The organism is Novosphingobium sp. SG751A (assembly GCF_013149295.1).
Lineage (GTDB): Bacteria > Pseudomonadota > Alphaproteobacteria > Sphingomonadales > Sphingomonadaceae > Novosphingobium.
Genome location: NZ_JABGCB010000003.1, coordinates 114,956 through 228,411 on the forward strand (window position 1 = coordinate 114,956; position 113,456 = coordinate 228,411).

The 113,456-nt window shown below is 61.0% G+C and carries 112 protein-coding genes and 2 pseudogenes (2 of these 114 running past the window's edge); 62 read left to right on the plus strand and 52 right to left on the minus strand.

Annotation, left to right across the window (positions count from 1 at the left end):
* Positions 1-171 carry the 3' end of a ribose-phosphate pyrophosphokinase gene (locus FHW96_RS04955; protein ID WP_172339438.1) on the plus strand. The gene continues 765 nt to the left of window position 1, outside the view, so 171 of the gene's 936 nt are visible here — the last part of the coding sequence; its start codon lies beyond the left edge, outside the window; its stop codon occupies positions 169-171.
* Between the two features lie 35 nt (positions 172-206).
* Here the strand turns inward: FHW96_RS04955 and FHW96_RS04960 are convergent, their stop codons facing one another.
* Complete coding sequence (locus FHW96_RS04960) at positions 207-1,151, minus strand: helix-turn-helix domain-containing protein (RefSeq protein ID WP_172339439.1); 945 nt, start codon at positions 1,149-1,151, stop codon at positions 207-209.
* A 157-nt stretch (positions 1,152-1,308) separates the two neighbouring features.
* On the opposite strand from FHW96_RS04960, the gene FHW96_RS04965 reads away from it, so the two are divergent.
* The gene (locus FHW96_RS04965; RefSeq protein WP_371815633.1) at positions 1,309-2,127 is read left to right on the plus strand and encodes an inositol monophosphatase family protein; all 819 of its coding nucleotides are present in this window, start codon (positions 1,309-1,311) and stop codon (positions 2,125-2,127) included.
* Complete coding sequence (locus tag FHW96_RS04970) at positions 2,124-2,528, plus strand: gamma-glutamylcyclotransferase (RefSeq protein ID WP_172339440.1); 405 nt, start codon at positions 2,124-2,126, stop codon at positions 2,526-2,528. Before FHW96_RS04965 ends, FHW96_RS04970 begins: the two co-directional genes overlap by 4 nt.
* Here FHW96_RS04970 and bfr read toward each other — a convergent pair.
* Together bfr and FHW96_RS04980 are read right to left on the minus strand one after the other, a co-directional pair.
* Positions 2,525-3,004 (minus strand): bacterioferritin, encoded by a 480-nt coding sequence (bfr, locus tag FHW96_RS04975; RefSeq protein WP_172339441.1) that lies wholly within the window; start codon positions 3,002-3,004, stop codon positions 2,525-2,527. The genes FHW96_RS04970 and bfr overlap by 4 nt on opposite strands.
* 67 nt (positions 3,005-3,071) lie before the next feature.
* On the minus strand, positions 3,072-3,248 hold the full coding sequence (locus FHW96_RS04980) for a bacterioferritin-associated ferredoxin (RefSeq protein ID WP_172339649.1): 177 nt from the start codon (positions 3,246-3,248) through the stop codon (positions 3,072-3,074).
* Between the two features lie 336 nt (positions 3,249-3,584).
* On the opposite strand from FHW96_RS04980, the gene rpmI reads away from it, so the two are divergent.
* The 10 genes from rpmI to FHW96_RS05030 all read left to right on the plus strand — a co-directional run bounded on the left by rpmI (position 3,585) and on the right by FHW96_RS05030 (position 13,821).
* On the plus strand, positions 3,585-3,788 hold the full coding sequence (rpmI, locus tag FHW96_RS04985) for a 50S ribosomal protein L35 (RefSeq protein ID WP_039333769.1): 204 nt from the start codon (positions 3,585-3,587) through the stop codon (positions 3,786-3,788).
* A 13-nt stretch (positions 3,789-3,801) separates the two neighbouring features.
* Positions 3,802-4,164 (plus strand): 50S ribosomal protein L20, encoded by a 363-nt coding sequence (rplT, locus tag FHW96_RS04990; RefSeq protein ID WP_168603006.1) that lies wholly within the window; start codon positions 3,802-3,804, stop codon positions 4,162-4,164.
* A 153-nt stretch (positions 4,165-4,317) separates the two neighbouring features.
* Positions 4,318-5,220: a helix-turn-helix domain-containing protein gene (locus FHW96_RS04995; RefSeq protein ID WP_172339442.1), complete on the plus strand. Its 903-nt coding sequence runs from the start codon at positions 4,318-4,320 to the stop codon at positions 5,218-5,220.
* 76 nt (positions 5,221-5,296) lie between these two features.
* The gene (gene pheS, locus FHW96_RS05000) at positions 5,297-6,409 is read left to right on the plus strand and encodes a phenylalanine--tRNA ligase subunit alpha (RefSeq protein ID WP_172339443.1); all 1,113 of its coding nucleotides are present in this window, start codon (positions 5,297-5,299) and stop codon (positions 6,407-6,409) included.
* A gap of 12 nt (positions 6,410-6,421) precedes the next feature.
* The gene (pheT, locus tag FHW96_RS05005; protein ID WP_172339444.1) at positions 6,422-8,809 is read left to right on the plus strand and encodes a phenylalanine--tRNA ligase subunit beta; all 2,388 of its coding nucleotides are present in this window, start codon (positions 6,422-6,424) and stop codon (positions 8,807-8,809) included.
* A 77-nt stretch (positions 8,810-8,886) separates the two neighbouring features.
* Positions 8,887-9,765: an aldose 1-epimerase family protein gene (locus tag FHW96_RS05010; protein ID WP_172339445.1), complete on the plus strand. Its 879-nt coding sequence runs from the start codon at positions 8,887-8,889 to the stop codon at positions 9,763-9,765.
* Positions 9,766-9,800: 35 nt separating this feature from the next.
* Positions 9,801-10,163, plus strand: a complete 363-nt coding sequence (locus FHW96_RS05015) for a hypothetical protein (RefSeq protein WP_172339446.1) — start codon at positions 9,801-9,803, stop codon at positions 10,161-10,163.
* A 33-nt stretch (positions 10,164-10,196) separates the two neighbouring features.
* A complete protein-coding gene (locus tag FHW96_RS05020) occupies positions 10,197-11,756 on the plus strand; it encodes a peptide chain release factor 3 (protein WP_253950743.1) in 1,560 nt (519 codons plus the stop codon).
* Positions 11,757-12,040: 284 nt separating this feature from the next.
* Complete coding sequence (locus FHW96_RS05025; protein ID WP_168603000.1) at positions 12,041-12,379, plus strand: P-II family nitrogen regulator; 339 nt, start codon at positions 12,041-12,043, stop codon at positions 12,377-12,379.
* A gap of 29 nt (positions 12,380-12,408) precedes the next feature.
* Positions 12,409-13,821 (plus strand): ammonium transporter, encoded by a 1,413-nt coding sequence (locus tag FHW96_RS05030; RefSeq protein WP_172339447.1) that lies wholly within the window; start codon positions 12,409-12,411, stop codon positions 13,819-13,821.
* Between the two features lie 195 nt (positions 13,822-14,016).
* Here the strand turns inward: FHW96_RS05030 and FHW96_RS05035 are convergent, their stop codons facing one another.
* On the minus strand, positions 14,017-14,445 hold the full coding sequence (locus FHW96_RS05035) for a TIGR01244 family sulfur transferase (protein ID WP_172339448.1): 429 nt from the start codon (positions 14,443-14,445) through the stop codon (positions 14,017-14,019).
* 316 nt (positions 14,446-14,761) lie between these two features.
* On the opposite strand from FHW96_RS05035, the gene FHW96_RS26590 reads away from it, so the two are divergent.
* The 5 genes from FHW96_RS26590 (at position 14,762) to queC (ending at position 19,520) form a co-directional block, all read left to right on the plus strand.
* On the plus strand, positions 14,762-15,529 hold the full coding sequence (locus FHW96_RS26590; RefSeq protein WP_172339449.1) for a cold-shock protein: 768 nt from the start codon (positions 14,762-14,764) through the stop codon (positions 15,527-15,529).
* Between the two features lie 252 nt (positions 15,530-15,781).
* Entirely contained in the window at positions 15,782-16,972 is a 1,191-nt protein-coding gene (locus FHW96_RS05045) for an aspartate aminotransferase family protein (protein ID WP_172339450.1), read from the plus strand.
* A complete protein-coding gene (gene argF / locus FHW96_RS05050; RefSeq protein ID WP_172339451.1) occupies positions 16,972-17,898 on the plus strand; it encodes an ornithine carbamoyltransferase in 927 nt (308 codons plus the stop codon). The genes FHW96_RS05045 and argF overlap by 1 nt, the downstream gene beginning before the upstream one ends.
* Positions 17,899-17,906: 8 nt before the next feature.
* Positions 17,907-18,776 carry an Hsp33 family molecular chaperone HslO gene (locus tag FHW96_RS05055; RefSeq protein ID WP_172339452.1) on the plus strand — a complete coding sequence of 290 codons (870 nt, stop codon included), beginning with the start codon at positions 17,907-17,909 and terminating at the stop codon, positions 18,774-18,776.
* Positions 18,777-18,821: 45 nt separating this feature from the next.
* Positions 18,822-19,520 (plus strand): 7-cyano-7-deazaguanine synthase QueC, encoded by a 699-nt coding sequence (gene queC / locus FHW96_RS05060; protein WP_172339651.1) that lies wholly within the window; start codon positions 18,822-18,824, stop codon positions 19,518-19,520.
* A gap of 154 nt (positions 19,521-19,674) precedes the next feature.
* Here queC and FHW96_RS05065 read toward each other — a convergent pair whose 3' ends face one another.
* From FHW96_RS05065 to FHW96_RS05155, 19 genes are all read right to left on the minus strand, one after another.
* A complete protein-coding gene (locus tag FHW96_RS05065) occupies positions 19,675-20,787 on the minus strand; it encodes an OmpA family protein (RefSeq protein ID WP_172339453.1) in 1,113 nt (370 codons plus the stop codon).
* 162 nt (positions 20,788-20,949) lie between these two features.
* Positions 20,950-21,402, minus strand: coding sequence for a DUF2793 domain-containing protein (locus FHW96_RS05070; RefSeq protein WP_172339454.1), 453 nt, complete (start codon positions 21,400-21,402; stop codon positions 20,950-20,952).
* A 42-nt stretch (positions 21,403-21,444) separates the two neighbouring features.
* The gene (locus FHW96_RS05075) at positions 21,445-23,631 is read right to left on the minus strand and encodes a phage tail protein (RefSeq protein WP_172339455.1); all 2,187 of its coding nucleotides are present in this window, start codon (positions 23,629-23,631) and stop codon (positions 21,445-21,447) included.
* Between the two features lie 11 nt (positions 23,632-23,642).
* Positions 23,643-24,053 carry a C40 family peptidase gene (locus tag FHW96_RS05080; protein WP_216650780.1) on the minus strand — a complete coding sequence of 137 codons (411 nt, stop codon included), beginning with the start codon at positions 24,051-24,053 and terminating at the stop codon, positions 23,643-23,645.
* On the minus strand, positions 24,050-24,880 hold the full coding sequence (locus tag FHW96_RS05085) for a DUF2163 domain-containing protein (protein ID WP_172339456.1): 831 nt from the start codon (positions 24,878-24,880) through the stop codon (positions 24,050-24,052). The genes FHW96_RS05080 and FHW96_RS05085 overlap by 4 nt, the downstream gene beginning before the upstream one ends.
* Positions 24,877-27,231 carry a DUF2460 domain-containing protein gene (locus tag FHW96_RS05090; RefSeq protein WP_172339457.1) on the minus strand — a complete coding sequence of 785 codons (2,355 nt, stop codon included), beginning with the start codon at positions 27,229-27,231 and terminating at the stop codon, positions 24,877-24,879. Before FHW96_RS05090 ends, FHW96_RS05085 begins: the two co-directional genes overlap by 4 nt.
* 45 nt (positions 27,232-27,276) lie before the next feature.
* Positions 27,277-27,873, minus strand: a complete 597-nt coding sequence (locus FHW96_RS05095) for a tail tape measure protein (RefSeq protein ID WP_172339458.1) — start codon at positions 27,871-27,873, stop codon at positions 27,277-27,279.
* On the minus strand, positions 27,866-28,066 hold the full coding sequence (locus FHW96_RS05100; protein WP_172339459.1) for a phage tail assembly chaperone: 201 nt from the start codon (positions 28,064-28,066) through the stop codon (positions 27,866-27,868). The genes FHW96_RS05095 and FHW96_RS05100 overlap by 8 nt, the downstream gene beginning before the upstream one ends.
* Positions 28,066-28,377 (minus strand): gene transfer agent family protein, encoded by a 312-nt coding sequence (locus FHW96_RS05105; protein WP_172339460.1) that lies wholly within the window; start codon positions 28,375-28,377, stop codon positions 28,066-28,068. Before FHW96_RS05105 ends, FHW96_RS05100 begins: the two co-directional genes overlap by 1 nt.
* Positions 28,374-28,781, minus strand: a complete 408-nt coding sequence (locus FHW96_RS05110) for a phage major tail protein, TP901-1 family (protein WP_172339461.1) — start codon at positions 28,779-28,781, stop codon at positions 28,374-28,376. The genes FHW96_RS05105 and FHW96_RS05110 overlap by 4 nt, the downstream gene beginning before the upstream one ends.
* 26 nt (positions 28,782-28,807) lie before the next feature.
* Entirely contained in the window at positions 28,808-29,197 is a 390-nt protein-coding gene (locus FHW96_RS05115; RefSeq protein WP_172339462.1) for a DUF3168 domain-containing protein, read from the minus strand.
* 5 nt (positions 29,198-29,202) lie between these two features.
* Positions 29,203-29,406: a hypothetical protein gene (locus tag FHW96_RS05120; protein ID WP_172339463.1), complete on the minus strand. Its 204-nt coding sequence runs from the start codon at positions 29,404-29,406 to the stop codon at positions 29,203-29,205.
* Positions 29,382-30,011 carry a phage head-tail connector protein gene (locus FHW96_RS05125; RefSeq protein ID WP_172339464.1) on the minus strand — a complete coding sequence of 210 codons (630 nt, stop codon included), beginning with the start codon at positions 30,009-30,011 and terminating at the stop codon, positions 29,382-29,384. Before FHW96_RS05125 ends, FHW96_RS05120 begins: the two co-directional genes overlap by 25 nt.
* Positions 30,012-30,097: 86 nt before the next feature.
* Complete coding sequence (locus FHW96_RS05130; RefSeq protein WP_172339465.1) at positions 30,098-31,219, minus strand: phage major capsid protein; 1,122 nt, start codon at positions 31,217-31,219, stop codon at positions 30,098-30,100.
* A gap of 85 nt (positions 31,220-31,304) precedes the next feature.
* The gene (locus FHW96_RS05135) at positions 31,305-31,745 is read right to left on the minus strand and encodes an HK97 family phage prohead protease (protein ID WP_172339466.1); all 441 of its coding nucleotides are present in this window, start codon (positions 31,743-31,745) and stop codon (positions 31,305-31,307) included.
* Positions 31,742-32,050: a DUF6127 family protein gene (locus FHW96_RS05140; protein WP_172339467.1), complete on the minus strand. Its 309-nt coding sequence runs from the start codon at positions 32,048-32,050 to the stop codon at positions 31,742-31,744. The genes FHW96_RS05135 and FHW96_RS05140 overlap by 4 nt, the downstream gene beginning before the upstream one ends.
* Entirely contained in the window at positions 32,047-33,195 is a 1,149-nt protein-coding gene (locus FHW96_RS05145; protein WP_172339468.1) for a phage portal protein, read from the minus strand. The genes FHW96_RS05140 and FHW96_RS05145 overlap by 4 nt, the downstream gene beginning before the upstream one ends.
* A gap of 37 nt (positions 33,196-33,232) precedes the next feature.
* The gene (locus FHW96_RS05150; RefSeq protein WP_172339469.1) at positions 33,233-34,558 is read right to left on the minus strand and encodes a DNA-packaging protein; all 1,326 of its coding nucleotides are present in this window, start codon (positions 34,556-34,558) and stop codon (positions 33,233-33,235) included.
* Positions 34,548-35,051: a hypothetical protein gene (locus FHW96_RS05155; protein ID WP_172339470.1), complete on the minus strand. Its 504-nt coding sequence runs from the start codon at positions 35,049-35,051 to the stop codon at positions 34,548-34,550. Before FHW96_RS05155 ends, FHW96_RS05150 begins: the two co-directional genes overlap by 11 nt.
* A 183-nt stretch (positions 35,052-35,234) precedes the next feature.
* Between FHW96_RS05155 and FHW96_RS05160 the strand changes: the two genes are divergently transcribed.
* Positions 35,235-35,885, plus strand: coding sequence for a YqaA family protein (locus tag FHW96_RS05160; RefSeq protein WP_172339471.1), 651 nt, complete (start codon positions 35,235-35,237; stop codon positions 35,883-35,885).
* Positions 35,886-36,095: 210 nt separating this feature from the next.
* Here the strand turns inward: FHW96_RS05160 and FHW96_RS05165 are convergent, their stop codons facing one another.
* The 3 genes from FHW96_RS05165 to FHW96_RS05175 all read right to left on the minus strand — a co-directional run bounded on the left by FHW96_RS05165 (position 36,096) and on the right by FHW96_RS05175 (position 37,993).
* Complete coding sequence (locus FHW96_RS05165; protein ID WP_172339472.1) at positions 36,096-37,295, minus strand: aminotransferase class I/II-fold pyridoxal phosphate-dependent enzyme; 1,200 nt, start codon at positions 37,293-37,295, stop codon at positions 36,096-36,098.
* Between the two features lie 2 nt (positions 37,296-37,297).
* Entirely contained in the window at positions 37,298-37,537 is a 240-nt protein-coding gene (locus FHW96_RS05170) for an acyl carrier protein (RefSeq protein ID WP_168602972.1), read from the minus strand.
* Positions 37,538-37,615: 78 nt separating this feature from the next.
* Positions 37,616-37,993, minus strand: coding sequence for a response regulator (locus FHW96_RS05175; RefSeq protein WP_172339473.1), 378 nt, complete (start codon positions 37,991-37,993; stop codon positions 37,616-37,618).
* 72 nt (positions 37,994-38,065) lie between these two features.
* On the opposite strand from FHW96_RS05175, the gene FHW96_RS05180 reads away from it, so the two are divergent.
* Genes FHW96_RS05180 through FHW96_RS05200 form a run of 5 tightly spaced genes read left to right on the plus strand, consistent with a single transcriptional unit; the run spans position 38,066 to position 41,330 of the window.
* A complete protein-coding gene (locus FHW96_RS05180) occupies positions 38,066-38,359 on the plus strand; it encodes a DUF3572 domain-containing protein (RefSeq protein ID WP_172339474.1) in 294 nt (97 codons plus the stop codon).
* Positions 38,359-38,988 carry an HAD family hydrolase gene (locus tag FHW96_RS05185; RefSeq protein ID WP_172339652.1) on the plus strand — a complete coding sequence of 210 codons (630 nt, stop codon included), beginning with the start codon at positions 38,359-38,361 and terminating at the stop codon, positions 38,986-38,988. Before FHW96_RS05180 ends, FHW96_RS05185 begins: the two co-directional genes overlap by 1 nt.
* Positions 38,981-39,445: a RidA family protein gene (locus tag FHW96_RS05190; protein ID WP_172339475.1), complete on the plus strand. Its 465-nt coding sequence runs from the start codon at positions 38,981-38,983 to the stop codon at positions 39,443-39,445. Before FHW96_RS05185 ends, FHW96_RS05190 begins: the two co-directional genes overlap by 8 nt.
* Before the next feature lie 2 nt (positions 39,446-39,447).
* Positions 39,448-40,194 (plus strand): glycerophosphodiester phosphodiesterase family protein, encoded by a 747-nt coding sequence (locus tag FHW96_RS05195; protein ID WP_172339476.1) that lies wholly within the window; start codon positions 39,448-39,450, stop codon positions 40,192-40,194.
* Positions 40,191-41,330 carry a GNAT family N-acetyltransferase gene (locus tag FHW96_RS05200; RefSeq protein ID WP_371815634.1) on the plus strand — a complete coding sequence of 380 codons (1,140 nt, stop codon included), beginning with the start codon at positions 40,191-40,193 and terminating at the stop codon, positions 41,328-41,330. The genes FHW96_RS05195 and FHW96_RS05200 overlap by 4 nt, the downstream gene beginning before the upstream one ends.
* A 22-nt stretch (positions 41,331-41,352) precedes the next feature.
* Here FHW96_RS05200 and FHW96_RS05205 read toward each other — a convergent pair whose 3' ends face one another.
* Complete coding sequence (locus tag FHW96_RS05205; protein ID WP_172339477.1) at positions 41,353-41,697, minus strand: hypothetical protein; 345 nt, start codon at positions 41,695-41,697, stop codon at positions 41,353-41,355.
* Positions 41,698-41,993: 296 nt separating this feature from the next.
* On the opposite strand from FHW96_RS05205, the gene dksA reads away from it, so the two are divergent.
* The 4 genes from dksA (at position 41,994) to ctrA (ending at position 45,362) form a co-directional block, all read left to right on the plus strand.
* Positions 41,994-42,452 carry an RNA polymerase-binding protein DksA gene (gene dksA, locus FHW96_RS05210; protein ID WP_172339478.1) on the plus strand — a complete coding sequence of 153 codons (459 nt, stop codon included), beginning with the start codon at positions 41,994-41,996 and terminating at the stop codon, positions 42,450-42,452.
* A 142-nt stretch (positions 42,453-42,594) separates the two neighbouring features.
* A complete protein-coding gene (locus tag FHW96_RS05215) occupies positions 42,595-42,963 on the plus strand; it encodes a PilZ domain-containing protein (protein ID WP_172339479.1) in 369 nt (122 codons plus the stop codon).
* 101 nt (positions 42,964-43,064) lie between these two features.
* Positions 43,065-44,519, plus strand: coding sequence for an ABC transporter substrate-binding protein (locus FHW96_RS05220; RefSeq protein WP_172339480.1), 1,455 nt, complete (start codon positions 43,065-43,067; stop codon positions 44,517-44,519).
* Positions 44,520-44,666: 147 nt separating this feature from the next.
* Positions 44,667-45,362, plus strand: coding sequence for a response regulator transcription factor CtrA (ctrA, locus tag FHW96_RS05225; protein ID WP_168602964.1), 696 nt, complete (start codon positions 44,667-44,669; stop codon positions 45,360-45,362).
* 71 nt (positions 45,363-45,433) lie between these two features.
* Here the strand turns inward: ctrA and FHW96_RS05230 are convergent, their stop codons facing one another.
* The gene (locus FHW96_RS05230; RefSeq protein WP_172339481.1) at positions 45,434-45,610 is read right to left on the minus strand and encodes a hypothetical protein; all 177 of its coding nucleotides are present in this window, start codon (positions 45,608-45,610) and stop codon (positions 45,434-45,436) included.
* Positions 45,611-45,692: 82 nt separating this feature from the next.
* On the opposite strand from FHW96_RS05230, the gene FHW96_RS05235 reads away from it, so the two are divergent.
* The gene (locus tag FHW96_RS05235; protein WP_172339482.1) at positions 45,693-46,409 is read left to right on the plus strand and encodes a tRNA (guanosine(46)-N(7))-methyltransferase TrmB; all 717 of its coding nucleotides are present in this window, start codon (positions 45,693-45,695) and stop codon (positions 46,407-46,409) included.
* A 129-nt stretch (positions 46,410-46,538) separates the two neighbouring features.
* Positions 46,539-47,771, plus strand: a complete 1,233-nt coding sequence (locus tag FHW96_RS05240) for a site-specific integrase (protein WP_172339483.1) — start codon at positions 46,539-46,541, stop codon at positions 47,769-47,771.
* Between the two features lie 357 nt (positions 47,772-48,128).
* On the opposite strand, the gene FHW96_RS05245 is transcribed toward FHW96_RS05240, so the two are convergent.
* Both FHW96_RS05245 and FHW96_RS05250 read right to left on the minus strand, forming a co-directional pair.
* Complete coding sequence (locus FHW96_RS05245; RefSeq protein ID WP_172339484.1) at positions 48,129-48,362, minus strand: hypothetical protein; 234 nt, start codon at positions 48,360-48,362, stop codon at positions 48,129-48,131.
* A 117-nt stretch (positions 48,363-48,479) separates the two neighbouring features.
* Positions 48,480-48,866 (minus strand): hypothetical protein, encoded by a 387-nt coding sequence (locus tag FHW96_RS05250; protein WP_172339485.1) that lies wholly within the window; start codon positions 48,864-48,866, stop codon positions 48,480-48,482.
* Positions 48,867-49,208: 342 nt separating this feature from the next.
* Here FHW96_RS05250 and trbB point away from each other — a divergent pair, with 342 nt between their 5' ends.
* The 11 genes and pseudogenes from trbB to FHW96_RS26655 all read left to right on the plus strand — a co-directional run.
* On the plus strand, positions 49,209-50,138 hold the full coding sequence (gene trbB, locus FHW96_RS05255; protein WP_172339654.1) for a P-type conjugative transfer ATPase TrbB: 930 nt from the start codon (positions 49,209-49,211) through the stop codon (positions 50,136-50,138).
* Entirely contained in the window at positions 50,135-50,449 is a 315-nt protein-coding gene (locus FHW96_RS05260) for a TrbC/VirB2 family protein (RefSeq protein WP_172339486.1), read from the plus strand. Before trbB ends, FHW96_RS05260 begins: the two co-directional genes overlap by 4 nt.
* A complete protein-coding gene (locus FHW96_RS05265; protein ID WP_172339487.1) occupies positions 50,449-50,712 on the plus strand; it encodes a VirB3 family type IV secretion system protein in 264 nt (87 codons plus the stop codon). The genes FHW96_RS05260 and FHW96_RS05265 overlap by 1 nt, the downstream gene beginning before the upstream one ends.
* Before the next feature lie 4 nt (positions 50,713-50,716).
* Complete coding sequence (trbE, locus tag FHW96_RS05270) at positions 50,717-53,170, plus strand: conjugal transfer protein TrbE (RefSeq protein ID WP_172339488.1); 2,454 nt, start codon at positions 50,717-50,719, stop codon at positions 53,168-53,170.
* Entirely contained in the window at positions 53,167-53,913 is a 747-nt protein-coding gene (gene trbJ / locus FHW96_RS05275; RefSeq protein ID WP_172339489.1) for a P-type conjugative transfer protein TrbJ, read from the plus strand. Before trbE ends, trbJ begins: the two co-directional genes overlap by 4 nt.
* Positions 53,906-54,310: a putative entry exclusion protein TrbK-alt gene (gene trbK-alt, locus FHW96_RS05280; protein ID WP_371815635.1), complete on the plus strand. Its 405-nt coding sequence runs from the start codon at positions 53,906-53,908 to the stop codon at positions 54,308-54,310. The genes trbJ and trbK-alt overlap by 8 nt, the downstream gene beginning before the upstream one ends.
* A gap of 3 nt (positions 54,311-54,313) precedes the next feature.
* Positions 54,314-55,666, plus strand: coding sequence for a P-type conjugative transfer protein TrbL (gene trbL, locus FHW96_RS05285; RefSeq protein ID WP_172339491.1), 1,353 nt, complete (start codon positions 54,314-54,316; stop codon positions 55,664-55,666).
* On the plus strand, positions 55,663-56,352 hold the full coding sequence (trbF, locus tag FHW96_RS05290; protein WP_172339492.1) for a conjugal transfer protein TrbF: 690 nt from the start codon (positions 55,663-55,665) through the stop codon (positions 56,350-56,352). The genes trbL and trbF overlap by 4 nt, the downstream gene beginning before the upstream one ends.
* Positions 56,349-57,194: a P-type conjugative transfer protein TrbG gene (gene trbG / locus FHW96_RS05295; RefSeq protein ID WP_253950745.1), complete on the plus strand. Its 846-nt coding sequence runs from the start codon at positions 56,349-56,351 to the stop codon at positions 57,192-57,194. The genes trbF and trbG overlap by 4 nt, the downstream gene beginning before the upstream one ends.
* Positions 57,191-58,387, plus strand: a complete 1,197-nt coding sequence (locus FHW96_RS05300; RefSeq protein ID WP_172339493.1) for a TrbI/VirB10 family protein — start codon at positions 57,191-57,193, stop codon at positions 58,385-58,387. The genes trbG and FHW96_RS05300 overlap by 4 nt, the downstream gene beginning before the upstream one ends.
* A 287-nt stretch (positions 58,388-58,674) precedes the next feature.
* Positions 58,675-58,860 (plus strand): annotated as a pseudogene (locus FHW96_RS26655) (helix-turn-helix domain-containing protein); the annotation flags it as partial.
* Between the two features lie 11 nt (positions 58,861-58,871).
* Here FHW96_RS26655 and FHW96_RS05305 read toward each other — a convergent pair.
* From FHW96_RS05305 to FHW96_RS05315, 3 genes are all read right to left on the minus strand, one after another.
* A complete protein-coding gene (locus FHW96_RS05305) occupies positions 58,872-59,882 on the minus strand; it encodes a LysR family transcriptional regulator (protein ID WP_172339494.1) in 1,011 nt (336 codons plus the stop codon).
* 99 nt (positions 59,883-59,981) lie between these two features.
* Complete coding sequence (locus tag FHW96_RS05310) at positions 59,982-61,262, minus strand: dicarboxylate/amino acid:cation symporter (protein WP_172339495.1); 1,281 nt, start codon at positions 61,260-61,262, stop codon at positions 59,982-59,984.
* Positions 61,263-61,329: 67 nt separating this feature from the next.
* Positions 61,330-63,612, minus strand: coding sequence for a TonB-dependent receptor (locus tag FHW96_RS05315; RefSeq protein WP_172339496.1), 2,283 nt, complete (start codon positions 63,610-63,612; stop codon positions 61,330-61,332).
* A gap of 231 nt (positions 63,613-63,843) precedes the next feature.
* Between FHW96_RS05315 and FHW96_RS05320 the strand changes: the two genes are divergently transcribed.
* Positions 63,844-65,292 (plus strand): amidase, encoded by a 1,449-nt coding sequence (locus FHW96_RS05320; RefSeq protein WP_172339497.1) that lies wholly within the window; start codon positions 63,844-63,846, stop codon positions 65,290-65,292.
* 368 nt (positions 65,293-65,660) lie between these two features.
* On the opposite strand, the gene FHW96_RS05325 is transcribed toward FHW96_RS05320, so the two are convergent.
* A complete protein-coding gene (locus FHW96_RS05325) occupies positions 65,661-67,991 on the minus strand; it encodes a hypothetical protein (RefSeq protein ID WP_172339498.1) in 2,331 nt (776 codons plus the stop codon).
* Positions 67,992-68,089: 98 nt separating this feature from the next.
* Positions 68,090-70,900, minus strand: coding sequence for a TonB-dependent receptor domain-containing protein (locus FHW96_RS05330; protein WP_172339499.1), 2,811 nt, complete (start codon positions 70,898-70,900; stop codon positions 68,090-68,092).
* 406 nt (positions 70,901-71,306) lie between these two features.
* Here FHW96_RS05330 and FHW96_RS05335 point away from each other — a divergent pair, with 406 nt between their 5' ends.
* Positions 71,307-72,494, plus strand: coding sequence for an MFS transporter (locus tag FHW96_RS05335; RefSeq protein ID WP_172339500.1), 1,188 nt, complete (start codon positions 71,307-71,309; stop codon positions 72,492-72,494).
* Here FHW96_RS05335 and FHW96_RS05340 read toward each other — a convergent pair.
* Together FHW96_RS05340 and hisD are read right to left on the minus strand one after the other, a co-directional pair.
* Positions 72,471-73,493 (minus strand): AraC family transcriptional regulator, encoded by a 1,023-nt coding sequence (locus tag FHW96_RS05340; protein ID WP_172339501.1) that lies wholly within the window; start codon positions 73,491-73,493, stop codon positions 72,471-72,473. The genes FHW96_RS05335 and FHW96_RS05340 overlap by 24 nt on opposite strands.
* Positions 73,494-73,598: 105 nt before the next feature.
* A complete protein-coding gene (gene hisD, locus FHW96_RS05345) occupies positions 73,599-74,903 on the minus strand; it encodes a histidinol dehydrogenase (RefSeq protein ID WP_172339502.1) in 1,305 nt (434 codons plus the stop codon).
* A 297-nt stretch (positions 74,904-75,200) separates the two neighbouring features.
* Here hisD and FHW96_RS05350 point away from each other — a divergent pair, with 297 nt between their 5' ends.
* Positions 75,201-75,974 (plus strand): GntR family transcriptional regulator, encoded by a 774-nt coding sequence (locus tag FHW96_RS05350; RefSeq protein WP_172339503.1) that lies wholly within the window; start codon positions 75,201-75,203, stop codon positions 75,972-75,974.
* Between the two features lie 43 nt (positions 75,975-76,017).
* On the opposite strand, the gene FHW96_RS05355 is transcribed toward FHW96_RS05350, so the two are convergent.
* Positions 76,018-77,382 (minus strand): formimidoylglutamate deiminase, encoded by a 1,365-nt coding sequence (locus FHW96_RS05355; protein ID WP_172339504.1) that lies wholly within the window; start codon positions 77,380-77,382, stop codon positions 76,018-76,020.
* 111 nt (positions 77,383-77,493) lie between these two features.
* Here FHW96_RS05355 and hutI point away from each other — a divergent pair, with 111 nt between their 5' ends.
* From hutI to FHW96_RS05380, 5 genes are read left to right on the plus strand one after another with little or no spacing between them, the layout of a single operon-like run.
* A complete protein-coding gene (gene hutI, locus FHW96_RS05360) occupies positions 77,494-78,690 on the plus strand; it encodes an imidazolonepropionase (protein WP_172339505.1) in 1,197 nt (398 codons plus the stop codon).
* Positions 78,687-80,216 (plus strand): histidine ammonia-lyase, encoded by a 1,530-nt coding sequence (gene hutH / locus FHW96_RS05365; protein ID WP_172339506.1) that lies wholly within the window; start codon positions 78,687-78,689, stop codon positions 80,214-80,216. The genes hutI and hutH overlap by 4 nt, the downstream gene beginning before the upstream one ends.
* Positions 80,213-81,022 carry an N-formylglutamate deformylase gene (gene hutG / locus FHW96_RS05370; protein ID WP_172339507.1) on the plus strand — a complete coding sequence of 270 codons (810 nt, stop codon included), beginning with the start codon at positions 80,213-80,215 and terminating at the stop codon, positions 81,020-81,022. Before hutH ends, hutG begins: the two co-directional genes overlap by 4 nt.
* Positions 81,019-82,686 carry a urocanate hydratase gene (gene hutU, locus FHW96_RS05375; protein WP_172339508.1) on the plus strand — a complete coding sequence of 556 codons (1,668 nt, stop codon included), beginning with the start codon at positions 81,019-81,021 and terminating at the stop codon, positions 82,684-82,686. Before hutG ends, hutU begins: the two co-directional genes overlap by 4 nt.
* On the plus strand, positions 82,686-83,336 hold the full coding sequence (locus tag FHW96_RS05380; protein ID WP_172339509.1) for a HutD family protein: 651 nt from the start codon (positions 82,686-82,688) through the stop codon (positions 83,334-83,336). Before hutU ends, FHW96_RS05380 begins: the two co-directional genes overlap by 1 nt.
* A 313-nt stretch (positions 83,337-83,649) precedes the next feature.
* On the opposite strand, the gene FHW96_RS05385 is transcribed toward FHW96_RS05380, so the two are convergent.
* Together FHW96_RS05385 and FHW96_RS05390 are read right to left on the minus strand one after the other, a co-directional pair.
* Positions 83,650-83,964 (minus strand): type IV secretion system DNA-binding domain-containing protein, encoded by a 315-nt coding sequence (locus FHW96_RS05385; protein WP_371815636.1) that lies wholly within the window; start codon positions 83,962-83,964, stop codon positions 83,650-83,652.
* A gap of 9 nt (positions 83,965-83,973) precedes the next feature.
* Positions 83,974-84,138, minus strand: coding sequence for a hypothetical protein (locus tag FHW96_RS05390; RefSeq protein WP_172339511.1), 165 nt, complete (start codon positions 84,136-84,138; stop codon positions 83,974-83,976).
* Between the two features lie 96 nt (positions 84,139-84,234).
* Between FHW96_RS05390 and FHW96_RS05395 the strand changes: the two genes are divergently transcribed.
* Positions 84,235-84,465 (plus strand): helix-turn-helix transcriptional regulator, encoded by a 231-nt coding sequence (locus FHW96_RS05395; protein WP_172339512.1) that lies wholly within the window; start codon positions 84,235-84,237, stop codon positions 84,463-84,465.
* Here FHW96_RS05395 and FHW96_RS05400 read toward each other — a convergent pair.
* Positions 84,446-85,438 carry a LysR family transcriptional regulator gene (locus FHW96_RS05400; protein ID WP_172339513.1) on the minus strand — a complete coding sequence of 331 codons (993 nt, stop codon included), beginning with the start codon at positions 85,436-85,438 and terminating at the stop codon, positions 84,446-84,448. The two genes, FHW96_RS05395 and FHW96_RS05400, sit on opposite strands and share 20 nt — an antisense overlap.
* Before the next feature lie 183 nt (positions 85,439-85,621).
* Positions 85,622-85,858, minus strand: coding sequence for a hypothetical protein (locus FHW96_RS05405; RefSeq protein WP_172339514.1), 237 nt, complete (start codon positions 85,856-85,858; stop codon positions 85,622-85,624).
* Between the two features lie 258 nt (positions 85,859-86,116).
* Between FHW96_RS05405 and FHW96_RS05410 the strand changes: the two genes are divergently transcribed.
* The gene (locus FHW96_RS05410; RefSeq protein WP_172339515.1) at positions 86,117-86,470 is read left to right on the plus strand and encodes a RidA family protein; all 354 of its coding nucleotides are present in this window, start codon (positions 86,117-86,119) and stop codon (positions 86,468-86,470) included.
* 59 nt (positions 86,471-86,529) lie between these two features.
* Here the strand turns inward: FHW96_RS05410 and FHW96_RS05415 are convergent, their stop codons facing one another.
* Genes FHW96_RS05415 through FHW96_RS05440 form a run of 6 tightly spaced genes read right to left on the minus strand, consistent with a single transcriptional unit; the run spans position 86,530 to position 93,989 of the window.
* The gene (locus FHW96_RS05415) at positions 86,530-87,786 is read right to left on the minus strand and encodes an N-succinylarginine dihydrolase (RefSeq protein WP_172339516.1); all 1,257 of its coding nucleotides are present in this window, start codon (positions 87,784-87,786) and stop codon (positions 86,530-86,532) included.
* 1 nt (position 87,787) lies between these two features.
* On the minus strand, positions 87,788-88,804 hold the full coding sequence (locus tag FHW96_RS05420; RefSeq protein ID WP_172339517.1) for an arginine N-succinyltransferase: 1,017 nt from the start codon (positions 88,802-88,804) through the stop codon (positions 87,788-87,790).
* Complete coding sequence (locus tag FHW96_RS05425; RefSeq protein WP_172339518.1) at positions 88,804-90,006, minus strand: hydrolase; 1,203 nt, start codon at positions 90,004-90,006, stop codon at positions 88,804-88,806. Before FHW96_RS05425 ends, FHW96_RS05420 begins: the two co-directional genes overlap by 1 nt.
* Positions 90,003-91,427 (minus strand): succinylglutamate-semialdehyde dehydrogenase, encoded by a 1,425-nt coding sequence (gene astD / locus FHW96_RS05430; protein ID WP_172339519.1) that lies wholly within the window; start codon positions 91,425-91,427, stop codon positions 90,003-90,005. The genes FHW96_RS05425 and astD overlap by 4 nt, the downstream gene beginning before the upstream one ends.
* Positions 91,428-91,467: 40 nt before the next feature.
* The gene (locus FHW96_RS05435) at positions 91,468-92,790 is read right to left on the minus strand and encodes a Glu/Leu/Phe/Val dehydrogenase (RefSeq protein ID WP_172339520.1); all 1,323 of its coding nucleotides are present in this window, start codon (positions 92,788-92,790) and stop codon (positions 91,468-91,470) included.
* Positions 92,790-93,989 (minus strand): aspartate aminotransferase family protein, encoded by a 1,200-nt coding sequence (locus tag FHW96_RS05440; protein WP_172339521.1) that lies wholly within the window; start codon positions 93,987-93,989, stop codon positions 92,790-92,792. The genes FHW96_RS05435 and FHW96_RS05440 overlap by 1 nt, the downstream gene beginning before the upstream one ends.
* A 147-nt stretch (positions 93,990-94,136) precedes the next feature.
* On the opposite strand from FHW96_RS05440, the gene FHW96_RS05445 reads away from it, so the two are divergent.
* Together FHW96_RS05445 and FHW96_RS05450 are read left to right on the plus strand one after the other, a co-directional pair.
* The gene (locus tag FHW96_RS05445) at positions 94,137-95,042 is read left to right on the plus strand and encodes a LysR substrate-binding domain-containing protein (protein ID WP_172339522.1); all 906 of its coding nucleotides are present in this window, start codon (positions 94,137-94,139) and stop codon (positions 95,040-95,042) included.
* A 123-nt stretch (positions 95,043-95,165) separates the two neighbouring features.
* Positions 95,166-95,345, plus strand: a pseudogene (locus tag FHW96_RS05450) (transposase); the annotation flags it as partial.
* Positions 95,346-95,364: 19 nt separating this feature from the next.
* On the opposite strand, the gene FHW96_RS05455 reads toward FHW96_RS05450, so the two are convergent.
* On the minus strand, positions 95,365-95,661 hold the full coding sequence (locus tag FHW96_RS05455) for a LysR family transcriptional regulator (protein WP_172339523.1): 297 nt from the start codon (positions 95,659-95,661) through the stop codon (positions 95,365-95,367).
* A gap of 376 nt (positions 95,662-96,037) precedes the next feature.
* Between FHW96_RS05455 and FHW96_RS05460 the strand changes: the two genes are divergently transcribed.
* The 9 genes from FHW96_RS05460 to FHW96_RS05500 all read left to right on the plus strand — a co-directional run bounded on the left by FHW96_RS05460 (position 96,038) and on the right by FHW96_RS05500 (position 109,591).
* The gene (locus FHW96_RS05460) at positions 96,038-96,313 is read left to right on the plus strand and encodes a (2Fe-2S)-binding protein (RefSeq protein WP_253950746.1); all 276 of its coding nucleotides are present in this window, start codon (positions 96,038-96,040) and stop codon (positions 96,311-96,313) included.
* Positions 96,310-97,668: an FAD/NAD(P)-binding oxidoreductase gene (locus FHW96_RS05465; RefSeq protein ID WP_172339524.1), complete on the plus strand. Its 1,359-nt coding sequence runs from the start codon at positions 96,310-96,312 to the stop codon at positions 97,666-97,668. The genes FHW96_RS05460 and FHW96_RS05465 overlap by 4 nt, the downstream gene beginning before the upstream one ends.
* A complete protein-coding gene (locus tag FHW96_RS05470) occupies positions 97,665-98,816 on the plus strand; it encodes an FAD-binding oxidoreductase (protein WP_172339525.1) in 1,152 nt (383 codons plus the stop codon). Before FHW96_RS05465 ends, FHW96_RS05470 begins: the two co-directional genes overlap by 4 nt.
* Before the next feature lie 243 nt (positions 98,817-99,059).
* The gene (locus FHW96_RS05475) at positions 99,060-101,141 is read left to right on the plus strand and encodes a hydantoinase/oxoprolinase family protein (RefSeq protein WP_253950747.1); all 2,082 of its coding nucleotides are present in this window, start codon (positions 99,060-99,062) and stop codon (positions 101,139-101,141) included.
* Positions 101,142-101,153: 12 nt separating this feature from the next.
* Positions 101,154-102,893 (plus strand): hydantoinase B/oxoprolinase family protein, encoded by a 1,740-nt coding sequence (locus FHW96_RS05480; protein WP_216650781.1) that lies wholly within the window; start codon positions 101,154-101,156, stop codon positions 102,891-102,893.
* Positions 102,894-103,324: 431 nt separating this feature from the next.
* Positions 103,325-105,658, plus strand: coding sequence for a TonB-dependent receptor (locus tag FHW96_RS05485; RefSeq protein ID WP_172339527.1), 2,334 nt, complete (start codon positions 103,325-103,327; stop codon positions 105,656-105,658).
* A gap of 209 nt (positions 105,659-105,867) precedes the next feature.
* On the plus strand, positions 105,868-106,755 hold the full coding sequence (locus FHW96_RS05490; protein ID WP_172339528.1) for a polysaccharide deacetylase: 888 nt from the start codon (positions 105,868-105,870) through the stop codon (positions 106,753-106,755).
* Positions 106,752-108,212, plus strand: a complete 1,461-nt coding sequence (locus tag FHW96_RS05495; protein WP_216650782.1) for an amidohydrolase family protein — start codon at positions 106,752-106,754, stop codon at positions 108,210-108,212. The genes FHW96_RS05490 and FHW96_RS05495 overlap by 4 nt, the downstream gene beginning before the upstream one ends.
* A complete protein-coding gene (locus tag FHW96_RS05500) occupies positions 108,209-109,591 on the plus strand; it encodes an MmgE/PrpD family protein (protein ID WP_172339529.1) in 1,383 nt (460 codons plus the stop codon). The genes FHW96_RS05495 and FHW96_RS05500 overlap by 4 nt, the downstream gene beginning before the upstream one ends.
* A gap of 329 nt (positions 109,592-109,920) precedes the next feature.
* Here the strand turns inward: FHW96_RS05500 and argH are convergent, their stop codons facing one another.
* From argH to FHW96_RS05515, 3 genes are all read right to left on the minus strand, one after another.
* The gene (gene argH, locus FHW96_RS05505; RefSeq protein WP_172339659.1) at positions 109,921-111,294 is read right to left on the minus strand and encodes an argininosuccinate lyase; all 1,374 of its coding nucleotides are present in this window, start codon (positions 111,292-111,294) and stop codon (positions 109,921-109,923) included.
* A 144-nt stretch (positions 111,295-111,438) separates the two neighbouring features.
* Complete coding sequence (locus FHW96_RS05510; RefSeq protein ID WP_253950748.1) at positions 111,439-112,065, minus strand: TonB-dependent siderophore receptor; 627 nt, start codon at positions 112,063-112,065, stop codon at positions 111,439-111,441.
* A gap of 239 nt (positions 112,066-112,304) precedes the next feature.
* Positions 112,305-113,456, minus strand: the 3' portion of a protein-coding gene (locus FHW96_RS05515; protein WP_371815637.1) for an MFS transporter. 84 nt of this gene lie beyond the right edge of the window; 1,152 of the gene's 1,236 nt are visible here — the last part of the coding sequence; its start codon lies off the right edge, out of view; its stop codon occupies positions 112,305-112,307.

Below are 113,456 nucleotides of genomic sequence, written 5' to 3' on the forward strand. Positions count from 1 at the left end.
TCACGCGTCAACAATTCGGCGCTCAAGGAACTGGTCATCACCGACTCGATCCTGCCGACCGAGGAAACGCAGCAGTCCGACAAGATCCGTCTGCTGACCATCGCCCCGCTGATCGGCGAGGCGATCCGCCGCATTGCGGATGAAAGCTCGGTCTCGAGCCTGTTCGACTAAGACTTGCAAGGCCCTCTGCCGCTGGCGGGGGGCCTTTACTGCCAGGGGCGGTTGCCGCCCGGCGGCACGCGTTCCAGCGCCTCGAGCCTTTTGGCCTGCCGTGATTCCAGCGCCAGCGTGAGCAGCGGATTGGGCGTGCGGACAAAGCGGCGCGGGGTCACGCCGAACAATTCGGTAAATTCGCGCGTCATCTGCGCCTGATCGAAATAGCGCAGGATCAGTTCCTCGGCCTCGGCCTCGTCGGCCACGCCGTGCAGATGGCTGGCCATGTCCAGCGCGCGGGCGCGGCGCATCACCTGTTTGGGCGGCATGCCGAAATCACGCCGCACGATGCGTTCCAATTGCCGCGTGCTGATCGCCATCTCGGCGGCAAATTCGCTGATGCTGGCGTTGGGATGGGCATAGGACAGCGCTTCGAAGGCGGTGCTGATCGGATTGGGCAGAGGGCGGCCAAGGCTTTCCACCAGAATGCGGAAACGCCGTTCCAGCAGATCGGCAATCGCCACCGGGTCCTCGGTATGGCTGAAAGCGGCCAGCGTTTCTTCGCTGTTGAGCCCGTAATGCTCGAGCGGCACCAGCCGGTTGACCATCTCATGCGCGCTGCGCCCAAACAGCGCATAGCCCGCGCCGGCATTGAGCGCATAGCCGATTGAGGTGAAACTGCCCTCGACGGTGACGGGCATGATCTTGCTTTGCGGGCCAAAGATCAGCGCCGCTCGGCCAAGCTGGTGGATGCCATCGGCGGTATGGGCGGTCCATTTCCCGCCCAGTTGAATGCGCACCATCGAACTGTCGTTAAAGATGCCCGATGACAGGCAGTAATCGGGCGGCAGATTGACCGGGGTGACATAGATCCGCCCCAGCCAGGGCGCCAGATCGGGCGCAGGCGCGCGATTATACGACAGCGGTTGGCCCTTGCTTGACCGACCGACCAACGGGGTTACCGCCGCATCAAGGGCCGGCTTGGTTGGCTTGAGCATAAATATTGGACCCAATATTCGTTTTTGTTGTAAAAATTATTTCCTGAACCTGTACAGTTCAATTTCCTTTGTACGCGGCTTTGTCAACCGATTGTCATGTTATATTGCCAGCCTTGCGGCTTGACCCGACCCCATGGGCAAAGGCACAAGCAGCCCCATGAAACTGAACCTTGATGCTGACATTGAACTGGCCCAACGTCTTGCCGATGCGGCGGGCGCGGCGATCCGCCCCTATTTCCGGTCCGGCGTGGCCAGCGAGCGCAAGGAGGACGCCAGCCCAGTCACTCTTGCCGATCAGGCCGCCGAGGAGGCGATGCGCGCGATCCTGCGCGTCGAGCGTCCCGATGACACGATCATTGGTGAGGAATATGGCATTACGGCCGGAACCTCGGGGCGCAGCTGGGTGCTGGACCCGATAGACGGCACGGCGGGGTTCCTTGCGGGCCGCGCGATCTTTGGGACTCTGATCGCGCTGGTGATCGAGGGCTGGCCGGTGCTGGGTGTGATTGACCAGCCGATTGCGGGCGAGCGCTGGGTGGGCGCCTCGGGCCGCAAGACGACCTTCAATGGCCAGCCGGTCAGCACCCGCCGGTGCCGCGAATTGTCCGATGCCACCATCGCCACTACCGGCCCGCATTATTTCAGCGACCATGAGGGCGAGCATTTCATGGGCCTGGCCGCCAAGACCGATTATCGCCGGATGGTGATGGGCGGCGATTGCTATAATTACGCGATGCTGGCCAGCGGCCATCTCGACATCGTGTGCGAGGCGGGGCTCAAGCTGCATGACTGGGCCGCGCTGGTGCCGGTGGTTGAGGGCGCGGGCGGCTTGATGTGCGACTGGAACGGCGACCCGCTCCATGCCGGATCGACCGGCCATGTGCTGGCGCTGGGCGATCCGGCGCGGCAGGACGATGCGGTCGAGGCGCTGGCCTGCCAGCATGACCATCATCACGACCATACTCACGGGCATTGATCCTGCGCTTCTTCTTCTACGGTACCTTGATGGCGGGCATGGGCAACCGGCATGAACGGGCGGCCCATGCCTTGCTGGACGAAGGGCGCGCTGCGACTGTTCGCGGGCGGCTCTATGGGGTGCCTGATCCGGCAGGGTGGTATCCGGCGCTGTTGCCCGGTGCGGGAACGGTGCGGGGGATGGTCCACCGTGCGGGCCGACGCTTTGATGCGCGGGCGCTTGCGTTGATGGATGCCTATGAGGGGCGCGAATACCGGCGGCGCAGGGTGAAGGTCGGCGCGATCACCGCTCATGCCTATGTCTGGCGCGGGGCCTTGCCGCGCGGGGCTTGCCGGATCGCAGGGGGCGATTTTGCCGCATGGCTGGCGGCCCGCCGGTGGCGGCGAGCCTTTGGTGCCTAGTCCTTGGGCGCTTCGCTGTTGAGCTGAATGTAGTTCTGGATGCCCATCCGCTCGATCATGTCGAGCTGCTTTTCCAGCGTATCGACATGGCCTTCCTCGCTTTCGAGGATCTTCTGGAACAGGTCGCGGCTGATGAAGTCGCGCACGCTTTCGCTATAAGCGATGGCGTCCTTGAGCAGGGGGATCGCGTCCATTTCCAGCGCGAGATCGGCCTTGATGACCTCCTCGACCGATTCGCCGATGCGCAACCGGCCCAGATTCTGGAAATTGGGCAGGCCTTCGAGGAAGAGGATGCGATCGGCCAGCAGGTCGGCATGCTTCATCTCGTCGATAGACTCATGACGCTCGAACTGGGCCAGCTTATGTACGCCCCAATTGTCGAGCAGCCGGAAATGCAGCCAGTACTGATTGATCGCGGTCAGCTCATTATAGAGCGCCTTGTTCAGATACTCGATGACCTTGGCATCGCCCTTCATGGTTTTCTCTCCGGCCGGACTGAAGCCGAGAGCGTAACGCGGCGGGGGTGCTCAGGCAAATGGATCTTCAGGCAGGAACGCTGTTGCGCTCTTCGGCCACGATCTGATCGGCATCTTCAAGGCATTGGCGGCATTGCGGGCGGCAGCCGAGGCGGTTGTAGAGCGTTTCGGCATCGCCGGCATGACAACGGGCGGTGGCGCGCAGGTCCTTTTCGCGCAGGGCATTGCAGATGCAGATATACATTGCCACGAGGCTCCAGAGAGAATGACTCGATTATAATGCGAAACACTCGCAATAGCAAGCTTCTTGCGTTTCATTCGCAAAAGGTAGTCGCGCCAGATGGATAGTCGGGTTTGGCGCGAGGGGGGCGGGGGCGTCCCAGCTTCAGGCGGATGCCTCAAGCGCAACCTGCAAAAGCCGCAACCAGTGCCAAGGCGCTTGCATTTCTCGGGCGATGTGCCTAAGGGCCGCCCCTTCAACCGGTTCGGAGGATTTGCCGCAAGGCAGATTCGCTCGCCTGCCTGGCCATCAAGGGCTGCCACGGCAAGCGGGACGAACCGCTAGATCAAGGAGATGAAAATGCCCAAGATGAAGACCAAGAGCGGTGTGAAGAAGCGCTTCAAGCTCACCGCGACCGGCAAGGTCAAGCATGGCGTCGCTGGCAAGCGTCACCGTTTGATCAGCCATAACGCCAAGTACATCCGCCAGAACCGTGGCACCGATGTGATTTCCGACGCCGACGCGAAGGTGATCAAGAAGTGGGCGCCCTACGGGCTGAACTGAGGAGTACTGAAGTATGGCACGTGTCAAAAGGGGTGTTACCACCCGCGCCAAGCATAAGAATATTCTGGAGCAGGCCAAGGGTTACCGCGGCCGCCGCAAGAATACGATCCGCGTTGCTCGTCAGGCTGTTGAAAAGGCCGGTCAGTACGCTTACCGCGACCGTAAGGTCAAGAAGCGCACCTTCCGCGCCCTGTGGATCCAGCGTATCAACGCTGCGGTTCGCGCCGAAGGCCTGACCTATTCGCAGTTCATCAACGGCATCAAGCTGGCTGGCATCCAACTGGACCGCAAGTCGCTGGCCGATCTGGCGCTGAACGAAGCGGCCGTGTTCTCGGCTGTTCTGGCTCAGGCCAAGGCTGCTCTGCCCGCCGCGTAAGCGCGCAGGCCGATTGGACAGAAAGGGCGCGGGGGGCTTCTCCTCCGCGCCTTTTTTGTTGCCTGATGCGCGTAGGTGAACTTGCCTTCACCTGTGGGATGCGCCATCAACAGGGCACAAGGTTCGCAAAAAGATAAGGCAAAAAGATAAGGGATGCCATTGACGCGCGGCTCATCGGTCCGTGCCCGGTTCTTTGCTCCTCCGGCGGAACTGGCCCGGTATTTCACGACCTTCTATTTGGCCGAGATTGATCTCGCGCCCGGCCAGCGTGTGGTCGATTATCTGCATCCCGAATGGGCCAATCTGCGTTTTTCTTGCGGCGGGCCGCTGGCCGCGCGCAATGCGCGGGGCATGGGCATTGCCGATTGCCATTTTGCGGTGACGGGCCCCAGCGGCCATGCGGTGCGTTTCGAGGTCGGGCCATGTCGGATCTGGGGCGTGGGCCTGTTGCCGCTGGGCTGGGCGCGATTTGTCGGCTTGCCTGCGTCCGAACTGGCCGATGCGGTGCTGGATGGGGCGGGGCATGATGGCTTTGCCCCCTTCATGCCGTTGGCCGATGCGATTTTCGGGCCTGAACCCGATGTCGAGGGCGAACTGGGGCGGATCGGCCGCTTCTTTGCCGAATGGCCATCCATGGGGCCGGGTGATGATCAAAGGGTTCAGGCGATCCATGCCGCGATGATCGATCCGGGCGTTTCCAGCGTGGCCGAAATGGCGCGCCGCGCGGGAACCAGCGCGCGCACGGTCGAGCGGCTTTGCCAGCAATCCTTCGGCTTTGGCCCGAAATATCTGCTGCGTCGCCAGCGTTTCATGCGCAGCCTTGCCCAGTTCATGCTCGATCCGACGCTTAAATGGATCGGGGCGCTGGACGGGCATTATCACGATCAGGCGCAATTCGTGCGCGAGTTTCGGCAATTCATGGGCATGACCCCGCGCGAATATGCCAAAATGCCCCATCCCATCATCGAGGCCTTTGTGCGCGAGCGGGCGCGGATTGCGGGCGCGGCGGTGCAGGCGCTGGACGGGCCAAACGGCGCGCGGTTAGGGCGCGGTTGATCTTGACGCCGCGCCGCCCTAGAGGGTGCTGGCGCATGGCCCGATGCCGGCGCGCCCATCAGCAAACGGACAGAGCATGGATTACGAAAGTCTCGGCGCACAGGCGCTCGACAGCATTGCAAAGGCGCAGGATCTGGACGCGCTGGAGGCGCTGCGCGTGGCGTTTCTGGGCAAGCAGGGTTCGATCTCGGGCTTGCTGAAAACGCTGGGCGCGATGAGCCCGGAGGAGCGCCAGACTACGGGCCCCAAGATTCATGCCCTGCGCGAAGGCGTGACGAATGCTCTGGCCGACAAGAAGGCCGGGCTGGAATCGGCCGCGCTGGAGGCAAAGCTGGCCGCCGAGACGGTCGATCTGACCCTGCCTGCGCCCGAAGCGCTGCGCGGCAGCGTGCATCCCGTTTCGCAGGTCATGGACGAATTGGCCGAGATCTTTGCCGATCTTGGCTTTGCCGTCGCCACCGGGCCGGAAATCGAGGACGACTGGCACAATTTCACCGCGCTCAACATGCCCGAGAGCCATCCGGCGCGCGCGATGCATGACACATTCTATATCGACAAGGCCGCCAGCGGTTATGAGACCGAGCAGGACATGGTGCTGCGCACGCATACCAGCCCGGTGCAGATCCGCGCGATGCTGGCCGCGGGCGGCGACAAGCCTTTGCGCATCATCGCGCCCGGCCGCGTCTATCGCAGCGATTCCGACGCCACCCACACGCCGATGTTCCATCAGGTCGAAGGTCTGGTGATCGGCAAGGACATCACGCTGGCGCATCTGAAATGGACGCTGGAAACCATGCTCAAGGCGTTCTTTGAGCGCGACGATATCGTGCTGCGCCTGCGTCCCAGCTATTTCCCCTTCACCGAACCCAGCGTCGAGGTCGACACCGGCTATTCCTATGTCGATGGCCGCCGTGTGGTGGGCGGGTCGGGCGATGCGCCGGGCCATTCGTGGATGGAACTGCTGGGCAGCGGCATGGTCAACCGCCATGTGTTGACCGCTGGGGGTTACGATCCGGACCAGTGGCAGGGGTTTGCCTTTGGCGTGGGCGTCGATCGCCTGGCCATGCTGAAATATGGGATGAACGATTTGCGGGCCTTCTTTGATGGCGATGCGCGCTGGCTGGGCCATTACGGCTTTTCCGGCCTTGATGTGCCGACCCTTTCGGGCGGCGTTGGCGTACAGGCATAAGGAGGCTGCCACATGAAATTCTCTCTTTCGTGGCTCAAGGCCCATCTCGACACCGAAGCCACCGTCGAACAGATCGCGGGCAAGCTGAACGCCATCGGCCTTGAGGTCGAAGGCATCGAGGACCCGGCGGAAAAGCTGAAGGGCTTTCGCGTCGCGCGCATCCTGACGGCCGATCGCCACCCCAATGCCGACAAGCTGCAGGTGCTTTCGGTCGATACCGGTGAAGGCGCTCCGCTTCAGGTGGTCTGCGGCGCGCCCAATGCGCGGGCCGGCTTGATCGGCGTGCTGGGCCTGCCGGGCGCGGTGGTGCCGGCCAATGGTATGGTGCTGAAGGTCGCTGCCGTGCGCAGCGTCGAATCGAACGGCATGATGTGTTCGATGCGCGAACTGGAATTGGGCGAGGGCCATGACGGCATCATCGAATTGCCCGATGACGCGCCGGTCGGCACCGCTTTTGCCGATTATCACGGCGCCGATCCGGTGTTCGACATTTCGGTCACGCCCAACCGCCCCGATTGCATGGGCGTCTATGGCATCGCGCGCGATCTGGCCGCCGCAGGCCTTGGCACGTTGAAGCCCATTGCCGCGCCGGGGATCGTCGGTTCCTATCCCTGCCCGGTCGAAATCCGCACCGAGGACGAGGATGGCTGCCCCGCCTTTTATGGTCGCACCGTCAAGGGCGTGAAGAATGGCCCAAGCCCGGAATGGCTTCAGGCTGCGCTCAAGGCCGCTGGTCAACGCCCGATTTCGGCGCTGGTGGACATCACCAATTATGTGATGCTGACCTATGGCCGCCCGGCCCATGCCTATGATCTGGCCAAGCTGTCGGGCGCGGTCGTGGCGCGCCGCGCGGTGGCGGGCGAACAGTGCCTTGCGCTCAATGGCAAGACCTATGATCTGAGCGACAGCATGACCGTGATCGCCGATGCGGCGGGCGTGCATGACATTGCCGGGATCATGGGCGGCGAACATTCGGGTTGCAGCGAGGCGACCACCGACGTCCTGCTCGAAATCGCCTATTTCACGCCCGAGAAGATTGCCGCCACGGGCCGCGCGCTGAACCTGACCTCGGACGCACGCGCGCGGTTTGAGCGCGGGGTGGACCCGGCGTTTCTCGACACCGGCCTTGATCTGCTGACCGGGCTGATCCTTGAGATCTGCGGCGGTGAAGCGTCCGAAGTGGTGCGCGCCGGTGCTGCGCCCGCCACGCCTAGGCAAGTTGCTTTCGATCCCGCGCTGGTGACCAAGCTGGGCGGGGTGGAGATTGCGGGCGATGAGCAGAAGCGCATCCTTGCCGCGCTGGGCTTTGCGGTGGGTGATGACTGGGCGGTGACGGTGCCCGGTTGGCGCCCGGATGTGGACGGCGCGGCCGATATTGTTGAGGAAGTGGTGCGTATCCACGGCCTCGACGGGATCGAGAGCACCCCGCTGCCCCGCGAGGATGGCGTGGCCAAGCCCACAGCCACCCCGGTGCAGAAGCTGGAACGTCGCCTTCGCCGCAGCGCCGCCGCGCGCGGGCTGAACGAGGCGATCACCTGGTCCTTCCTGCCCGAGGGTGAGGCCGAGCATTTTGCCGAAGGCGTGTTGTGGCGTCTGGCCAATCCGATCAGCGAAGACCTTAAGGTCATGCGCCCCAGCCTGATCCCCGGCTTGTTGAGCGCGACCAAGCGCAATCTGGCGCGCGGGGCCCCTTCGCTGCGCCTGTTTGAAATTGGCCGCCGCTATCTGCGCGATGCGAATGGCAAGGGTGCGGAACGCCTGACGCTGGCCGTGGTGCTGGCGGGCGACAAGACCCCGCGCGGCTGGGCCACGGGCAAGGCGCAGGCTTTCGACGCTTTCGACGCCAAGGCCGAGGCGCTGGCGCTGCTGGCCGAGGCGGGCGCGCCGGTCGATAATCTCCAGATCATGGGCGAAGCAGGGGTTCAGTTCCACCCCGGCCAGTCGGCGACCTTGCGGCTTGGGCCCAAGAATGTGCTGGCGCGTTTCGGCATGTTGCACCCCACCACCGCCAAGGCGTTTGACCTTGACGGCCCGGTGGCGGTGGCGGAAATCTTCCTCGATGCCATTCCGGGCAAGAAGGGCGCAGCAGGCTTCGCCCGCGTCAATTATGCGCCCCCGGCCCTGCAGGCGGTGAAGCGCGACTTTGCTTTCCTCGTTCGCGCCGATCTGGCGGCGGGCGATCTGCTGCGCGCGGTGAAGGGTGCGGACAAGGCGAATATCATCGCTGCGCGTCTGTTCGACGATTTCCGCGGGGCGGGCGTGCCGGAAGGGCAAAAGTCGCTGGCCATCGAGGTCACGCTGCAACCGCTGGAAAAGAGCTATAATGACGCCGACCTCAAGGCCATTGCCGACAAGGTGACGGCGGCGGCGGCCAAGCAGGGCGCTGTCCTGCGCGGCTGACGTGCTAAAGGGTTGAAAGGAAAGGGCGCTGCGGGCATTCTCGCGGCGCCTTTTTTGTTGGCCGGATGGGGAATGGTGTGAGCGAAGAACTGGTACGTATCACCTCGGGCGAATGGAGCGCGTTGATCCATCCGCTGGGGGCCGAACTGCAATCGCTGCGCGATGGGGTGGGGCGGGAATATATGACCGATGCCGATCCGGCCTATTGGACGGGGCATGCGCCTTTGCTGTTTCCGATCATCGGTTCGCTGTCGGGCGATACGTTTCGCCATGAGGGGCGCGAATATGGCCTGCCGCGCCACGGCTTTGCGCGGCGCTCGCGTTTTGCGCTGGCGGCGCAGAGCGAGGATGCGGTGACTTTCGCGCTGGAGGACAGCGAGGCCAGCCGCGCCGCCTATCCCTTCGCCTTCCGGCTGGAGATGGCGTTCCGCCTGAATGGCGGCGCCTTGAGCATGGCGGCCACGGTGCATAATCGCGGCGCGGCGGTGATGCCTTTCAGCTTTGGCTATCATCCCGCCTTTGCATGGCCCTTGCCGGACGGGGGCGAAAAAGCGGGGCATCGCATCATCTTTGCGCAGGACGAACCGGAGGCGGTGCGCCGGGTCAGCAAGGCTACGGGCGAATTGCTGTCGGGCGGCGAGGAGACGCCGGTGGTGGCGCGCGAACTGGCGTTGCATGAAGGTCTGTTTGAGGCCGACGCGATGGTCTGGATCGGCCTGGCCAGCCGCGCTTTGCGCTATGTCTCGTCGGATGGCCCCGCGCTTGATATTGCCTTTCCCGATACGCCGGATCTGGGCCTGTGGCAGGTGCCCGGCGCACATTATATATGCATTGAGCCGTGGGCGGGCCATGCCGATCCGCTCGGCTTTGATGGCGAGATCAGCGACAAGCCGGGGATCATCCTCTTGCCGCCGGGTGAGGCAACGACGTTCCGCATGGATGTGAGAGTAAGTTGAACCCTATTCAGGGCACCTATCCGCCTCGTTGGGCCATGCTGAGCTGGATCATGCTCATCCTGTCGCTGGCTTTGCTTGTTTTTTGGGCGGGCAGAGAAGGCAGGCGGCGCGAGGCTGACAATGCCAGATTAGTGTTTTCCAAGGTGACCAATCTGCCTTCGGATGATTTGGCCGACTGTCTGATGGACAAATTGCCACTGACCGGTCGTTGGGTCGAGGTCAGCGAAGCACCGGAACATATCCAGGGGTGGAACCCAGCTCGTCATTTGCGTGCAGATATTGAATCGGAGGAGGGGCAGCACCGCGTATCGGTGGCCACTCCGCTTGGTCGTCCTCTGCGCGATCAGGAAGCCAAGGCGCTGCGCCAATGTCTCGAACCGGTGCAAAGCGCGGGATAGACGAAAAGCCCGGCGCAATGTAAGCGCCCGGCCATGACTGACTCCGCCATGAACGAACCTTTTGCCACCCGCCGCACCTTTGCCATCATCTCGCACCCTGATGCGGGCAAGACCACGCTGACCGAAAAGCTGTTGCTGAACGGTGGCGCGATCCACTTGGCGGGCGAGGTCAAGGCGCGCGGGGCTGCGCGGCGCGCGCGTTCGGACTGGATGAAGATCGAGCAGCAGCGCGGGATCTCGGTGACGTCATCCGTGATGACCTTTGCCCGCGAGTTCGAGGGGTTGGGGCATATCACCTTCAACCTGCTCGACACGCCGGGGCACGAGGATTTCTCGGAGGATACCTATCGCACGCTGACGGCGGTGGATTCGGCGATCATGGTGATCGACGCGGCCAAGGGCATCGAGCCGCAGACGCGCAAGCTGTTTGAAGTGTGCCGGATGCGCAATGTGCCGATCATCACCTTCGTCAACAAGGTGGACCGCGAGGGCCGCCCGGTGTTCGAGATTTTGGACGAGGTGGCCGATGCGCTGGCGCTGGACGTTTCGCCGCAAAGCTGGCCGGTGGGCATGGGCGGACAGTTCGAGGGTATCCTTGACCTGAAAAGCGGGCGCATCAGCCGGCCCGAAGGCGACAGCCGCGAATTTCTGGGCAAGGTCGATCATGAGCCGGTGCCGGAGGAATTTGCCGAGGAGATCGAGCTGGGGCAGGCGGGCTATCCCGAATTTGACCTTGAGGCCTATCGCCATGGCGACCTGACGCCGGTGTTTTTCGGCTCGGCGCTCAAGAATTTCGGTGTGGCCGAATTGATCGACGCCATTGCCCGGATCGCGCCCCCGCCGCGCCCGCAACCTAGCGAGGCGGGCGTGATCGACCCATCGGGCAATGAAGTGACGGGCTTCATCTTCAAGGTGCAGGCCAATATGGACCCGATGCACCGCGACCGCATCGCTTTCATGCGTCTGGTTTCGGGCACGTTCAAGCGGGGCATGAAGCTGACGCCCTCGGCGCTGGGCAAGCCGATTGCGGTGCATTCACCCATCCTGTTCTTTGCGCAGGACCGTGAGATTGCCGACGAGGCGCAGCCCGGCGACATCATCGGCATTCCCAACCACGGCACCTTGCGCGTGGGCGACACGCTTTCGGAAACGAACAAGGTGCGTTTCACCGGCCTGCCCAATTTTGCGCCGGAAATCCTGCGCCGTGTTCAGTTGAAAGACCCGACCAAGACCAAGCAGTTGCGCAAGGCTCTCGACGATCTGAGCGAAGAGGGCGTGATTCAGGTCTTCTATCCCGAAATCGGCAGCCAGTGGATTGTGGGCGTGGTGGGCCAGCTTCAGCTCGACGTGCTGATTTCGCGGCTGGAGGCTGAATATAAGGTGGGGGCCATGCTGGAGCCCGCGCCTTTCGACACCGCGCGCTGGGTCAAGGGCGAGGCCAAGGCGCTGTCCGACTTTGCCGAATTCAACCGCGCCAATCTGGCCAAGGACCGCGATGGCGATCCGGTGTTTCTGGCGCGCTCGTCATGGGATGTGTCCTATCAGCAGGAGCGCAATCCTGAGCTGACCTTTTCCGCGACCAAGGAGCGGTAAGCGTATTACCCGCTTTTGCAGTTTCAACAGGCGCGTCGGAATAGAAGTTCCGGCGCGCCTGTTTTTTGCGCGTGCGGGACGTTTGACGGCTTTTGCCTCCAAAGCGCTGCCTAAATTTTGGGCAGATGCATAGGAATCGGGCGCAGGTCGGGCCCAATTAACCACCAGACGGCGGTAATCGGCCTGATGAATCCCCGGAATCTCAAAAAACCCTAAATTGGCACACCCCTTGCAATACCTGTTGGCATACCGGCGCTGGGCCGGTTGGCTAATAGGGGATAGGCATGAAGTTCATCATCGCCATCATCAAGCCGTTCAAGCTCGACGAGGTGCGTGAAGCCCTCGGCGCACTTGGGGTCGCCGGTCTGACGGTGTCCGAAGTGAAGGGCTTTGGTCGGCAAAAAGGGCAAACCGAGATCTATCGCGGCGCCGAATATTCGACCAACATGCTGCCCAAGGTGAAGATCGAGATCGCCGCCAGCGACGAACTGGCGCCGCGCGTGGTCGAAACCATCCAACAGGCCGCCAGCACCGAAGCCATCGGCGATGGCAAGATCTTTGTGCTTGATCTGGCCTCGGCCGTCCGCATCCGCACCGGTGAAACCGGGGATACCGCTCTGTGAGCGGCGCTAGCCTTAGGAGTGAACCCACTATGATCCGCAAGATGATCTGCGGTGCTGGGGCTTTGGGCGCATCGCTCTTTGCCGCCACCACCGCTTTTGCGCAGGCAGCGCCGATCAAGGCGCCGACTGCCGAACAGATGGCCACCATGGTCAACAAGGGCGATAACAGCTGGATGCTGGTCTCCTCGGCGCTGGTGCTGCTGATGAGCATCCCTGCGCTGGCGCTGTTTTACGGCGGCCTGGTGCGTACCAAGAACATGCTCAGCGTGCTGATGCAGGTGTTCATGATTGTTTCGGTGGCCGCTCTTGTGTGGGTGTGCTGGGGCTATTCGATGGCCTTCACCGGCGGTTCGCCGTTTGTCGGCGGCTTCTCCAAGGCGTTCCTGATGGGCGTTTCGGCCAGCACCTATGCGGCCACCTTCTCGAACAACGTCTATCTGCCTGAATACACCTATGTCATCTTCCAGATGACCTTTGCCTGCATCACGCCGGCGCTGATCGTCGGTGCTTTTGCAGAGCGCGTGAAGTTCACCCCGCTCATCATCTTCACCGTGCTGTGGCTGACCATCGTCTATTTCCCGATGGCACATATGGTGTGGTACTTCGCCGGTCCCGACTTCCTGTCGGCCAACACCGCTGATGCCGGCTATCTCTATGGCCTTGGCGCTCTGGACTTTGCCGGGGGCACCGTCGTGCACATCAATGCCGGTATCGCCGGCCTCGTCGGCTGCCTCGTGATCGGCAAGCGCGTGGGCCATGGCAAGGAAGCCACCCCGCCGCACTCGCTGACCATGACCATGATCGGCGCCTCGCTGCTGTGGGTTGGCTGGTTCGGCTTCAACGCTGGCTCGAACCTCGAAGCCAATGGCCTTGCCTCGCTCGCTTTCATCAACACTTTTGTCGCCACCGCTGCTGCTGCTGTGAGCTGGTCGCTGGTTGAACAGGTCAAGCATGGCAAGCCCTCGATGCTGGGCGCTGCTTCGGGCGCTGTGGCCGGCCTGGTCGCCATCACTCCGGCTTCGGGCTTCGCTTCGCCGATGACCTCGATCGTGCTGGGTCTGGTGGTTTCGCCGATCTGCTTCTTCTTCGTCTCGACCGTGAAGAACAAGCTGAAGTATGACGACACGCTCGACGTTTTCGGCGTCCACTGTATCGGCGGCATCGTCGGCGCAATCGGCACCGGCATCGTGGCCGATCCCTCGCTGGGCGGCCAGGGCTGGGTTGACTACACCGTGTTCCCCTCGAAGGCCGGCAGCTATGACATGGTTGCTCAGGTCATCACCCAGATCAAGGCTGTGGTGCTGACGCTGGTTCTCTCGGGTGTTGGTTCGGCGGTCCTGTTCTTCGCTCTGGACAAGACCATCGGTCTGCGTCCTTCGGAAGAAGCCGAGCGCGAAGGCCTCGACATCACCGAGCATGGCGAACGCGCCTACAACAACTAAGTTTCAACAGTTTGGCGGGGCTGGGGATCTCCTCCCTCTCCTCCTCCCCGGTCCCGCCTACCGATGTTCCTCCTGCGAACGACAAACTTATAAAGGGCCGGAGCCAGCCGCTCCGGCCCATTTTTTGTGCGCAGGTCGAGGATATGAAAAAGGCCGGAGCGGCGAGCTCCGGCCTTTTCGTTTCTGGGGCGGGGCCTAGCGGGCCTGTGCGGCCAACATGTCCATCAGCGGGCGTACCGGGCTGACGTCATAGCCGGCCGAGGCGGCCTGCGCGGTGACCTCGTCGAGATCGGCGCCAAGGCTGGCCTGCGCCAGCGACCAGAGCAGCGTCGAGCGCGTGCCCGAGCGGCAATAGGCGAGGATCTTGCCTTCGCCCTTGAGGGCATCGACCATGGCGGTTACCTGCGCCTGACTGAAACCGGCATGGGTGACGGGGATGGCGACATAGCCAAGGCCAGCGGCGGCGGCGGCCTGCGCAATGGCGTCGCCCGGCGTCTGGTCGTCGCTTTCGCCTTCGGGGCGGTTGTTGATGATGAGGGTGATGCCCTGCGCGGCTGCGGCCTCGACATCGGCAAGGCTGATTTGCGGGCTGGCCCAGACGCTCTGGGAAATCTGGCGGAACATGATCGTCTCCTGTTCTTGGCAGGCGCGAAGGCGGAGGGGCCGCGCCAAAAGGCTGGATTCGCTCTGCCAAGGGGCGGGGAATCAGACAAGCGGGGATTTGCGCAAGGGGCTTTGGCCGCGCTTTTGACGTATTATTTTCGGATAATCCGGGCGGATCGCACGATTCTATTCGCTATGACCTGGAATTTAGGATATGCCGGAGAGTGCAGAGGAGAGGGCCGCGCGTTTTGCGTGGCTGCTTGCCCTGTCGTTTGGTGCGATTCGTCCTCGCGCTACGCGATTTGGATCAGGGCGAAGCGAAGGTGCTTTCGGTTTTATGGGTTTTGATAGAGGGCGTCGCGGCAGGGGCCGAGACAAGCGCGACGGGTTCGGCGAAGAAGGTTTCGATCCCTTCATGGGCGGTGGTGACCGCTTTGGTGGTGGCGACCGTTTCGGCGGCGGCGACCGTTTCGGTGGCGGGCGTGATCGCGGCGGCTTCGGCGGCGGTGATCGTGGCGGCTTCGGCGGCGGCCCGCGTGGCGGCGGCTTCGGCGGCGGCGGTGGTGGCGGCTTCGGCGGCCCGCGCGGTGGCGGCGGCGGTGGCGGCATGCCCGCCCAGGTCGTTGGCCAAGGCAAGGGCGTCGTGAAGTTCTTCAACGCTCAAAAGGGTTTCGGCTTTATCCAGCGTGAAGACGGCGGTGAAGATGTGTTCGTGCACATCAGCGCGGTCGAACGCGCCGGTCTTGAAGGTCTGGCCGAAGGTCAGGGTCTGGAATTCACGCTGGTGGATCGTGGCGGCAAGGTGTCGGCCAGCGATCTGTCGGTCGTGGGTGACGTGATCGCGGTCGCTAAGCGCGAGCCCGCTGCTCCCCAGCGTCAGCTGACCGGTGAAAAGGCCACCGGCACGGTCAAGTTCTTCAACGCGATGAAGGGCTTCGGCTTCATCACGCGTGATGACGGCCAGCCCGATGCCTTCGTGCACATCAGCGCGGTCGAACGTTCGGGTCTTCGTGAAATCAACGAAGGCGACCGTCTGGAATTCGACATCGAAGTCGATCGACGAGGCAAGTACTCGGCGGTCAACCTCTCGCCGCGTCAGGGTTGATCCCGAACCTCTTGCCTTAAAGAGGACGCATGGCCTCCAATGGGTTCAGATCTGATTTCCTTTAAGGACAGGTTTGACCCGGGGGCGGCGACAGCATAAACGCGCGCAAATGGCGGCAGGTCCGAACGAATCGGTTCGGGCCGCCGCCATTTCGCGTTTGCAGCTTCCGCCGGAAAATTCTGCCAAACATTGTCTGGATTGAAAACCGGCCCCGCGCTTTTGGGGCCATTCTGGAATGCAAAGGAACTATCGATGACCATTTCGCCGTTGATGCCTGTTTACCCCCGGACCGCCTTTCGGCCGGTGCGCGGTGAGCATTGCCATCTGATTGGCGAGGATGGCCGCCGATATCTCGACTTTGCCGCCGGGATTGCCGTAAATCTGCTGGGCCACAGCCATGAAGGGCTGATTTCCGCGATTCAGAAGCAGGCCGCGACGCTGATGCATGTGTCAAACCTGTATGGCAGCCCGCATCAGGAAAGCGTGGCCAAGCGGCTGGTGGAACTGACCTTTGCCGACACGGTGTTCTTCACCAATTCGGGCGCCGAGGCGGTGGAATGCGCGATCAAGACCGCGCGCGCCTATCACCAGCAGGTTGGCAATCTCGACAAGTATGAGCTGATCACCTTCAAGGAGGCGTTCCACGGGCGCACCATGGGGACGATATCGGCGTCAAATCAGGAAAAGATGCATAAGAATTTCCTGCCGATTCTGCCGGGCTTCAAATATGTCGATTTCGGCGATCTGGAAGCGGTGAAGGCGGCCATTGGCCCCAACACCGGCGGCATCATGATCGAGCCGATTCAGGGCGAGGGCGGCATCAAGGTGCCCAGCGACGAGTTCCTGCAGGCTCTGCGCGCGCTGTGCGACGAGCATGACCTGATGCTGATCTTTGACGAGGTTCAGTGCGGCGTGGCGCGTACCGGCACGTTCTATGCCTATGAGCAATTCGGCGTGGTGCCCGACATTCTCGCGACAGCCAAGGGCATTGGCGGGGGCTTCCCACTGGGCGCTTGTCTGGCCACCGAAAAGGCAGCGCGCGGCATGGTCGCGGGCACGCATGGCAGCACCTATGGCGGCAATCCGCTGGCGATGTCGGCGGCCAATGCCGTGCTGGACGCGGTGGCCAATGAGGAATTCATGGCCCATGTGCGCGATATGGGCGCCAAGCTGACCAGCCGTCTGGAGCAGTTTATCGGCAACTATCCCGATCTGTTCGAACTGGTGCGTGGGCGGGGCCTGATGATTGGCCTGAAGATGAAGGTCGAGCCGCGGCCTTTCGTCGCCCATTTGCGCGACAATCACCAGTTGTTGAGCGTTTCGGCGGGTGACAAGACGCTGCGCATCCTGCCGCCGCTGGTGATCGACGAGAGCCATATTGACGAGTTCATGGAAAAGCTTTCGGCCGCCGCCGCCAGCTATCAGCCCGAAGAGGTGGCGTGATGGCTCGGCGTTTCCTGAACCTCTCCGATGCGGGGGGGGATGCGGTTGTCGCGATGCTGAATGACGCGCTCGACCGCAAGCGGGCGCGCAGCAGTTGGACCAAGGGGCGCGTCGATGCCGATGCGCCTTTGGATGGCCATGTGCTGGCTATGATCTTTGAGAAGAACTCGACCCGCACGCGCGTGTCTTTCGACATGGCCATGCGCCAGTTGGGCGGCAGCGCGATTGTGATGGATGCGGGCGGTATGCAGCTTGGTCGCGGTGAGACGATCGCCGATACGGCCCGTGTGCTGAGTCGCATGGTCGATGCGATCATGATCCGCACCAATGATCATGCCAAAATCGAGGAGCTGGCGCATTATGCCACGGTGCCGGTGATCAACGGCCTGACCGATGCCTCGCATCCGTGTCAGATCATGGCGGATCTGCTCACGCTGCTGGAGCGCGGCGTGGCGTTGCCGGGCATGGAGATGGCGTGGCTGGGCGATGGCAACAATGTGCTGCATTCGCTGATCGAAGCGGCGGGGCTGTTGAAGTTCAACATTCGCGTGGGCGGCCCCAAGGGCTTTGAGCCGGATGGTGCTTTTGTTGAACAGGCCCTCGCGCGCGGGGCGAAGATCACCTTTACCCAGGATGCGGTTGAGGCTGCTCGCGGGGCTCAGGTGGTGGTCACTGATACCTGGGTGTCGATGGGGCAACCGGGTGGCGAGGCCGTCATCAAGGCGATGGAGCCCTATCAGGTCAATGATGCGCTGATGGCGCAGGCGGCGCCGGGCGCGCTGTTCCTTCATTGCCTGCCCGCGCATCGTGGCGAGGAAGTTACCGACAGCGTGATTGACAGTGCGCAGAGCGTTGTCTGGGATGAGGCGGAAAACCGCATTCACGCCCAGAAATCGGTGCTGCGCTGGGCATTCGGGCAATTGTGAGCACGGGCATGGATTGCGTTCTGCATTTTACCATCCCGTCGCGCGATGCACGGGGACGGGCGGTTCGGCTCGGCCCTGTGCTCGACCTTGTGCAATCGTCGCATGATTATCCGCCGCCGATCCGCAAGCTGCTGGCCGAGGCGCTGGTGTTGGGGGCGCTGATGGGCGCCTTGCTGAAGGATCAGGACAGCCAGTTGACCATGCAGGCGCAGACGCAGGATGGCGTGGTTGACCTGTTGGTCTGCGATTATCGCAATGGGGAAGTGCGCGGCTATGCGCGCCATGACGAGGAGCGTCTGGCGGCTCTGGGCCCAAATCCCACGCTACATGATCTGTTCGGCAAGGGCTATCTGGCCATTACCTTCGATCTGGCCGTGACCGGGCAGCGTTATCAGGGGGTTGTGCCGCTGGAGGGCGACTCGCTGGCGCAGGCGTGCCAAGCCTATTTCATCCAGTCCGAGCAGGTGCCGACGCTGATCCGTGTCGCGACATCGGATGTGGGTGGCCATTGCGTGGCCGGCGGCTTGCTGGTGCAGCATCTGCCCGAGGGTGAGGAAGGTCGCGCGCGCCTGCATGTGCAACTCGATCATCCGCATTGGGAGCATGTGGCGGCGCTGGCCGGATCTACGCGTGATGCCGAATTGGTGGATGCCGATCTGGCGCTCGATCAATTGGTTTGGCGGCTGTTCCATGAAGAGAGCGAAGTGCGCGTGTCGGAAGACGCGCCGCTCAAGCGCGGGTGTCGGTGCAGCGAGGAGCATTACCGCACGATTCTGGCACGCTTTGGCGAGGCCGAATTGGCCGAAATGCGGGATGAGAATGGCGCGATCACCATCGATTGTGCCTTTTGCTCAAAGCTTTTCCCAATTTCGATGTAAGGTGGCGCGGTTCTGTCCTGAACCTGCCTCAATAGAGATGGAATGATGACCCAGACTGATGTTCCCGCAGGCCGCAAGGCGGTTGTCCTGCTTTCGGGCGGACTGGATTCGATGGTTTCGGCGGGTCTGGCTCGCGAGGCTGGCTACGAGATCTATGCGCTGACCATTGACTATAATCAGCGCCACGCCTGCGAGATCGATGCGGCAAGGGGGCTGGCCAAGGAACTGGGAGCGGTGCGCCATGTGGTGCTGCCGCTGGATCTGCGCCAGTTTGGCGGCTCGGCGTTGACCGATGACATTGACGTGCCCAAGGATGGGCTGGAGCCGGGCATTCCGGTCACCTATGTCCCTGCACGCAATCTGGTGTTTCTGTCATTGACTCTGGCCTGGGCCGAAGCGGTCGGGGCACGGGACATTTTTATCGGGGTCAATGCGCTCGACTATTCGGGCTATCCCGATTGCCGTCCGGAGTTCATCGCTGGATTTACCGAGGTTGCGCGATTGGCGACCAAGGCAGGCGATGAAGGTGGCGAATTCACAATCCACGCGCCGCTGCAATTTCTGGGCAAGGGCGATATCGTTCGCGAGGCGGTTCGGCTGGGGTTGGATGTAGGGCATAGCTGGTCTTGCTATGATCCGCAGCCCGATGGTTCGGCTTGCGGTCTTTGTGACAGTTGCCGTCTGCGTCTTGGCGGTTTTGCCGAGGCAGGGATCGAAGACAAATTGCGCTACGCCACCAAATAGCGCCACCGTTAAAAGCTGCTGATACGGGCCGGGCTCCTCATGGGGTTCCGGCCCAATTCTTTTGCTCGTCAGCCTTTGTCTCTGGCTGGATAAGCCGGACAAAAAGAAGGGGCAGCTTGCGCCGCCCCTTCCATCTTTGCCTGAAAGGCTGGACTTAGTTGCCCGAACCCGGACCGTAGGTGATTTCCACGCGACGGTTCTGGAGTTCGCGAACGCCATCGGCGGTCGGAACGCGCGGGTTGGCTTCACCAAAGGCCTGGCTCGAGATCGCCGAGTCAGCGACGCCATGCGAGGTGAAGTAGCCGCGGACCGAAGCGTTACGACGGGCCGACAGACCGATGTTGTACTTGGGCGTACCCGAACGGTCGGCATAGCCAGCCAGAACCACCGGAACCGAGGCACAATTGCCATAGGCCTGAATGGCGCTGTCGAGGATCGACGCGGCTTCAGGGGTGATGTCGGCCTTATCCCAATCGAAGAACACGATGTAGGGACCCTTGTTGCACACCGGAGCCGGCGGCGGCGGAGGCGGCGGAGGGGGCGGCGGAGGCGGGGGCGGCGGAGGCGGAGGCGGCGGGGGGGGCGGCGGCGGAGCCACCGGTTCAGCGCCGAAGTTATAGGTCAGCGTCGCCAGCAGCGAGTGCGAGTGGAACGATTCCGACAGCGAATTGCCGGTCAGGCCCACGAAACGGTTTGCACCCGGAGCGTTGAAATAGCGATACTTGAGACCCAGATCCCAGTTCTTGCTGATCGGCGCCCGAATGCCGGCAAGAGCCTGCCAGGCAAAGCCGGTGGCCGAATCGTCCACGCCATTGCTGACCAGCGAGGTCACGTTGAAGCTCTTGACGCGAGCCACGCCAACGCCGCCGCCGACAAAGCCCTGCAGGCCATTGTCGGGACCAAAGTCGAGCAGGCCGTTGGCCAAGAAGCTCAGAGCGCTGGTGTTGCCGATAACCTGGCTGTTGTCGGCGGTGTAGATCGTGCCGTTGGCCGCTTCAAAAGACTTTGTCTTGACGCGACGATAGCTGGCTTCGGTTTCCAGACGGAAGGGACCGAAGTCATACCCGACGATGCCGCCGAAGTCATAGCCAAGCTTCGACTTGATGTTGCCAAGAGCGGTGCCGCCCGTGGTGACGTTGGCAAGCGGGTTGGATTCGACGATGACAGCACCGGCGTCGCCTTCGACGTACCAGGTCTTGTCTTTGGCCAGTGCCGGCGTAGCGAGGGCAGTAGATGCCAGCGCCAAGCCCAAGGCAATCTTGCGCATTTGTTTTCCCCTTGTGCGAGTGAGAGGCTACCAATTGCGCGCAGGTCTAACCCCTCGCTTACAGGCGTGCAAGCCGAGAAATACTTAGGATCGTTGCAAATTTGCCACAGGTGAGGCAATTTCAATTCTTGGATTGCGGCATTTTGGCCTCTGTATGGCGCCTTAAGGCAAAATGCCCGCTAACCTTAACGTAGTGATTAACTGGCTCACCGCGCTGCGGGCTTCCGAATCCACCGTGGAGCCCCCGGTTGGCGCGCTGATCGATGAAGGGATTTTCCAGCCCGACGAATAGAGCCGGGAGCAGCCGGTGGAACGATCGAAAACCCTCATTCCATCGCTGGGCGTAACATAGAGCCAGTTTCCGCTCTGCCGACAGGCGATCTGACCGACATGGCTTGCCCAGTCTCCGGTGGCGCCGGTGCCGATGCTCCAGTTCTGGCCGTCGACAGGCGCGGTGGGCGGCGTGGTCGCGGTGCCCTCGATGGTGCAGTGCATCAGGGCATCGGCAATGGCGAAGGCTTCGTTGACGTAGAACTCCTTTTGCGCCTGCCCGGAATAGAGGAAGGGGAGGCCGAAGCGAGCGCTGGCATTATCGAAAGTGAGGGGATCGCTCATAGAAATTCTCCTGTTGCTAGGACATCTTGCGCGGGGCAGGGATCACAGGTCGAACAAGTGCAGTGCGTCAGAAGCCTGATAGGTGCCGATCTGTTTGACCCACAGAGCGCCATGACCATGGGCTGAAACCAGATCGCTTTGCATCGCGGCGGTAAGGATCAGGCTGGCAGAAGTTACCTCCCAAAAGGCATATGGGGCCGAGGTCGTGCCGTAGCCGACTTGATAGGCTTCCTTTTCCTCTTTGAGCGGGACATCGACATAATCGGACCATACCCAGGCGCCCCGGGCCCTTCGGGTCCAACTCAGGCTCAACGAACCATCCGACTGCAGCCCGGCCTGACCCTGTACCGGCGAGAGGGGGCGCGTGGCGATCCCGCGACAGGCAATCGCGGTTTCGACCGGATCGCTGTCGCCCAGCCCCATGGCCGCGATCAGGCTGCTGGTTGAACTGCCCAGCTTGGTCTTGTCCAACTCGATTACGGTGTCATCAAGGAGGACGAAGGGCTCGTCGATGGCATGGTTGCCGATGGCCGCTTCGGTTCCGGCGCGCCCGCGCAGCAATTGCTCCAGCCGCCACCGCGCACCGCCCAGCGGCACCGCCCGACCAAATTGCACGATTTCCGTGCCCAGCAAGGCGCGATTGCTTCCCGCCGACAATTGGCGCAGTGTGGCGTCGACCAGAGCCAGACTCGCATTGGCCAGTTCGATTTCAACCGCATTATACCGATCCAGCACGTGTGAAGGCCCCGTCGCCAGCACAGTCAGCGCCTTGCCCAAAGTGGCCAGTTGCCGCCCACTGGTCCCGATCTGGGTCAAGGCCCCGGTGCCATCATCGACATAGAGGACGGCCCCCTTCCACGCGCTGCCTGAGGATGAGAGCGCGGCATAGATCAGCCCGGCGTCCCCAGTACTGCTCCCGTCCGAGGGTAGTTCGAAGGCGACGATCCGAGTCTGGCCAACCGCCAGATCGGAGGCCAGATTGGCCTGCCCGGAGGCTGTGGCCGCCCGGATCAGCGCCTGCGCAGGAGCGATGCGGGTAAGGTTCAGTTCGATCCCCGTGTCGCGCCACTCCCAATCCTTCACCTGCCAAAGGCCCTGAATCGAGGGCAGTGTCACGCAACTGCCCGGCGCCACCGCCGGATCGAGTTCGGCGCAGCGCCACTGGATCGTTTCCTGCGACCAGTCATCGCTCTGCACCGCGCCGCATATCAGGCTAAAGGCCTCCTCGCTGGTCGTGCTGACGGGCAGGTCGATCGTCTTGGGCTGGCCCGAAAGAGCGCCGCCGGGCGCTCGCTGTGATCCAGGCTGATAATCCAGATCGACATCGTAATAGCGCAGCGACCTTGGCGGCGATTTGGCGGGCGGCGTGCGTTTCCAGCTATAGCCGCCCTTGCCGCCGAAATCCCCGCCGCCCGTGGCCGCGACCGGCTCGTCCAACATGCGCACCGCCGCAACATCCTGCGGCGCAATGGTCAGCCCTTCGCCATCGGCATTGCAGACAATCGGGATAATCGGCAACCAAGCCGCCAGTGTATCGGCCAGCGGGTCTGAACAGGAAAAACCCAGAACGCCATCGACCGGCACATCGACATGAGCATCCTCGACCGCATCCTGCACAAGCGTGGCCAGATTGAGCGTTCCTTCATCGCAAAAGACTTCGAAATTGAGGCTGGGAATGCGATTGCCAAATTCGCCCAATTGCAGATCCTCAAACACCACATAGGCTGTGCCGCGAAAGGCCGGGCACAGATCGCCGCCCAACAGCGAAGCCATCAGCGGGTCGCGTGCCTGATCCTCCGTTCCGTCATGAATACGCAAGGTGCCGCCAACCTTGAGATCGCCCGATGATCCGCGCAGCAATTTGCCATCGGCCCAGATCCGGCCAATCCCGATGATCGGGCGACTGGCCAGCGCCACGGCAAAGGAGGAGGTATAGCTGTAGGTGGTGGTCGAGGCCTGACCCTTGCCGCCCCCGCTGGTCGAACTATGCTCGCTCAGATCGGTGGCCCAGATGATCGTGCCGCCCACCCGCATCCGGCCATAATGGCGCGGCAGAGCTGCGCCATAGGTCGATGTGGTGACGCTCATGTCTTGCAGGCGCGCGCCCTGACGCTTGCTGGAGGTGCCAAAGATCGCCCCGTCGATCTGGCTGCCCACCAATGCGCCCAGCGCGCCACCCAAAGGCCCGCCAAAGGCAGTGCCGATCGCCGTGAACAAAATCGTAGCCATGGTCTGCTTCCTTAAAGGTTTGGATCAAGGCGCCAGTGTTCGACCATCACGCCATCAGGCATGGCGGGTGAACGCAACACTTGCCGCTGGCCGGCATGAGCGTGGACAAAACTGCCGCCCGAAACGGCGATGACGAAATGCAGCGTGGCGGCCCCCATGCGCAGCAGGACCACATCGCCGGGCAGGATCGCGCCCTCGACCGCGACAAAACCCCACCGCCCGGCCAGATCCATCGCGCGCTGCGGATTGGCGTTGCGCCAGGCATAATCGGTGGGCAAATCGCCGGGGCGCCCGACCGCCCGCAGCGCCGCCGCCAGCACGCCCAGACAGTCCAATCCATGTTCGGGATGGCGGCCATGCAGGCGAAAGCGCGTGCCGACCAGATCCTCGGCGGCCTGCGCCAGATCCAGCGCAAAACTCATCCCGCCACCCCATAGCGCACCACCAGATCATTGCCCGGCAGGAACGGCTCGCCGCGAAAATTGACGGCATTGCCAAAACGCTCGCCGCATGTGGCCAGCGTGTGATCACAACCCTCGCGCAGCGTCACTCGCAACCCGCTGGTCAGCGCCAGATCGAGCGGATGATCCAGCATCAGGAAGCTGCCGGAGCGCCCGGTAATCGTCATCGACAGGCCTGCATAAGGCCCATCGATCCAACGCAGCGTCCCGCCCAGCAGCAGCCCCAGATCGAGCCCAAGACCGGAAGAATTGGTCAGATGGACCAGATTGCTGTCCAGATCATGCGCCAGCAGCGTGGCCTCATGGCTGAAACGCGCCGCCGAAAGGGCGCAGTCCCGGTCGCAGAATTGCGCGCGGCATGTGGGGCTCGTGCGCGGGATCGGATCGCGGGCCAGCTCTGCCTTGCTCGATTCCAGTTCGGCGACAAAGCCCTGCATTTCCTGACTGACCGTGCCGATCGCACCGCGATAGAGCGGTTGATGCTCCATCGTTTCCCAATCGACCACCCCCACCACCACGCGCGCGCCCTCGAAGCGGCCTGATTGCAGGTCAAAGGCGCTGATCGCGTAGTGGCTGATCGCGCCGGTGATTTCGGCCGAATCATCGTCCAACCCCGATGTGCGCCGGATCGCCGCAGGCATCATGCCGGGCGCCGCCATATGCTTGAGCCCATCGAACCACAGGTCGCGGTCATGCGTGGTAAAGCCCAGCGCTAACCCATCGCCGCGCATGATGCGCCAATAGGTTGCCACGGTTTCCAGTTGCTGCGCGAACCATACCCGGCTCATACCGCCTCCCGCACTTCGATCAGGGGAACCGAGGGCGCCTCTCCGGCCAGAAAGGTCAGGCCCGAGATGTCGAGGCGGTCCTGCTCAAAGCGCACCGGCACATCGAAGAGGAACCCCGCGCGCACGATGGCTCCGGCGGCGGGCGGCGTGGTGAATTGCACAGCCCCGCCCGCGCCCAGCATCCAGCCGCTGGCCTGCGCTACGCCATTGACGCTGACCAGCACCGAGCCGCTGCGCGGGCGGGTGATGCGCCGCAACTGGGCCTCATCATCGCCCAGCGCCACTGCGCCATAGCGTTTGACGAGGGGGAAGTTGGCCAGCACACCGTCGCCGGTGCCCAGCACCTGATCGCTGGCCGATGGCGTGTCGGTCATGCCGTTCGAGCTGAAATCGCTGGGGTCGCACAGGCGGAAGCCGCGTGCCGGGCCGCGCCGCGCGCGGAAGAACCCCAGCAGAACGCCCAGATCCTGTTCCGAGCGAATGCCCGGTCCCACATCAAAGCTCAGCTTGGCATCGCTCCATAGGCTATTGCGGCGTTCAAAGCCGGAGGCCGTGGTGGTCACGCTGGTGGAAAAGGAAGGGCTGATCTTGGTGTCCAGCCCCAGCGGCAGCGGATAGGCCACATCGTCGAAAGCGTTCATATCGTTGCTGTCCTCGGCAATAGGCAGGGCGACAAAGCCGTCACGGCAGACCTGCGGCAGGGCCCAGACGAAAATCTCATGCGCCTCCCGCTCGCGGGCCTCGCCAATGCCCTGATCAATCAGGCGCCATTGGTTGGTCTGGCTGGGCAGGAGGACAAAACCGGCCAGATAATCCTGCTGTTCGGGCGGATATCCCAGCCGGTCATTGACCAGTTGATAGGCGGCCTGACGCTGGGCATCGGCGCCTGCGGTCAGCCAGTCGTAATCCTCGACCTGAAGCCGGTCGAAAGCGGGGCTGGCCCAGCCGACCGGCATATTGGCCCGCCGCGCCTCAGGCGTCGCCGGGTCAAGGACCGTGGGCACGAAGGTCAGCAACAATGTCTCGCTGGCCACGCCCGCAGCCTGCGCCACCGCCCGCGTCGCGCCGGCCAGAGCGATGGTCGAGGCCGCCAGCATCGCGCCTGCCTGATCCAGCAGGGCGGTTTGCGCGGAGGTCAGGTCGGCGCGCAAATCGGGGATCGCCACCGGGCTGCCGCCAAAGGCTGCCTTGGCCGCATCGTCATAGATGCAGATCCGCCCATCGCTCATCACCCACCACCACGGCTCGCCCACCTGAAAGCGCACAGCGCAACCGGCATCGACCAGCAGTTGCGCAAAGGCGGCTGCGACCGATTTCTGCCACGTCATCGCCGCCGTATTGGCCGGAGACATCAGCGCCGAGGGCGGAGACCAGCCCGTCATCGCCGGATCGCCATTGGCCGCGCGCTGTTGCCACGCCGACGGGCAATGTGCGGCCAGCACTTCATAAGAAAGCGAGGCAATGGGCGAATAACCCCATGCCTTGCAGGCGGCGAAGAATTCCCCATGCCAAGCCCGCGCGGGCAGGCACAAAGGATCGCCCGACAGGCCCACCAGATAGCTGCCGCCCGAAGCGGTGAGCTGGAAGAAATGGCTCATTCCGACATAGTGCAGGATGCTGCCCCGATAGCCGAGTTGGCGGACCGAACGGAGCAGGCGGGCGGGCGTCTGGTTGAAACTGTCATCATAGGCGGTGGCCATGGCCAGCCCGTGCGGGGGCACAAAGATATTGCCGATCCGCAGCATCGCCCTTTGCCCGGTGCAGCGGATATTGGTCAATTCTGCCCATGCGTTGGCGCTGGTGCTCAAGGGTGTGGTCGAACCGGCAGCATAGCCATTGGGCACCAGCGAGATGAACATGCGGTCAATGTCGGCGGGATAGAGCGGATCCATCCCGAAATCGCGCGACCATCCGCCGAAGACATCGGAAAAGTTCAGAGTGATCTGTGCGTCCTCACCCGATCCGCTGGCAAAGTTCCACAGGCGGACATACCACGTGCGCGCCGCGCCGCCCGCATCGCGCCCCTCGATGGTCAGTGTTGGGCCATTGGTCTGATCCAGCGCGATCAGTCCGCCCGAGCGCCAGCGGAACGACAGGGTCGTGCCCGAATAATCGCGCGCCGTGGCATAGGAGAGCAGCGGATGGTCGAGCGTATCCTCGCTCTCCCAGATCAACCCGGCCAGATCGCCCTGCGTCAGAAAACAGGCGTCGAGCCGCAGGGCATCGGGCGCGGGCGTGGTGATCGCGGCCATCATCGGGCGCGGAAAATTCACTGTCCAGAAGCTCGGGTCAAAACGCTGGATCCAGTCGGTTTCCTGTCCCTCACGGGCGGAGGCAAGCCAGAAGGCCATCGGTGGTTCCTACTCAGTCAGGTTTGCGGAGGCAGGTTTGCGGCATCAGGCCTGCGTCAGCGCGCGGCGCACGGCGCTGGCCACTTGGCGGCTCGACCGCTGCATGGCGGCAGGAGCATCACTGCCGCCGCCGTTAAGCTGAATCGACACGTTCACATTGCGCGAGGTCGAGTTGAGCGCGCCGTTCGAGGCGACCGATCCGGCCGAGGTGGGCACGAACAGTTCCGGCCCGCGCTCGCCTACCAGATAGGCCTGACCCGGCGAAACCGGCCCCCCGGTCGCTCGTCCGGGCAGGCCGAGGACCGAGCTGATAAGCGAGGAAATCCCCGAGGTCGCGCTCGAGCTGCTCTCCAGCCCCAGCGCGCTGGACAAAAGGCTGCTTGACGCGCTGGCGGCAATATCGGCCAGCGCCTTGAGCGCGGTGGTGCGCAGATCGCCAAACCCGCTGCTGCCGCGTTTCAACGCCTGCGTCAGTGCGCTGTCGAGCGCAGAGCCAGCCTGGGTAAATCCGGGCAGCAGCGTGGTATCAAAGCCGCTGCGCATGGCGGAGATATCTTGGGCAAAGCCCTGCGTGCTGGCGCGCACGTCGATGAGCAGGCTCTGGACCGTATCCGATCCGCTGGAACTGGAAGTATTAGCCATGGTCGCGCTCCATCAAGCGGTTCATTTCCTCGCGGGTGAGCGGCGCGGCGCCGGGGGCGGCATCGGGGGCCAGAATGGCGGCCAGTTCGGCGGGGGTGGCGGCCCAGAATGCATCGGGCCGCCACCCCAGTAGTCTTGCCGCCAGAGCGGACAAGCGCCGAGCGCCTTCTCCAAAGCTGGCGCTTTGCCCCATCACCCCTCGCCTTGCAGGATCTGGCCCAGCAGGCCGCGCAATTGCGGCGAGACGCCTGCCAGCCCCTGCGCCACCACCGCTTCGCCCAACTGATCGCGGGTGATGCCCTCGCGCCGGGCAAGGCAATGCCAGAACAGGCCGATCAGCTCGGCCAGCCGCAATTGCCCTGCGGCCGCGCGCTCAACCAGAGCGAACAACGGCCCCAATTCCTCCTCGGCGGCCACCAGCGCGGCAAAGCTGGGGCGCAGCACGCGCGCCTCGCCCGCCACGATCAGGCTGGATTCGCCGCGCCACGGATTGGCGGAATTCATACCGACACCACCGGGCCAGAGCTTTCGAGTTGGATGGTGTACGAGCGCTCATTGTTGTAATCGCCTGAATATTCCAGCTTCTGTACCAGGAACTGGCCCTGCATTTTGCTGCCGTCCTCAAAGCTGAGCTGATAGGTGTCGATCACCCCGCCCAGTGCATTGGTGCGGATGCGGGTTTCGGCGGCCGATCCCATGAACACCCCGGCGGCGCTGACCGAAATGGTGCGCGCGCCGGCACCCGAAAGCAGGTCGCGCCAGCCCGCGCTGTCCTTGGTGGTGATGGCCACGGCCTGTCCGGCAATCGACATCTGGGTGGTGCGCAGGCCCGCCACGGTGTTGAAGGTGGGCGTTGCGGCACCATCGGTGATTTTCAGCAAAAAAGCGGCTCCGGATTGAGCGGTCATGGTGTCCTCCTTGAAAGGAAAGGGTTTCAGACAGCGATGGTGCGGAAGCGATATTCCAGCAGCATCGCGCGCGTGTTGTTGGCGCGCGCTTCGGCGCGGCTGCGCAGGAAGTTCAGCGTGACGATGCGATAGGCGCCCTGATCATGCGGCAGGCTGGCGATGCGGGCCTGAACCGCGCCGGTCATTGCGGCGCCATCTTCGGGCCGGTCGCCGCGCAGATGCAGTTCGAGCGCGATGCGCGTTTCACAGCCCGCTTCGGTCTTGGTGCTCCAGTCCACACTGGCGCTGGTGGCGATGGCCAGCCACGGCAGAGCGGTGCGGCTGGGCGCCTCCTCGGTGATGGCGTTGAGCATGGTGGCAAGCGTGGCATCGCTGGCCAGCCATTCGATCAGACTGGCGCGCAGGGGAATTTCCATGGGGCCTATCCTCCTTGGCTGGCGGGGGCGGTAAAGGCGGGCCAGAGCAGGCGCGCATTGCGCCAGATGGCGGTGGAATCGCCTCCGCTCCGGGCTTGCTGGGCGGCTTCCTGCGCCATGACTTCGGCCTGCCGGGTCAGTGCATTCACCAACTGGCCGGGATCGGGCTGAAACGAGGCGGCGATCATGCCATGCGCATCCGGCGCCATGGCCGCCACAGCGCGGTGACCGAGGCAGGCGGCAGGGCATCGGCCCCGGCGCTTTCACGCTGGCGATAGTGATGCGCGGCAAGGCGCATGATCCCATGGCGCAACGATTCGGGCAGGCCCGACCATTGATCCGCCAATCCGGCGGTAAAACGCACTACCGCGCGGTCCAGCCCGATGGCGGCGGGAATGCGGATCGCGCATTGCCCATCGCCGTCGATCCGCACCGAATACTGGGTGTCGGACAGAGTGCTGCGCGTGCCGGTGCTGCTCAGCGCTTCAGCCGAGATCAGCGCCGAGACAGGGCGCAGGCCCAGCCGGTGCCAGCCATCGTTGCCGCCCCGCCCGTGCCAGTCGCCGGGGAAATGGCAGCTTTGCCAATCGGCCGGGCCGGGCAGGGCGGAGCGGCCGGTGGGTACGCACAGCGTTTCTTCATAGGTGACGGCCAGCGGCACCATGCCGATATAATCGGCGCAAACCTCCAGCGCGGTGCTGAGCAGGCTGGTCAGACCCGCATCGTCCGCCGAAATGGTGATGCCAAGCCAGTCCTTCAGCTCGGCCAGCGCCGCAGGTGCCAGGGCCGGTGGCGTGACGATAACCCGCGTCATGGCGGTCTCCCTTATTGCATGAACGAAAAAGATGCCCTTCGCGCCGAAACGGCGTCGCGGCGCGAAGGGCCAGGCGGGGAGAGCCTTTAGGCGGTGATCTTGAGCAGCTTGATCGCGTCGCTATCGAGCACCTGCCCGCCCACGCGCTTGGTGGCGTAGAAGTTGACATAGGGCTTGTTGCTGTAGGGATCGCGCAGCAGACGGGTGCCAAAGCGTTCGGTGATCAGATAGCCGTTCTGGAAATTGCCAAACGCGATCGGATAGGCGCCGGCAGCTACATCGGGCATGTCCGATGCCTCGACCACCGGATAGCCCAGCAGGCGGTTAGGCTGACCTTCGATGACCGAAGGCTGCCAGATATAGCCGCCGGTCGAATCCTTGACCTTGCGGATCTGGGCGATGGTGGCCGCATTCATCACCCATGCCGCGCCCTGACGATGGCCCGGTTTCAGCGCCATCACCATGTCGATCAGCCGGTCATCGGGCGCCGTGCCAAGGCCCGCCGCATCACCCGAGCCCAGATGCTGGAGCATGCCAAAGGTGCGGCTGGTATCGTCGGCGGTGCTGGTGGCGCCGGTCAGAAAGCCCAGCGGCTGGTTGGTGCCCGTGCCCGAAACGAAGGCGGCCCCTTCGGCGCGGGCAAATTCATTGGCGATCTGGCCCGCCAGCCAGCCTTCGACATCAAAGCCGGCATCGTCCAGCATGAACTGCGTGGCCGAGGGGTTGGCATAGAGTTCGCCCGAGGGGGGGATGATTTCGGCGAATTTGGGCGAGGTCGTTTCGCCCCGCGCGCCGGTCTGGCTGGCCCAGCCCGACTGCGGCGCGCCCGTGGCGATCAGCTTGCGATAGTCCGAGGTGGTGGTCTGGACAACCTGCGCGATCGAGCGGATCGGGCTGAGGCGCAGCAGGCGCTCGGCGATCTGCTGATCCAGTACGGTGGGGACGACGAAGCCGCCATCGCCCATCACCGCGGTGTTGAGCGACTTCAGCTCGGTCTCGCGTCCGGCGCGCAGATAGCCGTCGACAAAGCCCTTCAGCTCATGATTGCCGCCATGGGCCGCACTCAGCGGCGGGCGGGACGTGCGAAACCGCGACTTCACTTCCTCGATCTCGCCGCGCAGGGCGCTCAGCGCGGCATCGGCGGCTTCTTGACGGGCCACGATGTCGAACGAGGCGTCGAGACCGGCGTTGAGGTTTTCATGTTCCATGAGGTATTTACCTTTCTGACAAAAAAGCCGCCCCCAAAAATGGCGGCTCGACGAAAAACGGGAAAAGGGGATGGTCAGGCCGGGTTCAGGCGGCCGAAGGGGAGGCGATCATGTGAACCCGCGCGTCATGCTGCATCGGGTGGCTAACCAGGCTGACCTCGAACAGATCGATGTCGCGCAATTCGCGGCCCTGCGCATCGCGTTCAAAGGTGCGGGCGCGATAGCCGAAACTCAGGCCCGTGACCTTGCCGGTTTTCAATGCTGCCGCCGCGCCGCCCGCTGGATTGTCGATCCGGGCGATCACGCGCAGGCCCCGCTCATCCTCGGCGGCATTTTCGATCCAGCCGATCTGCTGGTCCGGATTATGCTGCCAGAATAAGGGCAGGGGGCCTTGGCGGCGGGCGTCGCGTTCGGCCAGCGTGCGGGTAAAGGCGCCGGGGCGGATCGTGTCGCGCCCCGCATCGCGCTTGTCGAACAGGGCGGCATAGCCGGCAAAGCGCAGGCGATCTTCAGGTTCTGCCGTCATTTCAGCAATTCTCCCGCGCCCGACCGCATGGCAATGCCCACCAGCACCGCGGCCAGCCCCGCGCGCACCGCCCAATCGATCACCGCTTTCCACATGCTGCGCTTGGCATCGCGCCATGCGCGCAGCAGTTCGCGCAGTTCCGAAAGGTCATCGGAGGCGCCATCATCGCTCAGCCCCATGCGCGCCAGCATCCGCGCCGCGCCCAACTCGCTGGCCTCTTCGACAATCGCGCGCAGGGTGATCAGATCGCCCCCATCGGCATTTTCCTGCGCCATCAGCCGTGCCAGCATGTCCTCGCGCTTCATGGCTGCACCAGTGCCGGAAGGCCCAGCATCTCGCGCTTTTCCGCATCGGTCAGGAAACCGGCAGCGTTGATCTGGCTCCACAGCGCCTGCCGGTCCTCGGCCAGCGCGGGGATGCGATCAAGGTCGATGGCCAGACGCGCATCGGGGAACCATGTCTCCAGCCCCTCGGCAATGGCGGAGAGCAGCTTGTCGGCCAGCGGCAGCAGCGTCAGCCGCCAGAGCGCCTTGTTGGCCTCCTTGTAATTGTTGTAGGTGCTGTCACCGGGCAGGCCCAACAGCATCGGCGGCACGCCAAAGGCCAGCGCGATGTCGCGCGCGGCGGCCGATTTCAGTGCGGCGAAATCCATGTCGGCGGGCGACATCGACATCGACTGCCATTTGAGGCCCCCTTCGAGCAGCATCGGCCGCCCGGCATTGGGAGAGCCGGAAAAGACCCGGTTCAATTCCTCGCGCAGCCGGTCGAACTGTTCGCCCGAAAGGCCCGCGCCATTGCCCGCATCATAGACCAGCGCCCCTGAAGGCCGCGCCGCATTTTCCAGCAGGGACCGGTTCCAGTTGGCCGCCGCATTATGCGTGGCCACCGCCTGATCCGCCGCGCCAAGGCAGCCCGCGCCATAATGATCGTCGCCGGGATGATAGCCTTTGATATGGATGATATTGGGCGAGGCATCGGCATCGCACATCGGGATCGTCATCGAGCGGTCGCCCACGCGATAGGTGATCCCCGTGGGCCAGCCGTCATTGCCGAACGCCAGCGTCACGCGCTCCGGGCGCAGGGCGAAGAGTTCGACCGGATAGCCCAGCCCGTCCTTCAGGATCTGCACATAGGCATTGCCGTGAAGCAGCAACTGGCTGGCCAGCGTTTCGAGCAGCGATTGCCCCGCCGAAGTTTCCAGCACCAGCATGGCCAGCGATGGATCGGTCGGCGCCAGCGGCGCCCCGGCAATGCCATCGGCCACCAGTCGTACCGCGCGATGCGCCACCGGGTTTTCCAGATAGGCATGGCGCACCGCACGGTGATAATCGAAGGGCAGCCGCCCCCCTCCGCTCTCACCAAACATCCATGGCGAGACATAGGATTGGGCCAGCGGCACACGGGCTCCCTTGCCCTTGAAGGCGGAAGCGATTGTTTCAAGGAAGGTCATGGGATCGCCTTTCAAAACAAGTGGTTGGGCGAAAATGTTACAGATCGAGCACACGCGGCGGCGCGCGGGTGGAAAGCATCAGTTCGGTCAGCGCCCAGACGGCGGCATCGGCCCGGTCGGGTGAGCGGCCCGGCCCCTGATAGGCCCCGCCCGACACCAGACCGCAAAGCTGGTCCTCCAGCGCGGGGAAGGCCCCGACATGGCGCACCCGCCCCGTTTCATAGAGCGCGGCCACCGGTTCGGCCCGCGCCGTCTTGCCCACGCTGGCATGGACCAGCCGGATGGGCAGGGCGATGCAGGCGGCGCGCAGCACGCTTTCCACCATCGCCCCGCCTTGGTTGGCCTCGGCCACAACGCGGTCGGCGCGCCATGTGGCGGCGGCCTCGGCCACCGCGCGGGCCCATTTTTCAGGGCTGGCGCGCTGGACAGTAGCGTCCGCAAGGATGCGCGCCACCCCATCCTCACCCAATTGCGCGACGATGATCCCGCAGGCATCCCCCGCTGCCGAGGCCGGGGGATCGACCCCGATCACGGTGCGCACGGGTTCGGCTCCCGCGCAGGCCTCGCGTACGGTTTCGATCATCGCGCGGGTCCAGAGCGCGCCCTCGATATCGGTCAGCAATTCGCCGTCCAATTCCTGCCGAGCCAAGGCGGAACGGCCAAAGCTGCGGCGCATATCCTTCAAAAACCGCGCGGGCAGGTTCGATAGATTGTCCTGCGTCCGGCCCCGCGTGACGATCGCATCCTCCTGATCCAGCAGTTGCATCAGCAAAGGCACCGCCCGCGGCGTGGTGGTGGCCAAAGCCTGAGGGTTTTCGCCAAGGCGCAGGCCCAGCAGGAGATTGTTCCAGCTTTGCTCGGCCCGCTGCGCTGCATTATCCCATTTGGCGATCTCGTCGCACCAGGCATGGCTGTGTTGCGGCCCGCGCAGGCTTTCGGGTTCGCCCGCCGAATAGATCGTCGCCTGCGCCCCGTTGGGCCAGACCAGCCGACGCAGCGACGGTTCGAACCGGGGCCGACGGCGCGGGGGAGAGCAGGTCAGAAGGCCGCTCTCGCCCTCGACCATCACCGCGCGGGCATCGCCCAAGGACGCGCCCACCAAGGCAATCCGCGCATCGGGATTGTCGGTGGCCACGCGGCGAACCCATTCGGCCCCCAGCCGCGTCTTGCCAAACCCGCGCCCGGCCATCACCAGCCAGATCCGCCAGTCATCCTGCGGCGGCAATTGCTCGGGGCGTGCCCAAAGCTCCCAATGGTGGCGCAATTCGGCGCGTTCTGCCCCGGTCAGCACCGCCAGCGCCGCCAGCCTTTGTGCCATCGGCTGGGCCAGCAGGCATTCCAGCAGGCGCGGCTTACTGCTCATCGGGCGCCTCCGTCCCTGCTTCCGCTCCGGCTTCCTTGGCGGCCAGCCAGCGCTCGCGCATCTTTTCCAGTTTCGCGTTGATTGAAGCGAGGATCGCATCGGCGTCCTCCTCCTCGCGGATGGCGCGTTCGCGGGCGACCGTCTCGCGGTGAGCGGCCAGCAGGCGCAGTGCGGTGGCATTGTCGAAACTGCGCGAGGCGCGCTTGGCGCCGGTCGGCGGTTTCAACTCGCCCACCCGCAGGCGGTAAAGCAGCGCCATTTCCAGCGCGTCATAACCTTCGCAAAGGGCCGAGCGCCAGGCGCGCGCAAATTCGGCATCATGGCGGCGCGTGTCATAGACCACGCGGGTCGAAACCCCCGCCTTGGCCGACGAGGCCGTCACATTCGATGTCGCGGCCAGTTCGGCCAGAAAGATTGCGCTCCATCCGGCATGGGCGCACCGTGGAGGCGCCGTCAGCTCATCCTGACGGCGGGACTTGCGATTGTCCGCCATAGTTTTGATCCATTGCTTGAAGGTTTTCGCGGCCGGAGCGACTCGGTCTTTCGCGATGTTCACTATATGTACCCATTAAGCGTGACGATGTCAATGGAAAAGTGCCATATGGGTTAAGTGATCCGCGCTTGCCCATAGGCTCTGTGCTGGCTAAGCATCGCGGCGGATAGAAGGGGAAATCAGATGCTTCGCCGCCTGTATGACTGGACTATGGGCAAGGCCGCCGGGCCGTTTGCCGAATATTGGCTCGCGCTTTTCGCCTTTGTCGAGGCCAGCTTCTTCCCCATTCCGCCGCATCCGGTGCTGGGGCTGATGTGCCTTGCCCGACCGGATCGGGCGATTCGTTATGCGATTATAACCACATTGGCTTCTGTGGCGGGTGGCCTGCTGGGTTATGCCATCGGCCATTTCGCCTTTGCTATGGTGGGTGAAAAGCTGCTCGATGCGCTGCATTTGACCGCCAGCTTCCCCTACGCGGCATGTAAATTGCGCGGCGAGGCGGGCTTTATCGCCATCATCGCCAAGGGCGCGACGCCGATCCCGTTCAAGCTTATCACCATCACGGCGGGCTTCATCGGCATGCCTATCGCCAAATTCCTGCTCGCCAGCGTGATCTCGCGCTCGATCAGTTTCATGATCGTGGGCGTGCTGTTCCGCCTGTTCGGCGCGCCGATCAAGGCGTGGATCGACAAGTATCTCGCCGTGGCGGTGGCCGGGTTTATCGTGCTGGTGGTGGCCGGGTTTGTCGCCGCCGCTATGTTGGGCGGGCACAAGAGCGCTGTGGCCGATGAATGCACCGGGGTGACGATGGAAACGTTGACGCAGGTAAAGTGAAGTTTGCCTCCGGCGGGCAAAGGGCGGGGGCCCTTTGCAATCCCGTTAATGGGGTGGCGTCAAACCGATACAAATAAAGCCTGCGGCGCATTCAATGGCGCCGCAGGCTTTAATTTTTCAACATTGCGTCCAACACAAAACGCCGAACCCGATGCGCAACAAAGACAGTAACGGGAGCGCGAGGGACGAGTCCCTCGCATCTTTAACCCCTTAAATAATCCCGACCTTCTTACCGGCCCGCTCAAACATGCCGATAATCGTCTGCACCTGCTCGGCCGAATGCGCGGCGCACAGCGAGCAGCGCAGCAGCGTCATGCCGGCCGGCGTTGCCGGGGGCCGCGCCAGGTTCACATAGAGGCCTTCGTGCAGCAGCGCTTCCCACATGGCCGCGCCGCGCTCCAGATCGGGCATGATCACCGAGATGATCGCCGATTGCGGCGTCTCGGTGCCAAGCTTGAACCCACGCTCGCGCAGGCCGCCATGCAGCACGCGCGAATTTTCCCACAGGTGGGCGCGCTTGTCGGCAGCATGCATCAGCTTGCGCACGCTGGTCGCAGCCGTTGCCACAACCGAGGGGGGCAGCGAAGCCGTGAACACATAGGGACGGCAGACCAGACGCATGATCTCGAACTTGGGATGGTTCGAAACACAGAAGCCGCCGACCGTGCCGACCGACTTGGAGAAGGTGCCGATCACGAAATCGACCTGATCCAGCACGCCCTGCTCTTCGGCTACGCCGCGCCCGTTGGGGCCGATAAAGCCCATAGAGTGGGCCTCGTCCACCAGCACCATCGCGCCATATTTCTTGGCGACCGCGATCATTTCCTTGAGCGGGGCAATATCGCCCAGCATCGAATAGACGCCTTCGAGCACGACCAGAATGCCCGCGCCTTCGGGAATGCGCTTGAGGCGCTTTTCCATCGCCTCGATGTCATTGTGCTTGAAGGGTACGACTTCGGCATCGCCCATCTTGCACCCGTCCCAGATGGACGCGTGGCTGTCGATGTCGAGGATGATGTAATCACCCTTGCCCGCAATCGTGCTGATGATGCCCAGATTGGCCTGATAGCCGGTCGAGAACACCATGGCATGATCCATGGCGTAGAATTCGCAAAGCGCCTGCTCGACCGCCTTGTGCCCGGCATAGGTGCCGTTCAGCACGCGGCTGCCCGTGGTGCCCGATCCGAAATCGTCCAGCGCCTGCTTGCCCGCAGCAATCACGTCCGGGTCGAACGTCATGCCCATATAGTTGTAGGTGCCGAGCAGGATCGTCTCGCGCCCGTTGCACAGGGCCACCGTTGGCGAGATCACCTTTTCCATCACCAGCCCGAAAGGATCGGTTACGCCTGTGGACAGAAGATCCGTCCGCATCTGGATCAAGGGATCGAATTTAGAAAAAAGATCAGTCATCTTCAACCCTTGAGCTTGACCACGGCATCGACGAGCTGGCCATAGGTTTCGATTTCGGCCTGCTGGTTCATCGAAATGATGATGTCAAACTCGTCCTCGATGGCGGCCACGAAATCCATCACCGTCAGGCTGTCAAATTCCAGATCGCCGGCAAAGCTGGTGGCGTCGGAAATGGCGATGCCCTTCTTGTTGAAAGGCTCGATCAGCGCGGCGATCTTTTCGCTGGTGGCGGCGCGGTCCATGCAAGATTCCTTATGCAAATGCGGTGTTGGCCCTCTGGCCGACAATTGCGGCGCAAAAGCGGCGGCGCGGGGCAAATGTCAAGCGGGCGCGTTGTCCAGCAGCCGTTTGACCGCCGCCATGAAGGGCCCGATCGAAACCGGCTTGGCCAGATAGCCGTCGGCGCCCGCCTCGCGGATGCGCTCCTCGTCGCCCTTTCCGGCATAGGCCGTCACCGCCAGCACCGGAATGGCGCGCAGCAAGGGATCGGCCTTGGCCCCCTCGATCAGCTCCAGCCCCGAGATATTGGGCAACTGGATGTCCATGATCATCAGATTGGGCACAAAGGCCCGCGCCTTGTCCAGCGCCTCCAGCCCATCGCCCACCGGCTCGACGGTAAAGCCCTGACTCTTCAAAACATCGCAGAACAGCTTGCGATTGAGGTCATTGTCCTCGACAACCATAATTCGCTTTGCCATGCGCCTGCCTGTGATCGTAATGCGTTCGGGCCAAGGCTCTAGGACCTAACAAGGGGGCTGACAATTCTGCGCATGGTAAAAGTCGATGATGGAGAGCCCGAAAGTCTGGCTCTGGCTGCTTTGGGCTGGATTTTGTCTGATGACGATCATGCCGACCGTCTGCTGGCGCTGACCGGGGTGAGCCCGGAGGAATTGCGCGAAAGGATCGGCGAGCGCGTGGTGCTGGCCGCGATATTGGAGTTTGTTTTGAGCCACGAACCTGATCTGATCGCCTGCGCCGATGCGCTGGGCGTGCCGCCCAAAGCTTTGGAAAAGGCCCATGGCGCGCTGGCCGCGCCGATGGATGATGCGGATTGGGGGGCATGATGGCGCGCCCTCTGGTCATTTCCGATTGCGACGAGGTGCTGCTGCACATGATCGCCCCTTTCCGCGACTGGCTGGGCGAGACGCAGGGCGTCACCTTCACCATGAACGGCAATGATTTCTCGCGCTCGATGCATTACGCTGATGGATCGGCGGTGCCGGGGGCGGAGATGTGGCGCCTGCTGGGCGCTTTCTTCGACACCGAAATGCATCGCCAGTCGCCCATCGCGGGCGCGATCGAGGGCATGACGGCATTGTCGCGCGACGCCGATATCGTGATCCTGACCAATCTGGAGGATCACCGGCAAGAGGCCCGCACAAGGCAATTGGCCGATCATGGGCTGAACATCCGCGTGTTCACCAACCAAGGCCCCAAAGGCCCGGCGATTCGCGCGATCCTTGACGAATACCGCCCCAGCCGCGCGGTGTTCATCGACGATATCGCCCAGCATCACGGCTCGGCATCCGAGGTGACGCCCGACATTGCCCGCCTGCATCTTTGCGGCGAGCCTCTGCTTGCCCCACATATCACTTGTGCTTTCACCCAAGGCCATGCTCACGCCCGGATCGACGATTGGGCCAGCGCCTTGCCTTGGCTGACGGCCCAACTCCATGGAGACACCAATGACTGATTCTGTTGAAGCTCGCCTGACCGAACTGGGCCTTACCCTGCCGGTCGCGGCCGCGCCTGTTGCGGCCTATGTGCCGGTGGTCGAGGCTGGCGGGCTTGCCCACGTTTCGGGGCAATTGCCTTTCATCGATGGCGCTCTGGTAAAGGGACGCCTTGGCGAAAACGTGACCACCGAGGAAGGTTATGCCGCCGCGCGCGCCTGCGGCCTGATGCTGCTGGCCCAATTGAAGGCCGCGCTGGGCAGCCTCGACCGCGTTGAACGTATTGTGAAGCTGGGCGCTTTCATCAATTCGACCGGCGATTACACCGACCAGCCCAAGGTGGCCAATGGCGTCAGCGAGCTGATGGTCGCGGTCTTTGGCGACGCCGGCAAGCATGCCCGCAGCGCGGTGGGCGTGCCGGTTCTGCCGCTGGGCGCGGCGGTTGAGGTGGACGCTATCGTGGCGATCAAGGCCTGAGGATGACGGAAAGGGCCGATTGGCTGCGCGGGGCGGTGATCGCCCATCGGGGCCTGCATGATATGGCCCGATCCGGCGAACAATGGATGGGCCATTGGGCGGAGAACACACTCTCCGCCTTCACCTGTGCCATCGCGGCCGGATATGGCATCGAATGCGATGTCCGGCTGGCGGGCGACGGCACTGTGGTGGTGTTTCACGATGCCACGCTGGACCGGCTGACTCATGCCAAGGGGCCGGTGAAGGATCATGGCATGGAGGTGCTTTCGCGCCTGCCGATTGCCGGAACGCGCGATGTGATCCCCACGCTGGAGCAGATGCTGGAACTGGTGGCGGGCCGGGTGCCGCTGCTGATCGAGATCAAGCTGGAAAAGCGCGAGGATCCGGCGCCTCTGTGTGAAAGCGTGGCAAGGGCGCTGGCCGATTATGCCGGGCCGGTGGCGGTCATGAGTTTCGATTCGCGCGCGCCGCGCTGGTTTGCGCAAAACGCGCCCGATGTGTTGCGCGGCTTGGTGCTGGAGGCGCGCGATATGCGCGGCTGGCGCGCGAAATGGCTGATGCCGCGCCGGTTTTCTGCCGCAGAAATAGAGTTCCTCGCCGTGGATATTCGCGGTTTGCCCGATGATACAGTTGCGCATTGGCGCGAATCATGGCCCATCGCCACATGGACGGTGCGCCGGGCCATCCAGCGCGAAGTGGCGTTGGACCATGCCGATGCGCTGATTGCCGAAGGAGATGGTCTGGCGTGAGCGAAGCCCAATATACCGCGCATGTGCAGCCCGGCGTGTCCGGCCTATCGGCGCGGGAATGGGACGCTTTGACCGATGGGAGCAATCCCTTTGTCTCCCACGCTTTCCTCTCCGCGTTGGAGGATTCGCAAAGCGTTGGCGAGGGCACCGGATGGACCCCGGCGCCGATCACGATCCAGCATGAAGCGGGCCATCTGGCCGCCGCGCTGCCCGCTTATGTCAAGACGCATAGCCAGGGCGAATATGTTTTCGACCATAGCTGGGCCGATGCGTGGGAGCGGGCAGGGGGCGATTATTACCCCAAATTGCAGATCGCGGTGCCTTTTACCCCCGCCACTGGCCCGCGATTGCTGACGCGCTCGCCCGAATTGATGCCTCCCCTGATTCGCACCGCCGAGCAGATGTGCCGCGATGCCGGGCTGTCGAGCGCCCATGCCACCTTTATTGAGCCCGATCAGGTGGCGGCCTTTGAAACGGCGGGCTGGCTGATTCGCCATGACATTCAATTTCATTGGGCCAATGCCGGTTACGCCGGATTTGATGATTTTCTGGGTGCGCTGTCGTCGGACAAACGCAAAAACCTGCGCAAGGAGCGGCGCGCGGCGCAGGATGGGGTGACGATTCGCGCGCTGACCGGCGATGCGATTCGCCCCGAACATTGGGATGCGTTCTGGCTGTTCTATCAGGACACCGGCAGCCGCAAATGGGGCCACCCCTATCTGACCCGCGCGGCTTTCGACCTGCTGGGCGAAAGGATGGCGGACAAGATCCTGCTGGTGATGGCCTTTATCGACGATCATCCGGTGGCGGGCGCGCTCAATTTCATCGGGCGCGATTGCCTCTATGGCCGTTATTGGGGCGCGCGCGTGGACAAGCCCTTCCTGCATTTCGAACTGTGCTATTATCAGGCGATCGATGCAGCCATCGCGCTGGGTCTGCGCCGGGTCGAGGCCGGGGCGCAGGGCGGGCACAAGCTGGCGCGCGGCTATGCGCCGGTGCGCACGACATCGGCGCATTTCATCGCCCATGCCGGTTTTCGCCGCGCGGTCGAGGATTTCCTGCGGCGCGAGCGCGAAGGCATTGCGCAGGATCAGAATTTTCTGGAAGCGCGCACGCCTTTCCGGCGCGGCGGCTGATTCGGGCCGCGCGGCGTATCCGTCAGGCTGCGCGGCGGGCCGTGGTCGCAATCCATGCGCGGGCGCGTCGCTGGGCCTCGGCAATCTCGCGCGCGGTCATTTCCTCGGAAACTTCGGCGCGGCAATGCGCGGCTTCGTCATGCCCGCCCACCGCGGCCAGATTGAACCACTTATGCGCCTCGATCAGATCGCAGACCGCGCCATGGCTGCCGGTGGAAAAAGCCACGCCCAGATCAAAATAAGCATCCGCGCAGCCCTGACTGGCCGCGATCAGACAATTGGCGATCAGGCCGGTGATTTCCCCCGCTCCCTGATGGCCCGAACCGCCTAACAGATGGTCCTGCGATTGTGTCCAGTTGTATCCCATGTCGAAGTTCCCCATTTCCCGTTCATGAGATGGAAGCTGTCGGAAGATGGATAACAACTGGTAAACGGGTCGCTGATTTCTGCGGCCAGTAGGAGGACGTCATTCGGGGGTGATGGCGCTCATGTCATGATCCTGTCACGCAAACATGGGCAAGGCGCGCCCTATTCGTAATTTTGCGGTGGTTTAAGCTGCCCAAACTTGGCTTTGCCGCTTGTGGACCTTCAGGGGGCAAACTATAGGCCGGGCGATAGAATGGGATGCTTATCAATCCCGCGGACGGAATTCGGAGGGTTATAATGGCAAGTGGTCTGGCAGACGAAATCGATGTGCTGGTCAAGGCCAGGCGATCGCTGGCCGGTGATTATGTCCCGTCCGACGCCGAAGAATACATGAACGCGGAACAGCTGGACTACTTCCGTCGGCTGTTGCAGCAGTGGAAAAAGCTCATTCTGAGCGCGGCGGCCGATACGCTCAGCCAGTTGCAGGAGGGCCCGCTGCGCGAACCCGACCTCAATGACCGCGCCTCGTCGGAAACCGACTGGGGCATCGAATTGCGCACTCGCGACCGCCAGCGCAAGCTGATCTCCAAGATCGACTCGGCGCTGCGCCGGATCGAGGAAGGTGAATATGGCTTTTGCGAAGTGACCGGCGAACCTATCGGGCTTGGCCGTTTGATCGCACGCCCGATCGCCACCATGACGGTTGAAGCCCAGGAAGCTCATGAACGCCGTGAACGGGTATCACGCGACGATTAACGCCGATATCCGCATGTTACCGGATAGATTTACGCTTTGTTTGCCATTTTGCGTTAACACGTTGTTGTGAATTAGCGGGCCTGTTCTGGTTTGGAGTGATCCATGCCGGGATGGGCCATGGCAGCGGGAAGTGAGCCTACGCATGTCCGGTGACGAGCAACGCCAGATCAATCGGGACAGCCTGTTCATGCTGGCCTGTCTGCGTATCAGCGAGCGCGACCCGGTGCATCGGGTCAAAATTCGTAATCTTTCCAGCGGCGGGCTGATGGCCGAAGGCGATATGCGCGTGGTGTCGGGCATGGCGCTTGAGGTGGAATTGCGCAATGTCGGCTGGGTGGCCGGATCGGTGGCATGGGTTCAGGGCAACCGTTGCGGCATCGCCTTTAACGAAGAAATCGACGCCAAGAGCGTGCGCGCCGCGCAGACCGCCCCGGACGACTCGGGCTTTGTGCCCCTGCGCCCGCTGGCGGCGATGAAACAGGTCACTCCGGGCCAATTGCGCAAAATCTGACGGGTTAAGCATAAGATCGCGCGCGCCGGGCGTTCCTCTGCGCGGCAAATTGTTCTAGGCTTGGCGCAATCATGCTGCGCAAAAACCGCATTTCCATACTGATGGCTGCCCTGTTGGCTGCGGCCTGCCATGGCTCGGCCCAGCAACAGCCGCTGAGGGTGGTGATGGTCGATGATTCGGGGCCCTCCTCGCTCGAGCGCGAATTGCGCGCCGCCACCGCCGAAGGGCTGGTCAGCCTTGATGAGGAAGGCAAGGTCGTGCCCGGCCTTGCCGAACGCTGGATCGTGGCGGACGAGGGGCGCGGCTATATCTTCCGCCTGCGCGACAGCGCATGGCCCGACGGCACCAGATTGAGCGGCGAGACGGCGAAACAGGCGCTGCGCCGCGCCATGGCCGCGCAAAGAGGTCGCGCGTTGGGACAGGATCTGGCGGTCATCGAGGATATTCGTGCGATGGCCGGGCGCGTGATCGAGATCCGGCTGGCCCAGCCCATGCCCAATTTTCTCCAACTGCTGGCCCAGCCCGAACTGGGGCTGGAGCATCGCGGACGGGGCGCGGGGCCGATGCTGCGCAAACATGTCGATGGGCTGGACTGGCTGACACCGATTTCGCCCGATGCGCGCGGCCTGCCGATGTCCGAGGGCTGGGCGGCCGGCGTGCGCCCGCTGGCGGTCAGCGCGATGGGCGGCGAAAGGGCGGTGGCCGATCTGGCGGCGGGCCGGGCCGATGTGGTGCTGGGCGGACGGATCACCGATCTGCCGCCGATCCAGCGCGGTCTGCTGGGCCAGCGCTCGGTGCGATTCGATGTGGCGCCGGGCCTGTTCGGCCTGCTGGTGGAAAAAGACTCCGGCTTTCTGGCGGTGCCGACGAATCGGGCCGCGCTGGCCATGGTGATCGACCGGGCGGGGCTGGTGGCTGCAATGGGTGCGCAGGGCGGCGGCGTGCCGGGCTGGAGCCCGACCACGCGGCTGATTTCGCCGGGCATTGGCGAGGTGCAGATCCCCGAGCGATGGACCGATATGGATATGGACCAGCGCCGTGCCGTAGCTGTTCAGCGGGTGGCGGTATGGGCCAAGGCCCGCAGCGCTTCGGCAAAGCCCGAGGATGGCGACGGGCTGGATCTGAGCATTGCGATGCCGGGCGGGGTGGGCGGCAATGTGTTGTTTGCCCGGCTGGCGCAGGATGTGGCGGCGATCGGGCTGCGCCTGCGCCGGGTGAGGATAGGCGAGTCGGCCGATCTGCGTCTGATCGATCAAGTGGCGCGTTATCCTTCTCCGGTCTGGTTTTTTAACCAGTTGCATTGCGGTGTGCATTCCGTATGCACCCCCGATGTCGACCATCTGGTGGCCCAGGCATGGAATGTCGAGGCCCCTCTGGTCCCGGCCCTTTATGCCGAGGCTGAGCGCGAGGTGATGGAGGCCAATCTGTTCATTCCACTGGCTTTGCCGGTGCGCTGGACCATGATTGGCAGCGGTTCGGGCAACCGGTTGCGCGGTCTTTCGCCCAACATTTACGGGGTTCATCCCCTTTACCCTTTGTCGGGCGCATCGCATTAGGGGCGTTTACGAGTTCCCCTAAAAAAACGGGGGCTTCCGTGCCGGTTTACATTAAATTAACCTTTCGCGTTCATTCCTCCTATGGTTAATAGCGGATGCGTCTGTGAAGATGCGTTCGTGGGTTTCGGGGCAAGGGGGTTCACCCATATGCGCGTGCTGTTGATCGAAGACGAGCCGACTACGGCCAGGGCCATCGAGTTGATGCTCACCACAGAGGGCTTCAACGTCTATTCGACCGATCTCGGGGAAGAAGGCCTCGATCTCGGCAAGCTCTATGACTACGACATCATCCTGCTGGATCTCAATCTGCCGGATATGCATGGCTATGACGTGCTCAAAAAGCTGCGCGTGGCCAAGGTCCAGACGCCTGTGCTGATCCTTTCGGGCATTTCGGAAATGGACTCCAAGGTCCGCTCCTTCGGCTTTGGCGCCGACGATTACGTGACCAAGCCCTTCCACCGTGAAGAACTGATCGCGCGCATTCACGCCGTGGTTCGCCGGTCCAAGGGCCATTCGCAATCGGTCATCCGCACCGGCAAGCTCTCGGTCAACCTCGATGCCAAGACGGTGGAAGTTGACAGCGCCCGCGTGCATCTGACCGGTAAGGAATATGCGATGCTCGAGCTGCTTTCGCTGCGCAAGGGCACGACATTGACTAAGGAAATGTTCCTCAACCACCTCTATGGCGGTATGGACGAACCCGAACTCAAGATCATCGACGTGTTTATTTGTAAGCTGCGCAAGAAGCTGGCCCATGCCTGCGGCGGCGAGAATTACATCGAGACCGTCTGGGGGCGCGGCTATGTGCTGCGCGATCCGGGCGAGGATGCTGTAGCGGCCTGAACCTGCCCGCCCCCGAAGAACCCGACATGAAGGCCCGCCTCCGCAAGGAAGGCGGGCTTTTCATTTTGCAATCACCTTTTACGGCCGGCCTTGACCAGTGCTAGGGCGGCGGTGGCGCTCATCAGCAGGGCCGCGATCAGGCCGATCCCGGCGCCCCACAGGCCCGCGCCTTGCCCGCCCATCACCAATCCGGCGATAAAGCCGAGCAGGGGCAGAACGATCAGCGCAAGGCAGCCAAGGGCAAACATGGCGCATCCCATTGCCTGCTGGCCCTTGACCCTGCCTTAACGGCCTGCCAATCGCGCCGGGCGAAATCTTGAAGGCACAGACATGACCGCGCATAAAGAAGGCGATCCCACCACGCTCAACCGGCTCTATGGCCGCTCGAAAGGCAAGCCCCTGCGCGCCGGACAGCAAGGGCTGGTGGACACGCTGCTGCCCCAGATCGCCGTGCCGCTGGAAGGCGAGGTGACGGCCCAGCGCCTGTTTGGCGAGGACCGCCCGCTGCATTTCGAGATCGGCTTTGGCGGGGGCGAGCATATGGCCTTTCGCGCCGACATGCTGCCCGATCATGGCTTTATCGGGGCCGAACCTTTCATAAACGGCGTGGCGCAGGCGCTGACCCATGTGTCGGGCGACAATGGCGCCCACGCCCCGATCCCCAATGTGCGCATCCATCATGGCGACGCGCTGGAGGTGTTGTCACGCATTCCCGATGGTTCGCTCACCATGCTCTATCTGCTGCATCCCGATCCATGGCCCAAGGCGCGCCATGCCAAGCGCCGGATGATGAATGACGGCCCGGTGGAAATGTTCGCCCGCAAATTGAAGCCCGGCGGCGAATTTCGCTTCGGCACCGACCATGCGATCTATGTCCGCCACGCGTTGATGGTGATGCAGCGCCACACCGACAAGTTCGAATGGCTGGCCAAGGAAGCCAAGGACTTTCAGGTTCGCCCCGGCGGCTGGCCGCAAACGCGCTATGAGCACAAGGCGCGCACGGTGTACGGGCATGAGGTCTGGTACTTCCGTTTTAGACGAAAATAGGTCAAAGGCTTATTTTTTTAAATTACTAAAAACCAATATGTTATCTACGAAATTGCGCGCTGCACTATCCGGCGATTTCCGTGATGGTGATTGCACGGTGCTTACTTTTGCGGTACACGAGGTATTGCAATGGCGACCGGCAGGATCAGCAAACGCACGCTTGATGCGTTCCAATCGAGCGGGATGACTGGCTTCCTTTGGGATGAAGATCTCAAGGGGTTCGGAGTTAGGGTCGCAGCGTCCGGAGCGGCGTCCTACGTCGTCCAATTCCGTATGGGTGGGCGCGAATCGCCGACGCGCCGCTACACCATTGGAGCCAATGGCTCGCCCTGGACCCCGGCCACGGCTCGCGAAGAGGCGGTCCGCCTCCTCATTCTCGTTGCTCGCGGCATTGACCCGATGGAGGAAGACAAGAAGCGACGTCGGGAAGCGGTGGACCTCGCCTTTTCGAAGTATGCCGATAGCTTCAGCGTTGCGTGCAAGGGCAAGGGTTGGAAGACTCTAGTTAACCGGTCCATCCGGCTTCACCTCAAGCCCGTCCTCGGCAACAAGCCCTTGCCGACCATCACTAGGTCGGACGTGGTCGCCGTCTTCGACCGAATGCCGGACGAGCAGACGGCAAATAAGCGCAATGTGTTCGCTGTCCTTCGTCGCCTGTTCAAATGGGCGGTGAGTCGTGGTGACATCGTGCATAGCCCGATGGAGGGAATGGAAACCCCACCACCTGTCAAGCCGCGGGACCGCTGGCTCCTCGATGCCGAACTCAAGCTAATCTGGGAACAGGTTCCCAACACCCACCGGTGCTTTGGTCCGATCGTCCGACTGTTGATCGTGACCGGTCAGCGCCGGGAGGAGGTGACTGGGCTAAACTGGGACGAATTGGAGCGCGAGACTCGCGAGTGGCGCTTGCCAAGCCACCGCACCAAGAATGGCGAGCCGAACACCGTGCCACTAAACGATTTGGCGATCACCGAACTGGACTTGGTCGCAAAGGGGGAGAAGTGGCCCAAGCATGGGCGCGTCTTCCCGACTTCCACAGGCGCTGGCTTCACTGGCTATGCCAAGGGCAAGGCCAAACTCGACCGGTTGATCGGTCAGTCATACGGGCGGCCCCTACCTCCTTGGCGACTACATGACCTCCGACGCACTCTGGCTACCGGCTTCCAGCGCCTCGGCGTTCGATTTGAAGTTACCGAAGCGGTTTTGAACCATGTTGGCGGTTCAAGATCCGGGGTGGCGGGTATCTATCAACGGCACGATTGGAGAGAAGAAAAGCGTCAGGCGCTGCGGGTCTGGAACGATCATATTGTCAAGATATTGGGGCCGGTTGGAGCCGGCACCGCAATCGCCGACGAGCGTTGATTACGCCAAGACAGCAAATCGCTGCGTGGTCGGCATTCTTAACGAGTTTTGCGCAAGCCAAATTTTGGCTGGCTGCCTATGGGTCCGAAAAAGGTGATGACGATGACCGGCTGGCCGGATTCGTTATTGTCGTTTTCGTGCATGATCACCCTCCCGGCGTCCGGTTCCGATAATGCGCTACCCGATCAACAAAATCGAGGCCGCTGCTCGCTCAGGCGCTCGCACTGCGACAATGCGGGCAGTCGAGGAACGGATTTCGCCTGCTCTTCAATTTCGAATTTCAGTATATTTTATGTCCAGTGAATGTCGCCTATCAGCGAATATTTGGCAAAATGTCCATATTTGCTGAGCAGGAAATTAGGGCGCCGCTGGGGCGAGATCTCTTTGGGCCAAGAGCGCAATGATCGCACCGGAGGGAAGAAGCGTTAGGGCGCTTTCGGGCATCAGCGCTTCAATCAGGGCATCATCGAGCGAGGTCTCGCGGATGTTCGGAAGATTGACGAGACGTTCGTAGACCGCCCGGTGAGCATCGGCGAAGATACTGCGGAACCAGGCGACGACATCGTCAGGTATCGCTGGCCACGGATTCAATGGGCTTCCCCCGCATCGGTCAAATCCAGTGCGTCGCGCGATCGCGGCAGGCCCCCTCACTATGACGCCGGGTTGGCCCGGCCCAAATATGTCGCTGGGACGCTGAGAGCACAACGATCATTGGTGGCGGCTGAAGTTGATTGTAGATGGCGGATCATCACTATCGCTGTCAGGCCATTCGACGAGGTGAATTCCAGCCGCCCGCGCCCGCCAATCACGGGCGACTGCGGCCTCGTCTGCCGGTGACGCCCCTGCGGCCACGAGAACCTGTGCTCGCTCATAGACCCGCTTTGTCAGTTCATCGCAGACGCGCCGCTGTGCCCCCATCTTTTCGAGCCAGCCCTCGGAGATCTGCCCTGCCGTCATTTCGGCAGCAGTTGCTTCGATGAGCTCTCGCATCACCCAGCTCTGCGTTCGATATTCGGTTGCAAGCGCTTGATCCGCCAGATCATCGCTAGCAATGCGATAGTTGATCCATACAATGAAATGCGAGATAGCGGGCATGGGCACCTCATCACGACGAGACTGGGGACATCTGCCGGATGTCGCATTATAATCTGGCAACGCCTCTACTTTCAGACGTGAACCTCCAACGTGCTCGTTCTGGCGGCAACTGATTCGTTAGGAGAGGCCACGTTGGCCTCGCACTATCCTTTGAGCCACAGTCTGACCGACCGCTAGATATCCAACGAGCGCCGATCCTACGCCGCCTGCGCAATGCTGTTGTAACCGCCTGAAATTTGTATTCCTTACCTGTCTCCGACGCGGCGATGGCGCCGCCCGCAACAACGGAGGCAGCCCCAATTGATCCAGCCCTCGGCCATCGTCCACGCACGCGGCACCGCGATGCTGAAGAGCGCGCTGGGACCAGCGATCGCGGCCTGGCTCGATGAGCCAGAAGTCGCCGAGGTGATGCTCAATGCCGATGGCCAGCTCTGGGTCGATCGGCTCGACGGCGGCATGGTGAGAACCGAAGAACGGCTGTCGCCGATGCAGGCGGAGCGGATCATCCGGCTCGTCGCACATCATGTCGGTGCCGAAGTCCATCGCGGTTCACCACGGGTCTCGGCGGAGCTGCCGGAAGGCGGCGAGCGCTTCGAAGGGCTTTTACCGCCGGTGGTGATGGAGCCGGTCTTCTCGATCCGGCGACCAGCAAGCCTGCCCTTGGCACTTGCCGACTATGTCGCCGCCGGCACGATGACTGCGACCGCAGCGGCCTATCTCGCGCAGGCGGTGCAGACCCGTGCCAACATCCTCGTCGCGGGCGGCACATCGACCGGCAAGACCACGCTGACCAACGCGCTGCTGGCAATCGCCTCAGGCGGTCAGGACCGCATCATCCTGATCGAGGACACGCGCGAACTGCGCTGCGATGCCGCCAATGTCGTGGCACTCAGGACCGCGCCCGGCGTCACCATGACCGATCTCGTGCGCTCCAGCCTGCGCTTGCGTCCCGATCGCATCCCGATCGGCGAGGTTCGCGGTCCCGAGGCGCTCGACCTGCTCAAAGCATGGGGCACCGGCCATCCAGGCGGGATCGGCACGATCCACGCCGGCACCGCGACCGCCGCGCTGCACCGGCTCGAGCAACTGATCCTCGAGGCCATCGCCCATGTCCCGCGCGCGCTGATCGCCGAGACGATCGACGTAATCGCGGTGCTGACCGGCCGTGGCATCGAACGCCGACTTTCCGAGCTCGTCCGCGTCGAAGGGCTCGAGCCCGACGGCAGCTACCGACTTCTCCCCATTGTCCAAGCCCAAGGAGTCCACCCATGACCAGATTGAAGACCCTCCAGCGCACAAGCCTTGCTGCTGCCATGACCCTCTACGCCATGCCCGCCTGGGCGGGCGGCACTGGCATGCCGTGGGAGACACCGCTCCAGTCGATCGTCGACTCGGTTCAGGGGCCGGTCGCCAAGGTGATCGGCGTGATCATCATCGTGATCACCGGCCTCACGCTCGCGTTCGGCGACACGTCGGGCGGTTTCCGCAAGCTCATCCAGATCGTGTTCGGCCTGTCGGTCGCATTCGCGGCGTCGTCCTTCTTCCTGAGCTTTTTCAGCTTCGGCGGCGGAGCGCTGGTCTGATGCAGGAGGATCTACCCGGATTTGCGGCGCCAGTGCATCGGGCGCTCGCCGAGCCGATCCTACTGGCCGGCGCACCCCGCGCGCTGGCGATCGTCAATGGAACGCTCGCCGCCGCCATCGGCATCGGTCTGCGGCTCTGGATCGCCGGGCTGGTGATGGCGGTGGTGGGGCACAGCCTCGCCGTGTTCGCCGCGCGCCACGATCCGCAGATCCTGCCCGTCGCGCGCCGACACATGGCCCTTCCCACTCTTTTCGAAAGCTGAACCCATGATGTTCCTGCGTGAACATGCCCGCCACGCGTCGCGGCTCTCAGATTTCCTGCCCTGGGCAGCGATGATCGCGCCTGGGATCATCCTCAACAAGGACGGCAGTTTCCTGCGCATCGCGCGGTTTCGCGGCCCCGACCTCGATAGCGCGACGAAGGCCGAGCTGATGGCGACCTCGACGCGGCTCAACAGCGCGCTCAAGCGGCTCGGCACGGGCTGGGCGATCTATGTCGAGGCGCAGCGCAAGCCATCGCCGGGCTATCCGATCTCGGACGGATTCGCCGATCCGGTCTCGGCGCTGATCGATGAAGAACGCCGCGATCTGTTCGAAGGCGGCGATGTCACCCAGCCCAATTTCACCAGCGCCTATTATCTGACGCTGCAATGGCTGCCGCCGGCCGACGACACATCGAAGGCGGCGTCTCTGCTCTATGAGGGCGGCGCGCAGGATGTGGCGACGGCCGGGGACCATCTCGACGATTTCGAACGCGATACGGGCCGAGTGCTCGACATGATCGAGGGCGTGATGCCCGAAGCGGCGTGGCTCTCGCCGGCCGAGACGCTGACCTATATCCATTCGACGATCTCGACCCGCGATCAGCGCATCACGGTGCCCGAGACGCCGATGCATCTCGACGCGCTGCTGGCGGACGAACTGCTCGTCGGCGGGCTGGCACCGCAGCTTGGCGACAAGCATCTGCGCTGCCTCTCGATCACCGGATTTCCAGCCTCGACCGTGCCGGGGATGCTCGACGAGCTCAACCGGCTCGGCTTCGCTTATCGCTGGACGACGCGGGCGATCTGCCTCGACAAGGTGTCGGCGCAGCGGATGCTGACGCGCATTCGCCGGTTGTGGTTCTCGAAGCGCAAGAGCCTCGCTGCGATCATCAAGGAAGTGCTGACCAACGAAGCGAGCGTGCTGGTCGACAGCGATGCCGCCAACAAGTCCGCCGAAGCCGACGCGGCGCTGCAGGATCTCGGTGCGGATATCGCGGGCTACGCCTATGTCACCACGACCATCACGGTGCTGGGCGACACGCCACGCGACGCCGATTTCCGGCTTAAGGCGATCGAGAAGATCGTGCGCGGCCGCGACTTCGCGTGCATCGCCGAAGGGCTGAACGCGATCGAAGCGTGGCTCGGCTCGCTGCCGGGCAACCCTTACGCCAATGTCCGTCAGCCGCCGATCTCGACGCTCAACTTGGCCCACATCATGCCGGTGTCGGCCGTCTGGGCCGGCCAGGATCGCGACACGCATTTCAAGGCGCCGCCGCTGTTTCATGCCCGCACCCAGGGCGCGACCCCGTTTCGGCTTTCGCTCCATGTCGGCGATGTCGGCCATACCCTGGTCGTCGGTCCTACCGGCTCGGGCAAGAGCGTGCTGCTCGCCTTCATGGCGCTCCAGTTCCGCCGCTACGAGGACGCGCAGATTTTCGCGTTCGATCATGGCGGCTCGATCCGCGCGGCGACGGTCGGTGTCGGCGGCGAATGGCACGATCTGGGTGGTGCGCTTGGCGGTGATGCCGCGCCGGTGTTGTTGCAGCCGCTCGCCCGGATCGATGAACCGGATGAGCGGGCCTGGGCTGCCGACTGGCTCGCCGCGATTCTCGCGCGCGAAGAGTTCGCGATCACGCCCGAGGTGAAGGACCATCTGTGGGCCGCGCTCGGCAGCCTCGCGGACGCGCCGGTCGCCCAGCGCACGCTGACCGGCCTCACCGTGCTGATCCAGGCATCGGGGCTCAAGCGCGCGCTCGCACCCTATACGTTGTCCGGTCCGTATGGCCGGCTGCTCGATGCCGATGTCGAGCATTTCGGGGAAAGTGATGCCCAGGCCTTCGAGACCGAGGGGCTGATCGGCACGCCGGCCGCGCCGGCGGTGCTCGCCTATCTGTTCCACCTTATCGGCCGGCGGCTCGACGGCCGGCCGACGCTGATCTTGATCGACGAGGGCTGGCTCGCGCTCGACGATCCGATGTTCGGCCGCCAGCTCAAGGAATGGCTGAAGACGCTCCGCAAGAAGAATGCGAGCGTCGTGTTCGCCACCCAGAGCCTCGCCGACATCGAAGGCTCGGCGATCGCGCCGGCCATCATCGAGAGCTGCCCGACGCGGCTGTTCCTCGCCAATGAGCGCGCGCTCGAGCCGCAGATCGCTGGCATCTATCGCCGGTTCGGGCTCAACGATCGTCAGATCGAGATCATCGCCTCGGCGACGCCCAAGCGCGATTATTATTGCCAGTCGGCGCTCGGCAACCGGCTGTTCGATCTTGGCCTCGGGCCGGTCGCACTAGCCTTCGCCGCCGCGTCGCAGCGCAGCGACCTCTCCGCGATCACCACGCTGATCGAGCGGCACGGCGCCGACGGCTTTGCCGCCGCCTGGCTGCGCCACCGCGGCCTCGGCTGGGCCGCCGATCATCTCACCAATGATGCCCTCGAACCTCAGGAGACTTTCGCATGACCCGCTTTCGTAAACCAACGCTCGCCCTTGGCGCCGCGGCCTTGGCGCTGATGATTGCCGCTCCAGCCGACGCCCAGTTCGGCGGGATCGTCTATGATCCGAGCAACTATGCGCAAAACGTGCTGACCGCCGCCCGCACGCTTCAACAGATCAACAATCAGATCACCCAGATCCAGAATCAGACGCAGAGCCTGATCAATCAGGCGCGAAATCTGGCCAACCTGCCGACCAGCATACTGTCGAGTATCCAGCGGGACATCGACCGCACGCGCCAGCTGATCACCCAGGCTCAGCAGATCGCCTACAAGGTCGAGAATATCGATCAGGTGTTCAGTCAGCGTTATCCGTCAGGATCGCTCGCCGGCACCTCGTCAGGCGCACTCGTCACCAATGCGCAGACGCGTTGGACCGATGCGCTGGCGGCCTATCAGGATGCACTCCGCACCGGCGCGACCGTGACGGGCAATATCGACGGCACACGCGATCAGACGTCGACATTGGTGACCGCCAGCCAGGGAGCCACAGGCGCGTTGCAGGCGGCGCAGGCTGGCAATCAGCTGCTGGCACTACAGACGCGCCAGCTCGCCGACCTGACCGCCATGGTCGCGGCGCAATCGCGCGCAGCGGCGATCCAGGCCGCGCGCGCCGCCGCGGACGAAGCGCAAGGCCGCGAACAGACCCGGCGGTTCCTGGCACCTGGCGCGGGCTATGTGCCGCAGAGCGTGACGCTGTTCCGTGACTGAGGAACGGACGCGCGCGGCACGCGGCCGCTTCGCCGGGTTTGGCTGGCGATCGGTCACGATTGCGGCGGCGGCGGCAACGACGGGGATATGCGCCATGGTCGCCTTGAGCGATCCGGCGCCGCCGGCCGCGCATTATACGGTCGGCGAGGCCCCCGACGCGACGGCACCCGCCAACACCGATCCGCTCCTGACCGAGCTGGCGCGGTGTCGCACGCTGGCGGCGGACAGTGTCGACGCGCGCTGCCAGGCCGCGTGGGAGGTGAACCGGCGCCGATTCATGGGCGAGAGCCGCAGCTACGTGGCACCGGTCGAGCCGACGCCGATCGAAGCCGCGCCGGTCGATAGCCCGACGCCGACAGCCAGTGCGGCTGCGCCTTCATCGACTACGGAGCGTTGAGCCATGGGCGAAGGCACAGGCGTCATCGACCGGTTTCTCGATCTTTTCGCGCGCTACATCGATAGCGGCTTCGGCCTGATTCACGGCGATGTCGGCTTTCTCGCGAGTTCGCTGATCGTCATCGATGTGACGCTGGCGATGCTGTTCTGGACCTGGGGTGAAGGCGAGGACATCGTCGCGCGGCTTGTGCGCAAGACGCTACAGGTCGGATTCTTCGCATTCCTGATCGCCAACTGGAACGGCCTCGCCAAGATCATCTATCTGAGCTTCTCGGGGATCGGCCTCAAGGCGGCCGGCTCGGGGAACGCGAACGATCTGCTCCATCCCGGCAAGATCGCGCAGATCGGTATCGACGTCGGGCAGCCGTTGCTTGATCAGGCCTCGCTGCTGGTCGGGCCGGTCGGCATCTTCACCAACTTCGTGCAGATAGCGGTGTTGCTGCTCGCTTGGGCGATCGTCATGCTCGCCTTCTTCATCATCGCGATCCAGCTGTTCGTAACGCTGATCGAGTTCAAGCTGACGACCCTTGCCGGGTTCGTGCTTGTGCCATTCGGGTTGTTCGGCCGCACGGCGTTCCTCGCCGAACGCGTGCTGGGCAATGTGATGGCAACCGGCGTCAAGGTGTTGGTGCTCGCCGTCATCATCGGCATCGGTTCGACCATCTTCCGCGATTTCGTGATCGATTTCGGGGGGGCGCAACCGACGATCGAACAGGTAGCATCCCTCGCCCTGGCGGCGCTCACGCTGCTCGGCCTCGCCATCTTCGGACCTGGTATCGCTTCGGGCCTGATCTCCGGCGGCCCCCAGCTTGGCGCCGGCGGTGCCGTCGCCACCGGAATCATGGTTGGCGGTGTCGGCGCTGCCGCGACCATGGGCGTCGCCGGCGCCGCCGGCTTGGTCAGCCGCGCCGGGTCAGCCGCTGCCTCCACCCTCTCCCGATCCGCCGGCTCGCCCAACTCCCCCGGGGCTGGTGGTGGATCCCCGTCGGCGCCCCCCGCTCCCCCGGTGCCGACGGGCGGCGCTCCGACGGTTCCCCCGCCGTCTGGAGCGCCGGGAGGTGGCGCAAGTTCGGGCGGCGACGATGGCGGTGCCGGTCAGTCAGCATCGGGCGGGTCGTCAGGGGCTGCCGCTGACCCTGTGGCGGGCTCCGCTGAGGCTGCGCCAGAAGGTGGCGCCGATCGGACAGCGCCATCGTCGCCCAGGCCAGGGCCTGCTGAAGCACCGGCCCCGGCCTGGGCGAAGCAACTGCGTCGCCGCCAGGCGATGGTGCAGGGCGCAACCCTTGCTGCCCACACCCTTCGCTCAGCCGACCACCATGGCGGGTCGGCACACATCTCGCTGGAGGACCGTTCATGAATCCGTTCCGCCGTCCGTCCTCGCGCTTCGGCCGCGAGCCCGTTCCCGAAACCCCCTATCAGCGTGCCGGCCAGGCCTGGGACGATCGCATCGGATCAGCGCGGGTGCAGGCGCGAAGCTGGCGGCTGATGGCATTCAGCGCCACCGCGCTCTTGTCTCTGTCGGTCATCGACAATCTCCGGCTGCGGTTCGGCTCGCATGTCGTGCCTTATGTGGTCGAGGTCGACCGCCTTGGCGCGGCGCGCGGCGTCGCCCCAGTGACGTCCGACTATCGTCCGACCGATCCGCAGATCGCGTGGCATATCGCGCGCTTCATCGAGAACGTGCGCTCACGCCCGGCAGACCCGATCGTGCTCCGCCAGAACTTGGGCGCGGCCTATGATTTCACGACTGAGCAGGGCGCAGCTGTGCTCAACGACTATGCGCGCGGCAATGATCCCTTCGCCGATCTCGCCGACAAGCAGGTGTCGGTCGATGTGAAGAATGTCGTGCGCGCGTCCGCCGACAGCTTCCGTGTCGCCTGGGACGAGCGGCGCTACGACCACGGCCAGCTCAGCGGCACCACCCATTGGACAGGCGTTCTCACCATCGTCGTTCGCACACCGACCGACGCGGCAACGCTCAGCCGCAATCCGCTCGGGCTCTATGTCCACGCCATCAACTGGTCCCAGGATCTCGGAGAATGACCATGCGCACATTATTGCTCGCCACCCCGTTTTTGCTTTCGGCTGCTGCGGCGCACGCGCAATCGGCGCCACCATCGGCACGGTCGGTTGCCGCAGCCACGGATGCGGCCCGGGTGAGTGCGCGCGCGGCCGGCTGGCAGGGCGCGACGCAGTTGTTCGTCTATGCGCCGGGCGGCCTATATCAGGTCCATGCCGCGGTCGGTCAGGTCACCGACATCATGCTACAAGAAGGCGAGACGCTGTCGGACTCCGGCGCGGTCGCTGCCGGCGACACGGTGCGCTGGGTGATCGGCGAAGCGGCGAGCGGCTCTGGACCGAGCCGCCGCACCCATATTCTGGTCAAGCCCACCGATCCGGCAATCCGGACGAACCTGGTCATCAACACCGACCGGCGGACCTATCATGTCGAGCTACGCTCGACGCCCGCGACCTATATGGCGAGCGTCGGCTGGTCCTATCCGCAGGATGAGCTGATCGCCGTGCGTGCCCGGCTCGAAGCGGCGACCGCAGTCAGCAACAGCCAGGTCCAGACGGGCATCGATCCTGCCAGACTCGATTTTGCGTACCGGTTGAAGGGTGCCAATCCGCCCTGGAAGCCGGTGCAGGTGTTCGACGACGGGGCCAAAACCTATGTGCTGTTCCCGCAAGACATCGCGCAAAGCGAGCTGCCGCCGCTCTTCCTCATCGGTGAGAAGAACAATGCGGAGCTCGTCAATTATCGCGTGTCGGGGCGGTACATGGTGATCGATCGGCTGTTCTCGATTGCCGAACTCCGGCTCGGCACCAAGAAACAGCAAATCGTCCGCATCGAGCGGACTCGCGCTCGGGGGCCGCGGTCGTGAGCGAGCGCGACGAACTTGCCCGCGACCCGGCAGAGAAGCGGCCGCCGATCAAAACCCGTGCTGCCGCGCCAACACCGCGGCGCCTGTCGCGCAAGGCGCTGGCGACGCTCACCGGCGTCAGCGCGCTCGGCGTGGCGGCAGCTTTGGGCTACAGCCTGACCTCAAGCCATCGTACCCAGCCGCAACAGGAGACGGTATCGGTCGAACGCCGCAATACCAATGCGCTGGCGGATGCGCCCAAGGATTATGGCGATCTCGCTCACAGCGCATCCGCCGGGATAGGAGCACCGCCTGCGACGGCTGGCCCAGCGACCACTCCCCAGCTTCCCGGCACGACTCCGGCATCGCCGAGCAGGGTGAACACTGAAGCGTCGGCCGAGCAGCAACGCCGTCGCCAGCAGCGCGAGAGCGCGCGGGCAAGCAAGCTATTCGCCGGCACCAGCGAAGGCGTACGTACCGCGACGGCCAGCGCCGATCCCCGTCTGCCCCCTCCCAGCCAGGCTGCCACTAGCAAACCGGCGCACGCGGCGAATGGCGACGCCCAGGACCGCAAGGCAGCGTTCCTCGCTGGCGGGACACTCGAGCCGACCGTGAACAGCGGGAGGCTGACCGCGCCAGCGGGGCGCTATGTCGTATCGGCCGGCTCGACAATCGCGGCGGCGCTGATCACCGGTCTGTCCTCCGACCTTCCGGGGCAGGTCGTGGCACAAGTGACCGAAGACGTGTTCGACACGGTGACCGGCCGCACGCGGCTGATTCCGCAAGGCACCCGATTGATTGGCGTCTATGACGCGCGAGTCAGCTACGGCCAGTCGCGGGCGCTGGTGGTGTGGACTCGGTTGATCTTTCCCGATGGTCGCTCGCTCGATCTTGACCGGATGGTGAGCACTGACGCTGCAGGCCAGTCGGGGCTCACCGATCGTGTTAACAATCACACTAGCAAGCTGCTGATGGCCGGCCTGCTGTCGACTTTGTTCGGTGTCAGCGCCAATGCCGCGACCACTGGCGGCGGCGGCGATGCGGTCATCGCCGCCGCCATTCGAGAAAGCGCGGGCCGCTCGATTGAAAGTGCTGGCGACAAGATCGTCAGCCGCCAACTCGATGTACATCCGACCATCACGGTGCGGCCGGGGGCGCGGGTCAGGGTTTTGGTCAGTCGCGATTTGCTCCTGACGCCGTGGAAATCTAGTTAAGAATAAGCTGCGGCTTCTCAGTCAAACCTGTTCGGCCGCGCACCCGCAAGCATCCGCAGTGCACCGATGGCGTGATCGAGCTAATTTATTACTATTTCTTCGTCGGGTCGATTTGAGCATGCTCCGTGCGACATCGATCAGTCGTTCCGCTTCGGCATGCCTTCCTTCCGACCTGTCATGAGGCTTGGACATGGATCATTTCCAAAAAGGTGCAGACCACCGACTTTATAGCGAATAGGAATGATCGTTCCTAGAACGATCATTCCGATGGCAGGACTAAATGTCGGATGGACCTCAGGGAGATTCTTGCAACCAATCTTAGAGGCATGCGCAACGAAACGGGGCGGACACAAGAGGAAATGGCCCAAATTCTCGGTGTCAGCGCGCGCTATCTGGGATCGATCGAGCGCAACAAAGTGTCGCCCAGCGTAACGTTGCTGGGGAGATTTGCGGAGGCCCTGGGAGTACCCGCTTTGCGAGCTCATTACGCCGGGGAAGGTAGATCGATAGCAGCCTGTCTGGCTGCTGCGTGTCGGCGAACGCAGTTCAGAAATCGGTGGCGGAGTGGGTTGCGGTCGTGCTTCGGCCAGACGGCTTCGATCCAGATAAATGCGTTGTCGTCCTCCATGGGCCGATAGGTGATGCCAGCGCGTGGCTCGGTCGTCGATGCGAGGAGGAGAGTTGCGCCCATTCCCCTTCTCACCATTTCGATGAGGGTACCTCGCGACACATCATGAAGATCGCAATTGAGCGGGAGGTCACCCATCCGCGCCGCCAGCGCGCGATAGTCTGACAGGTCACCTTGGTTGGATCGGAGGATCACCGAGATCGATGAGAGATCAGACCACCTCAAGCGGACTTTGGCAGTGAGGGGATGGTGATCCGGCACTGCCGCGACCAGAGGATCAGCCCAAAGCCGCTCCTGCACATTTGCGCCACCTGCGACGTCGGGGTGAAGGGCCATGAACATGATATCGAGCGTCTGCTCGTTGAGACGACGATAGAGATCGCCTGGCGGTCCTTCGACCAATTGAAACTGGACGTCTGGGCATTCATCGCGGATTTCTATGAGGGCATCGCCGAGTGGACCAAAGGCAAGGGCGGGATGAATCCCGATGGCGAGTGAACCCGCCCGGCTCTGCGCGGTGGCCAAAGCGCGTTCGATTTGTCGATCCACGGTGAACAGCAGCAGTTTCGCGGACGGCAAAATTGCTTGCCCGATTGGAGTGAGTGTAACTGGTGATCCTCGGCGCCGTTCGAACAAGTCAGCACCGTAGATATCCTCTAGTCTGGCGATGGTCTGGCTGACCGCCGGCTGACTGACGCCGAGTTGTCGCGCGGCGGCCGCGAAACTCCGTGCTTCTGAAACCTTCAAAAAAGTTTCCAGTTGGTGGAAATCGGGCCGAGAAGCGTTTGGGCGACGCGCAGGAGCATCAATTTTCGTGCCGCGCTTGGAAGGATCTTCCGGACGCAATCTAGGCGTTTCATTTGCCATCGAAAGAACAAGGCGCGCTTGGCATGCGATTGGCCCTCCCAAATATGATTGCGCTCGCTGGTGCGCGGGCCATGGCTAGTCGGTATTGCTTCGTGCGGTTCAGCCGAGAGCGTGCTTCAGCATGCCGCGGTCCAGCGCACCTTCCCAGCGGGCGATGACTAGGGTCGCGACCGCGTTGCCAATAAAATTTGTTAGGCTGCGGCATTCCGACATGAAGCGATCGATGCCTAGGATCAGGGCTATGCCTGCGATGGGAATTGATGGCACTACCGAGAGAGTTGCGGCCAGCGTTATAAAGCCTGCTCCGGTGACACCTGCCGCACCTTTGGACGAGATCACAGCGACGAGCAGCAGACTGATCTGCGCCCCCAGCGTAAGATCGACGTTGCAGGCCTGGGCAATGAAGAGGGCGGCAAGCGCCATATAGATGTTCGTGCCGTCAAGATTGAACGAATAGCCAGTTGGCACAACGAGGCCAACGATCGGCTTCGAACACCCTGCTCCTTCCATCTTTGCCATCAGAGCTGGCAGGGCGCTTTCTGACGAAGACGTGCCGAGTACGAGTAAAAGCTCGTCCTTCAAATAAGCAAGGAGTTTGAAGATTGAGAACCCCGCCGCCCAAGCGACAGTGCCAAGGACGACGACAACAAACACGAGCGCGGTCAGATAGAAACAGGCCACCAGGCCGCCTAGATGCACGAGCGTGCCGAGACCGAACTTCCCAATGGTGAAGGCCATCGCGCCGAACGCGCCGATCGGCGCCGCCTTCATAAGGATACCTACTAGATCGAAAATGACTGTGGTTACACGTTCAAGCAGATCGACAATCGGCGCTCCCCGCTCGCCCACCCGCGCGAGCGCGACACCGAACAGGATGGCGACGACCAGAACCTGCAATACGTCCCCGTTGGCCAACGCCGCGACGAGCGTGGTCGGGATCATTGCCATCAAGAAGCCGGTCAGCGACTGATCATGCGCCTTTGCGGTGAACTCGGCGACGTGGCTAGTGTCGACCGCCGCCGGGTCGATGTTCAGGCCCGCGCCTGGCTGCGCGAGGTTGGCAACGACGAGCCCGACGATCAGCGCGAGCGTCGACATCACGATAAAATAGGCAAAGGTCTTGAACGCGATCCGCCCGACGTCGCCAAGATTGCCCAGTCCGGTGATGCCCGTTACGACTGTCAGGAAGATCACCGGCGCGATGATCATCTTGACCAACTTGATGAAGCCATCCCCGAGCGGCTTCATCTGGGCGCCGAGATTTGGCTCAAGCCAACCCAGGAGGATGCCGAGCGCGATGGCGACCAGCACCTGGACGTACAGCGAGCGCCACAACGGAGTTTGGGTCGATCCTCTCGACTGGCTGATGTGCAGTGTCATGAGAGCCTTTCCGACGCTGTCGCGACAGCGGAGCATTTGTGCCGGATGACCGGCAGCCAGAGAGCGATCAGAACGCGACACGAATCCGGGCGGTCAGGATCCGCGGCGTGTTTGGCTTGATGTGCAAGCTGCTCACGGGCGGCACGTCGAAATTGAAACCGGAGACGGGATATTTGCCGTTGAGGATGTTCTCGGCCTGCAACGAAAGGCTCCACCGTTTCTCCGGCGCGGAATATGAGATGAGCGCGCCAAAAATCGCCTGTGGCCGCGACTTCAATCCAGCCTCATTTGTGGGCTGGAAATAGACGGTGCTCTGATAGCGACCATTTGCCTGCAGCGACACATAACCGCCGTTCGAAAAAACAAATTCCTTCGCGACGACCGCCGTTGCGCTGAACTGCGGCGTGAGCGGCGCTCGATTGCCCGAGAAGTCGATAATCTGGGTGGGATCAGTTTCCTGAGGGTTCAGAATGAAATCCTGATATTGCGCATCGACCCATCCGCCGGACGTCACGATCCGCAATGTTGCCGCAGGCTTCCAGGTGATCTGCACCTCGATGCCCTTGATCTTCGATTTCGCGGCGTTGGCGAAGGTCGCCACCGGTAAGGGATTCGTAGCATTGGGCACAGGCAGCAGGATCGACTGCTGCTGGTCACTATAGATGTAGCAAAAGGCCGAACTGTCGATCAGGATGTTTCCGTCAGCCAGACTGCCTTTGTAGCCGATTTCGAACGCATCGAGCGTCTCGGGCTTGGTCACGCGCGACTGGAGTGCCAGCGCCGCCGGGTCGGTGCTGAGCGCGATGCCATTGACGTCCCCGGCTTTGAAGCCGCGGCCATAGCTCGCATAGATCATGTTGCGGTCTGCCAGATGGTAATCGAGGCTGACCCGGCCGCTGACATTGTTGAAAGATTTTCGATTGTCTGCGGTTGCCGAGTTAAAAATGGCGATCCCGGAGGACGCGATCGAACCGAAGAAGCGGGTTCCCAGATCTCCGCTCGCGTCTACCGTGGTGTAGCCAACATCTTTCCGCTCATGCGTCCAGCGCAGGCCGCCGCTAACATTCAAGCCTGCGGCAAGCTCATATTCCGCCTGTCCGAAGATCGCAAAGCTGTCGGTCTTGATCCGCTTCACATTACCGGCAGAGCCGATAACGAAGTCAGCGAGATAGTCACCGCGATAGAGCTCGTTGTAATAGAAGCCGCCAATGTGCCAGTTCAGCCCCTGGGATTTGCCGCTGAGGCGCACCTCTTGGCTGAGCGTGTTGAACCGGTCATAGAAATGATCATTTTCCTGAAAGATCGCCAGATCGTCGACGTCATCAAGGCGCCGCATGGTGGCCCGGTCGTAAGAACTTATCGAGGTCAGTGTCAGGTCGCCGAGATCGATCTGGACGTTGGCGAAACCCCCGACGCTCTTGACCCGCTCGAAGCCGGGTCCATTATAATTCTCGAACAGATTGGCGGTGTCGGTGCCGCCGCCTGCGGCGCAAATCCCCAGGGTCGGTCTGGTGACTCCGGGCGGGCATAAGGTTCCCACCGCCTTGAACGGGGCAATGTCGGGCGTCGATCGGCCATAATGCCCATTGAGCAAAATCCGCACATTCTCCAATGGCTCGACAAGCAATTGAAGACGACCGGCAAGATCGTCGGTTTCACCATTGTGGCCGCCCAAGTTGAGGTTGCGATACACCCCCTTGTTTTTGTTGCGCGCGATGGAGAGCCGTACAGCGGCGTTCGGACCGATGTCGCTCTCGAGCGCGGCCTCGACGTTCAACGTACCGAATGAGCCTGCAGTCAGTTCGCCGAAACCGTCGACGCCGTCGCCGATCGTCGGTTGCACCGAAATGAAGTTGATCAGGCCCGCTGTCGCATTTCGGCCATAGAGCGTGCCCTGCGGGCCCTTAAGCACCTCGACGCGCTCGACATCGAAAGTGGCGAAGCCCTGCGCGATGTTCGGGCCGATAAGAACATTGTCGGAATAAACCGCGACCGGATTGACGTTGTTGGGCATGAACCCGTTGCTGCCGACACCCCGGATCGTCGGTTGCGGGGACGCTTTCCCGAACTCGGTATTCCAGGTGAAGTTCGGGGTGAATTGCGCGATATCCCCGCTCTGCTTGATCCCCAGCGCGCGCATTTGGTCGCCGGAAAACGCATTCACGGCGATCGGCACGTCCTGAAGATTCTCATTGCGCTTTCGCGCTTGGACTATGATCTCGTCGCCGATCACCGACGGCTCAGCAGCAGCGGCCGCCGTCTGCGCCCGCGCGCCAACGGAAATGTTCAATCCCGTCAAGGCGAGGAGCAGCGCTGTCGTAAGGGACGCGCGGCGACAAACTCGAAGCATAAGCAGGTCTCCCGTCGGTCCGGGTCCCGATGCGCAATCCATCCCGGAACGATTGACCCTAACCGGCGGGAATTAAATCGGAATATGCGCTCGCCAATTTGATCTATGCGGTTTGCAGAAGCAGTGCCTGAGCGGGCCCGCGCTCTTGTCACGACATGCGGCCCCCACAATGATCGCCTCATTGAGGCGGTGAAGATCCGCCTGGGGTGCATGGATAGGAGCGACAATCAGATGATGAGCTTGACCGAATATAGCGCATGTGATGCGACTGATCTGGCGTCGTTGGTGAAGCGCCGCGAAGTCTCTGCTCGCGAACTCGCGCAAACCGCGTTGGTCGCCGTTGATGTTGTCAACGATCGCCTTAACGCCGTGATCGAAGTTTATCCCGAGCGTCTTGACAACCTCGACGACGAATATCTGGCAGCGTTGCCGCTAGGGGGTGTTCCGTTCTTCTTCAAGGATCTTGGCCCAACAGAAGTGGGCAAGAAGTCGGAATGGGGCAGCCACTTTTCCGCGGGAATGACCGCCGAGGGGACCACTTTCCTGACCGATCGCTTCCACGCCGCGGGGCTCAGTGTTCTCGGTCGCACCAGTTGCCCTGAGTTCGGATTCACCATCTCGACGGAGTCACGGCTGAACGGGGTTACACGTAATCCCTGGGACACTGAACTGACTCCCGGCGGCTCTAGCGGCGGGTCGGCCGCGATTGTCGCGGCCGGTGTCGTGCCCATCGCCCACACCAACGACGGCGCGGGGTCGACCCGTGTGCCCGCGAGCATCTGTGGCTTGGTGGGGCTCAAATGTTCTCGCGGAACCGTCAGTCTTGGACCGGGCGCGGGCGACGTGATGTTCCCGCTTTACTCAGAATTTGTCGCCTCGCGCAGCGTTCGCGACACCGAGGCCGTCCTCAATGCCATCAGTGGTCCGATGCCGGGCGAGTCAGTTTACAGCCAGCTACGCGTTGCAACGCTGCGCTCCGCCGGGCGGCGACCGAGGATTGCGATGAGTAGGATGAACTGGGGCGGCAAGGCTGCGACGCCGGCGGTGCGGTCCGCGGTCCTGACCATCGTACCGACGTTGGAGGCACTCGGCTTCGATGTCGATGTCGCCGATCCAGCGATCGATTTCGCCGAGTTCCACAAGGTTACAACCGACTTTTACAGCCTTTATGCGATGGTCGAGATAGACATGATGGCGCGTGCGCTCGGCAAGCCCGTCGATCCATTCTTGTTCGAGCCGGTCAGCTACCGCCTCTACGAACAGGGCAAATCGCAGGGACTGTCGGTGTATCTGCACGCGCTCGACCGCATGAACCAATATTCGAGAGCGCTAGGCTCCTTTTTCGAGCGATTTGATTATTATGTGACGCCGACGCTCGCCACGACGACACCGAAGGCCGGTGCACTCTCGCTCGACCGTGACATCGCGATCGAGACTTTTCACGAGCAGTGGGCCCATACCTCGCCTTATTGCAGTCTAGCCAACTTTACCGGCATCCCTGCCGTCAGCCTACCGTTGCTCACCCATGCCGACGGCACTCCGCTCGGCGTCATGTTCATGGCCCCGATCGGCGCCGAGCGGGATCTGTTGAGCATCGCCTATGATCTTGAGGCCGCCCTACCTTGGGTTGCCCGACGGCCGGCTGTCCACGTGGCTCGCGCGGCGGCAGCGCTTGGTTGATGGTTCTCGTGCGGGTCGCCGCTGTGGCACGCCTGCTGTGGTCTGCCGGCTGATCGAGCCGGCGGCGTCGATCCAAGAACGGGCGGACGCCGCAGAGCCGGCTTTCTAGGCCACCGCCACGCCTTTCTATCAAACCAACCGCTGCTGTGGTGCAGCCTCGTCGGGCTCTACTGCGTTCGTCATCATATTGAAGGCAAGATCTGCTGGTTTTGCGGCGCATCCCGGACGCCAGGGACCGAGACATATATTGCCGATCCCGAGATCATGCGGCCCCAATAGCCACCGGCGACCCGGGGTGGTTCGCTTTTCAAATAGAGCGACGCGGCGGGGGAACCGCCGCGTCGCAACGCTAAAAATCTTCGCCGGTACTAGCGCCGTACGGTGCGGCCGAAAGCCTTGCCGGTCACCTTGATCGGCTGCACCATCGCGCCATTTCCGGCCGTATCCCACGCGGCAAAGCGCACCCATTTTTTTCCGGTGGTATCGAATGGTATCTCGAACCGGTGCACGCCAAATGGCGGCAAATCCCTCGTCGAGATGATCTGCCGATTGGTCTTCCGGCCGTCGCCCCAGACGACCTCCACGAAGTCGAGTGGGAAGGTCCACTCGAGATCGGCAACGATGGTCCTGCGGCGCCCGGTGCCTTCCACCGCATAATGCGGCACCAGCACTTCGCCAGAGGTGACGAAATAATCGCCGCTTCGTAGCGCGTCGACGATAGGCTTCCAGTTATCCGGCCCCGGGAGCGTGTCGAGCTTCACATAATTTACCGGATTGTTTGCGTAGACATCGTCGCCTGGCCCTTGCGCATAGAGTTCGGAAATCGCTTGGATGAATTTGGGTGGCGTCGGCGTGTCGGCGATCCAGTTGTTCATATCATCGAGGGTCGGCAGACACCGGAGTTCGCAAAGCCGCGTTTCTGACCCATCAATTCCCATCCCCCATCGGAAACCGATACCGCGAAAGGTCTCGTCGAGAAAATAGGCCCGATCCTTGATGGCATCGGGAAAGCCCGTCGAACCCTTTGTCCGAGGATGCGGCATATAGATAAGGAGATTTTCGCGCTTCATCATTTCCGTCAAATCATCCGGTGAGCCGATATTATAGACCTTGCCATAGGTCGCATCAGTCTCGACGAGCGATTGACCGCTTTTCCTAGTTGGGTTCCAATATACCGGATGGGACATGAAGAGATCAGTATGTCCCCCGATCGCCTTTGCAAGGTCCAGGTCCTCGCCCATCATAATTTCCTCATTCGGCATTATGAGAAAATCTTTGCTGCTATGGCGACGCGCGACCTCATAGTATAGTGCCTGGTTCTTGACATGGCCCGCTCCGGGCAGAGCCGCACCATGACTACCGTTCTGACCATCATCATCGATCGGGGCGAAGATGTTTATCCCAGCATCTTTCGCCACCTCAAAATCCGGCAATATATTGTTCAGATTGCCCGTTTGGAGCAGTCGGGTCGTAATGGCGGCATGGAAATGGGTGGCCATGACCTTGTAACCATCGAGCGCTTTGAAACGGTCGCCGCGTGTGAATGCCAGCGCCCCCTCAGATGCGTCGCTGGCCCCTTTCCCACTCACATAGAAATATACCGGCATGCGCTGCCAGGTTCCGGGGCGAGCGCTACGCAGCGCGAAGTTCTCGCGATAATCCATTGGTCCGCGGCCGGCGTTCGCTGGGTCAACCTCCGTATCCGCTTGACGAACGCCGAAGGAGAAAGAGGAGGCGCTGTCCTTGCTGTACCAAGCATAGCCGAGATTATATGAGATTTCGCGCGCCCAGAAAAAATTATGAGGCGGGGGAAAGGCGGCTATCGCCCCGCCCTCCAGGTCAGCGACCACAAGACGGTTAGCCGCTTGAAGCGTCACCGGTGCAGTATTCGGAAGACCGTCGAGCGCATAGGCTTGTGGCGTATTGGCCGTGCTGCGCCAAGTCACGCGTGATCTGTCTTCGATTGGAAGACCTTTCAGGCCAGCCTCGTACTTATAAGCGACAGAATCCTCGTCCGTCTTGGCAACGACCTCCTGTCTGATCAGGTTAGTCCCCTTGTAGACCGTATATTGGAGGCGCCCTTCGAAGACTCCCAGCGTAATCCCCGGCAGCGAGATCTCGATCGATCCGCCATTTGTGTTGACTTCGCAGCCCGTCATCCCAAAGGCGATGTCCGCTCGTTTGATCTCATCCGCGGTACGTGGTAGCCCCCGTTGACCAGCCATAGGTTCCAAGGGCGGACGAGCGTCTGCATGCCCGCCGTCTTCCGTCCCCGGGATCATGAGCGGAGCGTCCCAAAACGCGTCCCATTTATATTGCTTAACGGTCTCAGGCATTATTGGAACCCCGAGACGCCTCAGCGCACCGAACTGGCCGCCCGCGTTTCGACCCTCCATTCGACGGTAGCCCGAGACGACACGGAAGGAAGGCACCAGATTCCTGGCAACGACCGCCCACGGACCTTCTCCGGCTCGCGCACCGATTTCCTCAAGCGTCGGTACGCCATTCTTTAATGACAAGCGGAGTCGAAGCGTCTCGTCCTTGGCGCCGTCCCAGGTGACTGTCAGTCCCTCGTTGTCACTTTCAGCGATGAGTCCGTCGGCTCGCTGATAGCCGTCCAGGTTGCAGAAGGACGCCGCCGAAGCGATGGACGATGTAAAGGCAGAGAGCCCGATGCCGATAAGCAGAAGGTGCTTCATTCCAATCTCCGTGACTGAAACGACAAGAGCAAGCAAATCAGATAGCCTTGCTTGCTCCGCCGTCAGGACGCGTTCTGCACTTTCAAGTCCTCATTAGACTAAAAATTGAATCGCAAGCCGGCATTATACATTCTTCCGATCCGATCGTAATTATTGCGGGCATTAGGGATCGAAAACGATGATGGCGGCGCAATATCGATTGGGGGTTCCCGGTTAAAGATATTGTTGACGGTCAGGTAAAGCTCGGCGTCTAAGCCAAGCTTTTTTAGCTTATAGCTTAGAGTGGCATCGGTATAGAACACCGCCGGGATGTCATTCTCGTCCGTGTAAACGCCCTCAACCTTGGTAGCGTCCATCAGCGCAGGTCCGATGTACCGTTGCTGCACGAAAACCTTCCAGGTCTCGGTGTCATATGCAAGCTGGGCGGTGACGCGCCAGTGCGGAGCAACGTCGCCGCCGAGGGTCGAAATTTTCGTCGAATTGGGTGGGGTCGTGTAGTTCGACAAAAGCCGGGTGGCTAGTACACGCAGAGAAAGGGGATTGCCGAAGAGGTTGGTTCGATAGCCCGCTTCAAAGTCGATGCCCGACGTGGCCAACACATTGAGGTTGAGACCGGGAGTCGCGACCGTTGCCACCCCATTGGCGAAATTGATCTGCGAACAGTAGATTGTCTGACCTGCCGCACAGTTATCCAGCGTCTGCTGGATAGTAAGCGAGGCGATGGCGCCCTTAATCTTGATGTTATAATAGTCGGCCGAGAAGGAAAGGCCGGGTGCAAAAGTCGGTGTAAGCACGACGCCATAAGCCTGGGTTAGCGCCTTCTCCGGCTGGAGGTCGGGGTTGCCCGCGATGACGTTCAGCGTCGGCGTCGTCACTCCGCCCGCGCTCGATGGATAGATGCTCGTCGTCGTGAACTGCGTCGCGGCGTTGAAAAGCTCAAGAATATTTGGCGCGCGGATATCACGTGAGACCGAGCCACGCAAACGGATGTCGTCGATTACCTGCCAGTCGGCTCCAACCTTCCAGGTAGTCACCCCCCCGGTCTGGCTATAATCGGTGTGGCGCGCCGCCACATCGAACGCCAGCGACCGTGCGAATGACTTGTCTTTCAGAATTGGGACGCCGAGTTCGACGAACGCCTCCTTCACGTTAAACGAACCGGAGAACGGTAGCGGATTGAAGAAGCGATACGGCCCCAGCTTGTTGTTCAACGCGGCTGGGACACCGCGGATTCCGGTAGCATCGATGCGGGTCGGCGAGAGCGCGTCGGTCGTCTGGTAAGCGCTCTCCTCACGATATTCCACACCAGCAGCGATCGAAATCGGCCCAGCTCCCAGTTGGAAAGTCGAACCCAAGTCTCCCGAAACACTGGCCTGAGCGACATAGGTAGTGAGGTGAAATTCCTTCGAAGAGTCGCCGATCGTATAGCCGATCGCCGAGGGGTCAACTGAGCCGTTACCGAAGAAATTGATCGGCTTGCAGCCCGACGAAAGGCCGGTACCTCCGGGCACGAACACGCCGGCCGCGTTGTAAAATTGCGAACGGCAGACGATCTGCCCCGTCTGAGGGTTCACGACGGCATCGGCCGCGGCGTAGATATTCGGTGCCAGCGGAAGATTATGCTGGATTTGATCCTGGAACGTGTGCCCTCGTGCGAACGATGCGTTCCAAGCCCACCTTCCTCCGAATAAGTTCTTGCCCTTGAAGCCGATCGTTTCCTGGTCGGTCAGCGTCTTCGTCGTGAAATTGACGATAGGATAGTCGTTGAGATAGCGTCCCATCGTGAAGGACGGGATATTATTGGCGGCCATGATCGTCTGGATTGAGGCGGGAATGAATGGATTGCCGCTGTAGATCGTGAACTGATTGCCGCTACCGGTCTCGAACGCGATCTGGTTCTTGCTGTTGACGAAGTTGTAGGCGAACCGCCCCTCAGCAAACAGCGAGACATCGTCCGAAACGTCATATTCCGCATGGACGAATTCTGAGTTGCGACGCTGGTCCGGCGCGAAGTTGTAATGCACCTGAGATCCATCGCCGCCGCTCTGGAAACCAGCGCCGGGATTGAACCCGCGGTTGAATGGCGCGGGAACACCCCCGACAAGAAACTGCGTTCCGCGCAGAATGGTATTGGTGATAAGGCCTCCGTCCGATCCGACAGAGCTCCGAATGCTAGGCACGATCAGATTGGAGGGCGACGAACTGAGCGTGTTGGGAATGAGGCCGACGGGGTCGTCGAACCAGTCTCGCCCGCTGCTCTCGTTCACGGCGACGCCATATTCCTTGGCATATTGCGCGCTGGCGATGATGTGGAGCCGGTTGTCGAGGAAGGCTCGCCCCCAGGCCAGCGAACCTTTAAAGTTCCCTAGGTCGCCATAGGTAGAGATGCCGCCACCGATGTCGCCCTTGAGCCCGGTGAATTTGGTGTCCAGCACGAAATTGACAACACCAGCGACCGCATCGGAACCATAAGCTGCCGAAGCTCCGCCGGTGACAATGTCGACCCGCTGGATGAGGTTTTGTGGCAACGTGGCGATGTCGACAGAGTTCGCCGCATTGGTGGATACGACGCGTCGACCATTCAACAGGACAAGGTTGCGCGTGACACCGAGATTACGCAGATTGAGCAGGCTCGATCCGTTGGTTCCGCCAGCCTGAGACCCAGGATCCGTCGTGGTGGTAAGTTGCGAAGTGGCAAGCGACGGCAACTGCGCAAGCGCGCTCGCGACATTCGTGGGCGCAACAGCGATCAGATTTTCCCCTGTGAGGACGGTAACCGGAGTCGGCGCTTGGAAACCGTTAGCAAGCCGCGTACCGGTCACCACAATGTCGGGCGCCGTCTCCGCCTTGGCGGGTTCTTCGGCTTGCTTCTCGACTTGTGCCCAGGCCGGGCTCGAAAACAGAGCCATCGCCGCTGCAAGTGCTTGAACACCAGCGCCGCTATATTTCCCATGTCCAATCCGACGACTTCTCATACGAGACCCCCCTTTGTTTCCTGATTGCATATCCGCGTTGTGAATGCAGATTCGTCTTTGCAGGGTCAGTGTAGAGGGCTGAAAGTAAAACAGAATATGCGAGTGCCAGTTTGACCTATGCGAGATGCAGTACGTCATTGATCTTGGGCCGATTGGCTTGTAACTGACATATTTCAAACCCAATGATCGCGATCTGGCCGCTGTCTTCGGGTGCGCACCGCAGGTCGTAGTGGGGAGGCGCAAACGCGAACCGCGTGGCTTCGGCGCACTCCTGGTTCTAGGCGGTCGCTGCGGCGCGCCAACACATTCGCCTTTGCGGGCTGACACTTGGGGAACTGCTGTGACCGACGCTAATGAGCAAGCCCCGTCGGGTGCCGCCACGCCGCTGCACCGATACATTATCGCACCCTACTCGCTTTTGGGCGCGGTGCCCTTTTCGATGGTGCTGTTCATGCCGATGTTCGTCGGTGGCTTTGTCACAGACTTCGGCCTGACCGACCGTCAGGCGGGAACGCTGGCCGCCTGCAATATCGCCGGTTTCGGCATCGCCTCGCTGCTTGCCTTTCTGTGGGTTGCGCAATGGTCGGTGCGCGGCACGGTCCTGGTTGCCATGATCGCCTTCATTGTCGCGAACGCCGTCAGCGGCTTCGTCCACGGTTACGCGTCACTGCTTGGCGTCCGGTTCATCGAAGGGCTTGCCGCCGGAACGGTATCTTCGGGGGTGGTCGTGTCTATCGGCAGGCTTGCCAATGTCGACCGTCAATATGGCATTTGGCTCACGATTCAGCTCCTCTACGGGACGCTCGGTTTCCTCGCCATTCCGTCGATTTTTTCTGCTTTTGGCTCGACGGGTGGCTTCACGACGATCGCACTGCTCGGCGCGCTGTGTCTTCCTCTTGCCTTCACGCTACCTTGTCGGTTGAGCGCCTTGCCGGTGGTAACGAAAGCCGCCAGCGCCGGCTCGGGACACCCCGCTTGGGGAGTGGTTGCGATCCTGGCTTTTTATATTGGCTTGAATATCGTTTGGGCGTTTCTGGAGCGTATTGGTGCGCGCGCGGGCTTGGACCTGCAGTCGATCAGTTGGGCGCTCTCCATCGCCAATCTGGCCGGCTTGGCAGGCGCCGTCATCGTTGCCATTGGCGGCAACCGCCTGAACAGGCTTGCCGCTCTAATCACCGGCTTGCCCGTCACTGCGCTCGCGGTACTTGCGCTCCTCGGCAAACCGAGCCTCATCATCTTTGCCGTTTCGACCTCGGTCTATCTCTTCGGCTGGTGCTTCGTGATCCCGCTGATGCTCGGCGCAATCGGCGACATCGACATTCGTGGACGCTATGTGGCGCTGGGAAATGCCGCGATCGGCATCGGCCTTGCTGTGGGACCCTATGTCGGCGCGCTGCTGACCGGCCAAGGCTATGGCTATGATGCCAATCTGTACGCGGGATGCGGGCTCATGTTGGCCAGCGTCGTGCTCATTCTGCCGATCGTCGCGACTCGCTCTCCCTTGTCAGGAGCGGAGAAGACGCGGTGAAAGGCCATATACGCGCTTGAATGCGGAGGAGAAGTTGTTGGGGTGCCCATAGCCTGCCAACTCCGCGATGCGCGCGACCGGCTCGTCGGTCTCCTCCAGTAATTTCCGGCCCAGTTCCATCCGACGCTCGATGCAAAAATCCTGAAGGGTCGTGGCATAGATCGCCTTAAATGCGCTCTGGAGCTTAGTCCGATTTATGCCCACACGGCGAGCGAGACACGAGACACTTGGGGGATTGCAAAATGTCTCTGTCAAGATGCTGTGCGCCTGATGGATCGCCCGCAGGTCGCGCTCGGCCAAATCAAGCCCGTTATCCGGCTCATCTCCGGCGAGTTGCGACAGCGCGTCGCATAACAACTGCAGCGCGAGGCCCTCGAGATATTTGGTGCGAAGCTGGCCGGCGAAAGTGCAGGATGCGATTTCCTGGCAGCTTTTGCGCATGCTGATCGAAAAGGCCATGTTCAAGATGGAGGGTTCACCGGTCTGCTGCGTGATCGCTTCGAACAGTTTTTTCGGCAAAAGCGACACATCAAGTCCCAGCCCATTCGAAAGATAGGCGGGCGTACAGAACAGCGAAACCCAAGAGTCGACCGGGCCCTGATCGATACATTCGTAGTCGATCACCCCGTGCGGGTGATAAAATACCTGGCAGGCTGCACCCTCGAGCGGAACATGGCCGATGCTATCGACGTAGAGCGCGCTGCGCGCCTGAAGCCGGAAATGGAACTTAAGCAGGCCTTCGCCGTGGCAAGAGAAGATGTTGGGATTCGCATAATTGGCACGATTGACGAGAAGAACAAACTCGGGATCGAAGTCAACCCGTTCCCAATGTCCGGTTCCTAATTCCTCGGGGAGATAGAAGCTCCGCGACTTGGCCACGGCCGAGACAAGCAGGGGTTGATGCCAGCGATGCCATTGTTGGAAAGCGCGCTCCGCATCTCCGCCGAAGCGGATCGGCGCGATGTCCGGTGGAATGGTCGATCTGAAATCGTGGATCATGAGACACCCCTTCGAATAGTTGAGCCTTCGCTCTCTCCTGCTTGCCCTCGCACTGTTTCGATAATGCACCGCTGTTTTACGGCACTCGCCTCGGCAGTCCGCTTGTTAGGCGGCGTCCACCCTTATGCTCACTGATAGGGCGTGGCTATGCAAGCCTTCGGACGTGGCCAAGGCGACCGCATAACGGCCGATCGCCCGCAATCCCTGTTCGGTGCATCCGATGATGGAGCTTCGCTTGATAAAGTCGAAAACCGAAAGCCCGCTGCCATATCGCGCAACCCGCGACGTCGGTAGGACATGGTCGGGCCCTGCGATATAGTCGCCGATCGCCTCCGGCGTGTGCCGGCCGAGGAAGATTGCCCCAGCATGCTTGATCCGCGCCATTAGTGCTTCGGGGTCGTCGATGCTCAGTTCCAGATGCTCTGGCGCGAACCGGTCGACGAGTCGTGCGGCTTCGTCGAGCGATGCAACGGTGATGATCGCGCTGTTATTCTCCCACGCGGACCGAGCTACCGCCTCGCGGAGATGGCCCTCCAACTGCTGCGCAATTGCGGATGCAACACGGTCCGCCAGATCCGTGTCATCGGTCACCAAGATGGTCTGCGCGGCCGGATCGTGTTCTGCTTGGCTCAGCAGGTCTGCAGCAATCCACGCGGGATTGCTGAACTTGTCGGCGACCACGAGGATTTCCGATGGCCCCGCGATCGTGTCGATACCGACCTTGCCGAACACCTGCCTTTTCGCTTCGGCAACGAATGCGTTGCCTGGCCCCACGATCTTATCGACGGGAGCGATGGCGGCGGTGCCGTAGGCCAGCGCGGCAACCGCCTGCGCGCCACCCACGCGGTAGATCTCGTCAACGCCGGCAATCTCCGCTGCGACCAACACCAAAGGGTTCACAACGCCACCGGGAGTGGGCACCACCATCGCAACCCGCTGGACGCCCGCTACACGCGCGGGGATCGCATTCATCAGCACGCTCGAGGGATAGGAGGCGAGCCCGCCAGGAACATACAGACCCACGGAATCGATCGGCGTCCATCGCCATCCGAGCGAAATTCCCGCCTCGTCGGTCCAACGGTCGTCCTTAGGCAGTTGACGCTCATGATAGACACGGATTCGCTCGGCCGCGACGAGCAGCGCCTCGCGCAGTTCAGGATCACATGCCGCGGAGGCCGCGGCGACTTCGTCTCGAGAGACCCGCAGGCCCCGCGCACCGACATCATAACGGTCGAATTGCTCGGTGTAGGACTGCAGGGCGGCATCGCCGCATTCGCGGATTGCTGAAATGATCTCAGCGACGATCGATGAAACGTCGGAGTCGCCGGCGCGCGCCTCCCGCTCAATCGCCATGAACGCGGTGATTGCGGGCTCGAAATCCAGAGCGCGGGAATCCAGTCTCAGCACCATGACATATCCTTCAGCCTGCCCATCACCAACCCGGAGGGCTGGGCGGCAGTTATTCAGCGTGTCATCTGCCCGTTTTGCCACGGGCATGCCGCCTGCCCAGGGGCAGCGACCTTCCCGTGTATATAGCAGCAGATCAGATATTATGTATGCACATATTATCACGGCATGCAAGTGCGCCGTCTAATGGCCCGAACGCGCTCGCGACTGGATTAAACTTTTCACTCTCGGCGCACAACGCAGGATGGTCTAACGGGCGTCATTCGGTGCAAAGGGAGCGGTTATGCACAAAAGGTCGAAATGGGTTCTGCATCTCTTGATGCCAGCGATAGGTCGAGGCGCCGAAGGATCGGTCTGGGTGACGGCGGCGAGGGCAGCCTGATGGCGGTCGTGTCGCACCGCTTCGTCAAGGGCGCTATCCTCGGCCGCATCCAATCCGGGGAATGGGGTCTCGGCGATTTAATTCCGGCCGAAACCGACCTGGCGGTCCACTATGGGTGCGCGCGCGCGACGGTGAACCGAGCGCTACGTGAACTCGCCGAAGAAGGCCTTGTGTTACGCAAGCGCAAGGGCGGCACGCGCGTCCGGCAGATGCCGGTCCGTCAGGCCAAGCTCGCGATTCCGGTCATTCGCGAGCAGATCGAAAGCGCCGGCGCCGTTTACAGACATCATACGATCACACGCGAGGTTCGTGTCCCCGATGAGGTTTCGCGCAAGAAACTCAATCTCCGCGAGGATATTTCGGCCGCCTATATCGAAACCCTTCATCTGGCCGACAACGCGCCCTATGCATTTGAACGGCGTTGGGTGAATGTGGACGCAATACCCGATTTTCTAAATGTCGACCTCGCGGCGGTCAGTGCTAATGAATGGCTCGTTCGCTCGGTGCCCTTTTCGCTCGGCAGCCTGTCCTTCTGCGCGATCAAGGCCGACGCGCTCATCGCAAAGTCGCTAGGCTGCGCCGTCGACGCTGCGATATTCTCGATGAATAGGACGACGTGGCTCGATGACCGCCTCATAACCGATATGGAACTATTGTTTCGCGAGGGCTATATTCTTCAGTCGGTGCTTTGAGCCTTGTCCGCACGCAAACAGGCTAGCGTGCTGACCACTGATCTCAAGCCAAAAGCCGCCGCACAACTCCTCGATAGCGCTGCTCGATGCGCGGCCTATAGCGGTGGGCGCCTTCGCTCACCACCCTCTCGCCGCGACGCCAGACGCTGTCGATCGCGCAGCGGCCTGCGGCGAAAATCCAGCTGTCCAGAATATCCTCGTTGGTGCGATCAGCGAGTGAAGGATGGTCGGCAGTCAGCGTGAGGAAGTCGAGCGGCGCGCCGACAGCGAGGGTGCTGCTTGCTCCGAGGGCCTGCCCTCCTCCGGCAAGCGCGGTCGCAAAAACCCCGCCGCCCGTGCTCGCCCCCTGGCCGGTCGAGAGGCAATTACGCGCGCAGTCGGCCAGGCGCTGGCCGTATTCCAGCCACCTCAGTTCCTCGGTCGCATCGATGAGGATATTGGAATCGCTGCCGATACCATAGCGGCCGCCCGCAGACAGGAAGGGTCCGGCATTGAAGATTCCATCCCCGAGATTGGCTTCGGTGATTGGGCAAAGGCCCGCCACCGCACCTGTGGCCGCCAGCCTGCGCGCTTCATCGTCGGTCATGTGCGTCGCGTGAACGAGGCACCATCGTTCGTCGACGGCGACAGTGTCGAGAAGCCACTCAACAGGGCGGACTCCCGTCGCGTGAACGCAGTCCTCGACCTCCCGAATCTGCTCGGCAATGTGGATATGCACCGGGCCGGTTGGGCTCATGGTGAGCAGGCGCTTCAACTCATCGGCCGTCACGGCGCGCAGGCTGTGCGGCGCAACGCCCACGATGCCGTCTGGCAAAGTGGCTACCGCCGCGGCGGCCCCTTCCAAAAGGCGACCGAACTGCTCAAGGTCGCAGATGAAGCGCCTCTGGCCGAACTGGGGCGCGAGGCCGCCAAATCCCGAATGCGCATAAAAGACCGGCAAGAGCGTGAGCGCTATGCCCGTGTCATGAGCCGCGGCAACCAATGCCTCCGCCATGATCGCAAGGTTGGCATTCGCGATACCATCGATATCATGGTGCAGATAGTGGAACTCGCCGACCCTGGTGAAGCCGGATTCGAGCATCTCGATAAACGCGAGCGCTGCGATTGCCTGGAGATCCTCCGGGCGAATTCGGTCAACAAAACGGTACATCACGTCGCGCCACGTCCAGAAACTGTCGTCCGTGAGCCCTCTGCGCTCCGCTAGTCCCGCCATTCCGCGCTGAAAAGCGTGGCTGTGCAGGTTTGGCAGTCCCGGAATGCCGATTGTGTGACGCTCGTCGCCCGCGGATGCGGGGACTTCGATCGCGATCGAAGCGCAGACCCCTCCCGTACAGACGATCCGGACGTCGCGAGCCCAACCGTCGGCGAGCAATATCTGCGAAAAGTGATGGGCCCGCTGTTGTGCCATCGCGCTGGCGCTCCGCTGTTGCTAATTATTATGTCTATACATATTGACAGACTTTGATGTCTATACATAATGTGCGTCGACGATCTGCGGAATTTTTGAACAAGGGCGACCATGCGCTGCGATACAGTGTGGACCGACGCCAATTTGGCGACGATGATACCCGGGCAGGTTCCCGTGGAAGACGGACTCATCGCGGCCAGCGACGGCCGCATCCTGTACGCGGGCCCCGCCGAGGGCAGCCCGAGCTGGGAGGCGGACACCACCGTTAATTGCGATGGCCGCTGGATCACGCCCGGCCTGATCGACTGCCACACGCACCTCGTGCATGGGGGAGATCGCGCGCACGAATTCGAAATGCGGCTGGCTGGCGCGACCTATGAAGAGATTGCGCTCGCGGGCGGCGGAATCGTCTCAACGATGCGCGCGACAAGGGGCTCGAGCGAACAGGATCTCGTTCGATCAGCCCTTCCGCGAGTCGATGCGCTAATCGCCGAGGGCGTAACGACTGTCGAAATCAAGTCCGGCTACGGACTTACGCTCGACGTCGAGCGGCGAATGCTGCTGGCCGCGCGCCGCATCTCTGCTGAACGGCAAGTGACGGTTCAGAAGACGTTCCTCGGCGCCCATGCCCTGCCACCCGAGTTCGCCGGCAACGCCGACGGTTATATCAAGTTGGTCGCTGACCTCATGATCCCGATCCTCGCCGATGAAGGCCTCGTTGATACCGTCGATGCATTTTGCGAGGGAATCGGCTTTACCCCCGAGCAGGTCGATCACGTCTTCCGCGCGGCCACGGTACGCGGCCTGCCGGTCAAGCTCCATGCCGAACAGCTCTCCAACCGGCACGGCGCCACTTTGGCGGCGCGCTATGGCGCCCTGTCCGCAGATCATCTCGAGCATCTCGACGATGCCGGCGTCGCAGCGATGGCGCAGGCCGGAACGGTTGCCACGCTGCTCCCGGGCGCCTTCTACTTCGTTCGGGAGCAAAAGCGGCCACCGATCGAGGCCCTTCGTGCGGCCGGCGTCCCGATTGCCATTGCCACCGACAGCAATCCGGGGACCTCGCCGCTCACGTCCATTTTGCTGGCGATGAACATGGCGGCGACGCTGTTCCGCCTGACCGTCGATGAATGCCTCGCCGGTGTCACCCGCAACGCGGCACGTGCGCTGGGTCTCCATGCCGACGTCGGCACGCTCGAGGCCGGCAAAAGCTGTGATCTCGCCATTTGGGAGGTCGAGCGTCCTGCTGAGCTTGTCTACCGACTGGGGTTCAACCCGCTCCATGCGCGCATCTGGAGGGGTCATTGACACATATTATCCTGAACGCCGGTGCGGTCTCTTTCGCCGACTGGCGAGCTATCTATCGCGGTGCCACCGCCACGCTCGACCCGTGCTTCGACGCTCGGATCAGCGAGGGGGCAGCGGCAGTGTCGCGCATCCTCGCACGCGGTGAGCCCGTCTACGGCATCAACACGGGCTTTGGAAAATTGGCCAGCGTCCGCATCGGAGACGAGGATCTCACAACTCTTCAGCGTAATATCGTGCTGAGCCATGCCGCAGGGACCGGCGACCCTTCGCCGATGGCGGTGGTCCGCCTGATGATGGCGCTCAAGGTCGCCAGCCTCGCCCAAGGCGCGTCGGGCATCCGGCCCGCGACGATCGCGCTGCTCCAGGCGATGCTGCAGCACGGGCTGACGCCGGTCGTGCCGTGCCAGGGATCGGTCGGTGCGAGCGGCGATCTCGCGCCCCTATCGCATATGACCGCGGCGATGATCGGGGCCGGCGAGATCTATGTCGACGAAGAGCGTCGGCCGGCCGAGGCGGCGTTACGAGACGCGGGGCTAGCGCCAATCGAGCTGGGCCCGAAGGAAGGCCTTGCCCTGCTGAACGGTACGCAATTCTCCACGGCCAATGCCTTGGCAGGTTTGTTCGAAGCTGAAATCCTTTTTCAGACCGCGCTCGTCACGGGTGCGCTATCGACCGAGGCCGCGAAAGGCACCGATGCACCGTTCGACGCGCGGATCCATCGCCTGCGGGGCCATGCCGGCCAACTCGCAGTCGGGGAAGCGCTGCGGCAGTTGATGCTGGGGTCGGCGATCCGTGCCTCGCACCGTGATGACGATCCGCGCGTCCAAGACCCTTATTGCCTGCGGTGCCAGCCCCAAGTCATGGGCGCGGCGCTCGATATTCTGCGTCAAGCCGCAACCACGTTGCTCATCGAGGCAAATGGCGTGTCGGACAACCCACTCATCTTTCCGGAGACCGATGAGGCGCTGTCGGGCGGCAATTTTCATGCCGAGCCGGTCGCCTTCGCCGCCGACATCATAGCCATGGCGATCTGCGAGATCGGCTCGATCGCGGAACGTCGCATCGCGATGTTGGTCGACCCAGCTCTGTCGGCATTGCCCGCTTTTCTTACCCCCAAGCCCGGGCTCAATTCGGGATTCATGATCCCGCAGGTGACCGCGGCAGCCCTCGTCTCGGAGAATAAGCAGCGCGCCTATCCGGCGAGCGTCGACTCCATTCCGACATCCGCCAATCAGGAAGACCATGTGTCGATGGCGGCCCATGGTGCGCGGCGTCTGCTCCCTATGGCCGAAAACGCATCGGCGGTCATCGCGATCGAGCTTCTCGCTGCCTGTCAGGGCATTGATTTCCACGCGCCGCTATCGTCGAGCGATGACCTCGATAAGGTGCGCCGGCTGCTGCGTCGATCGGTGCCGATGCTCGATGACGACCGCTACTTCCATCCAGAAATGGAGACGGCCAACCGCCTCGTCCGGTCGGGCGCGGTCATCTCGCAGGTCGCTGTCGAGCTTCCGGGCGTCGTGTGACCGCCTGGCTCGATATCATAAGGGGCGACGCACCACTCGTCGTCGCCTTTCCGCACACGGGGACCGACATCCCAGGGGAGCTGGAAGACGGTTTCGTCTCGCCCTGGCTGGCGCGCAAGGACGCCGACTGGTGGGTGAACGAACTCTACGGCTTTGCCGCAGCGATGGGCGCGACCATGGTGCGCACCCGATTGGCGCGCACCGTCATCGACTGCAATCGCGATCCCTCGGGTGCCTCTCTCTATCCAGGGCAAGCCACCACCGGCCTGTGTCCGACCGAGAGCTTCGATGGAGAGCCTCTCTATCGCAGTGAAACACCGAGACCGGCAGAAATTGAGCGTCGGCTTAAGACCTATTTTGAACCCTATCATCAAGCGATCTCCGCCGAGTTAGCGCGGTTGCGCGCGCGCCATGACCATGTGGTGCTCTACGATGCGCATTCCATCCGCAGCCGCATTCCGCGCCTGTTCGAAGGGGAACTGCCGTATTTCAATGTCGGCACTTTCGCTGGTCGATCCTGTGATCCCCGGCTGACCGAAGCGGTGCAGTCCGCCTGTTCGGACAGCGGACTAAGCTACGTTATCAACGGCCGCTTCCAGGGCGGGTGGACAACCCGCCATTATGGTCAGCCCGAAATCGGTATTCATGCGATCCAGATGGAAGTCGCCCAACGCGGCTATATGCGAGAGCCGCCTGCGCCAACCGCCGATAGCTGGCCAACGCCTCTCGATCCAGCGGCGCCGATCGCGCCCTCCCTCCGGGAGATTCTCGAACATTGCATTTCATTTGCGAAAGGACGCTCATGACTCGCCTCGACAACAGCCGCGATATTCGACCGGCGACCGGAAATGATCTCACCGCGAAAAGCTGGCTGACCGAAGCGCCGGTGCGGATGCTGATGAATAACCTCCATCCCGACGTCGCCGAACGGCCCGAGGAACTGGTCGTATATGGCAGCATCGGCCGGGCGGCGCGCGACTGGGAAAGCTATGACAAGATCATCGAGACCCTGCGGCGGCTGGAGGATGACGAGACCCTGCTGGTCCAGTCGGGCAAGCCGGTCGGCGTGTTCAGGACGCACCCCGACGCACCGCGCGTGTTGATCGCCAATTCCAACCTCGTGCCCAAATGGGCCAATTGGGAGCATTTCGACGAGCTCGATCGGAAGGGTCTGGCGATGTATGGTCAGATGACCGCTGGGTCCTGGATCTACATTGGCACGCAGGGCATCGTTCAGGGCACCTACGAAACCTTTGTCGAGATGGGCCGCCAGCACTATGGTGGCGACCTCGCGGGCCGCTGGCTGCTGACCGCCGGTCTAGGTGGCATGGGTGGCGCGCAGCCGCTCGCCGCGGTGATGGCGGGCGCGTCATGCATAGCCATCGAATGCCAACCGAGCCGCATCGAGATGCGGCTGCGCACGGGTTATCTCGACAAGAGCGCGACGACGATCGACGAGGCGCTCGATCTCCTCGAGAATGCCAGGCGCGCGGCAGCCCCGGTGTCGATTGGATTGCTCGGCAACGCTGCCGAACTGCTACCCGAGATGTTTTCACGCGGTATCAGGCCCGATCTGCTGACCGATCAGACCTCCGCGCATGATCCGGTCAATGGATATCTGCCGGCCGGTTGGTCGCTCAATCGCTGGCTATCCGAACGCGAAAAGGACCCCGACCTTGTCAAGCGCGCCGCGAAGGCGTCAATGGCGACCCATGTGCAGGCGATGCTGAACTTCCGCGCTGCGGGCGTCCCGACCGTCGATTATGGTAACAACATCCGCCAGATGGCGTTCGACGAGGGTGTCACGCACGCCTTTGATTTCCCGGGCTTTGTCCCGGCCTATATCCGACCGCTCTTCTGCCGCGGCATCGGCCCGTTCCGCTGGGCGGCGCTCTCGGGCGATCCCGACGACATCTACAAGACAGACGCCAAGGTGAAGGAACTGCTGCCCGACAATGTGCATCTCCACCGCTGGCTCGATATGGCGCGCGAGCGTATCCAGTTTCAGGGTCTGCCCGCTCGCATCTGCTGGGTCGGCCTAGGTGACCGCCATCGCCTTGGCCTCGCGTTCAACGAGATGGTGGCGAAGGGTGAGTTGAAGGCTCCCGTCGTCATCGGCCGCGACCATCTCGACAGCGGCTCGGTTGCCAGCCCCAATCGCGAGACCGAGGCGATGAAGGACGGCAGCGACGCTGTCTCGGACTGGCCGCTGCTCAATGCACTTTTAAACACCGCGTCGGGCGCCACATGGGTGTCGTTGCACCATGGTGGAGGCGTAGGCATGGGTTACTCTCAGCATAGCGGCATGGTGATCGTCGCTGACGGCACTGAGGCTGCAGCGAAACGGTTGGAGCGGGTGCTTTGGAATGATCCTGCAACGGGAGTGATGCGTCATGCCGATGCCGGCTACGAAATCGCGATCCAGTGCGCACAAAGCACGGGCTTAGATTTGCCAGCGATCATCGAGTGATGGAGATTCTACGCGCGGTTGATCGTGCCGCAGTACCTTGGAAGAACGGTGCTGGCGTTACCCGTGAGGTTTGTGCGGATATTGAAGCTGACGGGTTCGATTTTGGTTGGCGGCTTAGCACCGCCGACGTGTGTAGCAATGGGCCATTTTCAAGGTTTTCCGGTGTTGACCGCCATCTTGCCGTCCTAGAGGGCCGGATGCGGTTAAAAATTGACCAGGAACACCCGATCGAATTAGCCGCAAGTTCACCGCCTAAATCATTTGTCGGTGAGGCTGAGACCTCAGCCGCAGTGCTCGAACCAGTCGTCGATCTTAATCTAATGATTCGACGAGACAGCTATCGCGGCGCGCTGGAAAGAAAAAGAATAGAGCGCGCGATTGAAGTGGGCGATCAGGACAGCACCCTTGTCATTTTTGCAATCGAGGCAGTTGGCGTGTCGGGGAGCAAGCTGGCACGATGGGACGCCGTTCGACTTGAACGGGGAGAAACCGCTGTGATCGAACCGACCACCAAGCAGGTCCAAGTTATCATAGCTCGAATCTGGCCGATCCGTCCTGTGGGCGGAGGTGAATATGGTGACGTAAGCGTTGCGTCTCGCGACGTTGCGGCCGCACTGCTGTTCGTCGGCAAACGAAAACCTGAAGGTTGAACGGGGCGGCGATCGCGCTCGTCGTTGCCATCGAGTTGGCGCTCAGCGAGGAAGGAATATCTGGGTGCTATCGGACTGGTCGTGTGGTGAGAGAACGCAAAACGCTGACGGAGATACGAATATCAGAAGCCTATTACTCATTTGAGTATCTGCCGGAGGTAAACCTACTCAAGGTGATATTTCGGGGCTTCTGGCAGGTTGAGACTGTAAGTCTCTACATCTCAGATCGTAATCGTGCTCTAGGTAGAATGGTGGCTGCTGGATCTAGGAGAGATTGCATTCGGCTCCTCATCGATCGACGCGACCAGCCCGCTCAGTCGAAGACGGTGGTTGATAGACTCGAGGCTGAGCTTTTTGAGCACGGCGGAGATCCGTTGAGTACCGCGATCCTTGTATCCGCCGTGCTCGTGAAGCGGCAGGCTGAACGGATAAGCGCGGCCACTTGGTTGGCAGTATAAGGCAGCCACAGTGAGCCCGCACCCTGCCGGATCCATCCTCGAATTGAGAACGGCTCACCTTGGACAGCGGCGATGTGCCGCAAATGTCCGACTGCCGGCGCAAGCGTGCCGAGAATGCTGGCGAGCATCCGCTCCCCTCCCTCTTCGAAGTAACGGGCGGCAGGCGTCACCGCATCAGTTCAGGACGGAGAATCAGGCTCAATCATATTCAGCGCTTCGATGGCGTGGTCGAGATAGTTGACGACCATCTCCTCGTCGGGCCGATCGAGCAGTCGACGAGCGATTTGAATAAGCCGTTCGGCCTCGCTGCGGCGTTCGGCGACGGTGAGCGGCAGGTTGGGCATGAGAAGTTCCGTGATCGGTGGCGATACGTCCGACTCATAACGAATAGGCACGATCGTTCCTAGAATGATCGTGCCGACGCTGTGATCAGATGGCGGATGGATCTCAAGGTAACATTATCGACCAACCTTCGGCGAATTCGCAATGAGACGGGACGTACCCAGGAGGAAATGGCACACGTGCTCGGCATTAGCTTGCGCTATCTTGGTTCCATCGAGCGAAACAAGGTGTCGCCGAGCGTGACACTCCTCGGACAATTTGCGGCGGCGCTTGGAATTAGCGCTTGCGATTTGATTACGCCGGTGAAAGTCAGTCGCGGGAAGCCTTAGAGACAGACGGCTGGGCAGCGGATGCGTGCTTTCGTACGCAGGCTAGCAATCGGTGACGCAGCGGATTTCGGTCATCCTTTGGCCAGACAGCGTCGATGCCCACAGCGGCGTTTTCGTCAACGATTGGGCGGAACGCGATACCATCGCGTGGCACCGTCGCTGACGCCAGCGTGATTGCCGCACCAAGACCGAGTCGGACCATCTCGATGAGCGCGCTCCGTGAGACGTCGTGAAGTTCGCATTCGAGCGCCTGGTCTCCCGCTCGTGAGGTCACTGCACGATAGGCGGACAGATCTCCCTGATGAGCACGCAGGAGGATCGGAAGTGATGACAGGTCCGCCCAACGAAGATTCTCATTTGCAGCGAGCGGGTGATCGTCCCGTATCCCGACGACCAGTGGTTCCTCCCAAAGTCGCTCCTTGACGACGGCTCCGCCCGTCAGTTCGGGGAGCAGTGCGGTGAACGTAATGTCCAGAATTCTCTCGTTCAGTTGCCGGTGCAACTCGCCGGGTGCGGCTTCGACGAAGCGGAGTTGCACGCCGGGGCAGGACTGGTGAAATTCGACGATACCAGCACTGAGTGGGCTTGAGGTAAGCCCCGGATAGAAGCCGATGGTCAGAGAACCTGTCATGCTCTGAGCCGTGGCGAGAGCACGGCTGATCTGTCGGTCGACAGTGAAAAGCAGCAATTTCACTGTCGGTAAAACAGCCCGTCCGATTGGGGTCAAAGCTACTGGTGTGCCACGCCGCCGCTCGAACAGGTCGCCGCCGTATAACTCTTCGAGCCTGGCGATGGTCTGACTGACAGCGGGCTGGCTGACGCCCAGCTGCCGGGCAGCCTCGGCAAAGCTTCGGGTTTCTGAAACCTTCAAAAAAGTCTCGAGCTGACGAAAATCAGGACGATTTGTAGAGCGAACGCGGTGATTTCGTGCACGCAGTGCTGTCCGCGAGGCTTGATTTTCAGAGTTACTCACTTTCAATCGATGAACCAAACCTTAGCCGCTACCCGATCCTTCAAATCGAACGGATGTGGAGTTTCCTGCAGCGACAATGTGTCAAGTGAGAGCGTGCGGCCGCAACGGCGGCTTTTCATAGCGCGCCTCACCTCGTTCCCTCCGATTCAGCGAACAGTCCTCGCTTAGTGATTGAGGGTACGATTAACGGCGTTCCGCAGTCGCGCCGTCTTGACCGGGTTGATCTTGACGGGGTTGATCCAATTGCGAGCGGACAGGCACCGCTTTCTCTTTCACCTTCGCGAACAACAACGCGGCGGCTATGGCGCGTGAACCGACAGCAACGTTGAGCGGTTCTTCCTGGTGGAGGTCGCTTGAAGACAAATCTTCTGAGTAGACCGTCGCGCGACGTGGTCCAATGTTACGAGCAGAGAAGGTCATCGCAGTCTCCTTCAACGAAAACCCATAGGATGGTTTAATTCTGCGGTCCAAGTTTCAAGAGAATGCTTATCATTCTTCAAGGTTATGATGACAAGCCTATATACAACATTATCGCACAATATACGAATGATTTATTTATTGGAAAAATAATTACGAACGATTTATATCATATCATTTCGAGATAACATATTTCCTTATGGGCATTAGACTGGGATGGCGATTTCAATATACCAAACCGGAATAGAAAAGGGTGAAAGTATGAGCGACATAATCCGGCTTGTGACTAACGCGCGACGTGGGCGCGCTGTAATATATAATGGCATCCTATCAATCGGCGGACAGACTGCTGCTGACTGCAGTAGTGACGTCAGATCACAGATGGAGCAGACTCTGCAGCGCATCGACGAGATTCTGGCGGAGGTCGGGACAGATAGAAGTCGATTGCTGACTGCACAAATTTGGCTGAAAAACATCGAACGCGATTTTGCAGTCATGAACGAAGTCTGGGATTCTTGGATCGATCCGGCGACCGCACCAACTCGCGCGACTGCGCAGTGCGAGATGGCCTCACCCCGCGTCTTGGTTGAAATCATCATCACTGCCGCGGCTTAAGCGCGCCGAGATCCTTGCGCGGCCCTAGCAGTGGGGCCGCGCAACTAGCGATCCGCAGATCAAAGCTCGTCGGGAAGGAAATCTAGCACTTTGAGCAAGGTCCGACGCGCATCCCGCCAGCATTGCCAGAGATCTGCACCGACGAGGTCATCGGGATGGATGCGCTCCGGCCAGGATCGCTCGATCACACGCTCACACAGGGCAAGGCGGTCACTGTCGACCAGGAACCGAGGATCAACTGTTGACGGGTCCGCGACGACACGCAGGCGCAAGCATGCCGGGCCGCCGCCATTCGACATCGATTCCCGGACTTCGGTGGGTACGAGCTTTCGGATCGACCCATTGCCGGCAATCAGTTCTTCCAGCCAATTCCACACTCGCTCGTTTCGTTTTGCCTCCATGGGGAGGATAAGCGCCATCGTGCCATCGGGTAGAGTGACCAGTTGAGCGTTGAACAGATAGGAGGAGACGGCGTCTTCCAGACTGACCGCGGCGCTTGGCACCTCGATGATCTCGACCTCGGGCATCTTAGCGCGAAGTGCCGCGTAGAATGCCTCGGAATCAGCGAACGCCTGCTCATGCGCAAAGAGAACATGTTCATTGGCGACGGCAACGACGTCATTGTGGAAAGCGCCAGCCGCAATTGCTTCCGGTGCCTGTTGGACGAACAGCGTTCGTTCAGCAGCAAGACCGTGAAGTCGCGCCACCGCTTCGCTTGCAACGCGATGCTGCCGTGCCGGGAATGGGCCACCCGGCTCGCCATAGACGAAGATCTCGATTCCGGGCTTTCCGTGCGTTAGGCTCAATCGCATGTGATTTGCGGCGCCCTCGTCGCCAAATGGCGCCGGAACGGGTCCATGCACTGCAAAATGACGCGCATCACCAAACGCCAGTCGTAACTGGGCGAGAGTACCAGTCCATTCATGACTGCGATGGGGCATTGTAATAAGATTGGCGACTGTCAAATGGCAGCGGCCATCGGCGGCGTCGGATGCTGGAGACACGGTGGCGGCATTGGCGGCCCACATAGCGGATGCTGACAGCGCATTGGCGCGAAGTGCCAAAGGGGCCTCGGCAATCGATGTGCCAAGATTTCGAAGCCATGTGTCGTTGGGACGATCATGAGGGAGCAAAATTCCTTGAACAAGCCCGAGATCGAGATTGGCCCGCATTTTCGCGATGCCTTGTAGAGCCGCCTCGCGGGGGCGCGAGACTCTCCCCGCATTGCTGATCGCGGCGAAATTGCCGAAGCTCAAGCCGGAGAAATTGTGGGTGGGACCAACGATCCCGTCGAAATTGATCTCTCGCATCATCATTCTACCGTTCAACAAAAAGGATGGGGTCGCCTATAGAGGCGCCGAGGACTTGCAGGGCGGACGCTTCGACTAATATGCCATCATCACGTTCGGAAACATGAGCGAAGCTCGCTCTGAAGCTGGCGAGTGAACCTGCCGCCAGGATACACGGAGATGCGCTATCACCAGGACTGGAAGAGACTACCGTGGCGGCTCGCGCGGTGTGGATCGACAGGATGTCGTCAGTGCGCGCGGTCATGGTGGGTCCGGCGTCGAAGATGTCGACATGATTCTCGAAGGCGAAGCCTTCTTTCTCTAGCATCCGCATCGCCGGCCGCCCTGAAATATGGGGCATGCCGATGACCTCTTGTGCCTCCGTCGGCAACATCGCGATGTAGAGCGGATGTTTCGGCATGAGGTCCGCTATGAACTGATTGCCCTGGACACCGTTAAACTCGTCAGCTTCTCGGAAGCTCATCCCGAAGAAACGACCGCCGACGGCATCCCAAAATGGCGAATTGCCATACTCATCGACTAACCCCCGCAGCTCGGCGACGACACGAGCGGCGAAACGCGCACGATGAGCACGGATGAAGAGATAGCGGCTTCTTGCGAGCAACATGCCCATGCCGGCCGACCGCGCCTCAGAATGCAGAAATAAGCCGCCTACTTCGGAGCAACCGCCCAGTTCTGTGGAAAGGGTCAGCAGTTCCGAATGAACGGTTCGGCCCAACTCCTTATTGTATTGAGCGAATGTGTCTTTCCGGAAGCTGTAGAAAGGCCATGTCGTACCTACGTGGGAGAATACTTGGCAGGTTCCGAGGATACGACCGGTGGTGATATCCTCCAGGACAAAGAGAAACCTGTCGTCTTCATGCGTGTCTTCCGTGCGTGCGAAAGCACATGCCGCGTCGGCGAGCTTGGTTTCAAGCTTGCCTTTGTCTGGAGGCAAGTTGGTAAGCCCTCCACCTGTCTCTTTTGACAGGTCGTAGAGCGCGGAGAGGTCCGACGTCTGTGCGGCGCGAAACACACCAAGCATCACAATTGCTCGCACTGCGCGAGACGGTGCAGCACCAGCGCCGTCAGCCGGGCTCGTGGCACAAGAGAGCGTACATCGAGATACTCGTTCGGCGAATGAATGAATTCGCCGATGGCACCCATCGTATCGAGAACGGGTACGCCCTGCCGCGCGATATTGTTGCCGTCGCAAACGCCGCCCGCATCTCGCCAGGACAGCGGCTCGCCGAGCGCCGTAGCCGCTTCCTTGACGAGCCCGAATAGCCGCTCGGTCGCTGGACTGATCATTTTTGGCGGGCGACCGATCCCCCCATGCAATTTGATGTCTACATCGTGGTCGGAGGCAACCTGTGCGCTCAGATTCGCGACGACAACTGTCGCTTCGGCTACGTTTTTCTCCTTTCGCGGGCGAATGTTGAAGCGCAGTACGGCGTTGTCCGGGACGACGTTGGTCGGGCCTCCGCCATCGATCTTGGCTGGATTGATCGACAAGGAGGGATGCTGAGCGTTAGACAGGCGAAGCGCAAGATCCGACGCTGCCACAACCGCGTTTCGACCGTCTTCCGGATTACGGCCGGCATGCGCTGCGCGTCCGGCGATGACCGCAGCGAGATTCCCAGATCCAGGCCGTGCGCGCGCCATGATTCCACCTGGGAGAGACGGCTCAAAGGTCAACGCAGCAAATTTACCAACAGCAAGCTCGTCGATCAGTACCGCCGAGGAGAGAGAGCCTGTCTCTTCATCGCTGTTGATCAGAACATCATAGCCGAGATCAGGTGAGATGGTCTCGAAAGCCTTGAGCCCGGCCAGCATGATCGCCAGGCCGCTTTTCATATCGAGAACGCCTGGGCCGTTCAGACGGTCTGTGTCGAGCCATCTGCACTGCTGAAACGCATCGTCTTCCGCGAAGACTGTGTCCATATGCCCGGTCAGGAGGATGCGGCGGCTAGCGTCGGGACGTACGCGGACGACCAGGTGCCGGCCCGCGATCAGGCTTTCGACCTTACCGGTAGCCGTGACAGCTTCCGTGGGCGCAGGGTCGCGCAGTGCCACAATCCCTGGCAGATCCGAAAATTCCGCAGCGAGCCGGCTCGCAAGCTTCCCGAGCCCATCGAGATTTCGAGTGCCCGAGTTGATCGTGCTCCACTCAAGTGTATGCGTGAGCATCGATTGGTAATCGATGCGGGTGATCATGTCTTGTTCGTAGCGATCCAATTCCGTCATATCTTGAGCATCCCCTTCAAGCTGTCCGCGTTGCCAGTCGCCGTAGCAGCTTCGAAGCTCGCAATAGGAAATGCGCAGTAATCTGCGGCATAAAATGCGCTTGGCCGGTGATTACCCGACTCTCCTAGGCCGCCGAATGGAGCGGCACCGGATGCCCCAGTCGTCGGGCGGTTGCGATTGACCACTCCCGCTTTTACTTCGAGGATGAACTCATCCCACCGCTCGTTGTCGCTGGTCACGAGCCCCGCAGCGAGGCCGAAGCGCGTGTTGTTAGCTTCTGCGATGGCCGCGTTGAAATTGGCGACGCGTGTCACTTGAAGGACTGGCGCGAAAATCTCGTCATCAGGCGCCTTGATGCCGGTCACGTCAAATAGGGCTGGCGTGACGAACGCTTCTCGACGCCCGCCCACAATATCGAACGGCAGCAAGGTACGGGCGCCAATCTGAATCAGTCGATCGACTTGCGTACGGGCAAGTTTGGCAGCGCGGTCCGAGATAAGTGGACCCATATAAGGCTGTGTTTCGTCATTCCACGCGCCAATCGTGAGATGGGCCATCTGCTCTTGGACAGCCTGGACGACGGACTCGCCAAATCCATCATCGGGGACGATTAGACGCCGTGCGCAGGAGCAACGCTGCCCGCTCGTAATGAACGCGGATTGAGTCACGATGGCGGCGGCTTCCGAAACATCCCCATCCCAGACAACGAGTGGATTGTTGCCGCCAAGCTCGAGTGCCAACAGGACATTCGGGCGCGTCGCAAAGTTTGCACGGAGTATCGCTCCGGTAGCAGCCGACCCCGTGAAAAGCAGGCCGTCTATATCGGTGGCGGCGAGTGCTGCACCGGTCTCGCGCCCTCCCTGAACGACCGTGAGGACATCTTGAGGCAAACCGGCCGCGAGCCAGAGTTCCGCCATCGCTTCGCCAACCGCGGGAGCGAGTTCGGAGGGTTTGAATACTACGGTGTTTCCAGCCAGCAGTGCAGGAACGATGTGCCCGTTGGGAAGATGTCCCGGGAAGTTATAAGGTCCAAACACCGCCATCACGCCATGGGGCCGATGACGGAGGACCGAGGCACCAAATGCTGTCTCGGCATGCCGCTCTCCGGCTCGCTCTTGCTGCGCGGTGATAGAAAGCTCCACCTTGCCAGTCATCGATCCGACTTCTTGGCGAGCTTCCCACAGAGGTTTACCGGTCTCGCGCGATATCAACTCAGCGAGGCGATCGGTGTGCGCCGTCAAGGCGGCAGCATAAGCCCGTGCGATGTCGACTCGGTGGTCGAGCTTGGTCGCCCGCCACCTTCTGAAGGCGTGACGCGCGCGTTCGACGGCGCGTACGACATCGCTGTTTGTCGCTTGAGGGCCCGACCAGACGGTCTCGCCGGTAGCGGGGCAAATTGATTGCATGTTTACGGTGGTCATCGCAAAAATCCTAGCGAGAAGGCAAAGCGTAGATCGCGCATCACGGAAATAATCCGCGGGTCGCCTTTGCTTGTCGAACCGTCTCGACACCCAACGCCATCGCCGCGTCTCGATGCGAAAGCCCGTCGAGAGCGGCGCGGCTCAGAACACGCTGCAGTGCCCGTTCGAGAGTTCGGTAAAGCTTGTCGAGAATCTCCGGCTCGTCCCAGAAGAAACGCTGGAGGTCTTGAACCCACTCAAAGTAGCTCACGATAACGCCGCCTGCATTGCAGAGGATGTCAGGGATCAGGAAAATCTCGTCTCTGCGCAGAGCTAGAATGAGATCTGCTTCGGGCGTGGTGGGGCCGTTGGCACCTTCGGCTAGGATTCGGCATTGCAGCTGGCCAGCGTTATTAGCGTTAATCGCACGTTCCATCGCAGCAGGCACGAGAACGTCGCATGGTCGCGTCAGCATTTCCTCTGCATCGATAAGCGTCTCAGAGGAAAAGCGACGAAGCACCCGGTTGTCCCGGACAAATGCTGTGAGCGCCTCAACATCGAGGCCGCGAGGGTCGAAATAAGCCGCAGTGTGGTCGCTGACACCAATCACGCGTACGCCGCGGCGGAGCAGTTCTATTGCTGTGACGGCGCCAACGTTGCCAAACCCTTGAATGATGGCAGTCGATTGGGTCGGATCAATGCCGACGATTTCCATGGCTCTGCCGATGAGATAAGCCACGCCGCGTCCGGTTGCCTCACGACGGCCAAGCGTACCACCGCAATCGACAGGCTTACCGGTGACGATCTCAGTAACGGTGCTGCCATGGTACATGGAGTAGGTGTCCATAAACCATGCCATGATCGTTTCATCGGTCCCCATATCAGGTGCCATGACGTCGATCTGCGGTCCCACGAAAGGGATCATCTCCTGCATGTAACGTCGAGAAAGTGCTTCGAGTTCGCGACGAGACAGGCTGTATGGGTCGACTGTTATTCCCCCCTTGCCGCCACCGTAAGGAAGGCCAACAAGAGCGCATTTCCAGCTCATCCAGATGGCAAGCGCCCCCACTTCGCCCACATCTACGCTGGGCGAAAAGCGAGTGCCGCCTTTCGTCGGACCCAGGGTCAGATGGTGCTGGACTCGATAACCGTTAAAAACCGCCACTGACCCGTCGTCGCGATGGATCGGGCATGACACGGCGATCGCGCGCTTGGGCATAAAAATGCGTTGGCGCTCCTCCTCGGGGATTTGCAGATGATCGGCGACATGATCGAATTGCTGGCGCGCCATGTCGAAAACCGGACCGCTGTAAACCCCACTTGATACTCGCGAAGACACTGCAGGAATTATCGGAGCGAGATCTTCGGCTGCTACGCTGGCCATCACGCAGCCTTTCCCAGCGCCGTGCGAGCCGCCTCGCACGCGCGCTCAATCCGGGCCACGACGTCCATCACCTCGTCGGCCACGATCGTCAATGGTGGCAGCAATCGTACGCAATTGTCGCCACCGCCAGCGACCAGAAGGCCCTGATCACGCGCGAAAGCCATAAACTCGCGATTGTTTGGGATGAGCCGGATTCCGATGAGCAGGCCTTTGCCGCGCACTTCGGCGATAACATCGGGATAGCGGCTTCGCACACCCTCAAGTCGTTCGAAGAAATCGGCAGAGGCGCTTTGGACATTCACGAGCACCTCTTCGCGATTAATCTCCTTGAAGGCGGCAAGCGCCACCGCCATTCCCAAAGGGTTGCCGCCGAAGGTCGTGCCATGGACCCCGACGGTCATTCCCTTTGCGGCATCGGCCGTAGCTAGGCAGGCTGAAACCGGGAAGCCTGCACCCAATGCCTTGGCAAGGGTCATGATGTCGGGCTCGACGCCATCGAACCATTGATGTGCAAAGAGCTTTCCGGTCCGCCCCATTCCGCACTGGACCTCGTCATAGATAAGGAGGACGCCGTGCGATCGTGTCAGGTCGCGCAAGCGTGCCAACACCGCTCCCGGCAGAGAGCGAGCGCCACCTTCACCTTGTACGGGTTCGACTATAACCGCCGCCGTCGTGGGGGAGTTGACGGCAGCGGCGAGCGACACATCGTCATCGAGATCAAGCTGAATGTAGCCAGGCAACCTCGGACCAAATCCATCGAGATAAGCCGGATTTCCGGAAGCGTTCATGGCAGCATAGGTCCGCCCGTGGAATGAGCCAGAAAAGCCGATTATGTCGACCCTTTCAAGCTCGCCATTCACTGCGTGATAGCGACGTGCGGCCTTCAGTGCCGCCTCGACTGCCTCTGTGCCGGTGTTGGCGAAGAATGCGAGATCTGCAAAGCAGGCCTCCGTCAATCGCTGAGCTAGGAGACGCTGCTCAGCCACGCCAAACAGGTTGGAGACGTGCCAGACCTTTTGTGCCTGCGCCTGCAAAGCGTCGATCAAGCGCGGGTGCGCGTGGCCAAGCGCGTTAGTCGCAATGCCCTGCACACAATCGATATAGCGTCGGCCAGTTGTATCGACCAACCAGACCCCATCGCCCGAGGCGACATCGAACGGCGTCGCATTATACGTTCCCATCAAATGACCGTTGGTCATCGAACATCCTCATGACTAAATGTAATGAACATAGTCTTTGAGAATATGAATATTCCAAACAGTTATATCATATTTCTCTCCTGTAGATTGCGCCAAACGTCCTAATGTGGCAAACGCAATGGTATCATCTACAGATGAGTAACAGGAATGAGTGATCATCGCCGAAGGCTTCTTCCGCCCATAGGTGCGCTTGCAAGCTTTGCCGCAGCCGCTCGCCATGACAGCTTCTCGCGTGCAGGTGAGGAGATCGGGCTCACCCAGAGCGCTGTCAGTCGGCAGGTTGCCTTGCTCGAGGAGTGGCTTCAGCTCTCACTATTTCAGCGGAACGGCCGCCGCGTACGGCTCAACCGTGCTGGGGCAACCTATCTTAAATCGATTGAACCCGCTCTCAATCAGATCCGGGTGGCTACGGGCGCGGCAATCAGCCAGAAATCCGACCGAGAGTTGAATATCGCCACTCTGCCGAGCTTTGGAATGCGATGGCTGGCACCGCGCTTGCCGCGCCTAAACGCCTTATTTCCCGATTTAATCGTCAATTTCTCCGCCCGATCCTACCCGTTCGCTTTCGAGGAAGAGATTTTCGACGCCGCTATTCATTTTGGCGAGGAAGATTGGCCGAACGCGGTTCACCATCTACTTTTCCGGGAGGTGAGTATCCCGGTCTGTGCGCCTACGCGGCTCGCAAGTCAGCCGATAAATCTACCCGAGGATGTCCTGAACTGGCCACTTCTGGTCCTGGGCACCCGTCGTGGCGCTTGGATGGATTGGTTGTCCGCCGCCGGCGTAGACCGCGCTCCGCCACCGCCCAGCGGATCGTTCGAGCATTTTCTGATGCTGGCTCAAGCGGCTGAGGCCGGTGCCGGGATCGCTCTCATTCCCCGCTTCCTGATCGAGGATGAGTTGGCGAGTGGTGCATTGGTTTCTCCATCTCCGATCGCGCTCGAGAATGAGAATGCTTATTATCTGGTATTCCCCTCGAGTGAAGCTTCGCGTTCAAGCTTGAACGATTTTCGAGCTTGGTTGCTAGAGGAGGCGCGGGCTCTTCCTGATTAAGCCAAACATGCATTCATCCCGTGCTCTCTGCAAATAATAGTCGGGATTAAACCGAAATGTCAGATCAAGATCGACTCCGAGACTTAACCTACCAACGTGCGAACGTCTTCAGCGAAAGCCTCGGCTAGGGGCTTTGTCCTGCTGCCGCGTCGTTGGGTCGTCGAACGCACCTTCGCTTGGTTGGGGCGATGTCGCCGCCTCGCCAAGGACTGGGAAGCCACAATCGCTTCCTCAACCGCATGGACCCACATCGCATCGATCCGCATGCTCACCCGCAGAACCGCAAGATATTGTCTCGCTTGATAAACTTTCGAATCGGGCTCTAAGGAATTCGACCCTGCTCTTCCCGGCGAAGGGTGTCGATCGCGCTCTCTACCTGCCGGACGCCGGCAAAGATGCGGTCTACTTCCTGATAGAGCCGCATTGCATGGTTGGTTGGGGCGAGGCGCTTTTTCACTCGGTCGAAAAGCTTCAACCCGGTGCCCATCTCCAAATGCGATATCAGCTTGCTCATCGCGGGCTGCGAGATATTGAGCACTTCGGCGCCGCGACTGACCGTACCGTTCTCGATCAGGGCCTTAAAAGCTTCGATTTGCCGGAGATTAACCTGACGCGGCATCTCAAGCCTCCTTGAATCCGGCACACTACCGTGCCACGCGCCCAGGTAGCATATCATAACCGTTTAGAATACAAGTGCCGAGTTGGCTCGCTGAGGTAGTGGTTATAGCAACGTAAGGCTCGTCGGCCCCCGGTCATCGATGATCAGATCGCTGTAACCCGAGAGGTGCCTTAGTGAGTTCCCAGCACTTTGGGCGGTGCGGGCGGTTTGAATATGAGCACCAGAGGCGCCTGAGGATAGAACATAACCTTTTTGAATGATCACTGCAGATACCGGACTTTGACGGTGGCCTGACAAGCCGACAAGCTCGCGCAAAGAAATCGCTCAAGGCAGGATGATGTTTCATAAAGTTGGTCCGGATGAGACTGGCGGTAAGTTGATCACCGTTTGGATCGACGATCAGCCTATTGCTGCCGAAGAAAATGAGCCTCTCGCCGCGGTTCTTCTCCGCGTGGAACCCTATACAAGCAGAATGACCCCGCTCAGCGGTGCGCCAAGGGCTCCCTATTGCATGATGGGCGTGTGCTTCGAGTGCCTGGTCGAGATCGACGGTATGGCATCCTCGCGCGGCTGCATGGCTCAGGCACGCGAAGGAATGAATATTCAGCGTCAGGTGCGGCGCCCTGATCCGCTCACGGAGTATGGCCAATGACCGCGATATTGGTGGTCGGAGCGGGCCCAGCGGGAATGTCGGCCGCTATTGAACTATCGAATCTCGGCTTCGCTGTCACGGTCGTCGACGATCAGTCGCTGCCGGGCGGTAGAATATTTGCCGGAATCGAGACTCGGGAAATCAAGACACATGAAGAGCGCTCCGGAGCGGATCTCGTTGCGCACTTCCGCCGGACTGGCGGCACATATCTTTGCAAAACCGAAGCGTGGCAGATACAAGGTACAAAGGCTTTTGTGACGTGCGATGGGCACGCCAACCTAATCGATGCCGACTTCATTGTCCTAGCGACCGGCGCGCAAGAGAGGCCAATGCCCTTCACCGGCTGGCAGCTCCCAGGTGTGATGACAATTGGCGCGGCCCAGATTCTGTTGAAGACCGCAAGGCAAATACCGGACAAACCGGTGTGGCTGGCGGGATCAGGCCCTTTGCTTCTGCTGTACGCCCACCAACTGAAAAAGGCAGGCGGCAAGGTCGCTGGCGTCTTAGATACGAGCCGCCCGGGATGCGTGGCAGCGGCCGCGCGTCATCTTCCCGGCGCGCTTCCCTATGGCTGGCGTGACCTCCTGCAAGGTGCCCGGTGGCTTGCAGAAATGCGGCCCTCTCACATTGTCCGAAATGTAGCATCCATCGTCGCAAGAGGTGAAGGCCGACTGTCAGACGTCCACTTCCAAACGCGAAGCGGGGCGACCGGCCAGATCGCAGCTGAGTTGCTCCTTGTTCACGATGGCGTCGTACCCAGCACGCACAACACGATGGCCGCCGGCTGTGGTCATCGATGGAATCCCACGCAGCGCTGCTTCGAGCCGATAGTCGATCAGTTTTGTCAAAGCACCATAGCCTCCGTCTTTGTCGCCGGTGATGGGGCTAGCATAGCCGGGGGGCGCGCCGCGATGATGTCGGGGCGGCTTGCGGCTATCGGCATCGCGCGCGCTTCAGGTCGGTTGAGCGAACGGGAAGCCACGACGTCAGCGCGACCACTGCAGGCGGGTCTGGTGGCGGCCATGCGCTTCAGGCGCTTCGTCGACACACTTTATCCTACCGTGGAGATGACACTCCCCGACGAAGCGCTGGTCTGCCGTTGCGAAGAAGTGTTGGCCGGCACGGTACGAGCAGCTTTGGCGGGGCGCGCCCAACTCGGCACGGATGCAGTGAAAATCGCAACGAGGGCGGGGATGGGGCCGTGCCAGGGTCGACAATGCGGGCTCTCGCTCGCAAGGCTGGTCGCCGAGGTACATGGTCAGCCGCTCGAAGCCGTCCGACCTATGCGAATACGGCCGCCGCTCAAGCCCCTGACGCTACAGGAGCTCGCAACGCTCCTCGAGACGACGCCATGACAGTAACATCAGATGTCTTAGTGGTCGGTGGTGGCTTGCACGGGTTATCGGCTGCATTGCAGCTCGCTCGACGTGGACTGAGCGTCGTTTTGCTAGAGCGGCGGCACATCGGACGACACTCGTCCGGGGCGTCTGCTGCCGGCGTTCGGACGCTAGGACGCGCAAGGGCAGAGCTTCCGGCATCACTCGTCGCAATGCATATGTGGCATCATATCGCCGATCTGGTCGGCGACGATTGTGGGTTTGAAGCCAACGGTCAGGTCAAAGTTGTTGAGACGGAGGATCAGTGGCGCCAGCAAGCGTCACTCGTCGCCGCGCTTCGCGAAGATGGCCTCGTGCATGAAGAAATGATAGACGCGGTTACGCTTCGAGCGCTGGCACCTGCAATTGCGCACCATTGTCTTGGCGCGAGGATCGTGCGTGACGATGGCGCCGCCGATCCGCATCGTACCCTCGCCGCCTTTCATCGTTCGGCACTAGCGGCGGGCGTCCGCATACATGAGGGGGTCGGTGTACGCACGCTCGAACGCATCGAGAACGTGTGGCGGGCGGGTGATGGCGGAACTCATTATGAAGCCCCGCTGTTGGTCAATGCCGCCGGTGCCTGGGCAGGAGAAATCGCAGAACTGGCTGGCGACCAGATCCCGCTTGCGCCGCCAAAAGCATCCATGATGATCGTCACGGAGCGGACTGCGCCGTTTCTGCGGCCCACTGTAATCGCGACTGGTCGGACTTTATCATTCAAGCAAACGGCGCAAGGGACGGTGCTCATCGGCGGCGGGCAGCAAGGATGGGCCGACGTTTCCAATGAGACCGCCCACGTTGATGTCCTCGGGCTGGCGAAATCGGCAGCGGCGGCTGTCGCTATCTTCCCTACGGCGGGCCGGTTGCGGATCGTGCGGAGCTGGGCCGGGCTCGAATCAAACTCGCCGGACGGCGTGGCGATCGCTGGCCTGTCGCCTCGATCGCCGAGTCTCATGCACCTTTTCGGCTTTGCCGGCCACGGCTTTCAGTTGGTACCATCCCTTGGTGTGGTGGCCGCTGAGCTGCTCTTGGATGGGCGCAGCTCTATTGATATCGATGGCCTTGCCCCAGCGCGATTGATGGATGGGTCGGCTGGCCCACGCCGTACTGCGGCTCGCATTTGACCATTTGTAGCGCGGAACGCTGCTTCGGTATGGTATACGCTCTCCCCATTAAAACGCACAATTATAACCAATCGGAATATTGTGCCCCATTTTAGGCCTTTGACTTAATAGGTTGTACTTAAGCATCATGCTGGTGAGAACGGGAGTAATCAACTAAGTTATTTTACCGTCCTTCTGAGGCGTGTGAAGCCTAGGCTTAGCGAATGGATTTCACCGTCCTAAAAAGACGTTTATGCCAGCTTGATGACGAACTACTCCCAGGCAATCCAAGAGGAATACCAAGTAATGTATCGAATTGGCGTCGACGTTGGAGGCACTTTCACGGATTTTACGATTTCCGACACGCGGACCGGCGAAGACCTTTTCTTTAAGATATCATCGACTCCGGCCGATCCTTCGGAAGCAATTGTCGATGGCATCGACCAAATTCTCAAAAAGTTTGGGATCGCGCCTAGTGACGTCGAGTATGTCGGCCATGGGACCACCGTCGCGACCAATATGATCATCGAGCGTCTCGGAGCAGTCACTGGCCTGATCACCACCAAAGGGTTTAGGGACGTGCTGGCCATCGGCCGCCAGACGCGACCCGCGCTGTATGACACCGCCGTCCGCAAGCCCGAGCCTCTGGTCGATCGCTTCAGGCGCCGAGAAGTCGACGAGCGGCTCAATGCCACGGGCGAAGAGATAGCGGCGATCGATGAAGCCGAGGTTGAGAAAGTCGTTGAAGAGCTGGTCGCAGACGGTGCCGAGACAATCGCTGTGTCGTTTCTGCACTCCTACCAAAACCCTGATCACGAACAGGCCGTGGCAGACATCATCACGCGGAAACGGCCAGGTATCTATGTAAGCCTCTCCTCGAAGGTCCTACCTGAGATCCGCGAGTATGAGCGTACCTCCACAACGGTACTTAACGCTTATGTGGGACCTAAGATGGCGGCTTATTTCGATCGACTGAGATCGAAGATCGCTGAGATGGGAATTACTGTCGCTCCCATGATCATCCATTCCAACGCTGGGCTCCTCTCGATCGACACGGCCAAGCGACTACCGGTTACAACCTGTTTGTCGGGTCCAGCCGCCGGGGTTATGGGAGCTGCGGTAGTTGGCGCTGCTGCTGGCGCTCCAAACCTCGTGACGTTCGATGTCGGCGGGACCAGCACTGACGTCTCACTCGTCGTGGGCGGTAAGCCGAAGCTCACGTCTAGCCGTGAAGTCGCGGGGCACCCGGTGAAATTGCCGATGGTTGACATCCATGTCATTGGTGCCGGCGGCGGAAGCATTGCAGTAATAGATGACGCCGGCGCCCTCAAGGTTGGACCGCGTAGTGCCGGAGCTCTGCCCGGTCCCGTGGCCTATCAGCGTGGTGGCGAATTTCCGACACTCACGGATGCCAATATCTGTCTCAATCGATTAAACCCCATAGCCCTGCTTGATGGACGGATGCCAGTCAGCCGCGAAGCGGCCATCGCTGCCATCGCGCAACAGATCGCTGAGCCCCTCCAGATATCGGTCGAGGAGGCGGCCTACGGGATCATTCAAGTCGCAGCAGCGAATATGAGCCGCGCCATTCGCGCCGTTACGACTGAACAGGGCCATGACGTGGCAGATCTAGCGCTATTCGCGTTCGGAGGTGCTGGCCCGCTCCACGCCGCAGAGGTGGCTCGGGAATCAGGCGCGAAGCGGATAATCGTTCCCCAGGAGCCCGGGACAATGTGCGCGCGCGGCGTGCTCCTGTCCGACATCAGCCTCGATTTCGTCCGAATGCAGTTATCGCTTGCAACGCGCGAGAATTGGCTCGCCGTTTGCTCGGCGTTGCGCGAAATGATTGCTGAGGGGGACAGTTGGCTGGCGTCGGAGAATGTGAGCCCAGCGTCGCGGCGCTTCGAACTCGCGATCGATGCTCATTATGATGGACAGAGCCACGAGCTCCGAGTTTCAATCGATGATGTTGACGCGAACGGTTTCGACGATTTCATTCGTCGTTTCGCGGAAGCGCATACGGCAACATATGGTTATGAGACACCTGGACGACCTGTTTACATCGTCAGTTGTCGGATGCGTGCTGTGGGCCAGGTCCCTAAGGCAGCGACACCCACATACCGGGGCGGTTCGACCTTGGCTAAGGCCAAGACGGACCAGCGGGATGTCTACTTCGGCCCGGACGAGGGATGGAAGTCCACGCCAATTTATCGCCGATCCGCTTTGCCAGTCGGAGAGACGTTCGCGGGGCCGGCAATTATTGACGAAATGAGTTCAACGACAGTCGTTCTTGGGGGGCAGAACGTCACCGTGGACGCCTTCGGCAACATCGTGATCACAGATTGAATGGGGACGGCCATGACAAATGCAGCGCAGAAGCCTGGAGGCCAGGCGGCGCCCGGGTTTGATCCGATCGCGATGGAAATTTTCAATAATCGTATGCTGTCGATCACGGAGAACATGGCGCTCAATATGATGCGCTCATCCTATTCAACGCAAATCAAGGAACGCCGTGACTTCTCGGTCGGGATTTTCGATGCTGAGGGCAAGCTCATTGCTCAAGGTTCTCACATTCCTATCCATCTGGGTTCGCTCCTTGGTGGAATGGAAGCCCTCCTCGACCGCTACGATCTGTCGGAACTCGCGGACGGTGATGCGTTCATCTGCAACGATCCTTACCTCGCCGGAGGAACGCACATACCCGATGTGTCCATCATTTCCCCAATTTTCATCGAAGGAGAGATCGTAGCTTTTGCTGCCAATATCGGCCACCATTCCGATCTCGGGGGGCCGGTGCCCGGCTCCATCTCGGCCGCGGCTCGCTCGATTTTCGAAGAAGGGCTGCGAATTCCGATTATCCGGATCGCCAGAGCCGGCAACATTGATGAGGATCTCCTCAATCTCATCGCTCAGAACTCGCGCCTGACGGAAGAGCGAAGGCTTGATCTTCGCGTTCAGATCGCGGTTAACGTTCGCGGTGCCGAGGAAACGCGGCGCCTCTTCCAGCGGATGGGCGTCGCGCGCGCTCAAGCCGCCATCGAACATATTTTTTCCTATACGACCGAACGTTTGCGTCGGCGGATTGCAGCCCTGCCGGCTGGCCAGTACAGTTTCACGACGTGGCTGGATGATGATGGAAACGGCAGCGCCCCAGTGCCGATTGTCGCAACAGTATCTCTCAATGACAACGGCCTTCACATCGACCTAGCTGGCAGTGGACCTCAAGCTGGCGGCGCGTTCAATGTGCCACTCAGTGCGCTGCGAGCGACGGTGTATTACTGCGTGAAGGCGCTTCTTGATCCTGAACTCATGCCGAACAGCGGGATGTTCAACGGAGTCACGATCTCCGCGCCGGAAGGTACGATTGTGAACCCGCGTTTTCCAGCTGCTTGCGGATCGCGAAGCACAACTTGCCAAAAGATTGCCGGAGCAATCTTTGGAGCTTTTCGGGAAATTCTGCCGCCCGACCGGCGCATCGCCTCTAGCAATGATCTCCTTCCGGCGTTCGGCCTTTCAGGACAGAGGCCGACCACCGGGGAATTTTACATGGTTGGCGAAACTGTGGGCGGTGGCTCGGGTGCGCGATACGACAGTGACGGGATGGACGCCGTTCACGTCCACGTCACTAACAGCCTCAACTTGCCAACCGAGATGATGGAGCACGATTTTCCGCTGCTATGTGATGAGTACGGTCTCGCAATCGACTCCGGTGGCGCCGGGCGTCAACGTGGTGGTCTCGGAATCGTCCGGCAGATTCGCGCATTGCATGACGGCACGATCGCTAAGGCGAGGTTTGATTCTTACATTCATGGAGCCGAAGGCATTGATGGAGGCCTCACCGGCGGCTTGAGCAACGTCACGCAAAATGCCGGCCGATCAGATGAAACAGCGCTTCCTACCAAGATCACGCGGTTGGAACTGAAAGCGGGCGAAACTTTTCGCATTGCGACGCCTGGCGGGGGTGGATACGGTCTTTGCAGTGAACGACAGCTTGAACAAATCGCCATGGACCTCCGGGATGAATTGGTGTCCCGGGAAGCAGCCGAACGCGACTATGGCATTGATCGAGTACAGCAGGCTCTTCTGCTGATCGCTTGATGTCTCCATGACGAGCTCAACCGGTGAGCAGGAAGAGTGGCCATCCGATTTCTGGAGACCGTGGCAGAAATGCCACGGCATTCTCGGTCGAGCATCAAAGCCAGCTTTTCCACCACATTTCAACTATCTAAACAGTCGAGCGTAATGGCTCATCGGAGGGCTTCACACTTCGGCTTTCTATGCGACCACCAAAGCGTCGTCGATCCGGCGTGTTCGTACTGCAACGGTTGATAATATAACCTGGGCGCATGAAAAGGAGTGAAACTTGAATTAGACAGGAATGATAAGACCGTCACACTTTCGTCTCGAAAGCAAAATTGCATCAGTGAGAGACGGGAGTATCGACGATGAAGGTCAGGGGGAATAGATTCATAATTGGTCCAACACACAAAGTCGCGTTGCGGACCGCATTGATTTGTTGCAGCTCGCTCATGGCATTCCAGGCCGCGCATGCGCAGCAAGCAGATCAGGCTCCAGCGCCAGCCAGCGCGAGTAATCAAGCTGGCAGTTCAGCCAACCAAGCGGTGTCTCCTGAAGATATTCTTCGCGACATCGTCGTGACGGCAAGGCAACAAATCGGCGGCGGCAACATGATCTTGCAACGCCAGCCAGAGACCACCAGCAGCGTCAGCGCCAAAGCCATCAGCGAGCGTGCGACTATCGCCGGACCACTTCAGATCATAGCTACGTTGCCTGGCGTCTCGACTGGTCAGTCCGATCCTTACGCGATGGCACAGCGGAGCTTTATCTACATCCGCGGTCTGCCGGGCAGCGCGATTGGATGGATCGTTGAAGATGCGCCGACGATCGATCAAGCCTTCTTCCAGCCATATTCCGAAACCTTCGTGGACCCGGAAAACCTGGCAGGTATTACGGTCCTTCCCGGTTCCTCGCGTATCGTTGATCCGGTACAGACGGCAGTCGCCGGCGAAGTGATCCTGACGGCGCGTACTCCGGCCGAAAACCTTGGCGGCTTCCTCGAATACAGCCACGGGTCGTATCGGGCAAACCGCTATTTCGGCCGCATCGACACGGGCGACATCGCTGGGCTTGGCTTGAAGGCTTTCGCATCCGGATCATACACCAAAGCTGGCACATTCAATCTGCCCGGTACGGGCGATCGCACTCACGTAGATTTCAAGGCTGTCAAGGATTGGGGGGCGTCGGGGACGAGTACTCTTTTCGCATCCTACACCGATTGGTCGAGTTTGCGATCCAATACGATCTCTTTGGCGACATTCAATCAAGCCAAAGCTGCAGACGATTTCACGATCGGGAATTATGCTCCGACGTTCGTCCCTGGCGTTACCACAAACTACTACAAGCTGAACTACTATCAGCGGCAAAATATCATTCTCTCCTTCAAAAACGAAGTCAATCTCAGCGATCGTCTAACATTGACGGTAGTCCCCTACTACCATTGGACCAGGACAAATAGTCCGGGCCAGACGTCTGTCAATCCGAACAGTGTATTTACCGGAAACAGTAAGGCGACGGTGAACACCGTCGGTCTCTATCTGATAAACGGTCAGATTCCGGCTATGTCAAACAGCTATCAGAAGCACTACGCGCTCGGCGTAAATGCGTATGCAAAATACAAGGTCTCCGACAGTAATGAACTTCTAGTCGGATATTGGCATGATTACTGGCACATCGATGCTATCAACAACGTAACGCCGATCGATCAAAACGGGAATTCTCCCGATGTGTGGGCAGAAAACCCGCTGCGCGCAGTCGATGGGACCGTTATCGCTGGCTTAAGCTATCGCATGCATACGAACATCGACACGATCTCGATTGGCGATCAACAAAAGTTCTTTGACGAACGCCTTACAGTTGAGGTGGGCGCTCGGTATTTCCACAAATCGCTGAGTGGGATCAATCTGCTTCCCGGTGTCCAGACGGACTTCTCCGGCACGGTCCATCGCTTCCTTCCGCGCGCGACATTTGCATTCGACATGAACTCTAAATTGCAGGTGTACGGAAATATCATTTCGAGTGCGCGGCCGCCAAGCACGATCAACGCCTATCCTGTGACATATAACATCTCTACCGGAAGGGTCGCTCAGGCCGCCCGTCCCGACATTGGGATGGAACATTCACTCGGTCAGGAACTCGGCTTCCGGTACCACGATAGTACTTTTACGCTCGATGCGGCGATCTTCAATAAACTCATAAAAAATCGTCAGTTATCCGCAAGTACGACGTTGAATGGCGCGAATGTATCGGCGACCGTGCCAATTGGTACGCAAAGAGTGAAGGGCGCCACTGTCGAGCTGGGCCTCTCACCGATTCACGGCTTCGCGCCTTATTTCAACGCTCAGTATCTTGAAGCGACTACCGAAAGTGACTTTTTCACGGGGGTCGACTATCTTCCGACAAAAGGAAAAACATCGCCAGGCACTCCGAAGTGGACAGCGGTTGCCGGAGTCAATTATGCCCATGGGCCTCTCTTCGCCAATTTCTTGTTCCGGTACACCGGGCCCCAATATTCTACGCTTATGAATGATCAGCAAATGCCTGCTTATCATTTGATTGATCTGGGATTTGGCTACCGGTTACCTCGCTTTTTGGGTCAAGATGCGAGTATTAAGCTCAACATCACCAATCTCGAGAATAAGCCTTATCTTGGCGTAATATCGACGACGCAGCCCAATGCGGTTGCCACGCGGGGGTTGAATGGCACCTTGGTTCCTGCTTCCACGCCCGTCTATACGCTTTCATCGCCGCGATCCATTTCGCTGACGATCTCATCTGCTTTCTGATCGCAAAGCGAAATGCTTTAGTAATATTCGGGGCCGTCCAGCGTTGCGGGGCGGCCCTTCCTTTTGTGTTGAAGAGATGATCATAGCTTCGGTGAATATGATCAACCCGATAGGACTTTGATGTCGTACTTTTGGCTGCCTAGCAAGGAGCTGAGCATCGCTTGGCCCTATTTCGGCCGTGGCGCCTAGCAATGGGTGGGAAGAAAGAAATGTATAACGCAGATGCGCTTGCCGGAGTGCCCCTGAAGCCAGCCAACGCGGCAGATCTGGCGCCCGATTTTCCCTGGCCGCCCCCCTTTCGGGCCGCGATGTTTTTGTCGTTCGACGTCGACGCGGAGAGCGCCTGGACGGGAGACGACGCGGATACTGCCAAACTTCTCATTTCAATGAGCTATGGCGGCTACGAAGCGCGTATCGGGACGCGAAAGCTACTGGAGCTGCTCGCTGATCTGGAGTTGAAAGCCACCTTCTTCATCCCAGGGTGGACGGTTGAAGCCCACCCAATGATGTGTGAGGCCATCGCAAAGGATGGTCATGAAATTGGCCACCACGGCTACCATCACCTGATGCCCCATCCTGATAATTCGCTGCTCGTCGAGGAAGTCGAGCGCGGGCTTGAGGCGCTTCAGCGTGTGCTCGGAGTTCGGCCTAAAGGCTATCGAGCTCCCTCGGGGGAATTTACCGCTGAGTTGCTCGCTCTCCTTCAAGAGTGCAATTTTCTTTATACGAGTTCCTTCCGCGATGACGTTCGCCCCTACCGGCATCGATTGGCCGATGGTCGTGCTGGAACTATTGAATTACCTGTTTCGGCTGGATTCGATGATTGGTCACTAGGCCTCCAGACACGTACGAGCTCTCGGCAGATTATGAGCACACGCGATGTCCTTCCTATGTGGATGGACGAGCTTGACGAGGTTCGTGATTGGGGTGCGATGCTGACTACGGTTTTGCACCCGCAATGCAGTGGGCGGCCAAACCGCTTCAGGCTTTTGCGCACGTTCCTTCAACAAGCGATGGCCTACAAAGACGTCTGGATAACCACCGGCGAAGCCATTGCCGATCGCTTTCGAGAACATGAGCGGCTGACCGGCGCGTGATTGCCGTGTCCCGGGGCGACATCGCGCGAGGGAATCCTGGCGCCGCGATGCCGCCCTCAAAAAACGATCAGCGGATTGGCATTTTCGGAAGCTATGTCCTCACGCATGGAGCTGAAGGCCAAAAGGTAGTTCGCGATCAGTGGGTCGTGATCGAGGGCGATACGATCGCCACAATTTCGAGCTATCCGCCGCATGGTGCGGACATTCTCGAAGATCGTCCCGGCCGCTTCATTCTCCCTGGCTTTCTCAACTTGCGCAACCACGGCTTTACGGAAGCGATAGCCCGGACCTGGACGGAGGATGGCGCAAGCCGGAAGGGAGAGGAAAGTATCCTCTACACGGTGCTTCTGCCACTATCGAAACGGAGCATCGATCTGCTTTCGCGGGAGGAGCGTTTGTCCATCGCCCGCTTGGGAATCTTGCAGCTTTTAAAAGGCGGCCCCACGACGGTCATGGAGTCGTTCCGGGCCGGATTTGGAGAAATGTTCGACGCTGCCTACGAAATGGGCATTCGCTTTTACGGCGCCCCGTATCTGTTCTCTACTGCCGACGCTCAGGTAGGTGAAGATGACATGGTTCGCTACGGAGCCGACGCCGGCAGCGGATCTGATAATGTCGCAGCGCTTCTAAGCTGGGAAAGCCTTCGTGCCGCATGGGATGGTGAAGACGATCGCCGAATACGGCTGGGGATGAGCCCGCATGCGCCTGACACGTGTGATCCGGACTTGCTACGCGGACCTTCGCTACGAGCTCAAGAGCTCGATATCCCGATGACGATGCATCTCGCGCAGAGCAGAGAAGTGATAAAAATCATTAGTGAGAGATATGCAGGCCGATCACCTGCTGAATATCTGGATTGGCTTGGGGTGTTGAACAGCCGTTTGATTGCTGCGCATTGCGTCGCGTCCTCAGATGCGGACCTAGCCTTAATGGCGGCCAGAGGCACAACAGTCGCGAATTGCCCGCGAGTTTTCGCTCGAGCTGGCGAAGCTGCGCCTTTCGGTAGGTTTGTGGCTCGCGGCGTCCAAACGGTCGTCGCCACGGATGGCTATAATATGGACGCTCTCGGCGAGCTCCAGGCCGCCGGTATGATCTCGAAAATACTATGTGGTTCGGCCGAGGTCGCTAGCGCTCCAGAACTTATCGACGCTGTGACTGTAGTAGCTACTAATGCGATTGATCGTAGTGATCTCGGCAGGCTCGCGCCAGGCAGCAAAGCCGATTTGACCGCCGTCGATTTGTCGCACCCGCATCTGCAGCCTATTGGTGATCCGCGCAGGGCGCTGGTTTGGCTAGCCAATCGGGCGAACATAGACATGTTCGTGGTCGATGGGCGGATTCTAGTGAGCCGCGGACATTATTGTCTTTCTGATGAGAATGAAATCATCGCAACTGGCTCAAAGGCTGTTGAGCGGATTTGGGATCTTCCCGAAGCGCGCCGGGCCTTCACGAGATGACCACAAATCCTTTGCGCGATATCGCCGCATTCACGGCTGATTTCCCTTACGATGACATTCCACCGAATGTGATCATGAAAGCGAAGATTCATCTACTCGATACACTAGGCGCTGCTCTCGCAGGCACGCGTTCCCCCGCCTTTGCCCTTGCTACCAGTGCGATCGATGACACCGCTGGCGGGAACGCGGCAATCTGGGCCACGGGACGCCGAGTTGCGCCGCGCGATGCAGCCTTCTGTAACGGTGTTGCGGCACATGCATACGAGCTCGATGATACGGGCGGTTGCGACCATAGTGGTGCTGTGGTGGTCCCGGCGCTCATGGCAGCACTCGCTTCAGGAACCGCATCGGGTCGCGACCTGCTTTCTGCCCTCGTCGTCGGCTATGAAGTTGGCAGGCGAGTGCTCGACGCCGCTGGCGGCTATGAAGCGCATAACGGTTATGGCTGGCATTCGACGGGAACCTGTGGCGTTTTAGCGTCTGCAGCAGCCGTCGCCCGACTATGGAGGTTGCCGGCCGGTCATTGTGAGGATGCCCTCTCGCTTGCGACCAGCTTTGCATCCGGCCTCTGGGCTTTCATCCATGACGGAAGCGCGGCGAAGAAGCTGCACGCCGGCAGAGCGGCAGAAGGCGGTCTTTTGGCCGCACGCCTGGCTAAATGCGGAATGTTAGGTCCACGCCTAGTATTCGAAGATGTCTGGGGTGGCTTTTTCAGAGCGTTCAATCACGCAAAGGGGGACCTGTTCCGCCTTACAGATGGTCTTGGCCACGAGTGGATGATCGAGCGCGCTTCGCTAAAACCATATGCCTCGTGCCGCGGCGTCCATTCGGCCGTAGATGCACTACTGGACATCTTGGAAGAGTCTCAGAGGTCTTCGACGGCGATCCGGACGATCAAAGTTGAGATGCCGGCCATGCTTATGGACATGTGTGGCGGTCGCGACGTGAAACTTCTATCGGCGGCGCAGATGAGCCTTCCCGGTGCCCTCGCAATGGTATGTGCATTCGGCGAGGCGGGGTTAGGCTCCTACGCAAAGGATCGGCGTACTTCTCCTCGGGTTCAAGCGATCATCGATCGCGTCATTCTCGAGGTGGACCCCAACCTCGTGGCAACCGACGAACCAGTCGTACATGTCACGTTTCAAGATGGAACGGCTTTCAGCAAGCAGGTCCACTTCGCCACTGGGTCAAAGCAGCGCCCCATGACATCGGCCGCCGTTGAGGAAAAGTTTAACAAGCTTGCCGGGATGGCTGTGGATGACGCAACCGTGACCCAGACTCGACAGATGGTCCTTAGCATCGAGCAGATTGAGGACGTTTCTCAGCTGACGACACTTCTCGAAAGGAAAGTAGAGCCGGCCTGCGACATTCTAGACTAGCCCGACTAGCGCTTCCACAACGCGAGGAGGAGAGCGCACCGCAGTCTAGCGATTATTTATTTTTATAGAGCGAAGGTGGAGTTTTTGCAACGTTGGTTTGATAACGATCGGCGTAACGCTACGGGTTGGGTGGATGACTAAAGACGGAGAGCCGATTCCCGACCTCTGACTTCAAAAACTACGCATTCATACTTGGACAGCTTAACAAGGCTGCCCTTCCCGTCCCGCGGATTGCGCCGCTCTGGCTTTCGTTCAAGTGGCGCCCATGTGCGACATAGCAGCATGAGCGCCGGCTCGATCTACAAAATGAATCCTTCTCGTGCGTCGCGTCAACTCGCCGAGAGCTGCGATCGCCATCGAGCGATCTGCGCATGAACCTGCATCGGCGCAGTACCGCCGTAGCTCGTTCGGCTGTCTACTGATGCTTCAACCGACAAAACCTCGAAGATCTCCGCCGTTATACGGGGTTCGATTCTCTGAAGCATTTCGAGAGGCAGCTCCCAGAGGTCCTGCCCCTTCAGCTCAGCTTGCTTGACGATAGCGCCAGTGACGTGGTGTGCATCACGAAATGGAAGATCCAGCACGCGCACCAGCCAATCGGCCAAATCGGTTGCCGTGGAAAAACCGCGTCCCGCAGCAGCCCGCATCGCCTCTCTATTGGCCACAAGATCTCCGATCATGCCGGTCATCGCCGATAGGGCAAGCTCAAGCCCATCGAAACTGTCAAAGAGTGGCTCTTTGTCCTCCTGCATATCCTTTGAGTATGTGAGGGGAAGACCTTTCATGACGACAAGAAGGGCGCTGAGCGCTCCGAGCAACCGTCCCGCCTTTGCACGTACCAATTCGGCTGCATCTGGGTTCCGCTTTTGGGGCATGATCGACGATCCAGTCGTGAATGCGTCTGAAAGGCTGACAAATCCAAATTGCGGCGTAGACCAAATCACAATTTCCTCTGCGAGGCGCGAAAGATGGACAGCGCTTATTGCGGCATTCGACATGGCTTCCAATGCGAAATCGCGTGCGGCGACGCTATCCATTGAGTTGGCCGTTGGACGATCGAAACCGAGTGCTTTCGCAGTCGCCTCTCGATCAATAGGAAAAGGTGAGCCAGCCAGCGCCGCGGCACCAAGCGGGCACTCATTCATCCGCCTTCGGGCATCAGCAAAGCGGTCTGCGTCGCGACCGAACATCTCGACATAGGCCATGAGGTGATGACCGAATGTCACAGGCTGAGCTGGTTGCAAGTGCGTGAAACCTGGCATCAAGACGTCGGCGTTCTTTTCCGCTTGAATAAGCAGCGAGTTCTGGAGCGCGCGAAGTTGATCGATGCTGCGTTCGCAGGCTTCACGCACCCATAGCCGGACATCAAGTGCCACTTGGTCGTTACGGGATCGAGCAGTATGGAGACGGCCGGACACGGGTCCAATCAACTCGCGCAAGCGCGCCTCGACATTCATGTGAATGTCCTCAAACTCCTCCCGGAAGGGGAACGTCTCCCCAATGATTTCCGCCTCGATCTGATCAAGGCCTCGTTGGATCTCGCGTTCGTCAGCAGACGTGAGAACGCCGACGGCAGCAAGCATGGCCGCATGTGCTCGCGAACCAGCCAGGTCCTGATGTGCCAGCCTGCGATCGAAACCGATGGAGACGTTGATCGCTTGCATCAAATCTGCTGGCTTTGTGGAGAATCGACCGCCCCACATAGCTTGTCCGGCAGATCTAACTACTCCACTGCTCACAGCGTCGATCTGCCCTGCTTCGATTGTCATTACTTGCTCCTTGTGAAGCCTCTGGACGCTCGGGGTAAGCGCGGTGAGGCTCGATGATCCGTCCCGATAATTCGCTCATCAGACCTCTGGGACGGTTCCAAAATCACTGCCCCTGATGCCGGTAGACTTGTGATCCACCACGAAGTTGACCACGCCGGCCAGTGCATCCGAGCCGTAAGCCGCCGAGGCGCCTCCAGTCACGACATCGACCCTCGAGATCAGGGCGTTCGGTATCGTGTTGACGTCAGGAGCGCTGAAATTGCGCGTTGCGAACGCGTTCACCATCCGCTTGCCATCAAGAAGGACCAACGTCCTTGCAGATCCGAGGCCGCGCAAATTCAATTGGTTCACGCCAATTGCGCCAGAAGTCACGCTGGTTGCGCTCGTCCGGGGCGTCACACTGTCGCTCAGCGCTGGTAAGCGATTGATTGCATCTGCAATGTTGGTGGGCGCGATCGCTTTCAGCGCTTCACCGCTCAAAACCGAGACAGGGGTTGGCGACTTGAACCCGTCGCGTATGATACGCGAGCCGGTTACAACAATGTCCTGGCCTGTCGGAGCATCGGAGGACGAACTGCTTGGCGTTTCCGTGGAAGCAGTCTGTGCCATGGCTTTGGTCGGCGCGATGAGCGGTATGAGCAAAGCAGCTACTGAAGCAGCCTGCATGAACGGCGGACGTCGCTTGGACATCGCGCTCGTGGTCATTGTATGCCCCCTTCTTTTCCACCGCGCAGATCGAGCGCTAGAATGAAGGCAAGGCTACCGTTACACGTCTATTTCAATCAAAGACCGTTTTGCTCGCTATTTATTCACTTTGGTTATGATCTATTAGGATCGACTCTCGCGCTGATACGAGAGGATTAAATTTTCAACGTCCGCTTGATGTCCTTCTAGTTTCGTGCGCCTTGTGCGAAACTTTGATGTCAGTGTCACGTGACACTTCCTCAAGCTGCCTTCCTTGCCTTTTTGCCCGGTAACGTGAAGACCAAAGCGCATGACACGAGAAGCGCTACCAGCAGGAAAGAGAATGCCAACATGAAGCTGCCATCCCCGATTCCAACTAGAAATCCAAATATGACAGGAGAAATTACCGCAGCCACTTGCCCTGCGGTAGTTATGAAGCTGCCAGCTACACCTATCACACTCTTGGGTATGGAAGTCATGGGCTCTGCCCAGAAGGACGAGAAGAAGGCGTTGAGACAGAAGCCGGCCATTGTCTGCGCGACAAGCAACACCATGCCGGATTCGGCGGTGGCGGTGAGAAATATGGCGAGCACTGCCGATAGCTGCGTTGCCACGATCAGCAATCGCTTGCTTTGCTGAAAATATCGACTGGCGATCCATCCGCCGAAAAGCATCCCTGCTATACCAGCGAAGCGAGGCAGAGAAGCGACGGCTCCAAGCTCGGCAGCTGAGAAGCCCCGCGACTTGAGTAGATATGTTGGAAGCCACGTAGAGAAGCCCCACTCGGCCAGCTCGAACGCGAAATAAATTAAAACATACTTCCAGATATTATAGCGCGTTATAAGATGAAATATGTTTTTGTAGTCTTTTACGTCTTGTTCGCTCGCGTCATCGCCTTCAATCTCAAGGATTTCAGCCGGATCAACTCGGTTGGAGTCTGAGGGCTTGTCGCGAACGACCCTCCAGAAAATTATCGCTGAGATGATGCCAGGTACGAAAAGAAGGTGGTAAACTGCCCGCCATCCCCATTCAGAGATGGCAGTTCCAACTATTAGCAGGCCTAGGGCACTCCCCAATGGCATCGCGGCCATTTTGATTGCATTCGCGCCAGCCCGTTCGTGCCTAGGGAACCAGGCCGCTATGGTTTTGAAGGAGCAGCCCGGCAATAAGCCCTCACCTATGCCGAAAGCGAACCTGATCATCAGCATCTGGGGCAGGCTGACGGCTAGGCCTGTCGCGAAAGTCAGTGCCGACCACCACGTTATGGCGAAAGTAGCGACCTTTCGCGATCCGAACCGGTCTGCCAACAGGCCTCCCGGTATCTGAGCCACCGCCATGCCTATGAAGAAAGTGCTCATCACTGCGCCCATTTCGACGGGACTCAGGTGAAAGTCGGTAGCGATATACGGAAT

Coding starts and splice junctions, on each gene's coding strand:
- FHW96_RS05155 (WP_172339470.1), bottom strand. CDS start 35,051: ATGGCGGACAATCGCAAGTCCCGCCGTCAGGATGAGCTGACGGCGCCT.
- FHW96_RS05160 (WP_172339471.1), top strand. CDS start 35,235: ATGCTTCGCCGCCTGTATGACTGGACTATGGGCAAGGCCGCCGGGCCG.
- bfr (WP_172339441.1), bottom strand. CDS start 3,004: ATGAAGGGCGATGCCAAGGTCATCGAGTATCTGAACAAGGCGCTCTAT.
- FHW96_RS05170 (WP_168602972.1), bottom strand. CDS start 37,537: ATGGACCGCGCCGCCACCAGCGAAAAGATCGCCGCGCTGATCGAGCCT.
- FHW96_RS04960 (WP_172339439.1), bottom strand. CDS start 1,151: ATGCTCAAGCCAACCAAGCCGGCCCTTGATGCGGCGGTAACCCCGTTG.
- rplT (WP_168603006.1), top strand. CDS start 3,802: ATGGCACGTGTCAAAAGGGGTGTTACCACCCGCGCCAAGCATAAGAAT.
- FHW96_RS05090 (WP_172339457.1), bottom strand. CDS start 27,231: ATGGCCTTCTGGCTTGCCTCCGCCCGTGAGGGACAGGAAACCGACTGG.
- FHW96_RS05435 (WP_172339520.1), bottom strand. CDS start 92,790: ATGGCCAGCGTAGCAGCCGAAGATCTCGCTCCGATAATTCCTGCAGTG.
- FHW96_RS05150 (WP_172339469.1), bottom strand. CDS start 34,558: ATGAGCAGTAAGCCGCGCCTGCTGGAATGCCTGCTGGCCCAGCCGATG.
- argF (WP_172339451.1), top strand. CDS start 16,972: ATGGCTCGGCGTTTCCTGAACCTCTCCGATGCGGGGGGGGATGCGGTT.
- FHW96_RS05115 (WP_172339462.1), bottom strand. CDS start 29,197: ATGGAAATTCCCCTGCGCGCCAGTCTGATCGAATGGCTGGCCAGCGAT.
- FHW96_RS05445 (WP_172339522.1), top strand. CDS start 94,137: ATGAGTGATCATCGCCGAAGGCTTCTTCCGCCCATAGGTGCGCTTGCA.
- FHW96_RS05130 (WP_172339465.1), bottom strand. CDS start 31,219: ATGGAACATGAAAACCTCAACGCCGGTCTCGACGCCTCGTTCGACATC.
- FHW96_RS05015 (WP_172339446.1), top strand. CDS start 9,801: ATGCTGAGCTGGATCATGCTCATCCTGTCGCTGGCTTTGCTTGTTTTT.
- FHW96_RS05265 (WP_172339487.1), top strand. CDS start 50,449: ATGCAGGAGGATCTACCCGGATTTGCGGCGCCAGTGCATCGGGCGCTC.
- FHW96_RS05180 (WP_172339474.1), top strand. CDS start 38,066: ATGGTAAAAGTCGATGATGGAGAGCCCGAAAGTCTGGCTCTGGCTGCT.
- FHW96_RS05145 (WP_172339468.1), bottom strand. CDS start 33,195: ATGACCTTCCTTGAAACAATCGCTTCCGCCTTCAAGGGCAAGGGAGCC.
- rpmI (WP_039333769.1), top strand. CDS start 3,585: ATGCCCAAGATGAAGACCAAGAGCGGTGTGAAGAAGCGCTTCAAGCTC.
- FHW96_RS05380 (WP_172339509.1), top strand. CDS start 82,686: ATGGAGATTCTACGCGCGGTTGATCGTGCCGCAGTACCTTGGAAGAAC.
- FHW96_RS05135 (WP_172339466.1), bottom strand. CDS start 31,745: ATGACGGCAGAACCTGAAGATCGCCTGCGCTTTGCCGGCTATGCCGCC.
- FHW96_RS05325 (WP_172339498.1), bottom strand. CDS start 67,991: ATGAAGCACCTTCTGCTTATCGGCATCGGGCTCTCTGCCTTTACATCG.
- FHW96_RS05080 (WP_216650780.1), bottom strand. CDS start 24,053: ATGAGTTTTGCGCTGGATCTGGCGCAGGCCGCCGAGGATCTGGTCGGC.
- FHW96_RS05185 (WP_172339652.1), top strand. CDS start 38,359: ATGGCGCGCCCTCTGGTCATTTCCGATTGCGACGAGGTGCTGCTGCAC.
- FHW96_RS05305 (WP_172339494.1), bottom strand. CDS start 59,882: ATGGCAAATGAAACGCCTAGATTGCGTCCGGAAGATCCTTCCAAGCGC.
- FHW96_RS05410 (WP_172339515.1), top strand. CDS start 86,117: ATGAGCGACATAATCCGGCTTGTGACTAACGCGCGACGTGGGCGCGCT.
- FHW96_RS05230 (WP_172339481.1), bottom strand. CDS start 45,610: ATGTTTGCCCTTGGCTGCCTTGCGCTGATCGTTCTGCCCCTGCTCGGC.
- FHW96_RS05140 (WP_172339467.1), bottom strand. CDS start 32,050: ATGAAGCGCGAGGACATGCTGGCACGGCTGATGGCGCAGGAAAATGCC.
- FHW96_RS05220 (WP_172339480.1), top strand. CDS start 43,065: ATGGCTGCCCTGTTGGCTGCGGCCTGCCATGGCTCGGCCCAGCAACAG.
- FHW96_RS05320 (WP_172339497.1), top strand. CDS start 63,844: ATGATGAGCTTGACCGAATATAGCGCATGTGATGCGACTGATCTGGCG.
- FHW96_RS05510 (WP_253950748.1), bottom strand. CDS start 112,065: ATGACCACGAGCGCGATGTCCAAGCGACGTCCGCCGTTCATGCAGGCT.
- FHW96_RS05020 (WP_253950743.1), top strand. CDS start 10,197: ATGACTGACTCCGCCATGAACGAACCTTTTGCCACCCGCCGCACCTTT.
- queC (WP_172339651.1), top strand. CDS start 18,822: ATGACCCAGACTGATGTTCCCGCAGGCCGCAAGGCGGTTGTCCTGCTT.
- FHW96_RS05340 (WP_172339501.1), bottom strand. CDS start 73,493: ATGATCCACGATTTCAGATCGACCATTCCACCGGACATCGCGCCGATC.
- FHW96_RS05175 (WP_172339473.1), bottom strand. CDS start 37,993: ATGGCAAAGCGAATTATGGTTGTCGAGGACAATGACCTCAATCGCAAG.
- FHW96_RS05035 (WP_172339448.1), bottom strand. CDS start 14,445: ATGTTCCGCCAGATTTCCCAGAGCGTCTGGGCCAGCCCGCAAATCAGC.
- FHW96_RS05405 (WP_172339514.1), bottom strand. CDS start 85,858: ATGACCTTCTCTGCTCGTAACATTGGACCACGTCGCGCGACGGTCTAC.
- ctrA (WP_168602964.1), top strand. CDS start 44,667: ATGCGCGTGCTGTTGATCGAAGACGAGCCGACTACGGCCAGGGCCATC.
- FHW96_RS05190 (WP_172339475.1), top strand. CDS start 38,981: ATGACTGATTCTGTTGAAGCTCGCCTGACCGAACTGGGCCTTACCCTG.
- FHW96_RS05025 (WP_168603000.1), top strand. CDS start 12,041: ATGAAGTTCATCATCGCCATCATCAAGCCGTTCAAGCTCGACGAGGTG.
- FHW96_RS05310 (WP_172339495.1), bottom strand. CDS start 61,262: ATGACACTGCACATCAGCCAGTCGAGAGGATCGACCCAAACTCCGTTG.
- trbF (WP_172339492.1), top strand. CDS start 55,663: ATGAATCCGTTCCGCCGTCCGTCCTCGCGCTTCGGCCGCGAGCCCGTT.
- FHW96_RS05070 (WP_172339454.1), bottom strand. CDS start 21,402: ATGAGCGATCCCCTCACTTTCGATAATGCCAGCGCTCGCTTCGGCCTC.
- dksA (WP_172339478.1), top strand. CDS start 41,994: ATGGCAAGTGGTCTGGCAGACGAAATCGATGTGCTGGTCAAGGCCAGG.
- astD (WP_172339519.1), bottom strand. CDS start 91,427: ATGACCACCGTAAACATGCAATCAATTTGCCCCGCTACCGGCGAGACC.
- FHW96_RS05425 (WP_172339518.1), bottom strand. CDS start 90,006: ATGACGGAATTGGATCGCTACGAACAAGACATGATCACCCGCATCGAT.
- FHW96_RS05045 (WP_172339450.1), top strand. CDS start 15,782: ATGACCATTTCGCCGTTGATGCCTGTTTACCCCCGGACCGCCTTTCGG.
- FHW96_RS05420 (WP_172339517.1), bottom strand. CDS start 88,804: ATGCTTGGTGTGTTTCGCGCCGCACAGACGTCGGACCTCTCCGCGCTC.
- FHW96_RS05330 (WP_172339499.1), bottom strand. CDS start 70,900: ATGGCTCTGTTTTCGAGCCCGGCCTGGGCACAAGTCGAGAAGCAAGCC.
- FHW96_RS05415 (WP_172339516.1), bottom strand. CDS start 87,786: ATGATGATGCGAGAGATCAATTTCGACGGGATCGTTGGTCCCACCCAC.
- trbJ (WP_172339489.1), top strand. CDS start 53,167: ATGACCCGCTTTCGTAAACCAACGCTCGCCCTTGGCGCCGCGGCCTTG.
- FHW96_RS05075 (WP_172339455.1), bottom strand. CDS start 23,631: ATGGCTACGATTTTGTTCACGGCGATCGGCACTGCCTTTGGCGGGCCT.
- FHW96_RS04995 (WP_172339442.1), top strand. CDS start 4,318: ATGCCATTGACGCGCGGCTCATCGGTCCGTGCCCGGTTCTTTGCTCCT.
- FHW96_RS05490 (WP_172339528.1), top strand. CDS start 105,868: ATGTATAACGCAGATGCGCTTGCCGGAGTGCCCCTGAAGCCAGCCAAC.
- FHW96_RS05240 (WP_172339483.1), top strand. CDS start 46,539: ATGGCGACCGGCAGGATCAGCAAACGCACGCTTGATGCGTTCCAATCG.
- FHW96_RS05470 (WP_172339525.1), top strand. CDS start 97,665: ATGACAGTAACATCAGATGTCTTAGTGGTCGGTGGTGGCTTGCACGGG.
- FHW96_RS05105 (WP_172339460.1), bottom strand. CDS start 28,377: ATGAATTCCGCCAATCCGTGGCGCGGCGAATCCAGCCTGATCGTGGCG.
- FHW96_RS05250 (WP_172339485.1), bottom strand. CDS start 48,866: ATGCCCGCTATCTCGCATTTCATTGTATGGATCAACTATCGCATTGCT.
- FHW96_RS05165 (WP_172339472.1), bottom strand. CDS start 37,295: ATGACTGATCTTTTTTCTAAATTCGATCCCTTGATCCAGATGCGGACG.
- FHW96_RS05395 (WP_172339512.1), top strand. CDS start 84,235: ATGGATCTCAAGGTAACATTATCGACCAACCTTCGGCGAATTCGCAAT.
- FHW96_RS04980 (WP_172339649.1), bottom strand. CDS start 3,248: ATGTATATCTGCATCTGCAATGCCCTGCGCGAAAAGGACCTGCGCGCC.
- FHW96_RS26590 (WP_172339449.1), top strand. CDS start 14,762: ATGGGTTTTGATAGAGGGCGTCGCGGCAGGGGCCGAGACAAGCGCGAC.
- FHW96_RS05475 (WP_253950747.1), top strand. CDS start 99,060: ATGACGAACTACTCCCAGGCAATCCAAGAGGAATACCAAGTAATGTAT.
- FHW96_RS05095 (WP_172339458.1), bottom strand. CDS start 27,873: ATGGCTAATACTTCCAGTTCCAGCGGATCGGATACGGTCCAGAGCCTG.
- FHW96_RS05120 (WP_172339463.1), bottom strand. CDS start 29,406: ATGGCGCCGGATGCGCATGGCATGATCGCCGCCTCGTTTCAGCCCGAT.
- FHW96_RS05065 (WP_172339453.1), bottom strand. CDS start 20,787: ATGCGCAAGATTGCCTTGGGCTTGGCGCTGGCATCTACTGCCCTCGCT.
- hutI (WP_172339505.1), top strand. CDS start 77,494: ATGCGCTGCGATACAGTGTGGACCGACGCCAATTTGGCGACGATGATA.
- FHW96_RS05030 (WP_172339447.1), top strand. CDS start 12,409: ATGATCCGCAAGATGATCTGCGGTGCTGGGGCTTTGGGCGCATCGCTC.
- FHW96_RS05055 (WP_172339452.1), top strand. CDS start 17,907: ATGGATTGCGTTCTGCATTTTACCATCCCGTCGCGCGATGCACGGGGA.
- FHW96_RS05215 (WP_172339479.1), top strand. CDS start 42,595: ATGTCCGGTGACGAGCAACGCCAGATCAATCGGGACAGCCTGTTCATG.
- FHW96_RS05195 (WP_172339476.1), top strand. CDS start 39,448: ATGACGGAAAGGGCCGATTGGCTGCGCGGGGCGGTGATCGCCCATCGG.
- trbL (WP_172339491.1), top strand. CDS start 54,314: ATGGGCGAAGGCACAGGCGTCATCGACCGGTTTCTCGATCTTTTCGCG.
- FHW96_RS05315 (WP_172339496.1), bottom strand. CDS start 63,612: ATGCTTCGAGTTTGTCGCCGCGCGTCCCTTACGACAGCGCTGCTCCTC.
- FHW96_RS05455 (WP_172339523.1), bottom strand. CDS start 95,661: ATGCCGCGTCAGGTTAATCTCCGGCAAATCGAAGCTTTTAAGGCCCTG.
- FHW96_RS05350 (WP_172339503.1), top strand. CDS start 75,201: ATGGGTTCTGCATCTCTTGATGCCAGCGATAGGTCGAGGCGCCGAAGG.
- FHW96_RS05085 (WP_172339456.1), bottom strand. CDS start 24,880: ATGAGCCGGGTATGGTTCGCGCAGCAACTGGAAACCGTGGCAACCTAT.
- trbG (WP_253950745.1), top strand. CDS start 56,349: ATGACCATGCGCACATTATTGCTCGCCACCCCGTTTTTGCTTTCGGCT.
- trbB (WP_172339654.1), top strand. CDS start 49,209: ATGCTGAAGAGCGCGCTGGGACCAGCGATCGCGGCCTGGCTCGATGAG.
- pheT (WP_172339444.1), top strand. CDS start 6,422: ATGAAATTCTCTCTTTCGTGGCTCAAGGCCCATCTCGACACCGAAGCC.
- hutU (WP_172339508.1), top strand. CDS start 81,019: ATGACTCGCCTCGACAACAGCCGCGATATTCGACCGGCGACCGGAAAT.
- FHW96_RS05485 (WP_172339527.1), top strand. CDS start 103,325: ATGGCATTCCAGGCCGCGCATGCGCAGCAAGCAGATCAGGCTCCAGCG.
- FHW96_RS05465 (WP_172339524.1), top strand. CDS start 96,310: ATGACCGCGATATTGGTGGTCGGAGCGGGCCCAGCGGGAATGTCGGCC.
- FHW96_RS05110 (WP_172339461.1), bottom strand. CDS start 28,781: ATGACCGCTCAATCCGGAGCCGCTTTTTTGCTGAAAATCACCGATGGT.
- FHW96_RS05205 (WP_172339477.1), bottom strand. CDS start 41,697: ATGGGATACAACTGGACACAATCGCAGGACCATCTGTTAGGCGGTTCG.
- FHW96_RS05235 (WP_172339482.1), top strand. CDS start 45,693: ATGACCGCGCATAAAGAAGGCGATCCCACCACGCTCAACCGGCTCTAT.
- FHW96_RS05390 (WP_172339511.1), bottom strand. CDS start 84,138: ATGCCCAACCTGCCGCTCACCGTCGCCGAACGCCGCAGCGAGGCCGAA.
- FHW96_RS04965 (WP_371815633.1), top strand. CDS start 1,309: ATGAAACTGAACCTTGATGCTGACATTGAACTGGCCCAACGTCTTGCC.
- pheS (WP_172339443.1), top strand. CDS start 5,297: ATGGATTACGAAAGTCTCGGCGCACAGGCGCTCGACAGCATTGCAAAG.
- trbE (WP_172339488.1), top strand. CDS start 50,717: ATGATGTTCCTGCGTGAACATGCCCGCCACGCGTCGCGGCTCTCAGAT.
- FHW96_RS05440 (WP_172339521.1), bottom strand. CDS start 93,989: ATGACCAACGGTCATTTGATGGGAACGTATAATGCGACGCCGTTCGAT.
- FHW96_RS05125 (WP_172339464.1), bottom strand. CDS start 30,011: ATGACGCGGGTTATCGTCACGCCACCGGCCCTGGCACCTGCGGCGCTG.
- FHW96_RS05260 (WP_172339486.1), top strand. CDS start 50,135: ATGACCAGATTGAAGACCCTCCAGCGCACAAGCCTTGCTGCTGCCATG.
- FHW96_RS05355 (WP_172339504.1), bottom strand. CDS start 77,382: ATGGCACAACAGCGGGCCCATCACTTTTCGCAGATATTGCTCGCCGAC.
- FHW96_RS05480 (WP_216650781.1), top strand. CDS start 101,154: ATGACAAATGCAGCGCAGAAGCCTGGAGGCCAGGCGGCGCCCGGGTTT.
- hisD (WP_172339502.1), bottom strand. CDS start 74,903: ATGGTGCTGAGACTGGATTCCCGCGCTCTGGATTTCGAGCCCGCAATC.
- argH (WP_172339659.1), bottom strand. CDS start 111,294: ATGTGGGGCGGTCGATTCTCCACAAAGCCAGCAGATTTGATGCAAGCG.
- FHW96_RS05100 (WP_172339459.1), bottom strand. CDS start 28,066: ATGGGGCAAAGCGCCAGCTTTGGAGAAGGCGCTCGGCGCTTGTCCGCT.
- FHW96_RS05500 (WP_172339529.1), top strand. CDS start 108,209: ATGACCACAAATCCTTTGCGCGATATCGCCGCATTCACGGCTGATTTC.